Source organism: Corynebacterium sp. HMSC064E10, from assembly GCF_001812505.1.
Classification (GTDB): domain Bacteria; phylum Actinomycetota; class Actinomycetes; order Mycobacteriales; family Mycobacteriaceae; genus Corynebacterium; species Corynebacterium amycolatum.
On record NZ_KV809173.1, the window covers coordinates 57,672 to 173,014 of the forward strand.

The following is a 115,343-nucleotide window of genomic DNA, read 5'->3' on the forward strand; positions in this document are numbered from 1 at the left end:
GTCATAGTAAGCCAGCGAGGAGGAGAACACCGGAGCCGGGATACCCATTTGTGCTGCAGTGACAACAACATCGCGCCAGGCGTCGAGGCACTCGGTGACCTGGTCACGGAAGTACTCGTCGAGTACCAGCGCCGGCAGCTCCGGATCGCGGTCGTACGCTTCCTTGATGCGGTTCAGGAACTGAGCGCGAATGATGCAGCCACCACGCCAGATGGTTGCCAGCGCACCGCGGTCAATTTCCCAGCCGTACTCCTTGGCGCCAGCGTTAATCTCATCAAAGCCCTGCGAGTAGGCAATGATCTTGGAAGCGTAGAGAGCCTTACGGACGCGTTCCACAAAAGCATCGCGATCCTCGGGCGCCTTAGCCAGGCTTCCTGACGGCAGGTTGCGTGCAGCCTCACGCTGAGCAAGGGAAGACGACAGGGCGCGAGCGAACACGGCCTCGCCAATACCAGTTACCGGAATGCCCAAGTCCAAAGCGGCCTTGACCGTCCAACGCCCGGTGCCCTTCTGACCAGCGGCATCCACGATGACATCCACCAGCGGCTTGCCTGTCTTCTCATCGACCTGGGAGAGAACCTCAGCGGTGATCTCAACCAAGTAGGAGTCCAGGTCGCCCTTGTTCCACTCGCGGAAGATATCTGCAATCTCTGCAGGGGTGAGGCCAGCGGCCTCGCGCAGCAGGTGGTAGGCCTCGCCGATGACCTGCATATCCGCGTACTCGATGCCGTTGTGGACCATCTTCACGAAGTGGCCAGCGCCATCGGAGGAAATGTGTGTACAGCACGGAACGCCATCAACGTGAGCGGAGATGGACTCCAGCAGCGGGCCGAGGGACTCGTAGGACTCCTTCGTGCCACCCGGCATAATGGATGGGCCGGTCAGAGCGCCTTCCTCACCACCGGAAATACCAGTGCCAACGTAGTGCAGGCCACGGGCGCGAATAGCCTTCTCACGACGGATGGTGTCCGTGTAAAGAGAGTTACCGCCATCAATGATGATGTCGCCGGGCTCCATCACGTCGGCAAGCTGATCGATGACCGCATCAGTAGCGGCACCTGCCTGAACCATAATCAGAGCGCGACGCGGGCGCTCCAGCGAAGCGACGAACTCTTCGATGGTCTCGGACGGGATGAATGAGCCTTCATCACCGTGTTCAGCGATGAGGGTGCGAGTTTTCTCCGGGCTGCGGTTGTACACGGCAACTGTGTGTCCCTTGTGGGCGAAGTTGCGCGCGATATTCGAGCCCATGACGGCGAGCCCGACGACACCAATTTGTGCGAGTTCATTGTTATCGGTCATGCCCACCATCTTAAAGCCTGGCCAGGGTTCGTTGTATCTGGGACTCAGAATTTGTTACTGGTTTTAACGTTAAAACTGCCACAAGTGATGGCGTGTGCTGGCACAATGTTTGGCATGGCTGACGAGACTATTGCGAATAATGGCAGTTCACAGGACTCTAACTCTGCAGATTCCGCCGCCGAGCAGGCGAAGAGGAAGGGGCTGCGCAAGTATATGACACTGGTGACGAAGGCTAGCCAGGAAGCCTTGAGCGATGAGGAGCTGGCTGTTTTTAACAGCACCTTGGGCGATAACGGAATCGGCGGTCTAGATACGCTGCTGGGCACGAAGTTTGTCCATGTCGGGCCGGAGCGAATTCAGATGGAGCTCGCAGTCGGGCCCGACCACCTGCAACCGTGGGGCCTAGCCAATGGCGGTGTTTACTGCTCGCTAGGTGAGACTGCTGGCTCTATTGCTGGTTTCGTTGCCTGCGGTGCGAAGAAGCCGGTCGTCGGTGTGAACAACAACACCGATTTTTACCGCTCCGCCCGGGCCGGCGAGGTAATTGTCACTACTGCGGAGCCGGAGTACCTGGGGCGCACCATGCAACTGTGGCGCATTGAGCACACCCGCAAGGCAGATGAAAAACTGCTGGCCCGCACCAACCTACGAATTGCGGTACTTGACAAGCCGCTGTAGCAAATCGTCATAGGTGGTAACGGGCCAGATAGGGAACTCGCAGGTGGTTAACCTTGGTTAGCTGTTTTCTAACCTAGCCACCTGCAAGTTAACTACTTGTTCTTATTTGCGCGGTGCTCGCGGCGGGTGTCGCGAACTTCCAGAGGCAGATCCTGCTCAGCCTTGTCCTTGTTGAGCTCGGCCAGGCGATTGATTGCATTGCGTGCGTACATCTGCTGGCGGGTGGAAACCATCTGCCAACGGTTGCGGTCCAGAACATTCAGACCCCAGCTGACGCAGGAGACGAGACGGTTGCGGAAGCCCACCAGGAACATCAGGTGGACAGCCAGCCACAGGACCCAGCCGATGAAGCCGGAGACCTCAACCTTGCCCATCTTCGCCACTGCAGAGAAGCGGGAGACGGTTGCCATGGAGCCCTTGTCGAAGTACTCGAACGGCTGGCGCTCCGCGACATCGCGGCCGTCTGCCTCGGCAGCAATGTTCTCAGCGACATACTCGCCACCCTGAATAGCAACCTGAGCAACACCCGGCAGGTTCTCGCGGTTGGACATGTCGCCCACGACGTAAACGTTCTTGCAGTCACCAGCTGTCATGTCCTCGTTGACAACGACGCGGCCAGCGCGGTCGGTCTCGGCGCCGGTCTGCTCGGCAATCATCTTACCCAGCGGGGAAGCGGACACGCCGGCGGACCAAATCTTGCAGAACGACGGGATGAACTCCTCGGTTTCATCCTTCATGTTCTTGTAGGTGACGCCCTCTTCATTGACGTCAGTGACCATCGCGCCCAGCTTGACGATGACACCCATCTTCTCCAAGGACTTCTGAGCCTTACGGCCCAGACGCTTGCCGAACGGCGGCAGAACCTGCGGTGCGCCGTCGAGCAACACGACACGTGCAGCGTGCGGGTTGTAGCTGCGGTAAGACGATGCGAGAGTGCGGTTAGCCAGCTCGGCCAGCTGACCAGCAAGCTCAACGCCGGTCGGGCCAGCACCGACGACCACGAAGGTCAGCAGACGCTCGCGCTCGGCCGGATCGTCGGTCAGCTCGGCGCGCTCGAATGCGCCAATGATACGAGCGCGAATCTCGAGTGCATCGTCGATGTTCTTCATACCCGGAGCAAACTCGGCAAAGTGATCATTGCCGAAGTAGGACTGGCCAGCGCCAGCGGCGACCAGGAGGTGGTCGTATTCCCACTTGGAAGTCTGGTGACCCAGTTCGGAAGTCACGACCTGTTTTTCGACATCGATGTCGGTGACATCGCCCTTGACAACACGAACGTTCTGAACACCGTCGAAGATGGTGCGAGTAGACGGTGCGATTTCGCCCGAGGAAAGGATGCCCGTTGCTACCTGGTAGAGCAGCGGCTGGAACAGGTGGTGGTTAGTGCGGTCGATGAGAGTGACGTCGACCTCGGCGTCCTGCAACTTCTTCGCCGCGAACAAGCCACCGAAACCCGAACCGATGACGACCACGTGCGGACGTCCGGAGTGCGGGCGGTACGGAGTCTCGGTCATGTATTTTCTCCTCACAGACTTTAAAGTTCTCGAAGTTTTGATTCGGCTTTTAGCCGGCAAGCCACAATAGTAATCCTCTCGGTGCGCCACCGCCTATTCTGGGTCCCTGCGCGGTAGGATTCGAGAGCAAACTCAGTTCGTTATTCGTACCTTTATGCGGCGCGATTGTTAGGAGGTTCGGGCAGGGTGAATTCGGCAAGCCGGCAGGCAATTGACGCAGAGCGATGGCCTCGGGTTGCGCGTATTCCAGAGGGGCGTTTCTTAGCGAAACGTGCTGACGTAATGGAGCGCTCATTCGAGCGGCTCTGCCAGAACAACGGCATTGAACTGGTTGAATCCGGCGAGTTTGTCGGGGAGTCCTTCATTACTCGGTCGACGAGTGACGCCGATTTGGCTATCGACGGTGTCGGTGGCGCCAGTTCCCGCAGTGACAGTGAATCTCCCGATGATTCCGTCACATTGCGTCCAGTCGTTTTCAGCGTCATTGATCCTGTTTTCTATTCTCGACTAGCTGATTCAGAATGGCTCGGATTGGGGGAGTCCTATCTCGCGGGCGAGTGGTCCAGTGATGACTTGCCAGAGCTTCTCAGCCGACTGCTCAGCGCCGAGTTTGATATTGCCTCGTCGGGGCCGCTGGCACGTGGTCTGATGAAAGTCGCGCGTTCACGCCCGCGTCTCGATGGGCCAGATATGGCGGGAGAGTTGCCGACCTCATTGCTGGAGCTTTATTCCGGCGAATTGCTGATGGGGGGTTCTGGCCTGTTCGCCTCCGGAGTGCGAACCTCGTCGCGTGAACAGATTCCCAACTATGCCCGCGGTGCGGGCAAGGGTGGGGTTCCCTCGCACTGGTCAGTTGACGTGACTTATGTCGATGCCCCAAAATCCGTCGCACGTGCTGATTTTCTGCATGCCCAGGTGCGCAATATTGAGCACATGCTCGATCTCGCTCGAGTGCGGGCTGGCGACCGTGTAGCCGAATGGCCGTCGGCAGGCGGAGAAATTGCACTTCGAGCTGCAGAAAGGGGAGCGGGTGCGGAGGTTATTACCGTCTCAGATGACCACACCGACACGGTGCTGGAACGGGTGGAAAAGGCTGGATTGCGCGGCGCGGTAGATGTAATCCAGATGGATCGCAACATTCCGTCGCCACGCGAATTCGAGTCTGACTTCGAGGCGGTTATCAACGTCGGGCGTCTGGAGACCTTCGGTCGTGCAGGTGCGCTGCGCTGGCTGAAGAGCGCCGAGCGTCTGCTTGTCGATCGCGGCACCATCGTCGTCCAAATGGTGGTAGCTACGGACAAATTCGACGCGCTCTCCGAGCGTAGCTTGGACCTCGTACGCGCTTACGTGTGGCCACAGCTGCAACTTTTCACCATGGAAGAGCTGCGCAAGATGGTTGACCGGGAAACCGGTCTGCGCATCGCGGCGGAGGAATACATTCCTTCGCACTTCGCGACGACCTTGCAGCTCCAGCGCGATTTCTTTGCAGCTCATGCGCGTGAAGCCGCTGGTATCGGCTACGACAGAGTGTTCCGGAGGATGTGGAATTACTACCTGTCGCTGTTTGAAGCGCTCGTGCGTGCAGAGAAAGTCACGCTCGTGCAGGTCGAACTCGTGCATGCGCCACGCAGGCCTCACTAGCAGCGGGCAGCTCCGGACGCGCTGGAAATTCGCTAGATAAATAGAGCCTACAAAAATAAATCACGTTTTTAGGCAAAACCACCTCAAAGGCGGTGTTTAGGGTCTAAAAACGAAACTATGAACGCACAGAGCACCACACGTACTGCAGACATTGTTGTCGTCGGCGCCGGACTTGCCGGATTGGTCGCGACGTATGAGGCCACGCAGGCAGGTAAGAAGGTCATCCTTGTCGATCAGGAGAATGCCAACAACCTCGGCGGACAGGCTTTCTGGTCGTTGGGAGGAATCTTTCTCGTCGACTCGCCAGAGCAACGCCGCCTAGGAGTCAAGGACAACCGCGAGCTCGCTGAAGCTGACTGGTTCAACTCCGCGCAGTTCGACCGCGAGGAAGACAACTGGGGACGCAAGTGGGCCAAGGCCTACCTGAACTTCGCGGCGGGGGAGAAGCGCGACTACCTCCGCAATCTCGGCGTGAAGTTCCTGCCTGCCGTCGGGTGGGCTGAGCGCGGTGAAGGGCGTGCCGACGGTCACGGTAACTCGGTACCCCGATTCCACTTGACCTGGGGCACAGGCCCCGAGATTGTCCGCGTTTTTGCAGAGCCGGTCGCTGAAGCTGCGAAGAAGGGGCTGGTGGAATACTGCCATCGCCACCGCGTTGATGAGGTGATTGTAGAAGATGGCCGCGCCGTCGGCGTGCGTGGCAAGATTCTGGTTCCCTGTGAATCTTTAGAGCGAGGAGTGGCGTCGTCACGCGAGGAAACAGGGGAGGACTTCGAGATCCGCGGGTCGGCCGTGTGCATTGCGACGGGCGGTGTCGGCGGCAACCTGGAAGCCGTGCGTAAGTGCTGGCCGACCGAGCGCCTGGGCGAGATGCCGAAGGACATGGTTTGCGGTGTGCCAGAGCATGTTGACGGCCGTGGCATTGAGATTGCAGAGCAAGTCGGCGCAAACCTCGTCAACCGTGACCGCATGTGGCATTACACCGAGGGTATGAAGAACTGGAATCCGGTGTGGCCGAACCACGGTATCCGTATCATCCCGGGACCGTCGGCCATGTGGTTCGACGCAGAGGGAAACCGCCTGCCTGCGCCGTATATTCCGGGCGCGGATACTGTCGGCACGATGAAGCACATTCTGGCTACCGGACATTCCTACTCCTGGTTTGTGCTGAATAAGAACATCGTGGCCAAGGAGTTTATCTTCTCTGGCTCAGAACAAAATCCGGATCTGACGGACAAGGAGATTAAGAAGCTGATTGGCAAGGTGACCTCTGGTGTCGCCGCGCCCATTCAGGCGTTTATGGATAACGGCGAAGACTGGGTGGTTGCCGACGATTTGCCGAAGCTGGTCGAGGGGATGAACGAGATCGTGGAAGCGAGCTCGGGCGGAGAGTCTGGTTCGGGCAGCGAGTCCGGAGCTGCAGCGCCGAAGATTGACTTGGAGAAGCTTGAGGAGCAGATCCGTCAGCGCGACATGCAGACCGGCAATCCCTTCTCCAAGGACTACCAGGTCAATTACGTCAACGTGGCCCGGAACTTCCTCGGGGACAAAATCATCCGCTCTGTGCCGCCATCACCGATTTTGGATCCGAAGAACGGCCCGCTGATTGCTATTCGTCTGCGCATGCTGACCCGCAAAACGCTCGGCGGCATTGAGACGACCCTCGACGGTCAGTGCTTGCACCCCGACGGAACTCCCTTTGAGGGGCTCTACGCCGCAGGCGAGGCCTCTGGCTTCGGTGGCGGCGGCGTCCACGGCAACAACGCACTGGAAGGCACATTCCTGGGCGGCTGTATTTTCAGTGGCCGCCAGGCAGGCCGCGCGATGGCGGAAGTGGTTAAGTAGCTACCGCATACCGGCACGGTTCGGTGGAAGAATCCGCGACTACTCCAGCCCGATGGAGAATGCACTTTCCAGATCGTGCTGAGAGTAGGTGCGGAAAGCCAGCTGAGTCTGAGTGCGAATGACGCCGTCGACCTTGCTGATGAGGTTTGGAATGATTTCCGCCAAATCATCGTGGTTAGTTGCGCGCACCACGACGACCAGGTCCCAGTCGCCAGTAACGGAGTAGACCTCAGTCACGCCGTCGATCTCGACGATAGTCTCGGCGGCCTCCGGAATCTTGTCAGCTTCGACATCGATGGACACAATTGCGGTAATCAAACTCATGGCTGCCTTTCCTCGGAGTTTAAACGTGGGGCCCGCTGAGTAGCGTGGCCCGGACCGCAAGATACGCAAGATTACTCAAGATACTGCGGCCCCGAAATTCATTTCTGTCACGATTCTACTGATTTCCAGGAAACAGCCTGGAGGATCCTGACGAAAGGCGGTAAAAAGGGCGCTATGACACAAACCGCATTTCAGTCCAACCCAGTCCAGCTTTCCGGCGACCTGCCCCAGGTGGGCAACAAGGCTCCGGAGTTTACCCTCACCGGTGGCGATCTCGGGGAGGTCACCAAGGAGACCTTCGCTGGTAAGAAGGTCGTCTACAACATCTTCCCGTCTGTAGACACCGGTGTTTGTGCAGCTTCGGTGCGTCACTTCAACGAGGACGCTGCTGGGCTGGACAACACCGTCGTGGTTAATGTTTCGCGTGACCTGCCGTTCGCTCTCGGCCGCTTCTGCGCTGCAGAAGGCCTGGACAACGTTGAGGTTGCCTCGGATTTCCGCCATGGTTTCGGCGAAGCCTTCGGTGTTGTCCAGCAGGATGGCCCGCTCGCAGGTCTGCTTGCTCGTGCCGTAGTCATCACTGACGAAGAGGGCAAGGTTATTTACAACCAGCTGGTCGATGAGATCACCACGGAGCCGGACTACGACTCCGCGCTGGCTGCGCTGAAGTAATTAGCTAACTAGCTCGCAGCAGCAAGTAACCAGCTGGAATCGACGGGGCTCGTCGGCGGTCTCGCTAGGCTGTTGCCTGGCGGACTTCGCCGACGAGCTCTTCTAGTACGTCCTCCAGTGCAACGATTCCGCTGACAGAGTTCTTCGAAGTACTATTTTGCTCTGTCACCAAGGCGAAGTGAGCCTGTTCGCGCTGCATAAGCCGCATGACCGATTGGAGCTTGGCGTTCGGGCTGACGGTTGCGAAGGTGCGAATCAGATTCCGCGGGAAGGCCTGGTCGCGGTGACCGTCGTCAAGCGAAAGCAGATCCTTGACGTGAATGTAGCCGATGAAGCTGCCGTCGGTATCAGTGATGGGGAAGCGGGAAAATCGCGTGCGTGCGCTGAGCTCTTCGATGTCGGTGACAGTGGTGTCGGCGTCAATGGTGACGAGGGTGTCGAGTTCCATAGTGACGTCCGCGGCGGTGAGATGCTCGAAGCCGAGAGCTTTGTGAAGGAGTGCGAGCTCGTCATCGTCGAGAAGCCCCTGACGCCCGGACTCGGCGACGAAATCCTGCACCTGACTAGCGGTGAAGGAGGAATCGACCTCGTCCTTCGGAGTGGCGCGAAGAACCTTACGAACCACGATGTTCGAGGTCGTATTCATCGCCCAGATAACCGGGTTGAGTAGCCGCACAATCACATACAGCGGAATAGCCACGAACTTCGCTGTCGGGCTGGGGGCCGCAATAGCGATGTTCTTCGGCACCATTTCGCCGACAACCATGTGTAAGAAAGTGACGATCAGCAGCGCCAACACCAGCGCAACCACGTGGGCGGTGCCCGCGGGGAGTCCAAGTGCTGTCATGTAGGGCTCGAAGAAGTGTGCAATTGCAGGCTCACCGACGGCACCGATGAGCAGGGAACAGGCGGTAATGCCAAGCTGTGTTGCCGCCAGGGAGGCTGACACGTTTTCGATACCGCGCAGCGCGTACTTTGCGCTGGTAGAGCCGCTGACGGCATCCGGTTCAATTTGGTCGCGGCGAGCCGAGACCATCGCAAATTCAGTAGCGACAAACCAGGCATTGAGGGCTAACAGCAAAATAAGAGTAAGTAGTGGCATGTTTTAGCCCTCCTGTTCGCTGTTGTGCTCGACGTGGTTGTGACTGGTGCCTTCCTGATCGGCGCCTTCATCCCTGTGCGCGACCTTGTTGCCGACGCGGTCCACCTGGACACGAATACGGCCAACGCGGTGACGCGCCATGCGCTCTACTCGGAAGGCGACTTCAGCGGTGGTAGGCAAGTTTTCCTGATCGAGGTTTTCGTGGTCGGTGGCTTCGACCGTGACAGTGTCGCCGAAACGCGGCATGCGATCTAAGCGCTCGGTAATAAATCCGCCAATCGTGTCGGATTCGTCGCCCTCCGGCAAAACCAGATTCAGAATCTCTCCCAGCTCATCCGGGCGCATGAGACCGGAAACAATCACCGTATTGGGGCTAATCCGGCTGTAGAGCAACGAACGATCGTCCTGTTCGTCATCGATTTCACCGACGATTTCCTCGACGAGATCCTCCAACGTCACAATACCGTCCGTGCCACCGTACTCATCGACGACAACCGCGAACTGGTATGCATCCTCACGCAATTGACGCATCAGCGGATCAAGCGTGGTCGAGTCGTTCACCACGAGCACATCTTTGGCCAGGCTCGCAGCTGACGTCGTCAAGCGTTGTGCGTGTGGCACGCTGAGCAGGTCGGTGTAGTGCACCACGCCGCGAATGTCGTCGACGCTATTGCCAACGACGGGGAAGCGTGCATGTCCAGAATCTGCGACGACTGTCAGCATCTCTGCGACGCTTTGATCTTCGATAAAGATAATCTGCGTGCGTGGCGTCATCACATCAGCCGCAGTGCGCTCGCCGAACTCAATCGATCGCGCCACCAACTCGGCGGTCTGCGGGTTAATCTTTCCTTCATCGCTAGAGCGCGTGACGACGGCACGGAGTTCCTCCGCGGTTCTGGCACTGGCAACCTCTTCCTCAGGGGAGAAGCCGAGCCGTTTTAGTACCCAATTAGCCGCGCTGTTGAGCAGCCAGACCAGCCAGCCGAATGCGAACATGAAGGCATTTTGCGGCCTGACCACGAGGTTTGCGACTTTCGTGGGCTCGGCGATGGCCCAGTTTTTGGGAACGAGTTCACCAAAGACCATTTGAGTGAAGGTTGCGATAATGAAAGCGCCCGTAGCGCTGATTGCAGTGACGGTGGCGGGAGAGACGCTAGTGCCACCAAAAGCGGCTTCGAGGAGCACGCCGAGGGAAGGTCCGGTAAGGAAACCAGCGACGAGGCTGGTGACCGTAATTCCCAGCTGTGCGCCGGAGAGGTTAGTAGAGGTGCGTGATAGAGCACGGTCTACTAAATATGCGGACTTTGAGCCGGAGTCTGCGGCCTTCTTGACGTCGTTTCTGTTAACCGTGAGGTAGGAAAACTCGACAGCAACGAAAACTGCGTTGGCGAAAACGAGAAAAAGAAAAGCTGCGAATACAATGAGCGCGGATACAATCACACGGCATCACCTGGAGTGTTTGCTGCGTTCGCTGAGGATGTTGCGGTTGCTACGGTTATTGCGCTTACTGCGGCTACAGAGAGCCCGTTTACCTTGGCTCGAGGCTCAGGGTCGTCGGACGAGTCAGCTCTATCTGACGTGTCTGACGTATCGGGTCTGTCGGAGCTACTGGATGTGTCTGAGAAATCAGGCATGAGGGAATCTTACAAAACATTCCTGAATAGCCGTGTAGCGAAAATCAATTCTTTGCTGAGTGGGCATGGCGGTGCGGGTTGGCAGGACAGTCTGACTGACTGGCTGGCTGGTTAGGCCTGACGACAATGGCGCATCGGCGGTAAAGGGGAGAGTAAGCCCCTAAGGCCAAAATGTCATAATGTATATTATCGGACAAATATTGACAGTGGCCAGCCCTGGGGGTTTCTGAATTTCTAGGGCTGTCACGTTTTCCGCCGCCGCGTTCTACCTGGGCGCTTGATCCATGCTGTCGGGCTTATTGTTCATTGGTCTTGGTGTCTGCTGCAAGCTCATCCGCGTTGCGGACGGCAATCTCTTCCCGCAGTCGCTTGTTCTGCCACAGCGTCATGCCAATCAGGAATATGCCAACAGCCACGAGCCACCACACGCCCTTGTAGGCCACGAATGCAATGAAGATAATCAGTAGCACCATTCGCACCTTTCGTGCGAGCAACATTGCTTCGTAGGTGTTCATATTGTTGCGGCTCCCAACTGGCCTATCAAAATTGTTTTTGGCGAGACTTCTGTGGTGTGTGACTAAATGGCTTTATTGCGTCACAGTGACGAAACGGGGCATATTTTCGCTGGCTAGAAGCCTCTTTTAGATTCGTTCTCGTGCGATCAATCTTTAGATGGCCGTGCCTGCTAGCCGAAACCTACGTGTCCTGCTTCTCCGCGACAATGCGTAGATTGAGTTCGCCGTTCTCCTCGATGGATGCAGCTACAAACTGTGGCAGGCGCACGTTGTAATCCAGGCGGTTGATTGGCAAGGTGCCCGACAGCAAAACCAGGTTTTCGGTGCGAGCGACCTTCATTGGCACGGTGACATCATTGGTGACACCGCGAATAGTCAGGCGTCCCGGAATCTCGATATTTGCCCATTGGCCGTTATCTGGAATGCTTGAAATATCGAGCGGCTCTGCAAGCTCAAACTTAGCTTCTGGGTACTGCTCAACGCTGAAAATATTGTTGCGGACATTGATGTCACGACGTTCAATATCGCTAGTCAGAGTTGCCATGTCAACAACAACGGATGCGTCCTCAAGATTGTTGTTAGCAACCTTCAGCTCGCCAGTGACTTCGTGGGTGGAACCGGACGTCGTCCGCCTACTGCCTGGCAGCACCTCGTTAAAAGTAAAGCCAACGGAGGTGTTCTGTGAGTTATCGCCACCGACAATCTTCCAGGTGCCATTCGCGTCAGTCGTTGCTGCAGGCAGCTCGTTAGCCTCGAAATCCCCAGTACGCACCCCTTCATGCGTGAAAACGCGATACAAAACTGGTCCCACAATAACAATTGCGAGCGCAACAACTGCAACGGCTATCAAAGTAATAATTGATTTACGGACACCAGAATTCATAGTGCTCATCCTATCCTTTTAATCCGCTATGGGATAAACCGTTCCACCTCACGCGTTTTCATAATCAATTCCTGCGTAATCTCCTGTAGGACGGAAGTCTCCATGTCGTCGTCAAGCGCGGTGCGCAAGTCTTCGGCGAGACAACGTACTTCGAAGAGCCCGTCCCCTATTCGCTTTACGACGTCATCGCCCGCCGACCTGCTCGTGGCATCGGTGGTCTTCAGCGTGAGATCCGAATTGATTCGTTCGGCAATCGGCCTGGAGGCGCCTTTTGCTACGCCGGTGTGTTTTTCATACGCGCGCTGCCGGCAGGCTTGGCTGCAGAATTTGCGCCGGCGACCGCGGATCGCGACCTCCATTTCGCGGCCACACCACTGGCAATTGGCGATAGTTGTGCTCGGCTTTTGATCTGACACAGAAGTCAATTATGGCATGAATGCTGACTAAGGCGTTATAATGTGTGGTCTAGTATTTCTACCAAAGGGGGCACGTTCCACATGGCAGATCGAGTTCTTCGTGGCAGTCGCATGGGCGCCGTTTCGTATGAGACCGATCGCGATCATGACCTCGCGCCGCGAATGATGGTCCGCTACCGCACTGAATCCGGTGAGATCTTCGAGGTCCCATTCGCGGATGACGCGGAAATTCCAGGTGAATGGCTGTGCAAGAATGGCCAGATTGGTGAGCTGGTTGAAGGCGAAGGCACTGAAGCTAAGCCGGTGAAGCCGCCGAGGACTCACTGGGACATGCTCCGTGAGCGCCGCTCCATTGAGGAGCTCGACGTGCTGCTGGATGAGCGCGTTGACTTGCTGCGCAAGCGTCGTCGTAACGCCGCTCGCCTGCTGAAGGCTCAGAAGGAAGCCGAAGAGGCAGAGAAGAACGCTTAAGGTTTGAGCTGGTTAGGTTCGAGCTTTAGAGCTTTGTAGCCGTCAATCAAACACTGAAATTCGGGTCCGGATAAGGTTTTTCTCCTTATTCGGGCCCGTTTTTGTTTTGTGCCTGGCTGCGGCGGGCCGAACCGAGTTACTGACTGCGTTTATGACAAAAATGGCCTGAAAAATGGCCTGAAACTGTCATAAACTAAGTCAGTTTCACATTTGCAGCCTGCAGTCATACATGCAGCCTGCATTCGTACATGCAGCCCGTATTCATACGTGCAGCCCGCAATTTTTGTGGTTGCAATTTTTAGGGTTGCCCTACTTGCGGAATCGTTGCTTAAACTCGTGACCAGCCAGGCGACCAATCTCCGACCCCAGGTTTTTTACCTGTTGCGAGCGGTGCTTGAATCCCCACTTGGTGACCTGCAGCAGAGACTGCTTCACAAAGCTGCCATCCATCTTGGACTCGCCGTACTCGCGCTCAGTAAAGGTGATTGGAACCTCTTCCACCAGGAAGCCCGCCTGCACAGCCTCAAAGGCGAGCTCGGTCTGGAACAGATACGCAGCCTTGCCAATGTTCTCGAGGTCGAGGGTCTCGAGAACTTCCCGTCGATAAGCACGGTAGCCAGCGGTGATATCCGAGATGCCTGCGCCGAGCGCCAGCGAGATGTAGAGGTTGCCGCCGCGGGAGAGAACCTGACGGCTCATTGGCCAGTTGACGGTCTTGCCTCCCGGAATGTAGCGGGAGCCGATGACGACATCGGCACCGTCCTCGAGCTTCTCCAGCAGCAGATAGAACTGCTCTGGTGCGTGGGAGCCGTCGGCATCCATCTCGCAGAGAACCTCGTAGTCGCGCTCGAGACCCCAAGCGAAGCCCGCGCGGTACGCACCCCAGAGACCGCCCTTGCCCTCGCGGTGCAGGACGTAGATGTGCTCTTTCCCGTTGTTGTCCGCCTTGTCAGCGGCAGCGATTTCATCGGCGAGCTCACCGGTGCCGTCTGGTGAAGAGTCATCGACAACCAAAATGTCGACGCTCGGCTCCGCTGCGCGCAGGCGTGCGATTACGCCCGGCAGGTTTTCCCGCTCGTTGAAAGTGGGAATGACAACCAGCGTCGACTCATTTAGGGCAGTCACTCGTGATTCTCCTTAGTGCATGTTCTGCTCAGTATCCCGGCCATCAACTTCATCTGCGCCTGCCCTGGCATCTCCGCCACGGCGACGCAGGACGGCACCAACCACACAAAGAATACCGAATGCAGTCAGTAGACCTTCAATCCACGTCCCGAAGCGGGCTGCAAAAGTCAGGTGGGAGTACTGAGGCAAAGTCTCGGTGAGCACTTTCTGTTCGAAGATTTTGCTTTGCTTTACGACGTCTCCGTGCGCATCCACAATAGCGCTCACACCGCTGGTTGCGGCGACAGCCGTGGAGCGTTGGAACTCCATGGCTCGCATGCGGCTCATGGCCAGCTGTTGGTAAGTCATATCGGTGAAACCGAAGGTGGCGTTATTCGTGGGTGTGGCAAGCATAGTTGCGCCGTGGTTGACCGCGTTGCGGAAGGCACCGTCGAAAACCACTTCGTAGCAGGTCGCCAGGCCCAGGTAGACCTTTTTTAAACCATCGGTGCCAGGTGTTGTGACCACAGCATCGCCGTTGCCCGGGGTCATGTCTCCGGCGTGAGCGACCATGTCGGAAAAGTGACGGAGTAGTTCGCGAAATGGCATGGTCTCGCCGAAGGGCTGAAGATAGATTTTCTCGTGTTGGTCGCCGGGGCCGGTCTTTGGGTCCCAGACCACCATGGTGTTTTGCACCCCATTGGCGTAGGTAAAGGTGCCGACTACGATGGGGGCGCCAATATTCATCGCGGCATTTTCGATAATGCGTGCCGCTTCCCCATCCGTAAACGGGCTGACATCGGAGGAGTTTTCAGGCCAGATGACGATGTCCGGCTGCTGTTCCTTACCTTGGTGGACACGTCGTGCCAGTTCATTGGTGGCATCGGCGTGGTTTTGCAGTACTGCGCGGCGCTGGGCATTGAACTCTAAACCGAGGCGAGGAACATTGCCCTGGATAACCGCGACACGGGCGTTGTCAGCGGCCGTAGGTTCAGGCAGTGGTTGGGTCCACGCAGGAAGAGCCCAGCCGACGATTAACGCCCCCACCAAAAGCGCAGCGGAGGTTGCGTAGGAACGTAGCGTGAGCGCGACCAGTCCCGCACCAACGCAAGCAGCGAGGAAAGTGACCAATGCAGTGCTGCCGATTGCCACTGCTGGGGCCAGCGGGCCGTCGACTTGCCCCCAGGCAACGCGGAGCCAGGGGAAGCCTCCGAAAGGCCAGCGGGCCAGCAGCGCCTCCCCTGCCACGAGCGCAGCGGCCATGCCAGGGAGCTTCAGCGCGAGGGGGAAACTGGATTGGGCAATCAGCCACATCGCAAGCGCCGCCGGAATTGTGAGGAGACCCAGCACAATTGAGAGCGCCACGTAGGGGCCAATACCGACGAAGGAGCCGATCCACGGCAGTGAGAAAAGCGCCGTCGCTGTTGCCCAGCTGAAGCCCCCCACTACGCTGGATTTCCAATCGGCTGCGCAGAAGAAGGCAAAAATGAGCAGGGCGAGGCCGACCCAGGCGGTCCACCACCAGCTCAGGGGTGCGTAGCTTAAGAATTGCAATCCACCAGCGAGGATTGCAATGAAGGCGAGAAGGAGGCGCTGCTTTAGTGGGGTAAGCGCGCGAAAGCGCGCCTGCCAGCGACTCGGATTCTCCGGAGTGTCTTTCGAAGCGTCTTTCGGAGCAAAGTCCCCGTGCTCGCTGGAGCGCGCTTGACGGTTAGTGTGCACTTGTATAAAAGAACTCTCTACGTCCGCGAGTATTCGAGTTAGCGCTTGTCGCTGTCGTCCTGGTCATGATCCCAGGCGTTGTCCGGCGCCGGTGGCACGATTTTATCCTGTGGGAAGCTCTTGCCATCCGCGCCCGGGAAACCACCAGAGAATCCAGGGAACCCCGAAAAGCCGCCAGCACCAGCGCCAGCTCCTGGAGTACCTGGGTTCATGCCGTACTGAGAGACCACCATCATGCTGCGGTCACTGAAGTTGCGGAGTCCGTTGAGCAGCGCCACCGATCCGCTCTTACGAATCAGCCAGCGAGTCGGCGGTAGCACCATGAGGAAACCAACAACGGTGGTGACGACGCCCGGCAGGGCAATCAGCCACGAGCCAACCAATAGAATTGCCGAGTCAGCCACAAAGTGTCCCGCGCCCTTTGCCGAGCGCTTGATTGCCTCCTCCGGATGCTTCTGTCCGTACTCGGTAAGAGTACGAGAAGTATCCAGCAGCAACTTCTGGTAGATGCGCTTGAACTCGATAGCGGCGAAGACCATCCCCACAATGAACAGGCCCAAAACCAATAGGACGGTCCAGCCGTAGCCAATCCATTCACCGAGTGCGATAAAGGCCGCAATCTCGGCAATGAGGTAAATAATTGTGAACCACTTGCTCATAGTTCCCCAGTGTAACCGCCACTAGATGAGCAAGTGGTTAGGGCTATCGGCCGGTTCTCTTGTCGTCATCTAGCCGGTTGTAGCGGCAAGTTAGATGATGCCTAGCGCTCGCCTACCGGTCAGCTCGCTCCTCCAAGTCGCCCTCTGTATCCAGGTAGGTCTGGCGCAACAGATCCATGCGTTCCTGGTCAGGGTTTTCCCACATACCGCGCTCGGCGGCCTCCATCAGGCGCTCGGAAATATCGTGCAGAGCCCACGGATTCGACTGTTCAAAGAACTCGCGGTTTTCCGGGTTCACAACGTACTCGTCGGTAAGCGTTTCGTACATCCAGTCATCCATGACCTGTGCCGTCGCGTCGTAACCGAAGAGGTAATCGACCGTTGCAGCCATTTCGAAGGCACCCTTGTAGCCGTGGTTACGCATGGCTTGCATCCAGCGTGGGTTGACTACGCGGGCTCGGAACACACGTCGCGTTTCCTCGTGCAGGGTGCGGGTGCGCACGGCGTCCGGGCGCGTGGAATCGCCCACATACGCCTCTGGAGCGGAACCCGTCAGCGCACGGACCGTGGCGATCATGCCACCGTGGAACTGGAAGTAGTCATCGGAGTCGGCGATGTCGTGCTCACGGGTATCGGCATTCTTCGCGGCAACCTGAATACGGCGGTAGGCCGTCTTCATATCGTCAGCAGCCTCTTCCCCATCGACGCCGCGACCATAGGCGTAGCCGCCCCAGGTCGTGTAAACCTTCGCCAGATCCGCGTCATCGCGCCAGGAACCGGAATCGATTAGCTGCAGCAAACCAGCTCCATAGGTGCCCGGCTTGGAACCGAAGATACGGCGCGGACGCTCCTGCTGGTCGGCCTTCGCATGTGCGCGCACGTAGTTGTCCTCATCGGATTCATCAAGCTTGACGACGAGCTGAAACGCATCATCCAAAAGGTCGATAACATGCGGAAACGCATCACGGAAGAAACCGGAAATACGGACGGTCACGTCAATGCGCGGGCGTCCCAGTTCCTCTAGCGGAATCGGCTCAAGGCCGACGATACGGCGAGATGCGTCATCCCACACCGGATGCACACCAATCAGCGCGAGCACCTCGGCGATGTCATCGCCGGAAGTACGCATTGCGGAAGTGCCCCACACCGACAGGCCAACCGACTTGGGATACTCGCCGTGGTCGGCGCGATAGCGCTCAATCAGACCATCGGCGAGGTTGACACCGGTTTCCCAGGCCAGGCGTGACGGCACCGCCTTGGGGTCTACCGAGTAGAAGTTGCGGGCAGTCGGCAGTACGTTGACCAGACCGCGCAACGGCGAGCCGGAGGGGCCAGCCGGAACGAACTCGCCGTCCAAGGCCGAAAGAATGCGCGGAATCTCCTCGCTGGTAGCGGCCAGGCGCGGGAGAATTTCGTCGCGGGTGAACTGCAGCAGCTCGACAACCTGATCGAGGCCGTTCGGTGCCGCGATATCGGCAAATTCCTCGGAGTCGAGAACATCAGCCGCGATCTGTGCCACTGGTTGGTCAGGATTCTTCACCACGGCGGTTACCAACGCCGTAGCCAGTGCATCGATGGAGTCCACAGTGTGGCGCTCGTCGGTGCCGTCCTCGGCCAGGCCGAGAGCTTCGCGCAGGCCCGGCAGCGTCTGCTTGCCTCCCCACAGCTGGCGGGCGCGCAGCATGGTGGTCACAGTGCCGATCAGGGATTCGTCTTCCGGTGCCTGGCTGAGTACGTGGAGGCCACCGCGGATGGCGACGTCCTTAATCTCGCAGAGCCAGCCGTCGACATGCATGAGCATGTCATCGAAGACCTCCTCGTCCGGACGCTCGTCCCAACCGAGGTCGCGGTCCATCTTCGCGGCGGTCAGCAGCGTCCAAATCTCCTGGCGAATAGCCGGCAGCTTGGCTGGGTCCATGGCGGAGATGTTCTGGTGCTCGTCGAGAAGCTGCTCCAAACGGGTGATGTCGCCGTAGGACTCGGCGCGGGCCATCGGCGGAATGAGGTGGTCGACAAGCGTGGCGTGAGCACGACGCTTGGCCTGTGTGCCCTCGCCCGGGTCGTTGACCAGGAAGGGGTAAATCATCGGCAGCTCGCCGATGGCAGCATCCGGGCCACAGGAGGCGGAAAGACCGACGGTCTTGCCCGGCAGCCACTCCAGGTTGCCGTGCTTGCCCATGTGAACCACGGCATCGGCGCCGAAACCGCCCTCCGACTGCGGCAGCGACAGGAAGCGGTAGCAAGCCAGGTAGTGATGCGTCGGCGGTAGGTCTGGATCGTGGTAGATACCCACCGGGTTGTCACCGAAACCGCGCGGTGGCTGCACCATGACCACGACATTGCCGAAGGTCAGGCCCGCAATATAGATGTCCTGGGTATCCGGGTGGACGTACAGGGTGCCCGGCGCGGCACCCCACTTGTCCTGCATGTCGGAGCGGAGTTCCTCCGGCAAGGTAGCGAAGAACTTCTCGTAGGTCGCAGCGGGCAGGCGGAGCTCGGCTGCCTCCATAACTTCCTCGGTCAGCCAATCCGGGTCCTGGCCGCCGGCATCGATGATGGCGTGCATGAACGCATCTGGTTCATCGGCGCCGTCCTCGGCGGTGGCGTATCCGGGGATTTTGGTGGTGTCGCCGAGGTTGTATCCGGCGTCGGCAAGCGCGTGCAGCACCTCTAACGTGGATGCTGGTGTGTCCAGGCCGACGGCGTTACCGATGCGGGCGTGCTTGGTCGGGTACGCAGAGAGCATGACGGCGATGCGCTTGTCAGCGTTGTCGATGTGGCGAAGTGCGGCGTAGCGGGTAGCGATGCCGGCGAGGCGGTCGCAGCGCTCAAGGTCAGGGACGTAGGAAATGAGCTCGTCGGAGTCGATTTCCTTAAACGAGAACGCGACCGAGATGATGCGGCCGTCGAATTCGGGGACGGCGACCTGTGTTGCGACGTCCAGCGGTGACAGACCCTCGTCGTTGTCTTCCCATGCCGCCTTGGAGGATGTCAGAGCCAACCCCTGGATGATGGGGATGTTGAGGTCTGCGAGTGCGGCGACATCCCAGCCGTCGTCGTCTTGACCGGCCTGCGCGAGTGCCGGGCGGTTGCCACCAGCGGCGAGCACCGTGGTGATGAGCGCGTCGCAGGATGCCATCTCTGCTAACAGCTCATCGCTGGCGGTGCGCAGGGACGCGGCGAAGATGGGCTTGGCGACGTAGCCGCGAGCCTCGACTGCGTCAGCGAGCGCCTCAATGTAGTGCGTATTTCCAGCCAGGTGTTGGGCGCGGTAATAGATAATGCCGACGGTGCCACGCGAATCTTCCGTGGCCACCTTGGAGTCGCGCTCCAGGAAACCCCAGGCCGGCATGCGAGTGGGCTCTTCAAAGCCAAGACCGGTCAGAAGCAGCGTGTCCGACAGGAAATTGTGCAGCTGTGCGAGGTTTTTTGCGCCGCCTTCCGCCAGGTAGATGTGCGTTTGCGTGGTGACGTTTGCGGGAACCGTCGAGTACTCGGTGAGTTCGGCATCGGGCGCCTGCTCACCCGAGACGAGGACGGTGGGAATACCGGAGTTCACAAAGTAGTCGATGCCGGATTCCCAGGCGCGGCGGCCACCGAGAAGTCGGATGATGACGACATCGGCGCCGTCGGCAAGCGTGGGCAAATCATCGTCGAGCAGACGCGCCGGGTTTGCCCAACGGTAGGACACCTCCGGGTTGGCCTGAGCGGCCGCGCGGGCGGACAGAAGGTCGGTATCCGAGGTCGACAGCAGCAGAATCACGGTGTAGTCATTCACTTCCTGGGGAGCAACGCGTCCCCGGTCGGCGGGAGTCTGCCTTTTAACCGATGACGAGGTCTGACTGTGACAGTGGCGCGACCGTGCGGATTTTCACCGAGCTTCTCGTCAGTGGCATGGCAGTGGATTTCTCCATCACTCTACTGCAGCGTCTATTGCTAGAGTTCCAGCGACTGCTCCGCCGGCTGATCTGGGAAGTGGGACCAGAGGAAGTCGGTGGCATTAGTCAGTTCCGCGAGCATGGGAACGATATGGTTTAGGCCTGTCTTCGGCAGCAGAGGCGAAGTCGTGTTTTCGACGTACTCCAGGTCGGTGAACCCGAGATTCAGCCAAGCATCACGTAGCTTGCGGACCTGGTTGATGGGGATGATGTCATCGTGCTCACCTGAGTAGAGGTACACCGGGGCATTCGGTACGAAATTGCCGACGCGCTGGCGTGCGAGTTCTTTCTGCACCGGCTCGTAGCGCTTAATCATCTCACTGAGCGACTCACCGCTGGTGGTGTACTGGTCAGTGGTCTCAAACGAGTGATGGAAACCCAAGCCGCCTGCGCAGTAGTTGCCAACGTTGTCCAGCAGTTCTTTGCCTTCAGGGCTGATTTCTTCTTTGAGGACACGGCGCAGCTCCGGATCTTTATCCAGGACAGAGTTGATTGCCAATGCAATCGCAGCGGTCAGGGTCGTACCATCAATCTGGTCGAGAACGTTTGCGAGGTCGGACGGTGGGCCGCCGGCGGCAGAAGCGGCGACGTTGAGCTCCGGGGCGTAGACACCTGCACGCTCAGCAGCTGCAGCGGCTGCGGAGCCACCCTGGGAGTAGCCATAGATTCCCACGGGCGCCTTTTGATCCACGCCTAGCTCGTGGGAGGCAGACACGGCATCAAACAGTGACTGTGCCGAGGCGATATTGTCGACGTAGTCCTGGTTGCCCTGGTCATTGCGGTGGTGGTCAATCATCACCACAGTTGCACCTCGCTTCAAGTTCGCGACCATCGGAATCGTCTCGTATGGAGCAATAATGTCCATCGGACCGAACTCAATCTTCAGCCCGGTCTGCGAGGAGATCGACGGGTCGCACTTTTCCGCGCCACCCTGCGTGCCCGGCGCGATCGCCACGACCGGACGCGGACCGCTGCCCTTCCACTCTGTCTTCGGAGTTACCACAATGGCCGTGTCCACACTGGGATTGCCGAGGGAATCCGTGGAGTTGTAGTGAATACGCTTGGCATCCACATTCCACAGCTTGCCGTTCACCATCATCTCGGCATCCTCGCTGTTGACTAGCGTGCCGGCATTCGCCGCGCGCGACGGGGTCAGCGGCAGAGAATTCAGCGGAGAGACTGCGGCCACGCGTGCCTGTTCCGGGGTCAGCTGCCTGCCTGTGCCCTCGTTGCCAGACTGCTCATCGTCCTTCTCGATGCCGAGTAGCCTCTCTACATTCGGGTTCGGTACATGACCGAAACCAGGCAATTCGCGGTTTGCACTTGACGACGACACTTTATCCGCCAGCCCACTATCTGACAGGCCCGGCACGCTTAGTGGCTGAGCGTTTGCAGGTGTAGCCAGGCCGATGGTCATAAGACCCGCAAGCGCTACCCCGATTCCCGTTCGGGTTGTGCGACCGTTTCGTCGTGAAGCAGCGCGCGTCTGTGTTGAGGCATGGCCGATGCCGGCGGTGCCGTGTGTGAGTGCTTCAGCGTCGTGATGTGGCATGAAATCTCCTGAATAACCCCAGATTGAAAACCCAATGAAGACTTCCCTTAATTCGGCGGAAGTTAGGTTATGGAAATAATAAGGTTTTGAAAAAGGAAATCGGTGGATTTAGTGAAGAATTTGTATGTTTTTTGCACGGGGCTATCAAAACTCCACTTCAGAATGGTTTCGTTGGGCTGAAAAGGTCCGGATAATAAGCCCCTGTTTTCGGGGGCTCAGCTCTGTGCTTGTTTGCGTATTCTTGGAAGTATGACTGCATCTGATCAAGGAGCTCGCACTCGTCAGGACGGTTGCCCCGGCACCCGAAAGGTTCATATCGCAGCTGATGGCGCAATTGGTCGCCTTCGCTTCCCCGGAGGCTTCCTTCCCGCGCCGGGCTTTGCCGTACTCGCCGATTTGGCCGAGAATTTCGGCGACGGCGATATTCACTTCACTTCTCGCGGCAATGTTCAGATCCGTGGCATCACTAACACCGGCGCATTCGCCGATGCCGCAGAAGAGGAAAAGCTGGTTCCCTCCACGAGCCACGACCGCGTGCGCAACGTTCTTCAGTCGCCACTGTCCGGTCGCGTCGGCGGCAAGGCCGATGTCCGCGACCTGGTTCAAGAGTTCGACGCGGCGCTCATTGCGGAGCCGTCGCTGGCAACACTTCCTGGCCGCACGCTCATGGCTTTCGACGACGGCCGTGGTGATGTCCTCGGTGAGCGCCCCGACTTCGGCGTTGTCGCCCACGATGAGAACACGTTCGAACTCATCATTGGTGGCGCGACCTCGGGGCTTATTGTTTCGCGTGACGACGTCGTGGGAGCTCTAATCACCACAGCGAAGGTGTGGAATGACAGCCGTGGTACAGCCTGGCGCATCGCGGAAGCCGATGCGGCCGAGCGCGTTGCCGATGGCGTAGTCGACGAACTGGGCGAGCGAGCTCGGCGCCAGGAACCGACCCCGGCTGAGAGCTTCGATGCCACCGCCGGGCTATCCCGCCAGATCGGTTGGATTGACCAGCCGGATGGGCTGGTTAGCCTGGCCGCGGGGCTGCGCTTTGGGGTACTTCCGGCACGTCTGGCCCGAGCGATTTCGCATACGCAGGTTCCCGTGCACATCACTCCGTGGTATTCGCTGATCCTGCACGATTTGGAAGAGGAAGTTGCCGAACAGGTTGTCAAGGTTTTGGCGCCCAATGGCCTAATCTTCGACCGGAAGTCCACCTGGCTGCGCGTCAGCGCCTGCACCGGTCGCCCCGGTTGCGAAAAGTCGCTGGCTGACACCCGAGGTGATGCCGCTCATGCAATTGCCGATGACCGCCTGCCCGAGGGGCGCGTGCACTTTTCTGGTTGTGAGCGCCGCTGCGGCAAACCCAAAGGTGGTTACTTCGACTATCTCGCCACCGGGGACGGAGAATATGAAGTCACTGCTGTGGACTAGGCTTTAAGCCTATGAAGCGCTTTGAGTACAACACCGACGGTGCGGATATTTACCGCAACTCATTTGCCATCATTCGCGAAGAAAGCGATCTTTCCCGCTTCGACGCCGATGAGGAAACCGTCGCTGTCCGAATGATTCACGCAGCAGGTCAGACCGACTTGGCTAAGGACATCGTCTTGTCCGCGGGAGCTGTGCGCGCAGCCCGCCAGGCTCTCGAAGAAGGCGCTCCTATTTTCACCGATGTCAACATGATTGCCTCGGGTATTACCCGCAAGCGCCTACCTGCCGACAACGAGGTCATTTGCCTGCTACGTGATGAGCGCGTCCCCGAACTGGCTCAAGAACTCGGCACCACTCGCACGGCTGCTGCCGTGGAGCTGTGGAAGCCTCGACTAGAGGGAGCGGTCGTCGCCATCGGTAACGCTCCCACTGCCCTCTTCCACCTGCTCAATCGCATCAATGAGGGATCCTTCCCCATGCCCGCTGCCATTTTGGCCATGCCGGTCGGCTTCGTTGGTGCGGCGGAATCCAAGCAAGCCACTATCGACTCCGGTGCCGAAAACCCGGAGCTGAAGTACATCACCGTCACCGGCCGTCGCGGCGGCTCGGCTATCACCTGTGCTGCCCTCAATGCCATCGCCACCGCAAAGGAGATTCTCTAAACCATGTCCGGCTCCTACAGCGCTCAGCCTGGTCATCTCTACGGCATCGGACTCGGCCCCGGCGACGCAGGTCTCATTACACTTCGCGGTGCCGACATCATCCGCACAGCCGATGTCATCGCCTACCATGCCGGGACTCACGGACGTTCCACGGCGCGTTCAATCGCCGCCGAACTGATTGACGCGCGTGACGACGCTGCCGTGGAAGAGCAATTGCAATACCCGGTGACCACCGGGCGTCCGGCCGACTACCGCGAGCAGCTCGCCGGTTTCTATGCACAGGCCACTGCCCGCCTGCATGAGCACTTGGCCGCGGGGCGAAGTGTTGCGGTGCTCTCGCTCGGTGACCCGATGCTCTATAGCTCTTACCAGCACCTGCATCACGCCCTCAGCGAGGACTTCCCCACTGAGATTGTCCCCGGAGTGGCCAGCATTACTGCGGCGGCAGCAGAGATCGGTCAGCCGCTCGGCGAGGCTACCGAAATCGTCAGCGTTGTTCCCGCCACCGCCGATTCCGAGCGGATCGCTGCGGTTCTTGACGCTTCAGACTGTGTAGTCATTATGAAGCTGGGGAAAAACGTTGAGAAGGTTCGTACAGCGTTGCAGGCCGCTGGCATGCTCGATCGCGCCTATGTTGTCGAGCGAGCAACCATGAATGAGCACACCAGCTACCCGCTGGCCGATGCCGACCCGGAGAAGGTTCCCTACTTCGCAGTGGCCGTCGTGCCTTCCGCTGTCTACGGCACTAAACGGAGTGTTTCTGGGGTGCCTTCGCCAGCCGATGATGCAGCGACCGGTGCAGCCACCGATACAGCAACTGAGCTGGCTACCCCAGCGGTCGGTGAAGTCGTAGTTGTCGGCCTTGGCCCGGGTGCTGAACGCTGGACTACCCCAGAAGTCACCGAGGAATTGGCACGGGCCACGGATCTGGTTGGCTACTCCACCTACATCAACCGAGTTCCTGAGCGCGCCGGGCAACGCCGTCATCTCTCAGATAACCGCGTTGAGGCAGAGCGAGCCACTATGGCGCTGGATATTGCCAAGCGCGGCGGTCGAGTTGCGGTGGTCAGCTCCGGTGACCCTGGAGTCTTCGCGATGGCGGCCGCAGTGTTGGAAGTCGCTGACGACGATATGTGGCGAGGCATCCCCGTGCGAGTCGTGCCGGGCATGACTGCGGCTCAGGCCGTCGCAAGTCGAGTCGGTGCTCCCCTTGGCCATGACTTTGCGATGCTCAGTCTCTCCGACAGGTTGAAGCCCTGGGAGGTCGTCGTTAAGCGAGTGCGTGCCGTAGCCGGAGCAGACATGGCGTTTGCCGTCTACAACCCAGCATCCAAGTCGCGGAGATGGCAGATCCGAGAGCTGCGTGCATTGGCCATGGAGTACCGCGAACCAACAACGCCTGTGATTGTGGCGCGGGCAGTCGGCTCGGAGCAGGAAAACGTCACCGTGACCACGTTGGCGGAATTCGACCCGGATGTCGTCGATATGCGAACCATGGTGATTATCGGTTCGTCGTCGACAAAAGCGTATCGGGCTGGCAAGACCACTCGGGTCTACACCGCACGTCACTACGGTGAGGGTGGCACGAGTGGAACTGGTGAGTTGCTGCGTTAGCTGCTACGCCCGGCGGATGACGGCGTTGTACGCCTCATCCACCGTTGTGGCAACAATGGCGATATCCGCGCCCGGCAGGCGCGGGCGCTGCACGATGACGACCGGCTTCTTAAGGTCGCGGGCTGCTTCAATTTTGGCGTAGGTAGCAGCACCACCGGAGTTCTTGGTCACCACGCAGTCCACGGCGTAATCCCGCATGAGCTTGCGCTCCGCTGCGACATCGTAAGGCCCACGGCTGAGAATAATCTTCCGATTCTTGGGCAGTGGCGGCGCGGGCTGTTCCACGCAGCGAATGAGGTAACGGCCGTTGGAGTCGCCGGCAAATGGAGCTAGCTGCTGACGGCCAATAGTGAGAAACGGGCTGTAGAAGCGGTCGGCAACAATGTCCGCGGCCTCCTGCATAGAGGACACCTCAATCCAGTTGTCGCCGGGCTGCTTCTCCCACGCAGGGCGATGCAGCGCCACGAGCGGAAGACCGGTGGCGCGGGCAGCTTCAGCGGCAGATTCGCTGATTCGCTCCGCATAAGGATGCGTGGCGTCGATGATGACTTCGGTGGCATCGGCGATCAGCCATCGCGTGAGCCCCGCAGGGCCGCCGAAACCGCCGATGCGGACATTGCCGGCGGGCAGCTTGGGGTTGGATACGCGACCGGCCAGTGAAGAGGTGACAAACCAGCCCTCGCCCACTAGCCACTTGGCCAGGGCACGAGCCTCAGCAGTTCCACCCAGAATTAGTGCACGCATGGAATGGTCCGTCCGTGTTCATCGCGTGGGCGATCATCGCTGTAGAGATAGCTATCCGGGAACGCCTCGGCAGTAAGCACCTTGCCAACAATGATGACAGCCGTGCGAGTCACACCTGCATCCTTGACCTGCTGCGCAATATCAGCCAGCGTGCCACGGCGAATAACCTGTTCCGGGCGGGATGCGAAAGCCACGACTGCCACCGGACCGTGCTTCCCATAGTGCGGGGTGAGTTCCTTTACCACACGGTCGATGTCATGGGCGGCCAGGTGAATGCACAGAGTCGCACCCGTGCGGCCGAAGTTTTCCAGGGTTTCGCCCTCTGGCATCTTGGAAGCGCGCCCGGAGATACGAGTCAGCACCACTGACTGGCCGACAGTTGGCACCGTGAGCTCGTGGCCGAGAGCTGCCGCAGCCGCGGAAAAAGCTGGCACACCCGGAACGATTTCGTAGTCAATACCTAGCTCGCTGAGACGACGGACCTGCTCTGCCAGCGCCGACCACACCGACGGGTCGCCGGACTGCAGGCGTGCGACATCCTTGCCCGCCTTATGTGCCGCTTGAATGGTCTCGATGATGGTATCCAGCGGCATACGCGCGGTATTGATAATCTCTGCGCCCTCGGGGCAGCTCTCCAGCACCTCAGGCGGGACAATTGATCCCGCGTAAAGGCACACTGGACAGGAGCGAATAAGCCGGTCCGCGCGCAGCGTCAGCAAATCTGCTGCGCCCGGGCCTGCACCGATGAAATACACAGTCATTGTGGGTTACAGAGTCCTCAATATTTTTAGACAGAGAAATTACGTCTATGGTAGCGCAGGCTCTACTGGCTTCACCGCCACCCACTGCACCACCGGCAACGCCGGCCGCCACGCAGTGAAAGTGCCGACTGCACCTGCGCGCTCCACGGAAAGCCGGGTGACATCCCCGCCATAGTCGCGACGTGCCTGCCATAGCAGAGCCTCCGACTCCAGCGTGACGGTGTTCGCGACGATGGTGCCACCCGGGGCAAGGCGTTGCCAACAGGCCTCAAGCATGCCGTCAGCAGTGAGACCTCCGCCGATGAAAATGGCATCGGGGCGAAGATTCGAGTCAGCCAAAGCTCCCGGCGCTGCGCCGTGGTGGACAGTCACATTGCCCGACAGGTTCGCCACATTCTCAGCAATTCGCTCTGCACGAACAGCATCGCGCTCAAAAATTTCCGCGCGCCCGCCGTGCCGAGCCCACTCAATGCCAATCGACCCCGTGCCACCGCCGACATCCCACAGCAGTGCTCCCGGCCGCGGATCCAACGCCGCTACCGTCATTTGGCGAATCGGCGCCTTCGTCAGCTGGCCATCCGAGTCAAAGTCACCGTCGCGCAGCCAGCCGCGCGCGCTTCCCGACGGCTCCACCGCCAGCACCGTGAGGTTGCCAGCTGGAACCGGAGGGTTCGCCACCGTGCCTTCGGCCACAGACTCCGGCAGCCCCGTCGCCTCCGAGCCACCGAGATTGGTCAGCGCGGTGAGCTTGGTGTCTGGGCGGTCGGCTAAAACCGTAGCAACCTCCTTCACTGAGTCCGCGTTTCGACACAGCACGAGGAAGGGGCGCAGTGCATCTGCTACCGGCACCACCCGTGCAGCACCAGGTATCCCCGGCTCCCCTGTTACTAGAGAGATCACCGGAGTGTCATGCAAAGGCCAGCCGAGGTAGGCACAGGCCAATGAGGCCGACGACGGTGCTGGAATAACTTCCACGCCACCGCGGCCGAGCTCGCGGACCAGGGACGCGCCGACACCGTGGAACATGGGATCGCCACTGGCCAGGATGACATCGACTGCGGGGTCAATATCTGCCAGGGTGGCCTGCCAGTCCTTCCAGAAGCCACTGGGCCAAGGAGAGAGTTCGGCGTCCAGGTCGACGTCGGCAAGCAAACGGAGCTGACGGGGAGAGCCAATGATGCGGCGTGCCGACGACAGCGCCTCGACTGCGCGGGCAGATAGACCCTCGTAACCGTCACAGCCGATGCCGACGACGCGAAGTTTTGGACTCATCGGGGCATCTTCCGCCAAATCCAGCGAGGAGTCAGATGCGTGGCACGGGCGAGCAACGCCAGTTTCCGTGGCACCCAGACATGGGGCTTCCGGCCATCGAAGGCGGTGACGGCGGCCTCAGCGACCTCGGCGGGGCGCGAAGACATCGGCGCCGGCTTCATGCCTTCGGTCATGCGGCCGATGACGAAGCCCGGCCGGACGATTGTCAGCTGAATATGGCTGCCGTGCAGGCGGTCCTGCATGCCTTGGAGGAAACCGTCGAGGCCGGCCTTCGCCGAACCGTAGACATAGTTGGCGCGGCGCACGCGGGCGCCTGCGATAGAGGAAAAGGCCATGATGCGGCCCGCGACCTTGTCGCGCACAGGCAGTTTGCCGGCGGCGATGTCGGACTCCATGCGCGCGACAATCTCTGTGAGAATCGATGCCTGAGCCGTGAAGTCGGTGTGAATGACCGCCGCCGCAGCCTCCCCGGAGTCTTCACACTTCTGCTGATCGCCGAGGATGCCGAACGCGACAATCACCGTATCGATGGGACCGTGCTGCCAGGCGTTCTCAACGAACTGGCGGTGTGCGGCGATGTCATCGGCATCAAAGTGGATGCGATGCACCGCGACAGCACCGGCGTCGATGAGGCGGCCGGCAATGCCGTCGAGTGCCTCAGTGCGGCGCGCGGCGAGCGTGAAGGTGTTGTGATTGGCCAGCCGCGCGGCAACTTCCCCGCCGATTTCGCTGGTGGCACCAAGAACGAGTACGTGTCCCATGCGCTAGAAAAACCTTTCCTCTAAACCTCGATTAGACGGTAATCAAATCGTGCGGACCGTTATTGACCGATTCGCCGCCGTCTTCGGTGACAATGATGATGTCCTCCAGCCGCATACCGAATTCGCCCGGCAGGTACACGCCCGGCTCCACCGAAAACGCCATGCCCGGCTCGAGTGCAAGCTCATTGCCAGCCATAATGAACGGCTCTTCATGGGTGGACAGGCCAATGCCATGACCAGTGCGGTGAATGAAGTACTCTCCGTAGCCCGCAGCGGTGAGGCTATTGCGCGCAATCGCATCAATCTCTGCAGCCGTCACACCCGGGCGAACCGCTGCTACAGCAGCTTCCTGAGCCTTCCGCAGGGCCGCCCACGCTGCGGTTTCCTTCTCCCCCGGCTTGCCGACGACATAGGTGCGCGTGCAATCGGAGTGGTAGCCGAGCGGCAAGGTGCCTCCGATATCGATGACCACCACGTCGCCGTCCTCGATGACGCGGTTGGAGAAATCGTGGTGCGGATTAGCACCATTTTCAGCCGAGCCGACAATGACGAAGTCAATGGCGACATGGCCTTCCTCCAGGATGGCTGCCGAAATCTCGTCGGCGACCTCGCGCTCGGTGCGACCTGCACGCAGCATGCCCGGAACGCGAGCGTGAACGCGGTCAATGGCGGCGCCGGCCTCGCGCAGCTGATCAATCTCAGCGGCGTCCTTGCGCATGAACAGTTCTTTCAGCAGTTCTCCGGCCAACACAGTCTTGGCTCCGGTGAGATCCTGAATGGGAATCAGGTGGTCAGCGGTCAACGACGCCCCAATTGCGAGAGTGCCCACGTGGCCGACTAGGTCGGCGACAATGCGGTGTGGATCCTGACCGTCCTCCCACAACACCACATCGGCGTTGAGGTCACCGATTGCACACAGCGGCAGGTCCCCCCGCTCCACAGCGGGCAATACCAGCGTGGTTGTGCCGGCTGCGGTGACTACCAGCGCGGTGAGACGCTCATGCGAAGTGACCGCAGAACCGATGAGATACTGCAGGTCAGCTCCGGTTCCAAAGACTGCAGCGTCTGCATCGCGGGTGCGGAGTAGTTCCGCGGTGCGATCCAGACGCTGCTGATAGATGTCAAAACTAAAGATACCGTTGCTCATAGTTGCCAACTGTACCCGTCAGCCTTGAATAAGACAGAGGCGCGGAACTAGATGCTGGTGTCGGGTAGACGGCGTGGGACGACCTTGCCACCGTCATTACGAGGCAACGATTTCATCCACACAATCTCGTCAGGCACATTGTGCTCCGCGAGATTCTGGCGAACGTGTTCGCGAATCATGTCGTCGGAAAGGTTAGCACCAGCAACGCTGTCTTCACGTACAACGTAGGCTCGAAGAGTCGCGACGATGTCATCCTGACTACCGTGGACAAACACATCGTCGATTCCATCGACGGTTCCGAGGAATTCCTCAACTTCACGAGGGTAGACATTTTCGCCTCCCTTGATCAGCATGTCGTCTGCGCGACCGGCTAGCTGAAGCATACCGTTTTGATCAATGAGGCCCTTATCCCCTGTTCCGAGCAGCCCATTCATGACATCATATTTGTCACGTGCAGCCAGTAACCCGACCATCGTCATAGAGTTTGCTGCGTAGACGTTACCTAGCTCTCCTGGATTGGCCTCAGTGCCATCTTCACGGAAAATGCGGAGCTCGACGCCAGATGGAATATGCCCAGTGGTGTGCGGGTCAGCGGCGAATTCAGGGCCAGTTGCAATGGCGATTTGGCCATGCTCAGTGGAGCCATAGAAATTGCACACAACAGGCCCAAATCGCTTATTGAGCTCACGAACCAAATATGGCGGCATGGCGTTACCCGAAGAAACGATGAACCCAAATGGGCCAATCTTTGTTTCTGCTCGGTCCGCGGCAGTGACTAGATCCTTCAGGAAGACTGCAGCGGAGACAATTCCGGTTACTCCATACTGAAGGCAGTCCGCAGCAGCCTGATCTGCATCAAAATTTCGACGCAAAATGAGTGTTGAGCCAGTGGCCAAGCCAATCTGAAGGTTGAGCCAACCCCACGCATGGAAGACCGAAGCGGTCAGTTGAACTACCATGTTCTTCTTCCACGGGATTGCCTTTACAATACCGCCGAGCACCTTTGGCGTGCGTGGAACTGGGAGGCGAACGCCTTTGGGGATTCCGTAAGTTCCAGACGACATGATGATCGTTTCTTGCTGCCGCGGCTTTCGAGGAAGCTTGGAGCTATCGGTTTGGCCGGAAACGAGGGAAAGAAACTCATCATGGTCACCACCAACAGTGAGTGATTTGATTGGAAATTCTGCGTCTTGGTTGTACTCGGCGTCTACGACCAAAATATCCGCGCCATAGTCAGACATAATCGCGCTAACCTGCTTTGACGATGAGGCAGGATTCATAATCATCGGGCGGGCCCCGAGGTAGCTGCAGGCCAACAATGGCAGCACGATGGCACGAGAGTTTCGCGCAAGTATTGCGATGGTGGATCCTTCGGTAATCCCCATTTCCATTAGGCGTGCCGTGAGTGTTCTAGCCTGGGTCCGAAGCTCGCTATATGTAAGTTCGCCGAAATCATCCACAATGGCAAGTCGGTCAGGCCAATTAAGGCAGTCGTTTTCGACGAGAGCTGCCATGGAAATGCCCCATTGGGACATATTCTTCAGTGCTTTAGGACCATCATTTCTGAGGATGCCGGCACGCTTGAGAGGGCCGAGAGCAGTAGCAAACTGCTTAACCTGGGTCCAAGGCGACACATGAGTTGCGCGTTGAGTGCGAGGTGTCATTTTTCCCTAAAAGTAGTGAGTTGAAGATAAAAGCCCTGGGCCATAAGGCGCAGGGCTTGGAGGCAAGGACTAGATGCGAGCGACGATTGCGTCGGCGATAATCTCTTTGCCTTCACCATTGAGGTGGACCGGAAGGTTGTAGTCCTGAGTGCGGTTGTCGACTGCGCCTGCGATGATTCGCTTATCATCCGGTGCGCACTCATGGCGATCCGTGGTCATCGAGCGGACATCAATAAACTCGGCGTTATGGCGGTCAGCGGCCTGCTGTGCGTACTTAGAGGTTTCAATCTCACCCTGCTCAATCCAGAATGCGGGAACCCCTGCGTCGATGTTTTGTCCAGCAACGTTCACATGGATGAGGCACTGCTTGGAATCACCGGGATGCGAAATGGTTGGGTAATTGACAAATGCAATGCGGGCATTCGGCGCATGTGCGCGAATTTTGTTTACTGCGGCATCGGAAGCATCCTTCCACCAGCCCTCACGCACGGAAGGAAGATTGACTGCGTTGTTGTAGGTGTCGTTGAAACCAATCTGAATTGCAATGAATGCAGTCTGCGGGGTCAGTGCTCCATCGCGAATAGCGCCCTCGATTTGTCGATCGAGGTTGTTTGCGTTCGGCGTGTAGAGGACGGCTCCTGCGCAGGAGTAGTCATCCAGCTGGCGGCCAGTCTTTTTACCGATCTTGGCCGGAATTCCATCAGGGTCATGCGCGCAACCATTCTTCTGCTGAACCTCTGGGAGCCCAGGAATCTGCTCTGGAGCCTTGGCAATCCAGTAGTCCTCAACGGTCGGATTGGCGAAATACGAATCGCCGAAGGTAACAACGTTTCCAGCGGGTGCAGCGTTTGCGATTGGGGCAATGCCGAAGCTCAGTGCTGCGATTCCTACAGCGGACAGAGTCTTATGAAGCTTGCGCATTCGGGGCCTTCCTGAGAAATGAAGTCAGATATGAAAAATATAATCTGCAGTTTCGTTAGTCACTGCGAGATAAGAATAGTGCCATAACTATTCTACTTTTAGTAATTTATCATCTTCACCTCAGGAACCAGGTGTTCAGGAGAAGAGATGTGTCCGAGATAACTAATTATTCAGCGCCACTACTCCTCTGCGAATCGCCTGAATAGCCTCGGCAGACTTATCGCGAATGTCTGTGGAGTAGCCGGTCTTCTTAATCTGCTGCAATAGATCAATGACCTGACGGCACCAGCGGACAAAGTCACCCGGAGTCAGCTCCGCGCCACTTTCGGCCGCTGCCTGCAGGCAGTACCCCAGCGGTGCGCCCGCAGTCCACTGATGAATTGCAGTGGCAAAGGCCATGTCCGGCAAGTTCGTCACCGGCAGACGGTAGCGGCGCTCATCCTCCGACAGCTCCTCCCAGATGCGGTAGGTGTTCCCCAGCGCCTTGGCCAACGGCTCGGTCGGAACCTCATCGCTGCCCTGGCTGGCCTTGCGGTTTTCAAAGACCAAACTCGACACGGCACCAGCCAGCTCTGCCGGGTCCAAGTCGTCCCAGATACCGCGGCGCAGGCACGTGGCCACCAGCAGATCCGACCCATTGTGAATCTGCGCCAGCCGCAGGCCTTCCTCCGTAATCGTCGGCTCCGCGCCCTCTGGCCATTCCACGTAGTCCATCTGTGTTAGCAACTGCAGCATGCGGTCGAATGTGCGTGCCAACGTATCGGAAGCGGAATCGACGCGCTTTTGCAGCTTGGCAACATGAGCCTCGGCCTGCCGCAGCGTATCGGCGTGACGAGCCATCGTCTCCACCGCAGGATCTCCATGTAGTGGATGCTCACGCAGCTCCTGCCGCAGCTTCCTCACCGCTGGCGAGTTGCCACCGCTGCGGCGCTTCAGCCTCTTTGGTCCCTTCAGCCCCTTGCGGCCGATCTCTGCACGCACAATACCGAGCGCACGTCGCGGATGCCGATCCGCGTCCCGCGGCAGCTTAATCGAGCCGACTGTCTGCGGCGCCGCTGGGAAGATATGCGGTTCCACACGTCCCACAAATCCGCCGACACTGATGACACCGGGACGAGGATTCGACTTCGAATGATCCTCCCGGTACACCACCGCCAACTGCACCTTCTTACCCTTCGGCAGCGGAATAACCTCGCCCCTACGGAGCCTTCGCAGCGCGGTCACCGTTTCCGTGTGGCGGTCTTCAATATTGCGGCGCTTGGCGTTCTTCTCCTCCTGGGTCAGCTTCGCGCGCAGATCCAGGTATTCGAGCATCTGGGTCAGGCGCTCGTCGTCACGCGAACTGCCCTCTCCGCTTGACGACGACCCATCAGCTTCCGACCCTTCGGCATGCGCATCGGCTCCCCTGCCGAGCAATTCCGCACGCAGGTCCGCGGCTTCTTGCTTGGCCTTGGACAGTTCGGCGGTGACTCCGACGATGTCGCCATCCGCCTGGAACTGTGCGAATGAGCGCTCCATGACACGCTTCGACCCCTCGTAACCGAGTGTCTGCAGGAGGTTGACGCTCATGTTGTAGCTCGGTGCGAAGGTGGAGATTAGCGGGTACGTGCGTGTGGATGCCAGCCCTGCGACGGCCTTCGGGTCCATTGCTGGAGCCCACTGCACCACGGCATTGCCGACGGTGTCGATACCACGACGGCCAGCGCGGCCCGTCATCTGCGTGTACTGACCGGGCGTGAGATCTACGTGTGCCTCGCCGTTGAACTTGACCAGCTTCTCCAACACAACCGTGCGGGCAGGCATGTTGATGCCCAGCGCGAGTGTCTCGGTGGCGAAGACGACCTTGACCAGGCCTTCGTTAAAGAGCTCTTCCACAATGTGCCGAAACGCAGGCAGCATGCCTGCGTGGTGCGCCGCAAAACCGCGGATGAGAATGCGGCGCCAGCGCAGGAAGCCGAGAACCTGCAGGTCTTCCTTCGGAATGTGAGCCACACCGTCATCGATAATCTTGGCGATGCGCTCCTGCTCATCTCGGTCAGTGAGTTCTGCGCGAGTAGCGCCGACCTGTGCCAGCGCGCCTTCGCAGCCCGCGCGGGAGAATATGAAAACGATCGCGGGCAGCATGTTCATGGAGCCGAGCATGCGGATAACATCGCCGCGCTTCGGTGGGCGGAACTTGCGCTGCCCCCTATCGCCCCAGCTGTATGAGCGCCCACCGCCCTTGTGCTTTTTGTACTGGTAGCGCTCCCTGGCCCCAGCGTCCCCGTAGCCGAACTCACCGCGACGGCACGCCTCCAGCAGGTCCTGATTGACCTTGTCCGACTTCGCCTCGAAAAGAGGATAGAGCCGGTTTCCCACCAGCATGTGCTGATGCAGCGGAACCGGACGCAAATCCGTGACAATAACGTCCGTGTGCCCGCGCACCGTGGACAGCCAGCGCCCGAATTCCTCGGAGTTGGATACCGTCGCGGACAAACCGATGACGGCCACGGACTGGTCGAGGTTCAAAATAACCTCTTCCCACACAGCGCCGCGCTCGCGGTCTGCGAGGTAGTGAATCTCGTCCATCACCACATGCGTGAGTTTCTTCAGCGTCGGCGAGTTCGCGTAGATCATGTTACGCAGCACCTCGGTGGTCATCACCACGATATCTGCGTCGCCATTGATTGAAGTGTCGCCCGTGAGCAAGCCCACGCGGTCCTCGCCGTAGTCCTCGACTAGGTCGTGGTACTTCTGGTTGCTCAACGCTTTGATCGGGGTGGTGTAAAAGCACTTACCACCACGGTCGAGAGCTGCATAAATAGCGAATTCGCCAACAATAGTCTTGCCCGCGCCGGTGGGTGCACAGACGACAACGCCCCGCCCTGCCTCAATTGATTGGCAGGCGCGGAGCTGAAAGTCGTCAAGATCGAAATCCTGTTGGCTAACGAAATCGCCGAGAAGAGTCATGCCTCTAGAGTGTCATAAACCACGCTAGAGAACATCATCAAAGTCACTCGTCGGACGATTTCGCAAGTCCTGCGTCGGCATCGGAGTCTCCGGAATCATTCCGTGTGGCCGCGGTGGGCGTGAATTGCGAGTCGGGCGCATCTGGGATGCCTGAGTCGGCGCCGGCGGGTTAACTGACGTCGGGCCAGAAATCGGGGAGGTCGTCGGAGCTGCTGATGCCGTCGGCATGCCGCCCGGCTGAATCGACGTCGGCGTGCTTACTGAAGTCGGGGCGTCGATGCCGCCCACGTCGCCGATACCGCCAGCAGAGCCAATTGGACCGGAGGCCGTGATTGGTCCGGAGCCTTGTTCGTCATCCAGATCCAGCCACTCCGGTCGCTCATTTGCTTTACGACGGTCATGGAGACGACAAATCTGGATTGCGATTTCCACTAGCAATGTCAGCGCCGTCGCCATTGCGACCATAGATATTGGTTCTTGACCTGGTGTCATGAAAGCCGCAAAGACAAACAGCGACATGATGATAATGCTGCGTTTGTCCTTGATGCCCTCGTAGGTAATGACGCCCGCCATGTTCAACATCACCACGAAGAGCGGAACTTCGAAGCTGACTCCGAAAACCAGAATTAGTGCGAGGACGAAACCGAAGTACTGCGAACCGGTGAGTGCGGAAATCTGCGTTTCTTCACCAATCTGAAGCAAGAACTCCAAACCGAAGGCGACAACGAAGTAAGCCAGGACGGAACCCATGACAAACAGCAGTGCTGCGGCAGTCACAACTCGGCGGGTAGTGCGGCGTTCCTTCCGAACCAAGCCAGGGGTGATGTAGGCCCAAATTTGGTAGAGCCACCATGGCGACGACATCACCAGACCGGCCAACGCGCCGACCTTTAGTCGCAGCATGAACATTTCGAACGGACTGGTCGCCAGCAGACGACACTCCGCACCCTCGCCGCCGCCGAGACGCATCTCGGGTGGAAGCTGACAGTATGGATCCTTGAGCAATTCACCCAGGGACTTAAAGTGCAGCGGACCGACATCGGTCGAGGTAAACGGTATGCGGAACTGGCCAATTGTAAAGGCGGTCTGGTACCAGATGAAGCCCACAACAGTGCCAACGGCGATACCAGCAAGAGAGAGAACGAGACGACGCCGGAGCTCTTGAATGTGCTCGACAATAGTCATCACGCCCTCGGGATTGCGCTTACGTTGGCGCTTCCGAGGACGTGATGTGGATGTAGCTGAAGTCACGCTTCAACCGGCCTTCTACTACTGCTGCGGCTGGCCAGGGTTGTTCTGGCCAGGCTGCGGCTGGTACGGCTGCTGCGGCTGAGCCTGGGGCGCCGGCTGCTGGTACGGCTGCTGCGGCTGAGCCTGGGGCGCCGGCTGCTGGTACGGCTGCTGCGGCTGGGCCTGCGGAGCCTGCTGGATTGCAGCCTGCTCTTGCTGCTCGTCATCGTTGCGCATTTCCTTGACTTCGGACTTGAAGATACGCATGGAGCGTCCGAGCGAACGAGCGGCATCCGGCAGCTTCTTTGCGCCAAAGAGCAAAACAAGAACAACCAGGATAATGATGATTTCCCAGGGACCTAGGTTCGGCATCCGCTTAGAGACCTTTCAAATGAATACAAATACAAGTGGCAAGTTGCCACATTGTGCGCGATAGAAGCTCTAGTTTAAGCTTTGTCGTTTCGACCATACTCTGCCAAAGCTTCGGAAGCTCGCGCAACAACGGCGTTTTTCAATTTTAGGGGCTCAGTGACTTTTACGCTCGGTGAACGGCGGAGAACAAAGGAGACTGTTGCTGCCAGGTCGGACATGGGCACGTCAGCGGCAAATTTCGACTGCCCTAAGCCTTGGTCAGAGACCGGTTCGGTATCCTCTTCTTCTCCCTCATCTTCGGTGAAGAAGACCGGTTCATAGTCTGCGATCCACGTAGCATCGGCGTCGATAAGCACACTCGCCCATTCGGACGTCCCCGTTTCCGCACCAAAGGCGTGCGGATCACGGATATCGACGGGCTCTGGGCGGTGGAAAGCGGCGGGAATGTCGAGGACCTCGGCGGTCTCCAGGCGGTCGACACGGAAACTCTTCTGATGGCTGTCTTCCTGCGCCCGGTCGACGGCGCGGAGGTATGTTGTGGACTCAACTGTATAAACGTTGACACAGTCAAGTTCACGGACTGAAACCTGCCCTGAGGCATTCCGGTAACGCACCTTCAGCACTTTGCGCTGATGCAGCGCGGAGTAAATCTGCTCTGCAAAGGCAAAGGCCTTGCCATCCTCTGCGGCGGTCGAATCGATGATGGGAACGTTCGTTCCCAGGGCACTGCGGAGCTTTGTCGCGGCCGTCTGCGCGGCCTCGGAAGAGGTGGCGGCTGCGGAGTCCTCGATGGTTTCCAAGATGAGCAGCAAGGTCGCGGTCTCTTCGGCTGTGAGCGCACGCGGGTGGCTGAGCACCGTTGCATGAGGGCGAATACGGACGTCAAAGCTGTTGCGGTAATCAACTTCAAAAGCCCGCACTCCGAGGAGTCCCGGCTGGTCAATATCGGCAATCTGCTCCACGATTGCCCGAATTCGGGCAAAAGGGATGGCCAGCTCGGTTGCGGCCTCTGTCATTGAACGGTGCTGGGAAAAATACGGTACGACCGCCAACAACTCGTCGACGCTGACAGTCGCGTCTAGTTCTCGGGCTGCATGCACTGTCATTAGTTGCCCTCCAGAGTGTTCTTCGTACCATTCAATCCGCTATGGCGAGCGAGTACCTGCTCCAACCGAGCAATAATTTCCGACCGTGCCTCTTTAGGTGATTCCACAATCAAATCCGGTGCGTAACTCAAACCTGTGGACACAATCTCGCTCACAGGTGCCGCTGGCAGCTCGTAGCGGCCCTCCCCCAGCGCTGTTGCTTTCATTACGACATCAGCGCAGGTATTCGGGGTAATACGAACGACCGCCTGATACGTCTTCCCACCGCGGTGCAACATCTCTTCCGCAATCTGTTGCAAGTCACCATCGGGCATTGGCTGCGTCGCCGACGTTCCCGTATCCGACACATCGCGGATACGGCTGAGCCGGAACATACGCGCCGCCTCACGCTGCGGATCAAAACCCAGCACATAGAAGCGTCCGCGCAGGTTAATCAAACCCCAAGGCTCCAGCGTGCGCAGTTCATCATCCACGCCGTACTGGCGGGAGTACCACATCTCCACTGTCCGCCGCTGCGAAGTCATTGCGGTCAGTAGCGTGCTGAAATCCGCCCTACTCATATCCACCGCATCGGCTACCACCACCGACTCATCCGGCTTCGCAATGGCGCTGCGCTGCGCAAATGACGCGAGCTTCCGCCACGCCGCCACAGCCGTCGAACTCAGTTCCTCCGAACCAAACGCGGCATTCGCGGCCTGGAACACCACCGAAGCCTCCGCTTCAGTGAACTCGGGGTCGTGCTGGGGCCACCGCAGCCTGTTCAGGCGCAGGCGTTTGACCTTATCGCCAGTGCTTGACGACGAAACCTCCACCGGGACCCCGGCGGTCAGGAGTGCAGCGGTGTCCGCACGTAGGTATCGAGCCCGAGAATCCTCGGAAACACGAGCGTAACCCTCGACATGTTTGGAGATCCACGACTCGCTGACCCACCCGGTGTCGTCGGCAAGCGCCAACAGCAGCTGAACCTGGCGTTGGTTCTCACTAATCGCGGCGGTTCCGGGGTTTTCCGATACAGGTGGGACAGACACGACTGTGGGGCTCCTTTTCCTGGGCGGTTTCCTGGGACGGAACTAGTTTTCCGGCTGCGTATCCGAGGTCTTCTTCGCGGCCGTCAGAATCTCAATCATCTCGCTGACCTCATCGTTTTCCGTGGCAAAGGGGTCGCTGAGCATAGTGGAAATGGAATCGTCGCCGGAGATCTTCAGGTGTGTCCAGTCCACGACGGTCTTCAAACTGGATTCTTCAGCTGCAACGAGGAAATCACCGCGCAGCTTCGCACGAGTAGTTGGCGGTGCGGTGCGGACCGCCTCAGCGACCTGCTCATCGGTAATCCACCGCGAGGCAATACCACGGGCTTCCAGCGCGCGGAAGATGCCGCGGCCGGGACGGATGTCGTGGTAGGCCAAGTCGATCTGATGAAGTTTGGGGTCCTCCAGAGTCAGACCGCGGTCCAAGTAGCGCTTCATTAGCGAGTACTTAATGGCCCAGTCAATGTCGTGCTCAATGAGAGACCAGTCACCGGTTTCCACGGCATCCAGTGCGCGACCCCACAGCTCGACAATGCGGCCCATTTCCTCGTTGGACGTGCCGGCACCGGCAATGCCCTTGTCCTCGTTGACCATGTTTTCTTCGCGAACCTTCAGCCACTGCGCCGCAGCGTCCAGGAACTCGCACTGAATCTGCAGCGCGGTGGCAGTTTCGCCACTGCGCAGTGGAATCTCGGCCTTGCCCGTCATATCGCGGCTCACCGCGCGGATGGACTTGATTTCGTTGGCGACCTCGAAGTCCGGCAACTTCACGCCAGCTTCAATCATCTCCAGGACCAACTGAGTGGAGCCAATCTTGAGTGCGGTCGTCGTCTCACTCATGTTGGAGTCGCCCACGATGACGTGCAAGCGGCGGAATCGGTTGGAGTCCGCGTGTGGCTCATCGCGAGTGTTAATAATCGGTCGGGAGCGCGTCGTTGCACTGGAGACACCCTCCCACACATGATCCGCCCGCTGCGAGAAGCAGTACTGAATCGGATCGTTGTGATACGGCGAGGTTGGGTACGGCAGGAAAATCTTCCCCGCCCCGCAAATGAGCTGTCGCGTAACCAAGAAAGGTAGCAGCAGCTTGGACAGGGACTTCAGCCCCAGTTCACGTCCAACCAGGTAGTTTTCGTGACAACCGTAGGAGTTACCGACGGTATCAACGTTGTTCTTCAGCAGGTAGACCTTGCCACCGATGCCCTCGTCAGCAAGCTCTGCTTCAGCCCTTTCGGCGAGCTCGTTCAAGATGACCTCGCCCGAGCGGTCATACGCGACCAGCTGCGAGACAGAATCGCACTCAGCGGTGGCGTACTCCGGGTGGCTTCCGACATCGAGGTACATACGACCAGCATTGGGGGTGAAAATGTTGGTTGCCCCGTACTTGGCGATCACCGGTCGGAACATGTAGCGGGCAATCTCATCCGGCCCCAGGCGACGCGAGCCATCCAACGTCAGAGTGATGCCGAACTCGGTCTCAATGCCGGTGATGCGTCGGGTCAACGCCTGTGCTGGTACCTGCTGGTCAGTCACTTCTTACTGGCCGCCCTTCTGGACGTACGAACGCACGAACTCCTCGGCGTTGTTCTCCAGCAGACCATCAATTTCATCCAACAGGTCGTCAGCAGCTGCAACGTGCTCCTGTGCCTGACCGCCGCCAGCGACCTCGCCGAACTCTTCCTCGTCGCCTCCGCCGGAACCGCCGCCGAAAACCTGAGTGTTACCAGCCATGATATTGCTCCTTAAAAATGAACTTTTGAGTATTACTGCCTATTACCGCACTATGCGTGTCTATTGTTCGCGGACAGCTCCGAGCGTACGCAGATGCTCGACCACCTCGGCCACTGTCTCTGCCGACTCCAACACCTCACCGCAATCAGCGGCAGTGAAACGGTCAACTTCATCCAGCGTAATGTAGGCCAGCGTAATTCCAGGCGACTCCACGTCACGAGTGCGCCGATACACCCCCGAAGTGTCCACCACTAAGCTGGTCCAACTGCCCGCGACGACATCCTTGCCAAAGCGGCGCAGAATGCCACCGCGCACATACGCACGCGTAGATTCCGGTGCGTATTCAACCGCGCGGTCGACTTCTTCCTCGGTCACGAGCGTGCGCATCGAACCGCGGCGCACCAGCGCATGGTACAGCCCACGAGCAGGGTCAATATCCGAGTACTGAATATCAATCAACGCCAACTTTGGGTGATCCCAGCCCGCGCCCAGGCGGGTACGCAAGCCCTCCATGAGGTTGTATTTCGCCACCCAATCCAGCAGATGGGCTGCCTTGCGGGGGTCGTCGGCAAGCACGTCGAGCACTTCACGCCAGAGCTTGACGACGTCGCCTTGCTGGTCGTAGCTCGCCACGCGACGCAGGTACTCGTACTGCATTTCGACCGCGGACATCCAGGTGACATGGTCCGCCAGCTGCAGCTTCTCGGTGCAGGTCAGGTCTCGGGAGACCTTATGGACCGCCTCGACGGGGTTGCGGAGCTGCAGATCGTCGAAACGCACACCGTCCTCGATGGCATCAATGACCAAACCTGTGGTGCCCAGCTTGAGGAAGGTGGCGACCTCACTCATGTTGGCATCACCGATGATGACGTGCAGGCGGCGGAAGCAATCGGAGTCGGCGTGTGGTTCATCGCGGGTGTTGATGATGCCGCGGTTCAACGTGGTCTCCAGCGAGACTTCAGTCTCGATGTAGTCCGCGCGCTGCGAAATCTGGAAACCCGACTCCTGCCCTATCTGGCCCAGACCGACGCGACCAGCGCCCGTAAACACCTGGCGGGTGACGAAGAACGGTGTCAGACCGGCGACAATGTCATCGAACTCGGTTTCCCGGGAGAAAAGGTAGTTCTCGTGGGCGCCATACGAGGCACCCTTGCCATCGACATTGTTGCGGTAGAGCTTGAGCACCGGGCCGGGGTTGCCTTCGGCATCGGTGGCTTCTGCGGCAAGCTGAGCTGCCCGCAGCATAATCTTGTCACCTGCACGGTCGGCGATGACCGCTTCGCGGGCAGTTGCCGTCTCCGGTGAGGAGTATTCCGGGTGTGCGTGGTCGACGTAGAAACGGGCACCATTCTGTACCAGCAGGTTTGCAGCGCCAACGGCGTTTGGATCCACAATCGGTGGCTGGTGGTAGCGGCGCAGGTCAAAGCCACGGCTGTCGCGCAATGGCGACTCCGGTGCGTAGTCCCAGCGGATGCGCCCCGATAGGCCCTCCTCCTGCTCGTGCGCGAAAGCCAGCACGGCCTGCGTGGAGGTGAGAATTGGGCTGACATCCGGGTTGTCCGGGCTGGAAATGCCGTACTCAATTTCAGTGCCGAAGAAGCGGCTCGGCTGTGCTGGGTTTGCAGCAGAGTTAGTAGCAGACTTCGCAGCGGAATTAGCCATGGCGAATCACCTCGACCGAGGCAACGCGCGCCGCGGGACGACCGGAGATACGAGCCCACTCATCCGGGTTCGAGGTGTTCGGCAGGTCCTCGTTCTGCGCGAACTCCTCCGCCACTGCGGACAGCAGGTGATCCAAGCTAATACCAGCCTCGCCGCCAGCGATAACCGACTTGATGGCGGACTTCTTCGCACGGTCGACGATGTTGGAAATCATCGCGCCGGAGTTGAAATCGCGGTAGTACATGACCTCGCTGGTGCCATCTGCATAGCGGATCCGCACATACTCATTTTCTTCCGTCTTGGCGTACATTCGCTCAACAACCTGGGCAATGAGGTGTGCGACATTTTGCTCCACCCCACCGCGCGCTTCTACCTCGGCCGCGTTGTACGGCAGCTCCGGGGTCAAGTACTTGCGGAAGATATCCTTCGCCGCTGCCTCATTCGGGCGCTCAATGCGAATCTTCACATCCAGGCGTCCCGGGCGCAGAATTGCCGGGTCGATCATTTCCTCGCGGTTGGTGGCACCAATCACGATGACGTTTTCCAGTCCCTCTACACCGTCAAGTTCACTGAGCAGCTGCGGAACCACAGTGTTTTCCATATCCGAGGAGATACCCGAACCACGAGTGCGGAAAATCGAGTCCATCTCATCGAAGAAGACAATAACCGGCTTGCCATCTTCGGCAATGTCGCGAGCGCGGTCGAAAATCAGGCGAATCTGACGCTCCGTCTCGCCCACGAACTTATTGAGCAGCTCCGGGCCCTTGACATTCAAGAAGTACGACTGCGCTCGCTGCGCCTCTGCCTCGGTCTTGCCTCGGGACAGCGCAATCTTGCGTGCCAGCGAATTAGCCACAGCCTTGGCGATCAACGTCTTACCGTTGCCGGGAGGACCGTAGAGCAGCACGCCCTTCGGCGGACGCAGGTTGTACTGCTCAAACAGTTCGGGCTGCAGGAACGGCATCTCCACGGCGTCGTGAATCTGCTCAATCTGACTATCCAGACCACCGATATCCGTGTAGGTGACATCCGGTACCTCTTCCAGTACCAGGTTTTCCACCTCGGACTTCGGAATGACCTCAAATGCATAGCCCGACTTGCGGTCAATCATCACCGAGTCCCCCGGCTTCGGCGACAAGTCCCCAGCCAGGGACACCACGAATTCCTCACCGTGAGTATCCGAGGCCAAAATGCGCTCCCGATCCGGCAGCACCTCACGAACATTGGCGATATCGCCGCTTTCCGGATAACCGCAGTCCTCCACGATTATCGAGCCCTCATTCAGGCGCACCTGCGCGCCCGGCCGAAGCGCCCGCTCGTTAATCTCCGGCTGCACCCTCAGTCGCATCCGGCGGTTTCCGGTAAACACCTCTGCGGTGCTCTTCTCCGGTCCCGGCTTAAGGAAAATACCGTACGTGCTAGGCGGCTCCAGCATGTCCTCCATGTCTTGGCGCAGTAGCTCTAGCTTGTTACGGGAGTCCCGCAACAGCTCAACCAGGCGATTATTTCGAATGCCGAGGTTGTAGTTCTTCTGCTCAAGATCACGGATTTTGTCAGACGGCGTTGTCATGTACCCCAGATTACCCATAGGGCCAGATGTCGTTGTTGCTTGGTCGATTTAGACCGTGTGTCGTATCACGCTTTACGACGGCTACACCTCCCAGCGCGAAGCGGCGGTCTTACAGCTTCTTTTGATTTCGTCGCTGTGGACGCGGAGGCACCGTGCCGTCGGCAAGCCTGCGTGCCCACACCAGGAACGCGGTATGCGCTTGCATACGGTGCGCCGGGCGGACGGAGAGATCCTGAACATTCCAGTCGCGGACCAGGGATTCCCAGGCGCGTGGTTCGGTGAAGCACTTCTGCGCGCGGATGCCTTCCATGACCTTCATTAGCTGTGGAACGGTGGCGACATAGACCATGAGCACGCCGCCAGGCTGGAGCACCTTCGAAACGGTGTCCAGGCATTCCCACGGAGCGAGCATGTCCAGAATGACTCGGTCGACCGGACCGCCGAGCGACTCGACGGAGGCTTCGTTGAGATCGCCGAGGCGCAAGTCCCAGTTGTCGGGCTTGTGGCCCATGAAGTCGACAACGTTGCGTTCGGCGTGCTCGATGTGGTCCTCGCGGACCTCGTAGGAAATAAGCTGCCCGTCAGCGCCGATGGCGCGGAGCAGGTTGAGGCTGAGTGCGCCGGAGCCAGCGCCGGCCTCCAACACCCGCGCACCTGGGAAGATGTCGCCCTCGACGATAATCTGTGCGGCATCCTTCGGGTAAATCACCGCAGCGCCGCGCGGCATGGACAGGACGTAATCGACCAGCAAGTGACGCATGGCCAGGTAGACCGTGCCTTCGCCGGAGGTGACGGTGGTGCCTTCCTTGGCGCCGATGAGGTCGTCATGGAGGATGGTGCCGCGGTGGGTGAAGAACTTGCCACCCTCCTCGAGGATGACGGTGAAGTGGCGATTCTTCGAGTCAGTCAGCTGGACTCGGTCGCCGACCTGGAATGGTCCGCTTAATGCCATAGGTGTGTGGGCTCCTTTTGGGGTTTGGTTGGGTCTGGTTTTGTTTTGGTCGTGGCGGGATGTGTCGGGTGCAGCCAAATCCGGGCAGTACTCTAACCTGGCTAGTATGCCCGACAATGCCCAAAGTTCTAAGTCAGCAGTTCAGCCTTCCCGCCGCTCTAAGTTGGCGCTGTCGCCGTCGAGAGCTAATGACTACCGCCAGTGCCCGTTGAAGTACCGGTTCCGTGCGATTGACAAGATTCCGGAGCCGTCGACCGTCGCGCAGGTCAAGGGCACATTGGTACATGCTGTGCTCGAACAGATGCATGCCTGGCCCCGTGAAGAACGCACTTACCCAGCGGCGGTGAAGCGCCTGAAGCCGACCTGGGAGGACATGCGTGCAAAGGACGAGGAACTGATTGAGCTAGTTCCGGAGAGTGATTACTACGACTTCCTTGTCGAATGCCGCGGCCTGCTCAAGGGCTACTTCATGATGGAAAATCCCATGGGGTTCGATGCGGCCGAGATGGAAAAGTTCGTTCAGCTGGTTATTGATCCGGATGCGGATCAGACCGTGCCGTTGTCGGTGCCACTTCGTGGTTTTATCGACCGCGTCGATATCGCCCCGACTGGTGAGGTCCGCATTGTCGACTACAAGACGGGCAAGAAGCCTTCTCCTCGCTTCCAGGATGAAGCTCTTTTCCAGATGCGTTTTTATGCGCTGGTGTGGTGGCGACTCACCGGTCATATTCCGGAACAGCTGCGGTTGATGTACCTGAAGGTTGCCGATGACCTGGTGCTGAGCCCCAACGCGACAGAATTAGAGGCTTTCCAAGCGGAGATTGCCGACTTGTGGTCGGCGATCGTGCGCGACGGTGAAAACGGTGACTTTGTGCCGAAGAAGTCCAAACTCTGCGGGTGGTGTTCTTTCCAGGAGATGTGCCCTGCCTACGGCGGGGTCACGCCGGAGTACCCCGGCTGGCCAGGCGCCGTCGGTGATGGTGGTGCTGAGTAACAGTTGCGGATGGCGGTGGCTCTCGATGGCGGTGGCTCTCGAGGGATGTTAGCTTTCGCGGGTGCCGCCGTCGGCGGGAACGGCGCCAGTAAGAGTTACTGACTAGGTTTATAACGGGTGAATGGAATTAACTGTTCGGTTTTTGTCATAAACCTAGTCAGTTTCTCTACGCGGTGTTTTAGGTAGACCCCCACTACAACAGCACGCTGCCGAAAGCGAAACCAAACGCGACGGCCAGGGCAATACATAAGGTGCCCGGGATGATAAACGAGTGGTTAAACACGTATTTGCCAATTCGGGTGGTGCCGGTGTCGTCCATCTCCACCGCGGCAAGGAGCGTCGGGTAAGTAGGCAGCACGAATAGCGCGGAAGTCGCTGCGAAGGAAGCAACGGCTGTGATGGGAGAAACTCCCACCGCGAGCGCAGCGGGCATGATGGCCTTTGCAGTGGCCGCCTGCGAGTAGAGCAAAGCGGCCGCGAAGAAGAGCACGATTGCCAGCATCCACGGCATCGTGGTCAGTAGGCTGCCGGACGCGGTCTTAATGTCGTCGATGTAGTGGTTGATAATTGTGGTTCCCAGCCACGCCACACCGAGAACGCAGACGCTGGCGGACATGCCCGATTTAAACACTGGGGTGTTCAAAATCGTTGCCGCGTCCAGCTTGCAGGCAAGCACGATAACGGTAGCGGCGGTCAACATGATCGACATGATCGCCTCGTTTCGTGGAAGCGTGGGATCAGCGATGAGACCGACCTGCTCAGTGCTGATGGTCGCGTAGACCATCACTGCGAGAATCGAGAGAAGGAAAATCGCCACCGACCACTTGGCCGACTTGGTTGGTATGTATTCACTCATCTGGCCACGTGGCTTAGAGACCAACCCCTTTTCCAAGCGGCTTTGATACTCCGTATCGTCGTCAAGCTCTTTGCCTAGGTGATTCGTGACAAAGGCGGTCGGAAGGATGGCGAGGAACGTCGAAGGAATGAGAATCGCCAGGAGTGTGAGATAACCAACGCCGCGGGGTTCCATGAGCGAAGCCATGAGCACTACAGCCGCTGAAATGGGTGATGCCGTAATCGCCAACTGAGATGCGATGACCGCCACGGACAGCGGGCGGGACGGGCGAACGCCTCCTTCCTTGGATACTTCGGCGATAACTGGGAGGGTGGAAAATGCGGTGTGGCCGGTGCCGGCGAGTAGAGTCATCAGGTAGGTGACAACCGGGGCCCAGTAGGTGATGTGTCGCGGGTTTTTGCGCAACAACCGTTCGGCAATGTGGACGAGATAGTCCATGCCTCCGGCCCTCTGCATAGCGGCAATTGCCGCGATTACCGACATAATGATGCCGATGACATCGAACGGAATGTCGTCTTTGGTGACCGGGACTCCGGTGATGCCGAGCGCCAAAACGCCCAGCCCACCGGCGAATCCGATAGCAATTGAACCTAGACGCGCTCCAAGGAGGATCGCTGCTAGAACGATAAAGATTTGGACGGCAACTAACATGTGTATCTGCGAAAAGTCACTCGTTAGGCTTGTTGCCGCTTAGGACAAATCGTCGAGGCGAGACTCCCCTGCCACGTAGCGCTTACCTCGATATTCCGGGTGCATGAGGTTCTCGGTGCTCAGGACGTGGTTGAGCTCCTTCTCGTCCATCAGCCCACGTTCAAGGACAATGTCGCGGACGGAGCGGCCGGTGCGAGCGGCTTCCTTGCCGACCATATCGCCCTCGTGATGGCCAATGACCGGATTCAGGTAGGTCACGATACCGATGGAGTTTTCCACATAGCCGCGGCACACTTCCGGGTTAGCGGTGATGCCGGTAATGCATTTGTCGCGCAAAGTGTCGGTGGCGCTGCGCAGTAGTTCAATCGACTCGAAGAGACATGCGCCGATGACAGGCTCCATCACGTTTAGCTGCAACTGACCGGCCTCGGCTGCCCAGGTGAGGGTCACGTCGTTGCCGAAGACCTTGAAGCAGGCCTGGTTCGCGACCTCCGGAATTACCGGGTTGACCTTTGCCGGCATAATCGAGGAGCCAGCAGCGCGCTCCGGCAGGTTGATTTCATTCAGTCCGGCTCGGGGACCCGATGCCAGGAGGCGCAGGTCGTTGCACATCTTGGAAATCTTCATGGCTGCGCGCTTCAGGCATGCATGCACGCTGACGTAGGCGCCGGTATCGCTGGTGGCTTCAATTAGGTCCTTCGCAGAGGTCACCTTGAAGCCACTGACCTCACGCAGCGCCTGGGTCACGGCCTCGCGGTAGCCCGCCGGCGCATTCACACCGGTACCGATAGCGGTTGCTCCCAGGTTGATTTGCAGCAGGCGTGCCGACGCAGTTGCGATGGACTCCTGCTCTTCCTCAAGGTTGTGGGCAAATGCGTGGAAAACCTGTCCCAGGGTCATGGGAACGGCGTCCTGCAGCTGCGTGCGGCCCATTGTGATGATGTCGTTGAATTCATCACCCTTAGCATGTAGGGCCTCAACCAGGGAATCGAAGTGCTTCTGCAGGCTCAGCAGCGACATGTGGATAGCAAGACGGAAACCCGTTGGGTAGGCGTCGTTGGTTGACTGGCACTGGTTGACATCATCGTTGGGATGAATGACGTCGTATCGGCCCTTTTCCAGACCGAGCAGTTCCAGAGCGAGGTTAGCGATGACCTCGTTGGTGTTCATGTTGAGACTGGTGCCAGCTCCACCCTGGAAGACATCGATTGGAAACTGATCCATGCAGCGTCCCTTTTCCAGGATTTCATCACATGCGGCGACGATGATGTCTGCAACATCGCTGGGCAGCGTGTGGACGCGCTGGTTGGCAATGGCCGTGGCCTTCTTCACCATCACCATGCCACGAATGAATTCGGGCACATCGTTGATGGTCTTGCCTGAGATTTGGTAGTTGTCGATTGCGCGCAGGGTGTGGATGCCGTAGTAAGCCTCTGCCGGAACCTCCATCGACCCAAGCAAGTCGACCTCAGTACGCGTTGCGGACATATGGACATAATCCCTTCTCGTAGGCGCAGTCTTATGAACCACAATTCGTGTGAACCACAATTCGTGGTGCTGCTTGGTTACACCGTCAAAACTACAGCGCTGGCGCAGCTGCCGCTTTTCCGGCATAAGGGGACTATGTCAGTACGGCTAACGCCGTGCGCACGCTTAGTGCTAAGCCTACTACCTACGTCGACGTAGGTGGATGTGAAAATGCAGTGGACAGCTCCCGGCGTGAGATGGTGCCCCCCGCTCGAGGTGGCGTCCCCGCTCGAGATGGTTGGTCCCCCCTCACCCCTCGAGCAGGTCAAGCTTCCACTAGATACGCGCGATGCGGATATTCGAGGCCAAGATTGCCTCGGCACCAATCTTCGCCAGGGCATCCATGAGCGGGTTGGCCTCTGCCTTCGGGACTAGCGCGCGAACTGCTACCCAATCCTCGTTAGCCAGCGGCGACACGGTCGGGCCAGACAGGCCCGGGGTGAGCTTGGATGCCTCTTCCAGCGCAGACGCACGGATGTTGTAGTCAATCATCAAATACGTCTTGGCATGCAGAATGCCGGTCATACGACGCAGGAACACCTGCTGCTTCTCGGTGACCTCCACACCCTTGCGTCCGACAACAACTGCCTCAGAGCTGACCAAAACATCGCCGAATGGTTTCAACCCCTGCTTACGCAGGGTGCGGCCGGTGGAGACAACGTCGGCGATAACGTCGGCAACTCCCAAGCGGATGGAAATCTCCACTGCACCATCAAGGCGAATGACGGTGGCGTTGATGCCGCGAGCCTTCAGGTCTTCGCGCACCAGATTCGGGTACGAGGTGGCAATGCGCTTGCCCTCCAGAGCTTCTACGGTCCACTCCTCATCGGCTGGGGCGGCGTAGCGGAAAGTCGAGGCGCCGAAGCCCAGATTCAGAACTTCATCGACCGGAGCCAGCGAGTCAGCGGCCAGGTCGCGACCGGTGATGCCCAAATCCAGATGACCGTTGCCAACATAGATGGGAATGTCCTTCGGGCGAAGGAAGAAAAACTCAATGTCGTTGGCTTCGTCGTGGATGGTCAGGCTCTTGGAGTCGCCTCGCCCCGGGTAACCAGCTTCCTTCAGGATTTCGACTGCCGCCTCGGACAGCGATCCCTTGTTGGGCACGGCAATACGCAGCATGGTGTTGATTTCTCCTACAGGTACTTGTAAACATCCTCGGGGCTCAGCCCGCGACCGACCATGACCACCTGCAGCCAGTACAACAGCTGCGAAATCTCCTCTGCGAGGGCTTCGTCAGATTCGTGCTCAGCTGCAAGCCAGACCTCACCGGCCTCTTCGACAATTTTCTTGCCCTGGAAATGCACACCAGCGTCTAGCGCCTTGACTGTGCCCGATCCCTCGGGGCGCGACTGTGCTTTTTCCTTCAGCTCTGCAAACAGGTCATCAAAGTTCTTCACCTGGTCTATTGTTCCATGTCGTCTACTCGCCCGCGAAAGCAGCCCGCAATAAGCCCAAATTCGAGGTATCCAAATTGCCCGAAATGAAGCGCGCCGGGGGTACTAGCGTCTCCACATCAGCTTGCGAAACGCTCACATCCGGCATTGGATTCCACACCACCGTGCATCCCGCAGCGAGTGCAGAGCGCACCCCGGTTGAGGAGTCTTCGATAGCCAGGCAGTCCTCTGGCGCAAATCCGACGAGCTCTGCGCCACGCAAGTACGGATCCGGCGCCGGCTTGCCGTTGGCCACCTCATCGCTACACACTGTTGCCGCGAAGTGCTGCTCCCCCATGACATCAATGCAGGGTTGCGCCACGTGTCGGCGAGTATTGGTCACCAACACCACCGGAATGTCAGCAGCTCGGGCCTGGTCCAAAATCTCCGGCACACCCGGGCGCCACTCCACCCCATGTTCTAGAACCAATTCTGTGAAGCGGTTTTCGACGAATTGGGAGCCCGAGGAAAACAGCGCGTCGTCAAGCGTGCGTCCCGCATGATCAGCGCAAATCGACAGCGTGTCCCAGAGAGTGTTGCCGACGCACTGCATGCGCAACTCCGGAGTCAGGCGACGGCCTACGAATTCCGAGAGGTCGTACGTGGCAATCTCCCACAGGGGTTCCGTGTTGATGAGGCTGCCGTCCATGTCCCACAAAATTGCTTTCACACCATGCGACTATGCCAGGCAAACAAGCATTTAGCGATTATGTCAGCAAAGCCGCCGGATTTGGGTTTAGAGTTTTAGAAAGGAAAGTATGTCGCGGTGCTGCATGCAACCACCGCATGAACGTGTCCCCGCGCGAATGAAAGGCATCGACTCGCTATGACAACCACTGAAGATTCACTCGCCCAGGCAATCGACCAGCCCGAGGCGTACTTTATTCCGCTCGGCGCGGTCACCGAAGGCGAGCTCAGCTACGAGCGCTTCATGCCCACCAGCTTCACTTACGGGGCGTGGGGGCCGTTTCAGCACGGTGCGCCACCGTCGGCGCTGCTGACACGCATGTTGGAGCGCAGGCGCCTGGAAAGCGAGGGAATGCGTATTACTCGCATCGCCGTGGATCTGTTGTCGGCTGTACCGTACACGGAGCTCCGCGCGCGGTCATGGGTCTCGCGCCCGGGGCGGCAGATCGCCAAGGTCGAAGCCGAATTGCTTGCCGACGTCAAGGGTGCCTGGCGGCCCGTTGCCACCGCGTCCGCGTGGATGATGGCCACTGCGGATACGCGGGATATTGAGCGTGCATTCGACAAGCAGGTGCCCGGGCCTGAGGAATGCAGCGCCGAGTACATTCCGCTTACCGACGACTGGAGTGGCGGATACATCGATTCGATTGAAGCCCGCGCAGGTGCGACGGAAGAGCTGGCCGAGACGCAGATTCACTGGGTTCGCGCGACATACCCAATCGTGCTCGGGGAGGAGCCGACTGCGGTGGAACGAGTCATGCAGGTAGCTGATACCGCCAACGGTGTCGGAGCCACGCTGAGCCCGCATCAGTGGGCGTTTATGAATACCGACTTAGTGGTTCACCTGCACAGACTCCCCCAGCCTGGCCCGTCGGAGCAGTCGGCGGAATCGGAGTCGCAGCCGGAAGACGGCGGCTGGGTTGGCATCGCCGCCCGCGGTTCCATTGGTCCGGACGGAATCGGCATGACTGCGGGCGAGCTCTACGATGTGCACGGCCCCATTGGTCGCAGCATGCAGACCCTGCTGGTGCGACCGCAGGGATAGCGCGAAGCTACACGTTGAAGTACTTCGCTTCCGGGTGGTAGAGCACGAACGCATCTGTGGACTGCTCAGGGTGCAGCTGGAGCTCTTCAGAGAGTTCCACGCCGATGCGCTCCGGCTGCAGCAGGTCAATCATGCCCTGACGGAAGGTCAGATCCGGGCAGGAACCATAGCCGAAGGAGTAACGAGCGCCACGGTACTTCAGGTCAAAGAAGTCCTGGGTATCGTCGGAGTCTTCCGCGCCAACACTTGTGCCGTCGGAGAACGCGAGCTCGGAGCGAATGCGCTGGTGCCAGTACTCGGCCAGCGCCTCGGTGAGCTGCACACCGATACCGTGGACCTCCAGGTAGTCGCGGTATTCATTCTTGGCGTAAATATCGTTGGCGAAGTCAGCGATGGGCTGTCCCATGGTCACCAGCTGGAACGGCATGACGTCGGTCTGCCCTGCGGCGATGGCATCTTCGCGCGAGCGAATGAAGTCAGCAATGCACAGGAAGCGACCGCGCTGCTGGCGCGGAAAGGTCCAGGACACCACTGGCTCGGCCGTGGGGTCGGGCTGCTCCCCTTCTGCAGGCAGCGGCAGTACGTGGACGGTATCGCCCTCAGAAACTGCCGGGAAGTAGCCATAGACGACAGCCGCATGCTGGAGAATGTTCTCGGCGCGCAGGCGCTGCAGCCATGCGCGCAGGCGTGGACGACCATCGGATTCGACCAGTTCCTCGTAGCTCGGTCCCTCATCGCCGCGGGTTCCGCGCAGGCCCCACTGCCCCATGAACAGAGCGCGTTCGTCGAGGGTGGTCAGGTAGTCGTCGAGGGGCAGGCCCTTGACGATGCGGGTTCCCCAGAACGGCGGTGTCGCAACGGGGACATCAGCGGCGACATCGGAACGCTCCGGCACCTCGGGGGCTTCAGCAGCAGCCTTGGCGGCGCGCTGCGCGGCGATGCGCTTGGAGCGCTCACGGCGGGCGCGTCGAGCTTCCTTCTTCTCGCGGGCGGCGATGGCCTCAGGCGAATTCTCGTCCGGGCCGAGGCCCTTCTTAGCTGCCATCAGCTCATCCATGATGCGCAGTCCTTCGAAGGCATCCCTGCCGTAGTAGACATCGCCGTGGTAAAGCTCAGACAGGTCGTCTTCCACGTAGCTACGCGTCAGCGCGGCGCCGCCGAGCAGCACTGGGAAGCGGGCGGCATCACCGGCGGAGTTGATCTCCAGCAGGTTGTCCTTCATCCCCACAGTGGACTTCACCAGCAGACCGGACATGCCGATGGCATCGACATCCAGTTCCTTAGCTGCGGACAAAATCGTAGCAATCGGCTGCTTAATGCCCAGGTTATGCACGGTGTAGCCGTTGTTGGAGAGAATAATCTCCACCAGGTTCTTGCCGATGTCGTGGACATCGCCCTTCACCGTGGCCAGCACAATCGAGCCCTTGGAGCCCGTGGCATCCTCGGCATCCATAAAGCCCTCGAGGTAGCTCACCGCGGCCTTCATCGTCTCGGCCGACTGCAGCACGAATGGCAGCTGCATCTGACCGGAACCGAACAGGTCACCAACGGTCTGCATACCTCGTAGCAGGTCTTCGTTGACGATCGCCAGGGGTTCCTTTTCCTTCATGCCCTCATCGAGGTCAGCTTCGATACCTGTGCGCTCGCCGTCGATGATGCGCTGCGCCAGGCGGTCGAACAGCGGCATGGCGGCGAGCTTCTCGGCCCGGGCGTCCTTAGCGTCAGCGGCGGAGACTCCTTCGAAGAGCTCCATGAAGACCTGCAGTGGGTCGTACTCCCCGTCAGGGTGTCCCGCTTCACGACGGCGGTCGTAGACCATATCGAGAGCGACTTCGCGCTGTTTGTCGTCGATCTTGTTCATCGGCAAGATCTTGGAGCTGTGGGCAATGGCGGAGTCCAAGCCGGCCTCGATGCACTCGTTGAGGAATACCGAGTTGAGTACCTGGCGAGCCGCCGGGTTCAGACCGAAGGAGATGTTGGACAGGCCGAGCGTGGTGTGCACGTTCGGGTGGCGACGCTTAAGTTCGCGGATGGCTTCGATGGTTTCGATGCCGTCGCGGCGAGTTTCCTCCTGCCCAGTGGAAATCGGGAAAGTCAGACAGTCGACAATAATGTCCTGCTCGCGCAGTCCCCACGTGCCGGTGATGTCGGCGATGAGGCGCTCGGCAATCTCAACCTTCTTATCCTTCGTACGCGCCTGACCGTCTTCGTCGATAGTCAAAGCGACCACGGCAGCACCGTGCTCAACAACCTGGCGCATAATACGCTGGTAGCGCGACTCAGGGCCATCGCCGTCTTCAAAGTTCACAGAGTTGACCGCACAGCGACCACCGAGGTGCTCCAGGCCAGTCTTAAGAACTTCCGGTTCCGTAGAGTCCAGCATGACCGGCAAGGTCACCGAGGTGGCGATTTGAGATGCCAGGGTTGCCATGTCATCGCGACCGTCGCGACCCACGTAGTCGACACACAGATCAATCATGTGTGCGCCATCGGTGACCTGACCTCGGGCGGTGTTAAGGCACTTCTCCCAATCACCGGCCAGCATGGCCTCGCGGAAAGCCTTGGAGCCGTTGGCGTTGGTGCGCTCACCAATCATGGTGATGCCGGTCGTCTGCGTCAGCGGGGTTGCCGAGTACAGAGAAGCGACCTCATCGATGGGCTTTGCGTCCGGATCCGTCGATGGGCGTTCTGCCTTAACGGCTGGGCCCTGCTCGGCGTAGGTGCCAGCACCGGTAATAGCGTCGCGAACAGCGGAAACATGCTCCGGCGTGGTACCACAGCAGCCACCGACCATTGCCAGACCGAACTCTTCAACAAAGCCGCGCAGTGCAGTGGCCAGCTCTGGGGCGGTCAGCGGGTAGGTCGCACCGTTCTTACCCAGCACTGGTAGACCCGCATTCGGCATCACCGATACCGGGATCGAGGCGAAGTTGGACAGGTAGCGCAGGTGCTCGCTCATCTCGTCCGGACCCGTTGCACAGTTCAGACCAATCATGTCGATACCCAGCGGCTGCAGCGCTGCCAAGGCTGCACCAATCTCCGAGCCCATCAGCATGGTGCCCGTGGTCTCGACAGTCACGTGGACGACGATCGGAATCTTCTTCTCAGTCTGTCGCATAGCGGCCTTGACACCGTTGACGGCCGCCTTTACCTGCAGCAAGTCCTGACAGGTTTCAATCAAAAACGCGTCCGCGCCACCAGAAATCATGCCGAGTCCGGCCTCCGTGTAAGCGTCGCGAAGCTGAGCGTACGGAGCGTGCCCCAAAGACGGCAGCTTCGTGCCCGGGCCCAGCGAACCGAGGACAAAGCGTCGCATGCCCTCGCGCCCCGGCCCCATTTCGTCAGCGACCTTGCGGGCGATTGCGGTGCCCTTGTGCGCTAGTTCCTGGATACGGTCTTCGATGTCGTAATCCGCGAGGTTCGGGAAGTTACAGCCGAAGGTATTGGTTTCGACCAGGTCGGCGCCGGCCTCGAAATAGCGTCGATGAATCGTCTCGATAATGTCGGGACGAGTGTCATTGAGAATCTCATTACAGCCCTCGTAGCCGAGGAAGTCCGCGTCAACGTCGAGGTCAAAAGACTGCAGCTGGGTACCCATGGCGCCGTCGCCAATGAGTACACGGCTGTGCAGTGCGGTGAGGAACTCGGAAGAGTGGCGATCAGTCATAAGTAGACACCTTAGTCTACTTTCATAATCGCGCCGTTAATCGGGCTGGTTATTCCATCTCGAAGTAGCTTTCTGCCTTCACCGCAGGCAGGTCCAAACCGACAGCTTTCGTTGCGGAATTGATAATCACGAGAATCTCGTCGAGCTCCTCGTCAAAAATCGAGCCGCCGTGCTCATGCTCAATCGCAGCCACGCGCTGTAGGCAGTTCTCTACCGCCTGCGTCGCGGCTTCTTCTCGCTTATCGACGGCCAGCTCCGCCGCCTGATCAATACCAGCGGCGGCCTCGCGGAGAACTTCCCCGACCTGGTCGGCTACCGCTTCGTCAAAAAGTGGCTCCCAGAACTCGCGTTCCTCGGGCTGCAGGTAGCTGCCGGTGGCAAACATGCGCAAATCGGCAACTAGTTTATCGATGTTCTCTTTCGTTACTTCGACTGCAGACATGTCTGAGTTGCTCATGATCAAAGTTTAACGCCAAGCAGCGCGTCCAGCGCGGTGGCAACGAACTCTCCGGCACCCGCTGCGCCAGTTACTGTGCCAGCTTCTGCGGCCTCTTCTGCTCCGCCAGCTTCTGCCTTGTTGCCGGTAGCCGAGGACCACTCCGCAGCCCAGGCATCGATAGCGTCCAGCGCAGCCGGCGTATCCAAGTCATTGGCCAGGCTTGCGCGCACATCGGCAACCAGTGCCGCTGCCGCGCTCACCGCCTTCTCATCGGTGGCAGTCTTAGTAGCTGCGCAAGCCGCACGCCAGGTTTCGAGACGTGCCTTGGCCGCCTCCAGCACCTCGTCCGACCAATCGCGATCAGAGCGGTAATGGCTGGCGAACACGCCAATACGAATCGCACTCGGATCCACGCCGGCGGCCACCAGCTTGGAGACAAACACCAGGTTGCCCAGCGACTTGGACATCTTGACACCATCCAGCGCAATCATGCCAGCGTGAACATAGTGGCGGGCCATACGTGCACAACCAGTAGCGGCCTCAGCGTGAGCCGCCGAGAACTCATGGTGTGGGAAAGCCAGGTCCGAGCCACCGCCCTGAATGTCGAAGCTCTTACCCAAGCGGTTGGTAGCAATCGCCGAGCACTCAATGTGCCAACCCGGCCGGCCCGCACCAAAGGGGGCCTCCCAGCTTGGCTCCCCGGGCCGAGCGGCACGCCACACCAGCGCGTCCAGCGGGTCCTCCTTGCCCGGGCGATCCGGGTCGCCACCGCGCTCCGCAAAGAACTCCGCCATCTGCTCTGCCGAGTAATTGGACTCGTAACCGAAGTTCTCGGTGGCACTCTTGCGGAAGTACACATCCGGGTACTCGTCATTGGTGAGCTGATAGGCCGAGCCATTTTCCAGCAGCTTCTCGACCATTTCCACGACCTCGCCGACGGATTCAATGGCACCGATGTAGTCGCGTGGCGGAATCACCGACAGGTTTTCCATATCCGAGCGGAACAAATCAATCTGCGAGGTGCCCAGCTCGCGCCAGTCCACCCCATCGCGCTCCGCACGCTCGAACAACGGGTCATCGACATCGGTGATGTTCTGCACGTAATGCACCGAGTGCCCATTGTCCAGCAGCTGACGGTAAATCAGATCAAAGGTGAGGTACGTTGCCGCGTGCCCCAGGTGTGTGGCGTCATAGGGCGTGATGCCACACACGTACATAGTCGCCTCTGGCCCCGCTTCCACCTGGGAGACCTTCTGATCCGCGGTGTCGTAGAGGCGTAGGGGTACCGATGTTGAGCTTTCGTCGTCAAGCGAATGCGCCGTACCTGCATTGCTGGCGCGGTTGAACACATCGAAGCGCGCATCGCCGAGACTGGGAACCTGTGGTTGGGGCCACGAATGCATGAAATACTCACTACCTCACTAAACAGCGTTGATCGTGCCGAAGCCGAGCAACACCATAACAATCAAACCGACCGGGATGCGGTACGCGGCGAACCAAGCGAAGGAGTGGTTCGACACAAACTTCAGCAGCCATGCGATAGACGCATAACCGACGACGAAGGCAATCAGCGTACCGATGGCCAATTGCGCACCACTAGCGGCCTGTCCCGCCGCAGGGTCAAACGCGTCTGGAAGCGAAAAAATTCCAGCAGCGAAAACAGCGGGGATAGCCAGCAGGAAGGAAAAGCGCGTTGCAACCTCTCGATCCAAGTGCAAGAACAGGCCGGCAGACACCGTACCGCCCGAGCGCGACACCCCCGGAATGAGCGCCAGACACTGCGCGAAACCCATGACGATGGCATCTCGCATGGTCAGCTCTTCATAGTTGCGCTCACGACGGCCGAACTTCTCTGCGGCGATAAAGACAAAGGAGAAAAGCACCAACACAGCGGCTGTAATCCAGAGATTGCGCAGGTTGTCGCGGATGAGATCCTTCCCCAGCACGCCGATGATGGCAATCGGCAGTGTACCGACAATCACCATCCAGCCCATGCGGTAGTTGAAACCGCGTGCTTCCTTATTGAACAGGCCGGCAAACCAGCCAGTGAGAATCTGCCAGATGTCCTTGGCGAAGAACACCAGCACAGCCAATTCGGTGCCGAGCTGTACTACAGCGGTGAAGGATGCGCCGGCGTCCTGGCCCCACAGCAGCTCAGAGACAATCCGCAGGTGCCCCGAGGAACTCACCGGGAGAAATTCCGTCAGACCTTGCACTACGGAAAGGATGATCGTCTGCGCCCAGGTCATACCGGTGCCGGCGGTATCGGCAGCAGTATCCGCTGAGGCGCTTAGTGTCGTCATGATAGTCACGGGTGTATAGGCTACTCGTCCGATTTGTGTTGTGGCTATAGCGAGGTTTCGGCGCGGCCGTAGCGAGACCTCTCCCGCGGAAGTTTTCCCGCGACCGCACGCAGGTGTCCTAAAGTAAAAATCGTGCAACAACGAATTCTGGGCAACAGCGGTTTACGCGTCTCCGCCTTGGGGCTGGGTACGGCCACCTGGGGTGCGGGTACCAGGCAAGACGAGGCCGGACGCATCCTGACGGACTTCCTCGACGCCGGAGGCAACCTTGTCGACGCTTCCCCACTCCACGGCGGCGACACTGTTGCCGACATGCTGGGTGCAGTCATCGCAAAGCGCGGCGTTGCCGACGAATTGGTGCTTTCGGTCGCATCTGGCATACACCCCGAGCGGCCCGTCGGCAGGCGCGTGGACTGCTCGCGTAAGACACTGCAAAAGGACCTCGACGATACGCTCGGACGCCTCGGCGTCGAACACATTGATCTGTGGTCGCCCGGCTACTGGGATGGGCTGACCCCGCCGGAAGAGGTCGCCGACACCCTGGAATGGGCTGTACGCACGGGGAAAGTACGTTACGCCGGACTGCGTGGATACAGCGGATGGCAAGCAGCGGTGACGCATGCCGCCGCGAATCGAATCGCTCCGGTGTTTGCACAGCATGAGTACTCGCTGCTCCAGCGAAGCCCTGAGGCTGAGCTGCTGCCCGCCTGTGAGCATTTGGGTCTCGGCTTTATCGGTGGCGCCCCACTGGCCCAAGGTGTGTTGACCGCCAAATACCAGCACATCATTCCGGAGGACTCCCGCGCTGCTTCCGAACACGCGGACGCAGAGGTACAGGACTACCTCGACACACGCGGCGTCACGGTCGCAGGTGCGCTGACCACCGCAGCCAAGGGGCTCGGCGTCAGTGCTGCCGTCGCAGCGATTTCCTGGGCGCGCGATCGGCCGGGCGTCACCTCGATCCTTGTTGGCGCTCGAGACCGCGCTCAGCTACGCGAAAACCTCACCGCCGAACAACTCACGCTGCCACCGCAGATTTGCAACGCGCTTGACGACGTCACGCTGTAATCAGTAACCGCATTCTTATAAAGGCTTATAAAGCGCAACGAATGCGAGAACTTCCCACGGCTGGAGGCGTCCACAAAGTAATCCGGCCGGGGTGGTAGTTTCTATAGCGTGAGTGAAAACAGTCGTCGACGTGTCATAACCTCCCTTCTAGCGGGGCTTTCCGCTAGCGCAGTGGTCCTGGCAGGGTGCTCCTCCGATGTGGAAGGAGACATCGATGCCGGAATGGGCAACGCCACGCCAGTGCCGGCCGCTTCACCCGCTGCTCCCGATACTGCTATCGGGAAAGCCAAGAAGATTGATGAGGGCATCACTGATGCAGTGCTGGTCGGCGATCGAGTTGTCCTGAAGGCCGGGGACAAGATCTTTGCCGGTCCGCTGAATAACCCAATCGAGCGTTCGACGAAGCTGGACGCCAAGTGCGGCGAACTCGCGCCGGGCGGCCCCACTGCTCTGCTGCCGTGTGAAGATGGCATCCATGTCATTACTGACCAGGCCACGGAAGCGGCCGTCGTTGGTCGTGGTACCAACTACTCCGCCGCAGTTGGCCTGGAAGGCGGCCGCATCATCGGTGCCCATGCGGATAGCAATGTCATCGATGTATTCGGCGCTGACGGCGAGTTGGCCAGTGACTTTAAGGCCGCGAACAACGGCTCGCAGCTTGTTGAGATTCCGGATGCGGACAGTGACGCTGACGTCAAGCTTTTGGAAGTTAACCGTCCAGAGACCTCGGTGCATGAGCTCAAACTCGATGAATCCCGCGCTGGTTCTGCGCTGCGTGCGGGCATTGGCGTCGGCAAGGTAGCTTCCGGTGACCATGTCATCGCTGCCGCAGACACCAAGGGCAACCAGCTACTGATTTACACGGCAACCGACATCATCCGACTTCACCAAGCAGCTCCGGCTCCGGAGGCGCCGTGGGCGGTAGCGGTCGACGAATCGCGCGGAATTGTCTGGGTGACTTCGACGAAGGTGAACAAGCTGACTGGCTACGACATCAGCTCGGGTACCCCAGTCAAGGTCGCGGACATCAACACGGTTGCAGACCCACAGTCGGTTGTCGCCACCGAGGATGGCCAAATTGGCGTCTTCTCGGCTACCGGTGACGGAGCTCAGATTTTTGACTCCGCGGACGTCGATAAGGCAATTGCTGATTTCAAGCAGGATGCAGAGAAAATTCGTGAGGAGATGTCGGTTCGGGAGCCAGCCGATAAACTACCGACCGGTGCAGGTGACACCAAGGGAGCAGATGACTCCGAGGGAGAGACTAAGTAGATGCCTTCGAAACTTCGCGCCAAGTCCTATCAACTCGCGCTAAAGGCAATGTTCCGGGTTCCGCCGGAGCAGATTCACGAGGCCATCTCGAAGACCCTGAAGGGGCTGCAGAAGTCGGAGAGTCTTCAGCGGGCGGTGAGCAAGCTACTCGTTGTTGACGATGCTGTGCTGCGTCAAACCGTGTTCGGTGTGGACTTCCCGCGTCCGCTGGGGCTCGCCGCGGGCTTCGACAAGGCTGCTATTGCCCCGGATTGCTGGGGACCAATTGGTTTTGGCTACGCGGAACTGGGAACCGTGACTGCCAAGCCGCAGCCGGGCAATGATCGCCCGCGTCTGTTCCGCCTGAAGGAAGACCGCGCCATCTTGAACCGCATGGGTTTCAACAACCCCGGTGCCGCCACTGTAGCGGAGAACCTGCGGGCGCGTCGCAGCGACGACGTCATCGGTATCAACATTGGCAAGACCAAGGTAACTCCGCTCGAAGAGGCCGTCGATGACTATCGAGAATCGGCCAGCCAGCTCGGAGATTTGGCGGACTATGTGGTTGTCAATGTCTCCTCACCGAACACGCCGGGTCTGCGCGACCTTCAGGCGGTAGAGTCCCTGCGGCCGATTCTGGCAGCGGTGACTGAGGAGACCGACTCGCCGGTGCTGGTCAAGATTGCTCCTGACCTCTCCGACGAGGATGTCATTGCAGTTGCTGACCTGGCTGTTGATCTGGGGCTGGCGGGTATTGTGGCAACCAACACCACCATTTCTCGCGAGGGCCTGCGTACGCCCGCGGATGAAGTCGCGGAGATGGGTGCCGGTGGAGTCTCGGGTGCACCTGTGGCAGCTCGGTCACTAGAGGTACTGAAGCTGCTGCACGAGCGCGCCGGAGACAAACTTGTTCTGATCAGCGTCGGCGGCATCGAGACTGCTGAGCAGGCATGGGAGCGGATTGCCAACGGCGCTTCCCTGCTGCAGGGCTACACACCGTTAATCTATGGCGGTCCAGACTGGATTCGTGACATTCACCAAGGGTTAGCTCGCCAGATTCGAGCTCAGGGCTTCTACTCCATTTCGGAGGCTGTCGGCTGTGGCCTCCCGTGGCGTGGTTAACTGCTGAGAGCCGTTGAGGCTTTTTAATCCAATAAACACGCGACCCCGGGTCCTGCTGCCATGAAGGTGCTGGCCCCGGGGTTTTCTGTATGAGTAGCGTGCCCGGGCGGTTGAGGCGACTGTGTGGGCGTCGTATCCCTACTCCCCAACGTTCTCCCACCACGGCGTGATGATGGCACGCGCAATCGAGTGGAAATACAGGTTGAAGCCAAGCACTGTCGGCGTCGCGTCTTCCGGAACATCAAGCTTCTCGACGTCGACCGCGTGCACCGCGTACATGTAACGGTGTGGGGCATGCTGCGCCGGTGGGTTAGCTCCGTAGTGACCACGCATGCCAGAGTCACCGACAAGCTGGATAGCACCGTCTGGCAGCTTAGAGCTGTCTTCGGAGCCAGCTCCCTGTGGTAGCCCCTTTTCGGCCGCTGGAATGTTGAACACAGCCCAGTGCCAAAAGCCCGAAGCGGTCGGGGCGTCCGGATCGAAGCAGGTCACGGCAATGGACTTCGTGCCCTCCGGCAGATTGGCCCAATCCAACTGCGGGGAAACATTCGACGGAGCGCGGAATTCATCCGCAATCTTCTCGCCGTCCTTGATATCTGGCGAGGACAGCTCGAAGGTTGGCAAATCTTTCAGCGGTGCGTACGGATCCGGGCCCGGGAAAACCGGAGCATGTGCAGTGTTATTTGTAGCGTTGTTTGTGGTGTCGTTGGAATTCGTAGTCATAACTACCAGTGTGCCTACTTTATGAGCGCGCTGCAGGGACTTCGCCAGACTACCTATCCTCAATGCCGGATTCTCAGCGCGAATCCAAGGCGGATGCGGGGCTAACAACGGAGATGTAATTACACCCAGGTTTGGCACCTTAATACCCCGATGACCTGCCAATTTGTGTTTCATTATGTAGTCGGGATACAGTATCACAGGTCAGCACGGAAGTGCTTCCTACCCGGTCCGGGTGGCGGAATGGCAGACGCGCTAGCTTGAGGTGCTAGTGCCCTATTAACGGGCGTGGGGGTTCAAGTCCCCCTCCGGACACAAGATAAATCCCGAGAAACTGCAGTAAATGCAGCTCTCGGGATTTTTGTGTTTTCTGGGGGACCTCTATGGTACTGCCCTATTGCAGCGCCGAGGTCAAGCGGAAAACAGAGTCCAGGTAGCGCTGGCGAAGGGGGCGGTCATTCCATTCCTCCTGGGTGAGCAGGAGGGATTTGTCGCGGTACTCGTCGGCAAGCGTGATCAGTTTGTCCACGATGGAACCGGCGGCGGAAAGAAGCGTGATCTCGTAATTGAGGCCGAAGGAGCGCATATCTAGATTGGACGAGCCGAACATGGCCATGCGGTCGTCGATAACCATGAACTTGGAGTGCAGGACGGCAGGCGCCGGATAGCGGTAAATCTTCACGCCAGCGGTTAGCAGTGCCTGGTAATAGGACTGCTGCGCGTGGCCGACCATGAACTGATCGGACTCTTCGTTAACGTAGAGCTGAACGTCGATACCTCCATATGCGGCGGAGGTCAGCGCCATGAGCATGGACTCGTCCGGGACGAAGTACGGACTGACGGCGATAATCCGCTCGTGCGCCTGGTAGATCATGTTATTGAACACGCGCAGGTTCGGCTCCGTGCTGAAGCCCGGACCCGACGGCAGCACCTGGACCACGTTGTAGTTGTCGTTGACCTCAGTGGTGTGGAGTGAATAGTTCCTGGTGGCATCTGGGGTCTTGTATAGCTCGCTGGTCCAATCAACCGCAAAAATTGCGTCGAAGGCCAGCGCAATATCGCCCTCGAGCTCAATCCATGTGTCCACCCAGCGGCGGCCGATCTTATGATTCTTCTTCTTCTGATATTCGGGCTCAATCAAATTCTGCGAGCCCATGAATACAATGTCGCCATCAATCACTACGAGCTTGCGGTGATTACGCAGATCCAGGCGGCGCCAGGTGAGCTTCAGTAAGCTCACGGGCAGCATTGGGTGCCAGGAAATTTTGGACTGGTTCAGGCGTTTTTTCAGCTTGTAGTAGCCGGGGTATTTCCACGAACCAATTGGATCGACCAGTACCTTGACCTCTAGTCCCCTGTCGTGCGCGCGTTCGAGAGCCTGTATGAAAGGCTCGGTGCTGGAATCCAGTGCAAAGATGTAGGACTGCACGTGGATAGATTTCTGAGCCGCATCGATGGTCTCAATCATGCGGTCAATGGAGGTATCGAATTCGGTGAAAAGTCCCTTTTCCGCGCTGGCAATTGCCGGCATTCCCGTGAGCTGACGCGAGAGCTTGAATACGTTGACAACGTCATCTTCTATCTTGGCATCGTTCGGTACGTCGGGCAGATGCTCGGTACGTTCCGCAATGAGCTCCTGTGCCAGTGCCTGTACCTCGTGCCGGCGGCCCGTGATCTGCTGCGAGCCCAGGAAGAGGAACAGAGGTAGGCCGATAAATGGAATCAGCAGAATCAGTAGCAGCCACGCTGTCGAAGCCGATGGGCTTCGGTTTTCCGGCACCCATCCAATCGCGATGAACTTAATCGTGTAGTCGAGCGCGAAGAATAGTACTTGCCACCACGTTAAGTCCTCCACCAGCCATGGGAAGGCGCTCATCAACCAATCCATGCAGATGATATTACTGAAGGAATTTTCAGTATCTTTGGTCGCTATCCCTTAGAAGCGCTCTCCCCTCTTTTGCGACAGCTTATTGTGACATCTGAAATTGAATACTGATATCAATACGTAGTAATGTTCACCTTATTGAACATACTAAGTGTTTGGCATGTCGACTTCGAAAGGACTTACCCCTCCAAATGACTGAGAAGGCTCCTACGAGCACCGAGCTCGACGTTGCCACTAACGTACTGAAGTTGATGGCGGACAAGACGCGTCTCTCCATCCTGTCACTCCTTCGTGACGGGGAGATGACCGTCACCGCCATCGCTAGTGCGCTCGATCGCCCCATCCCCGCGATTTCTCAACACCTGGCGAAGTTGCGCATGGCCAATATGGTGCAGACCCGCAAGGAGGGCACGTCTAGCTTCTATTCGCAGCCCGACGAGCACCTCACCAACCTGGTGATCAACGCTCTCCACTTCGCCGAACACACGCTCTACAGCGATCCGCCCCATCACCGCGGTCAGTAGGCGCACACGGATACGCTCGCTTTACGACGAAAACCCCGCGACCCAACCGGACAGACTCCGATAGGTGATCGCAGGGTTGCTTTTCTTTGGCGCTGCTAGTTTCCCACCCGTGCGGCTAGGAATTGGTCTCGCTGGTGGGAGCTACGTTGTTCAGTACCTAATCGTCGAGCCCGGCGTTCGGTGCCCTTCCTTTGTCGAATGCCTCCATAATGCGCTGGGCAGCGAGCGTCGGTGTGAGCTGCCCCGAGCGGAGTTGTTTTTCCACCAGGGAGCTCTCTATCTGCACAGCCTCGTTGGTGTTGAGTCGCTGCAAGAGCGTTTCGTGCACCATGGACCACATCCACTTAATCTGCTGGTTAGCGCGGTTTTCATCGAAGAGATGATTCTCGTGCATAGCCTCGACATGGTCTTCGATGGCTTGCCAGAACTTGTCGATGCCCTCGTCCTCTAATGCCGACATAGTCAGCACCGGTGGAGTCCAGACTTGATCTGAGGAACGCACCATCTTCATGGCGGTCATCAGGTCACGCGCAGCGCGCTTTGCCGGGCGCAGGTTCTTACCATCCGCCTTGTTGATGGAAATCACGTCGGCCATCTCCAGCACACCCTTCTTGATGCCCTGGAGTTGGTCACCAGCGCCGGCGAGTGCCAGAAACGCAAACGTATCCACCATCTGTGCCACCGCGACCTCGGACTGACCGACGCCGACAGTCTCGACGATGACAATGTCGTAGCCTGCGGCCTCCAGCACCACCATGGCTTCACGGGTTGCCTTGGCGACACCACCGAGCGTGCCCGCAGAAGGCGACGGGCGGATGAAGGCCTCATCCGCGGCCGAGAGCCGGGACATACGGGTCTTGTCGCCCAGAATCGAACCACCGGACTTCGTCGACGACGGGTCGATGGCCAGCACTGCAACGCGGTGGCCCTCCTCAATCAGCTTCAGCCCGAGGGTTTCAATCGTGGTTGATTTACCGACGCCGGGGACACCGGTAAGGCCGACACGCATAGCCTTTCCGGAAAATGGCAGCAACTTCACCAGTAGTTCCTGAGCCAGCACCTTATGCGCCGGAGCAGTCGACTCCAACAGAGTGATTGCCCGAGCTAACTTAGTGCGGTTTCCAGCCCGCACGCCCTCAAAGAGGTCGTCAACATCAATCCGTCGTCGCGCACGACGGACAACTTCGGGGGCCACAGCTGTCTTGCCCTCAACGACCGTGCCAGCGGTAGTGACGAGGGTGCCCAGGTTTTCTTCAAGAAACTCGTTCATCGCTACTTCTCAATTCCGACAACGCGCTGAGCTGAACGCTCAGCTCAGCGCGTATGCGGTAGTTAATTAGGACTCTTCGTCAACGGCAATGTCGAGGCCCAGCTCGGCAGAGAGCTTGGTCATCATGTCGATTGCCGAATCAGCGATGACGGTGCCCGGCGGGTAAATAGCCGCGGCGCCGGCATCGTAGAGTTCCTGGAAGTCGCCCGGTGGGATAACACCACCGACGACAATCATGATGTCCTCGCGACCCAGCTTTGCCAGCTCATCGCGAAGAGCAGGCACGAGCGTCAGGTGTCCGGCGGCTAGCGAAGAAACACCGACGGCGTGGACATCCGAGTCGACTGCCGATTTGGCGGCCTCCTCCGGAGTCTGGAACAACGGCCCCACGTCAACGTCCATGCCGAGGTCCGCGTAGGCGGACGCGATGACCTTCTGGCCGCGGTCGTGACCATCCTGGCCCATCTTGGCCAGGAAGATACGCGGACGGCGACCTTCCTGCTCTTCGAACTTATCGGCCATGGCGATGGCCTTGGAGACGTTAGACACGGCACCCTCCTTGCCAACTTCGTCCTTGTAGACGCCGGAGAGGGTACGAATCTCGGCCTGGTGGCGGCCAAAGACCTCTTCCATTGCGTCGGAGATTTCACCGATGGAGGCCATGGCGCGAGCACAGTCGACAGCGAGCTTCAACAGGTTCTTGTCCAGGTCCCCCGGTTCACCCGGGTTACGGCAAGCGTCGGTCAGAGCGGCCAGTGCCTTCTGAACCTCTTCCTCGTCGCGCTCGGCACGCAGGCGAGCCAGCTTGTCAATCTGCTCCTGGCGTACGCGGGAATTCTCAACCTTGAGAACCTCGATGGCCTCGTCCTCTTCGACCTGGTACTTATTCACGCCAATGAGAGCCTGGCGCCCCGAGTCAATACGAGCCTGCGTACGAGCTGCCGCCTCTTCAATGCGGAGCTTCGGAATGCCCTCGATAGTGGCCTGTGCCATACCGCCAGCCTCTTCGACCTCGTCGATGTGCTGGCGTGCACGCTTGACCAGCTCGTTGGTCAACCACTCGATGTAGTAGGAACCAGCCCACGGATCAACCGGACGCGTGGTGTTGGACTCCTGCTGGAGCAGCAGCTGAGTGTTACGAGCAATACGGGCCGAGAAGTCAGTCGGCAGTGCCAAGGCCTCGTCCAGGGCGTTGGTGTGCAGCGACTGGGTGTGGCCCTGCGTTGCGGCCATAGCCTCAACAGCAGTACGAGCGACGTTGTTGTAGACGTCCTGGGCGGTCAGCGACCAACCGGAGGTCTGCGAGTGAGTACGCAGGGACTGCGACTTCGGGTTCTTCGGACCAAACTTGCCAACCAGCTCAGACCAGAGGATACGGCCTGCACGCAGCTTGGCAATCTCGGTGAAGGTGTTCATCGAGATGCCCCAGAAGAAGGACAGACGCGGAGCGAACTTATCAACTTCCAAGCCAGCGTCAATACCGGCCCGCAGGTACTCGATGCCGTCGGCAAGCGTGTAAGCGAGCTCGAGGTCGGCCGTCGCGCCGGCTTCCTGAATGTGGTAGCCGGAAATCGAAATCGAGTTGAACTTCGGCATCTTTGCCGAGGTGTACTCGAAGATCGAAGAGATGATTCGCATCGAGGGCTTCGGCGGGTAAATGTAGGTGTTACGAACCATGAACTCCTTGAGAATGTCGTTCTGGATCGTACCGCGCAGTTGCTCAGTCGAAACGCCCTGCTCTTCAGCAGTGACAATGTAGAAGGCCAGAATCGGCAGCACAGCGCCGTTCATGGTCATAGACACCGAGACACCGCCCAGGTCAATGCCCTGGAAGAGCTCACGCATGTCGTAAATCGAGTCAATTGCCACACCGGCCATACCGACGTCGCCGGACACACGCGGGTTGTCCGAGTCGTAACCGCGGTGGGTCGCCAGGTCGAAAGCGACCGAAAGACCCTTCTGGCCGGCCGCGAGGTTGCGGCGGTAGAAGGCGTTGGATTCAGCTGCGGTGGAGAAACCAGCGTACTGGCGAATAGTCCACGGCTGGTTGGTGTACATGGTCGGGTACGGCCCGCGCATGAATGGGGCGATACCCGGGAAAGAATCTACCGGGTGACCCTCGGCAGCTGCGGCGTCGCGGTCAGCGCGATCGTAGACACGCTTGACGTCGATGCCTTCTGGAATGGTCCACACTTCACCAGCTTCCGCGGCAGCTGCCTTGTTGGTGGCAGCTGCCGCGTCGTCGGTGTTGCGGGAGATGTCAGCGAAATTTGGGATGGTGGTCATTACTTCCTTCACGCTCCCAGTTCGTTCAGCAGTCGGGACAGCTCCGCGACAGCATCGATGGTCATGTTCAGGTATCCGTCGGGGCGAGCGTCTTCAGCGGCATTAGCGAAGCTCTTCTCGGAGCCGGCCACCAGGACCTCCTTAGCGCCTGCGGCGCGGGCGGCCTTGACAGCGTCCTGGCCCGAGGTCTCGTACTCGCTGTCGGCTGCGCACAGCACGACAATCGGAGAGGCCTTCACTGCCTCTTCGAAACCGGCCTCGCCCGGCACAACCTGGCCGGGGTTAGCGACGGCGATACCGCCGGAAGCCAGCAGGTTGGAGGTAAAACCAGTGCGGATGTTGTGCTTGGCCAGCGGACCCAGCGGCAGCATGGCAATCAGCGGACGGTTGCCCTTTTCAGCCAGGAAGTCATCGGAGCGGTTGCGCAGCGCCTCGAAGTCGCGTGCCCAACGGCGAATCGGATCGCCCTCCGGGCGAGCCTCGGGAGCCAGTGGGGCTTCAGCCAGGTTCGGGAACTCGTTGATAGCGGTGACCTTGGTGCGGCGATGCGCGATATCGGCGCGGCGCTTTTCCCAGGTAGCGTCCAGGGCGGTGCGAATATCGGCCTCTGCGGAGGTGAAACCGCCGGCGGCCTCAGTGCCGGTGAAGATCTCCCACGCCTTGTCGGCCATTTCCTCGGTCAGGTCCTCCACGAAGTAGGAGCCACCTGCTGGGTCGGCGACGTAACCAAGGTGAGACTCTTCCAGCAGCAACAGGTTGGTGTTGCGAGCGATGCGAGCCTTGAAAGTCTTGGAGACGTTCGGCATGCCGCCGACAACTGCGTAATCAAACGGCAGAACCTCAATTGAGGAAGCACCGCCGACACCTGCGGCGAAGGAGGCGACAGTTACACGCAGCATGTTGACCCACGGATCGCGCTGGCTGAACATGACCGGGGCTGTCACGGCGTGCATCGGAGCGCGGCCAGTTTCAGGGGCACCGATGACCTCAGCAACGCGGGCCCACAGAACGCGAGCGGCGCGGAACTTCGCAATGGTGTCGAACTGGTCGTCGGTAGCGGCAAAGCGGAAAGAAATCTGGCCGAGCGCTTCTTCAGCGCTCAAGCCCGCTTTAGTCAGCGCACGCAGGTAGGCGACACCAACGGCGAGGCTGTAGCTGATCTCCTGGATGTTGTTTGCACCCAAGTTGGAGAAAACAACGCCGTCGACAAGCAGGGCGCGGATGTCGCCCGGCTGCTTAGCTGCCTTGACGGCCAGCTGAATGGCCTCGTCGAGAGAAACATCATCAATACCGGCAAAAGCAGAGGTCAGCGGAGCTGCAGAAAGCTCTACTGCGATGTTGTCTGGATTAGTCGGGTTTACCTGCTCGATGTAGGACGTCAGTGCTTCCGCAACCTGTGCAGTCTTCTTACCAGCATGTACGGCAATCGGAGCAAGGTCGAGGTAGACATTGTTAAGCAGAGCTGGCACGTCAGCGGCTTCGAGGGAGCCGGTGAAGTCCAGGCGGATGTCCGTGGTGCCGTTTTCCAGGGCAGTCAGCAGAGTCTCGTTGACGGCCTTTGGGTCAAGGGCATCCTCACCCGGGTATTGGCGACTGAAGGTCTCTCGAACGCCCCAACCGTTGGTGTTGTCCGAAGTGACCTTTGCGCCACGGACGAATGGGAACTGACCCGGAGCTGGGCTTTCCGCATGCTCATCCGCGCGGGTGTAGAGCGGACGGACATCGACACCGTCGTAGGTGGTCTGAATTAGTCGTTTCCAAATATCGAGCGGTACATCTGCAACGTCTTGCTTGTGCACCCGCGCGAATACCTTGGCCACGCCCTGATACCAGGAATTCTGCAATTCCTCGAAGTTTGGTGGCAGCGTGGAAGGTGATTCGGGGGTCGTTCGGTCAGTCACGACAGACCTTCTCCCTTACATGTTCTAAGCAACGCCCCCATCAATCCATGGCCGAGGATATTCGGTTGCGACAATTTCCGAATTCTCCGCGACGGAAAGGGATCTATAAGGCGTTGGCTTCCTCCAATAGTCAATAAGAGCCACTAGTCAGACGCTAAGACTCACCCGAGTGTCCGTGCACTGAACTTTTCAGCTACTTGTGCAATACCCTTACGTTCGGTTTTGTGCTGACGGGCACGTCAAGTGCTCGAGCCAAGGCATAGTGACCTTGACTCCCATCCTAGTGAAATAAAGGGCAAACGCCTTTAGCCACTGATTCGCCCTCCTTGCGGAGCCCCCAACTCGCAGGTCACACGCTTCTCCGCAATCCCCGGTAACCTCAAATGGGTGAACGTATCCGATGTGCGAATTACCCCTACACTCAAAAAGGTTCTGCTGGTGCTAGCCGTAGGTGTGGGGGTCGTCGTCACGCTGTACGTCGATGTTCCCACCGTCGCTACCATCCGGCAGTGGTCCATCGATGCCGGTGACTGGTTCCCTCTCCTCTACTTTCTCGCATACGTTGCACTGACTCAGTTTCCAATCCCCCGCACCGTATTCACTTTGGCTTCCGGAATCCTCTTCGGACCAATGCTTGGTTTCCTGCTCGCAATTACTGCGACCACGGTGTCTGGCCTTCTCTCCCTCTGTATTGTGCGGTTTTTGGGACGCGACTGGTTTCGCACGCACCTGACTAACCGCCGTCTCCTCAGTCTCGACCACCGGTTGGAACAACGCGGCTGGCTCACAGTGCTCAGCTTGCGCATGATTGCTGGCGTGCCATTTTCGTTTCTCAACTACGCCTGTGGGCTGTCGTCGATACGCATCGTGCCGTATATCATCGCCACTGCCCTGGGTTCGGCGCCGAACACACTCGCCGTCGTTTTGCTTGGCGACGCGCTGTTGGTCGGCTTCGACGTGCGCTTTGCGGTGGCCACGGGAATTCTGCTCGTGCTTGGCCTGCTGGGGCTTCTTGCGGACGCCAAGTTCCCTGTCGTAACCGGTTCTTCGAAACATTAAAACACCGCTTGGCGCTCTAGAACTAGACGTGAGTTTTTCGGCGGACTGGTGTTGGTTGCCCGTGAGTTTGCGGAGGCAATGAACGTGTCTTAGCCCAAGTGTCAAGGGGTGGGGCTAGACTAGAACGTATGTACTCAGTCTTTGCCAGGTATCGCGGTCGATCTACTCGCAGGGCAGATCACGTTCAGGCCTCTGCGCAGGCACTTTCCGGCCTGGAAGGCGTAGGAACTGTTGAGGTTGCAGGTATCGAAGAGCTTCGCGCAGCTCCTGAAAATGCTGTGGGAGTCACCACGCTTGTGCTGGCGCTATTGGCCGCAGGTGACTGGGCAATAGGTATCGGTGTTTGTCCTCAGGACAACATTGAGCAAGCGCATCTGGCATCGAGCTCAGTCATCGGTAAGGGAGGCAGAGCCGGCACGGTAAAAACCCGCATTCGGACTAACAATCCGCGCGGTAAGGACTACTCGGAGGATATTGGTGCAGCATTCACATTGCTGCATTACGTTATCTCTCGCAGGTCCCCCGAAGGGCGCGAGGCAACTGGTTTGGTTCGCGCTGGTTATTCACAGGTAGAGGCCGCGGAAGAATTGGGAGTTTCTAAACAGGCCGTCAATCAGCGCCTCGCAGCAGCTGGTTGGCAGGCGGAGTTGGCCGGGTGGAACCTGGCAGTCCACCTGCTTCAGCGAGCTGACGAATTATAAAAACTTACTGCCCATTTTCTGGGGTGTAAGGGTCACGTGACCATCCTGAAAAATCTGGATGATCGGTGGAGTGGGCACCGCCGCCTGCATTGGTATTACCGGTACCAGGAGCCGAGGGCAGGTCACGTTTGCCGGAGGGAACTGACGGTGCAGCCGGTGCATCCGGTGTTGCAGGTTCAACCGCTGCCGGGCGGTTCTGGCCACCCAACTGTTCAGGCTGAGCGGGCTGAGCTGACTCGGCGCGGCCGTTCTTCTTCCTCTCAGGGGTATTACCCGCTGCTGCAGCTACCGGATCATCAACCGGGCGGTTAGCGACCTCGTTCGCCGCGGCAACCGCACGAGCCAACTCCGGGTTGGTCGACATGTCGAACCAGTTCTCATCGCGGCCCTGCTCAGCTTCTTCCTTGGTCTCTCGGCTCACGGCCGGAGGCTCATAGCGGAAGACACCGTCGGCATCCTTCTTGCCGAAAGCCCTGGCGAAGCTCTCGAGGCTGTCACCGAACTGCGACGGAATCATCCAAACAGTATTGCCGTCCTTATTTGCCAGCTCAGGTAGCTTCTCCAGGTACTGCCAGGCAAGGATCTCAGGTGTCAACTGTGAAGCCTTGACAGCGGCGTTGACCTTCTGGATAGCGCGAGCATTACCCTGTGCCTCAAGGTAGGTAGCGGCGCGAGTACCCTCAGCGCGCAGAATGGTTGCCTGACGCTCAGCTTCAGCAGCCAGAATTGCTGCGTGCTTGTTACCCTCGGCGGCCAGAATCTGTGCCTGCTTACGGCCCTCAGCAGTTTTAATATCGGCTTCGCGGGTACCTTCCGCAGTCAGAATCATGGCGCGCTTCTCGCGATCGGCCTTCATCTGCTTTTCCATCGACTGCTGAATCGACGGTGGCGGCTCAATAGCCTTCAGCTCCACACGAGCGATACGAAGACCCCACTTGGCAGTGGCCTCGTCCAGCTCGCCGCGCAGACGGCGGTTGATGTAGTCACGGGAAGTCAGTGTCTCTTCCAGGGTCAGACCACCCACGACGTCGCGAAGCGTTGCGGTAGTGATCTGTTCGACACCGAAGATGTAGTCGTCGATACCGTAAATCGCCCGATCCGGTTCGTTGACCTGGAAGGTCACGACGGTATCGATAGCCACAGTCAGGTTGTCTTCGGTGATCACTGCCTGTGGCGGAAAGGTAACCATACGCTCACGGGTATCAACCTTCTCGCGCACTCGGTCAATAATCGGGATGATGAAGTTCAGGCCGCTATTCAGTGTCTGCGTGTATCGTCCCAGTCGCTCTACGATTGCCGCTTCACCCTGTGGGACCAGCACAATCGCTTTGAGAACCAAGGTAACAACCACGAGAATGAAAACGACGAGGATGATAAAGCCTTCCATGGAATTCCCTCGTAGCTAGAAACTGTGTGGTCAGTTATTTGATGGTCAGTAACTAAGAGTGCTCCGAGCGCCCTTTAAGTGAGTTGACTGCTCAGAGCAGCTTGTCCACTACTGCGGTATTGCCCGAAATCTCTACAATCGTGACTCTTTCCTTCGCATCGAAGGTCTGCGCAGTCAGAAGACTGCGCGCGCTCCACAACTCGCCATTGACCTTAATCAGACCCGCTGACGAGGAAACTGGCTCGATGACCTCAGCATGACGGCCCGCTAGCAGTTCCGGACGCGACTCCAGTTCGGCGGACTTGTCCGGTTTTGCCATCTTCTTGCGCAACACAGGGCGAACTGTCAGCACAAGTGCGGCGGACACAACGGCGAAGATAACCACTGACAGCCAAAGCGGCGCTCCAAGCTGGCTCGCACCGGACGCTGCCAGCGCACCACCTCCGAGCATTAACAGTGCTAAATCTCCGACCGCGAGTTCACCGAGAACCAGTAGGAGGCTTGCTCCGAGCCAAAGGAGAGAAATCACGCCCTCACCCTACCTACTTTGCAGAACAAATGTGGGGCGAGTGGAGCCAGTATTTCGGGATCAGTATTGCATATGTGGCTCAGTGACGAAGTCGACCAGGCGCTCAACTGCACCAATCAAATCCGACTCCAGATCACGGTAGGTGTGTACACCTGCGTAGACGCGTCGCCAGCCCTCCTTGGGGTCGTCTCCCCAGCCCAAGCGACGGCAGATTCCTGTCTTCCAGTCCTCCCCGTAAGGAACTTCCGGCCATGCTTCAATGCCTACCGACGAGGGCTTGACCGCCTGCCAGACATCGATAAATGGGTGGCCAGTGACCATCACATGCGGGCCGAGCTGCTGAGTCATGCGGCTTTCTTTACTGCCTTCCATCAAGTGGTCTGCCAGGACTCCGACGCGGCGCTTCGGACCCGGACCAAATTCGGCCAAGCGTTCCGGGAGATTGTCCAAGCCCTCCAGATACTCGACGACTACGCCCTCAACACGCAGATCGTGGCCCCATACTTTCTCGACAATTGCCGCGTCATGAATACCCTCGACCCAGATACGGCTGGGTAGAGCAACCTTAGCCTTGACGTTGTGGACCTTGCGCGAGCCCGATGCCGACAGATCCTGCGAGGGCTTCTTTGGTTCTGCCTTCGGCCGTACCAGAGTCACAGGTTTGCCATCGATGAGAAAACCGCGCTCGTGCATGGGAAACAGCCGCGACTTTCCGTGGCGGTCCTCCAGCCGAACGCACCAGCCGTCGAAAGTTTTCTCTAACCCGATAATCGCACCGACGAATCCGTCATAGGATGCCTCGACGACAACACCATTTTCTGCTGTTACCTCGCGTGCCGGCTGCGGGATACGACGGCGGTGTCCACGTGCGCCAGCAAACACGTCCTGATTGCGATACGGGTCTTGAAAGCTCATGGATACTGAGATTAACAGCATGGGTTACGGAACCGGCGACACACTGCACTAGGATGAGCTGCACTATGCAGCGCAGTGTTCTCGACCAGGTCTGGAGTCCAACTCAGCACATCGCCCTTTGGCTGGGCGCATGGTTGTCGGGTTTGGAAAACTACGATCATCTCCTCGATGCTCTTGATTCGCTCGGCGGGCCCACGTCAGTTCCGGGGACATTCGTGCTTGCCGACGCCATGGTTCCGAATGTCATCGATTGCGACGCTGATCTCGATCGAAGCGACATGCTCCGCCTTCTTCGAGCAGTTACTGACGCGGGAGATTGGCACAGTGACCATCGTCCCCTCGTCCGCCTTATTCTCTCCGGACCCGGTGACGCACCTGCACTGCCTGCGGGAACCGACGCCGCTGAGGGCGCACGCGCAGCAGGCTCAGCCATTGTGATTGCGGATGCGGAGCCGGGTTGGAACCATGCGCTCGTACCAGTGACATCGCCGGTGCCCGGTCTGCTGCAGTGGCACTGGTACACGCTCGAAGGACACATCCCGGAGCCGGCCTATCTCTCCCCTGGCGAGGCGGATTTGCAGCTGGCGGATGCGGCGCGAGTTGCGGCTGCCACTATTGCGGCGATGCCGCGTTCACCGCTGACGTCGTCAAGCAGTGGTACCCCGAAGGCGGATCCTCGGCTGATGGTCGGCATGCTTGATGATCACCTGGACATGGCTTTTGTTCCGGATGATGTGCCGCGCCGTGCACTGGGAGTGCTCGCCCGAGCTGATCGGGTGTCGTCGATTCTGGCGGTGGCACAGGGCAGCGAGTCGGGGCACGGCAGCGCCGCGTTTGATGCGCAGCTCATCCCGCTGTGGCGAAAGATTCGGCAGGCGCGGATGAGCGCGGTGGAATACGCGATTCAGGAGTGGACCCGCTAGAGGTTTGCCTTGCCCTGCGGTCCAATTGAGGCCAAGGGAATCAGTGTGGGCGGCGCGTTGCCGGGGTGCAACAGGATGCGGCGCAGGGGGCGCCGTTGCAGGCCGAGCCGAGTAGCGGTCCACTTCCCAGGCGGCGGGGTTCGGCATCTGCGATGCGCTCTTCGATGAGCTCCACGAGCATGTCAGTGAAAGTAGCCGTCGGGCCAGGTGTTGCGACACGCTCGATGACTATGTCGTGATGAGCCATTTCATCCTGTAGCTCAGCATCCAAATCCCAGGCGACCTCAACATGGTCCGAGATGAAGCCAATCGGGCACACTACTGCGGATCGAAGACCTTGGGTGACCTCCGCTTCAACGTGGTCGACGATGTCAGGCTCCAACCACGGCACGTGCTCCGGGCCCGAGCGGGACTGCCAGACGACGTCAAAGTCGGTGATACCGACTGCATCGGCGACCAGCCGCGCTGCTTCGTTGACCTGGCGAGAGTAAAGATTTCCGCCGAGTTCTACCGGCCCAGATGCCTTGTCCGCAGAGACCGGAATAGAGTGAGCGGTGAAAATAAGCCGGGCCTGGTCACGACGGTCATCCGGTAGCTTGGCAAACGCCTCACGCACGGCATCTGCATAGGCTTCTATAAAGAGCGGATGATCGTAGAAGCTCCGAATTTTCTCCATGTCAAAAGCACGGTCGCCCAGAGATTCGCGCATCCGAGCAATGTCTTCGTGATACTGGCGGCAGCCGGAGTATCCGCCCCAGGCGCTAGTGGCGAAAACGAGCGCTCGCTTAACGCCGTCATCAGCCATCTTTGCCGCGGTGTCTTCAGCCATCGGATGCCAATTGCGATTCCCGAAATAAACAGGCAAGTCATAGCCACGGCGAGTGAGCTCAGCCTTAAGGTTGGAGACAATTTCGCGGTTTAAATCGTTGAGCGGGGACTTGCCGCCGAAGTGCGCATAGTGAGCACCGACCTCGTCCAACCTCTCCGGCGGAATTCCGCGGCCGCGGGTGACATTCTCCAGGAAGGGACGCACATCGGCCATCTTTTCGGGACCGCCGAAAGACAACAGCAAGATAGCGTCAAAATTATCAGAAGACATAGGCAACCAGTTTAGTAGCGCAGTCTGAGGACACCATAAGACGACTGCTCAATGCTCATGGTCTCCTGCCTGCTGGGTTCCATCCAATTGCTTTACGACGGCACCCTAACCCGACCCTATTGCGGAATTCGACGATTGGTCACAAGCAGTGAGCCCACGGTCACTAGCAGCATCGCGAAGGCTGCGATCAGATAGGGCCTCGGATTCTCGGCCCGCTTGAGTTCGTAACCGATGTCATCCTCCAGCGAGCCATATGCATCCCGGAGCTGCTCGAGGGAACCTGCGCTGAAGAACTCACCTTTTGTTCGACGTGCGATTTCTCGCAGCGAATCGTCGTCGTTAGGCACTGGAATTAACTCGCCCTGAACCGTGATTGCGCCTTGCGCGGTACCGAACGAAATCGTGTTGACAGGCACCCCGGCCTTGGCGGCTTCGGCGGCGGCGGTATACGCGCCGCGGGGATCGTCGAGCTCTTGCGGGACGGTCTGTTTGCCGTCGGAAAGCAGCACAATTGTCGCTGGTGGGGGGCCTTCTCCCCCGCCCTGGACCGAGTCGCTGAACTGAGTGATGGCATCGAGCGCGGCAGCGATGGCATCACCGGTAGCAGTCGCCTGATCTAACTCAGCAGCCTGAAGGGCTCGATTCACGGTGTCATGGTTGGTAGTCGGGCTGACCGCAGTGCGAGCGCGGCCAGAGAACGTCACCAGGCCGATATTGAGGTCGTCGGGAAGGTTCTCCACGAACTCTTGGCCGGCTTCTTTAGCAGCAGTGATGCGGTCGGGCACAACATCCGTGGCCGACATGGACAGCGAAACGTCGACCACCAACATGACCGTCGCTCGGTTGCGGGCGACTTTGGTCTCCGAAATCGGACCGGCCAATGAAATGATGACCAGAACTAGAGACAACAGCGCACTGATAGCCACGACATGGCGTAGGCGTGCCGACGACTTATTCCCCAGTGACCCAACGATGGTGAAGTTGCCAAAGGCAATGGCACGTTGCTTTCGCTGCTTAGTGCTGATCCAATAGGCCACGGCTGCCACGAGAGGCAGAGCGAGCGCGAGCAGCCAACCTGGGTGCGCAAAAGTTGAGTTTAGGAACGTCATCGCGGTATCACTTTCCTCACATCCAGTCGCCTAAACAGTCGCGTATAAACCAGTGGCTATAACCGGTTAGTCGGTGGCCTAAAAATAGCACTAACAAGCGGTTACTCAGACGCTAATGTTGGCCAATTTGTCGGGCAAAATCCAGTACCCAATCGGAATCCGTACGCAAGGTAATAACGCGAGCACGGCATTTGCGCAGTTCGTTGATTACACGCTCATGGTGGGCACTAGCCTGAGCTGCGTACTCGGCGCGGGTTTTGTCGTTGATGTTGAGTTCAATGGTTTCACCAGTTGCTGAATCCGCCATGACCACCGGGCCATCGCCGGGTAAGGCTTCATCGGCTGGATCGACCAGGCGGATTGCCATAATCTCTGTCGAGGCCGAGGCAACGCGCAGCGGTCGCGCCCAATCGAGTGATCCAAGGAAGTCCGAGATGATAACCAATAACCCAGCGCGCGGAGCCTGGGTCATTACTGTGTCAATATCCGCGGCGAGATTGTGCTCAGCGGTCGCGTCAGCCAAGTGCTTGAGCAGCATCAAGCTGTGGGCACGGCCCTGGCCCGCGGGCACTGGAGTGCCACCGGCGATTAATCCAGTTCGGGAACCCGGGGCGTCGTTAAGCATCGTTACAGCGCCGGCAGCGGCGGTGAGCAGATGTCGTTTGGTGGCATCGGCCAAGCCCGTGGACAGACGTGCGGCGGGTTCGGCGACGATCCAGCACTCCAGCTCGCGCTCGGCCTCGGAGGTGCGAACGTGCGGCACTCCAGTACGGGCTGTCACTGCCCAGTTCATCTGGCGAACGTCATCGCCGATGACATATTCGCGGGAGCCAAGCGGCTCAGAGCCATCTCCAGTAGCGGTGGAAAGAAAGCTGCCGCGCAAAAGTCCGTTGAGCTTACGCGTAACAGTTAGCTCTAAGTACGCCAGGACGCGTGCAAGATCGTCTTCCCGAGCTGACATTAGGAGGCAGTGCCCTCATCGGAGCCAGTGCCCGCGCCCTGGGGAAGGCGCACGTGAGACAACACGATGTCAATAATCCGTTCGGGAGTAACGCCATCGGCCAGGCCCTCATAGGACAGGACCAGGCGGTGACGCAGCACGTCGGGAAGCACGGAGACCACATCGTCCGGCACGACATAGTCGCGACCGGAAAACAGCGCGTGGGCGCGGGCAGCCGCGACAGCACCAAGAGTCGCACGCGGCGATGCGCCATAGGAAAGCCAGCGGTCGACATCCTTCAATTCCGCCCGCATCGGATTACGGGTGAGTTCGATGACGGCCACGATGTAGTCAATCAGTGTGTGGTGGACAAAGACTTCGCGGGTAGCGCGCTGCAGTTCCCGGACACTCTCTGGGGTGAGAATCTGCTGCGCGACTGGAGGAGTGGCTCCCATGCGGTAGACAATCTCCCGCTCTTCCGCCGGAGTGGGGTAACCCACGAGGACCTTGAATAGAAAACGGTCCCGCTGAGCCTCCGGCAGTGGGTAGACACCCTGGTTTTCAATTGGGTTTTGCGTGGCCAGGACCAAAAACGGCTCCGGTACTGGCGTCGACTCCCCTGCGATGGACACCTGGTGCTCTGCCATGACTTCCAGCAGTGCCGACTGCACCTTCGCCGGTGCGCGGTTGATTTCATCAGCGAGCACGATATTTGACATGACCGGGCCGGGCTCGACGATGAACTCCGAGGTGTCCTGGCGGAAAATTCGGGTGCCGACAATATCCGATGGCACCAAATCCGGAGTGAACTGGATGCGGGAGTAGGAACCACCCATCACTTTGGCAAAAGTAGACACTGCCAGAGTTTTCGCAACACCCGGAACACCTTCGAGCAGGACATGACCTCCTGCGAGCATCGCGATAAAGAGCTGCTTGATCAGGTGCTCCTGGCCAACCACAACCTTCCCCAGCTCCGCGTATGCGCGCTCGAGGTCCGTGTGGTCAGTGGGCGTTGGGTAGGTCACAGAGAAACCCTTCTTTAGGTCGGTCGCCCGACCTGTAGAACACGTCGTTAGAAACTAGACGAGGCGGACAACGTTCGGTGTCATTCCGTTATAACGGACTGGCGAGATCTTAACCACAGAACCGGACTGTGGTGCCTCAATCATCTTGCCATCGCCCAGGTAGATAGCGACGTGGCCGTGACCATTCGGGCCCCAGAACAGCAGGTCACCACGCTTCATCTGAGATGCCGGGTAGTGCTTTCCGCGCTGGTACTGGTAGCCGGTGTAGTGAGGTAGGTCAATGCCAACAGCGGCGTAGGCGTACAGAGTCAGTCCCGAGCAGTCGAAACCAATCTTGTTGTAGTCGCCGTGGGAGTCAGCTACTCCGCCGTCACGGATACCCTTGGTCGGGCCGTTGGCGTTGCCACCGCCCCATGCGTATGGGACACCGAGCTGCCCCATCGCGCGTGCGATGACAGTCTCAACCTTCTGGCTGGAAGAACCCGAGGTGCTCTGACCGGTCTCCGGATTCGTCGGCGCCACAGTCTGTGCTGGGGTGCCGCTTGACGACGCGCTGCCGGTGCTAGACGATTCCGAAGTCTCGGTGGACTCAGAGGAGCCGGTAGATTCGGTCGTCTCAGAGGAACTGGTGGAGCCAGTCGAGCCAGTGGAGCTGTTAGAACCAGTAGAACCAGTGGAGCTGTTAGAACCAGTGGAGCTATTGCTTTCATCTGTGGACTCAGAAGAGGAATCCTCTTCGGTCTGGTTCGCCTGGGCCTCGGCACGAGTCTTAGCTGCAGCTTCCTCAGCGGCCTTCTTGGCAGCGGCGTCTTCCGCTTCCTTGCGGGCCTGCTCGTTCTCATAATTCTGGCGCTGGGAGTTCAGCTCGTTGACCGCATTACGGGCTGCGTCCAAAGATGCTTTTGCGGCATCGCGGTCAACTTGAGCCTGCTGGTAATCTGCTTGTTCCTTTTGAAGCTCCTGGTTTGCCTCGGAGTACGCGTTCTGAGCATCGGTGTTTCGCTGGTTTGCAGTCGCCTCCGCCTGCTGAGCCTCGTCACTCTTCTTGCGAAGTGCCGACTCCTGGTTGGCAGCCTCAGTTCGATTCTTGTCCAGAGAGTCAACGGTCTGCTCTTGACGGTCGGCTTCGCGGCGCAAGGCGGACAGGCGATTAATAGCGTCGGATGCGTCTCGCGCGCCCTCAAGAATCGAGCCGCTGGAACGTCCCTGGCGCATGATTGTCCGTGCCAGTTCGTCGAACTGCTTTTGTGCACTAGCGAGCTCAGCACGAGAACGGTCGAGCTGAGCGCGAGCCTCGTTGACCGCGTCGCGTGCACGGTTAGCGGCATCCCGGGCGTTTTCAAGGTCCACCATGGCCTTGTTGACGTCCTCGCGGAGAGTGCCCATGCGTAGCTCGAGGTCAGATACTCGGCGCTCGCTAGAAGTCACCTCGGCGACCAGGGACTGCAAGTACGACTCGGCGTTAGAGGCCGCCTCGCGCGCTTGGCGAATCTGGGCGTCACTCGGATTTAGTGGCTGTGCAACTGCAACCTGGGTGTTCGTCGCCAAAAGACCCGCCGTGATAATACCGGCAATTGGACGAGTCCAATATGATGCACGGACTTTGCGATTACTCGGCACCGCGTTACTCCTACATTTCTCCTATGGGTGCGTTCACGCCTCAGGTCCGACACCAGCGACTTCCCCATCGTTGGATATCTTCCTGTTGTTGTCTTCTGGTCTTGAGCGGAACTGCACGAAACGTCGAACCGAAACAACGACCAAAAGCAACACCAGCGCTCCCGCGAGTTTTCTTTGGTCAATACTGGACCCTTGAGTCCACTATTGGCATCACAGAGCACTTTACGGGTCAAAAAGCTCTAAAAAAACATAAGTAACAAAATTACCAACCGTCCCCTACTTTGTAACCTTTTCGTTATACGTCGTGGCCTGCGATTATGTCGGACCCTAGTTTTCTGTGTGAATTATGTCACTATTCGATGGTCTGTCGGCGTGCCGAAGCATTCCGGGTAGTTATCCGGGGTAATGGACATGAAAAAAGGTCAAGCGTTGGTGCTTGACCTATGTAAAGTCGTTGACATCATTACGATGACTGCAACAGTGTTATCCAATTTAGGCGGAGCCTGGTTTCTTCGCTGCTACCAGTTTGTGGGGCACTTACCCTATCTCTGGCTTGGGGATGGAAAACCGGGGCGATGAATCTACTCGGTGGGGCTGACAAGGTTCAGTGCCCGTCGTAAAGCGACCCCTTAGGTGGTTGGGCGTGTACGTAGCCAGTAGAACGTCAGTCCAACGAAGAGTGCGACGATAACTACGCCTGCGATCAGGCTGTAAAGAGTCCATGGAACGACGTAGTTAGTAAGTTCGTGCAAGTAGGCATCTAGGCCCGCCGGATAGTCTCGAGGGGTCTCCATCATTGCGTGGTCGGCGCGTTCAATAGCTGCGCGGGGAAAATCGGCAGATGCGGTGGCCACATTGCCTGGCGTGCGCACAACAGTGGTTCCGCCGACTTGGTCTGCCACTTGGCGGGCAAAGGAAAAGATGTCCGTATTCTTTTGCTCGGAAACGGGGTAAATCTTCTCGCTATCCAGGTAGATGATATTGAAATTGGGAACCCCCCGATTTGCGGCATCGTCGACAATTGGCTGGACCGCTTCTCGGAGCTGTGGGTTATTTGTCACGATGTTGTCGGTGCGTAGCTGAGCGACCGCCTTTTCGACGGTTTCTTTCGCTGCCTGTGAATCTGCTGGCGTATGCATTAACTGCCTTCCGTATCGTGCTCCTGTTTTGCGTGAGAATGGTTTCCACGCGCCCCAATTTGGCGGAGATACTGCTTCGTTTGTCCTATCTATAATGGCCTGTCTTGGATGTGAACGGGGGTAGCTTGACTCGGCGCGCCGCGGGTAATCTACATACAGAACGTTCGTACTGTTATTGTTGATGCAAGGACGGTAACGCTTCCTTAAAAACGTGTGTGTGGGCTCGTGTGCCCCGCGTCGTGATTATTGCTTTAATTGGTTGATAAGGGGCGGCGTGATCGCACCTATGCCTTGTGGAGGGCCGAAATTCGAGTGCCGGTCTCTTCAGTTAAGGCGACAATTCACCCGAATAGAAATGGAGCTGACTGTGGCTGAAAGCAAGAACTCTTTCAACGCCCTGCGCAAGCTTGAGGTCGGAGACAAGTCCTACGACTACTTCGCTCTTGATGCCGTGCCGGGTATGGAGAAGCTGCCTTACTCGTTGAAGGTTCTCGGTGAGAACCTGCTGCGCAACGAAGATGGCGCCAACATCACTGAGGAGCACATCAAGGCTGTCGCCAACTGGGTTCCTTCCGCTGATCCGTCGATCGAGATTCAGTTCACCCCTGCTCGCGTTATTATGCAGGACTTCACTGGCGTCGCCTGTGTTGTTGACCTGGCTACCATGCGTGAGGCTGTTAAGACTCTCGGCGGCGACCCGGATCAGGTTAACCCGCTGAATCCGGCCGAGATGGTCATCGACCACTCGGTCATCATCGAGGCCTTCGGTAGCGAAGACGCTCTGGCTAAGAACGTCGAGATTGAGTACCAGCGCAATGATGAGCGCTACAAGTTCCTCCGCTGGGGTACTGGCGCATTCTCCAACTTCCGCGTTGTTCCTCCGGGAACCGGTATTGTCCACCAGGTCAACATCGAGTACCTGGCTCGCGTTGTCTTCGAGAACAACGGCCTGGCATACCCGGACACCTGTGTTGGTACTGACTCCCACACGACCATGCAGAACGGCCTGGGCATCCTGGGCTGGGGTGTCGGTGGTATTGAGGCTGAGGCTGCAATGCTTGGCCAGCCGATTTCCATGCTCATTCCGCGCGTCGTTGGCTTTAAGCTGACTGGCGACATTCAGCCGGGCGTTACCGCAACCGACGTTGTGCTCACTGTCACCGACATGCTGCGCCAGCACGGTGTCGTCGGCAAGTTCGTAGAGTTCTACGGCGCTGGCGTTTCCAAGCTGCCGCTGGCCAACCGTGCGACCATCGGTAACATGTCGCCGGAGTTCGGTTCCACCGCCGCAATCTTCCCGATTGACGATGAGACCGTCAAGTACCTGGCCCTGACTGGTCGCGACAAGGAGACCCTGGAGCGCGTCGAGGCTTACGCCAAGGCTCAGGGCATGTGGTTGGACGAGAACACTCCGGAGGCTGAGTACTCCGAGTACCTCGAGCTGGACCTGTCCACCGTCGTTCCGTCCATCGCTGGTCCAAAGCGTCCGCAGGACCGCATCGAGCTGGCTTCCGCCAAGGAACAGTTCCGTAAGGACCTGCACAACTACTCCGACGGCGAGATCAAGGGCACTGTCAAGGCTTCCGCACCGACTTCCGAGCTGGCTGCAGACTACAACGAGTCCCGCGAGGGTCACGGCGAGTCCGCTGCTGACAGCGCTGAAGGTCGCCCGAGCTCCCCAATTACCGTCACTTCCCCGAAGGGCGGCGAGTACACGCTCGACCACGGTATGGTCGCCATCGCTTCCATCACTTCTTGTACCAACACCTCCAACCCGTCGGTCATGGTTGGCGCTGGTCTGTTGGCGCGTAAGGCTGTCGAGAAGGGCCTGCATACAAAGCCGTGGGTCAAGACCATTTGTGCTCCGGGTTCCCAGGTTGTCAACGGCTACTTCAAGCGCGCTGACCTGTGGAAGGACCTCGAGGCTCTGGGCTTCTACCTGTCCGGCTTCGGTTGTGCAACCTGTATCGGTAACTCCGGTCCGCTGCCGGCTGAGATTTCCTCCGCCATCAACGAGGCCGACCTGGCTGCTACCGCAGTTCTGTCCGGTAACCGTAACTTCGAAGGCCGTATCTCCCCTGACGTGAAGATGAACTACCTGGCCTCCCCGATCCTGGTTATCGCTTACGCTATTGCCGGTACCATGGACTTCGACTTCGAGACCGACGCTCTGGGTCAGGACGCAGAGGGCAACGACATCTTCCTGCGTGATATTTGGCCGTCCACTGAAGAGATTGAGGCCACCATCGAGGCTTCCATCTCCTCCGAGCTCTACGACGAGGACTACAAGGACGTCTTTGCTGGTGACGAGCGTTGGCAGAACCTGCCGACCCCGGAGGGTAAGACCTTCGCTTGGGACGACAAGTCCTCCTACATCCGCAAGGCACCGTACTTTGACGAGATGGAAATGGAGCCGGCACCAGTTTCCGACATCAAGGGTGCTCGCGTCCTCGCAGCTCTGGGTGACTCGGTGACCACCGACCACATTTCCCCGGCATCCTCCATTAAGCCGGGCACCCCGGCTGCTCAGTACCTCGACTCCATGGGCGTTGAGCGCAAGGACTACAACTCCTTGGGTTCCCGTCGTGGTAACCACGAGGTCATGGTTCGCGGTACCTTCGCTAACATCCGTCTGCAGAACCAGCTGCTTGACGGCGTCACCGGTGGTTACACTCGCGACTTCACCCAGGAGGGTGGCCCGCAGGCATTCATCTACGACGCTGCCATGAACTACAAGGAGGCTGGCACTCCGCTGGTCGTTGTTGGTGGTAAGGAATACGGCACCGGTTCCTCCCGTGACTGGGCAGCTAAGGGTACCCTGCTGCTGGGCGTCAAGGCTGTCATCGCTGAGTCCTTCGAGCGTATTCACCGCTCGAACCTCATCGGTATGGGCGTTGTCCCGCTGCAGTTCCCGGAGGGTGAGTCTTGGAAGTCCCTGGGCATCGATGGCACTGAGACCTTCGACATTGCCGGTCTGGAGGAGCTCAACAACGGCTCCATTCCGAAGAACGTCAAGGTCACTGTTACCAAGGAAAACGGCGAGTCCTTCGACTTCGACGCTGTTGTCCGCATCGATACCCCTGGTGAGGCTGACTACTACCGCCACGGCGGTATTCTGCAGTTCGTCCTGCGCAACATGATCAAGGGCAACTAATCTCCCTTTGACTCGTGCGTGCTAGGGCTTATTGCAAGCAGCGCTTCTAGAGGCCGGTAGGTCGCGCTAGCCCGCGGATTCATACCCCACGGACTAGCGCCCTGCCGGCCTCGGGTTTCTCTACCCCAAACAAAATGAGGCTTGGGAAGTATAGGAATGGCGTTGCCACGTCATGCAGTGAAATATGCCCCCTGGGTGTCGCCGGCAAGAAAAGAGTTTCCTTATGCCAAAAGTGAGTAACCAGGATTTAGCTCAGCGGCGGCACGAAATTCTCGACGGCGCGCGGCAGTGCTTTGCAGAATTCGGCTACGACGGCGCAACGGTTTCTCGTTTAGAGGCCACTACCGGTAAGTCTCGCGGTGCTATTTTCCATCACTTCGGATCCAAAGAAGGTCTGTTCTTAGCATTGGCCGAAGAAGATGCCGCAAATATGGCGGAAGTCGCGGAGTCTTCCGGATTAGTGGAAGTAATGCGTGATATCGTGGCGAACCCAGACAAGCATGGCTGGCTGGGAACTCGCCTTGAGATTGCCCGTCGCCTTCGCAGCGACCCGGAGTTTAAGGGCCAATGGTTGGGCCATCAGGATCAATTGGATGACGCTGTTGCCCACCGATTGACCCAGACATCTTCATCCGGCTCTCTACGGTCGGATTATTCGGTTCGCACGATGCAGCTTTTTCTCGAGCTGATGCTCGATGGCATCATCGTTCGTCTGGCATCTGGTCGCACTGTCGACGAATTGGATTCCGTGCTTGATTTAGTTGAAGACAGCTTACGGCGCAAGGACTAGCCACTCAGGCTAGGCCTGAAAGTGTTCCGTACCACCCGCTCCCCTAAAACGGGAGCGGGTTTCGGCTTTCTATCGTGGATTTATCCCGTTTGACCGGTGAAGATGCATAGATTTGACTCAATATGGACTAAGCTGTCTATTTATGAGTGTGGGTAAGTTTTTGTTGGTGGCGCTCCGCCCAGCAGATGGTGCGGGGCAAGCCGAGTACCAGGACTTTCTGGATTCCACCGGGCTTGAGCCCAGCCAGTTGGATCTGTTTACCATCGACGCTGTCGGCGCTAAGTTGCCCGACCTGACCTCCTATGACGGAGTATTCGTCGGTGGCAGCCCATTTAACGTCACCGACCTAGAGCATTCGGGTCTGCAGAAGTATTCGCACGATGTGCTTTACGACGTACTTAGGAGTCCTGTCCCCGCACTGCTTATCTGCTACGGCGCTAGCTACACGGCCTTTACTTCGGGTGGTTTGGTTAACCTGCGTCACGGCGAAGTAGCGGGTTCTACCCGGGTAGAGCTCACCGAAGCTGCTACTCGGGATCCAATAGCTTCGGTGTTACCTCCGGCTTTTTATGCGTTAACTGGCCACAAGGAATCCGTTGCGGAACTTCCCAATCACGCAACTTTGCTTGCCACAGGCCCAACCTGTCCGGTGCAGATGTACTCGATTGGGTCGAATAACTGGGTTACCCAATTTCATCCAGAGATGAATGCTAACGGACTGCTCCGCAGAATGTCTTTCTACACTGACGTCGGTTACTTTGACCCGGAGGAAGTCGACGCGATTCGGCTAAAGGTATCTGATGTAAACCTCCAGGCCGTTGCGTCAATCATCCCCCGATTTATGCACGTATGTACGCATGCTGCCAATCCGAGCATGCTAATGGTGCAGTAATCTCTGTCCCTTCCAGCTCCCTTTTTTACGAAATTCTTTTCCCACAGATGTTTACCTCCGCCAAGCCCTTCCTCTTGCTTTCCACACGTGGCGAAGATGCCGCAGCTCACGCAGAACATCTCTCATTTGCCAGGAGATGTGGGTTGGCGCCGGCGAAGTTGCATCAAATTCGCCTGGAACAATCGCGTCCGGCCAATCTAAATCTTGATAACTACTCAGGAGTAATCGTTGGCGGAGGTCCCTTTAACGCCTCCGACGACGATAAGAGCTATCTACAAAAGGAGGTCGAGACCTGGTTTGAGGATTTGCTGGCAGAAGTACTCGAGCGAGATTTCCCCTTCTTCGGAGCTTGTTATGGTGTCGGCCTGCTCGGTACTGCTGGTCATGGACGGGTCTCCCGCAAGCACGGGGAGCAGGCAGCTGTAATCGAAGTAGCTGCAACGCCGGATGGAGAAACAGACCCAATTCTTGAAGGTTTGCCAGCCCGTTTTCACGCCATCGTAGGCCACAAGGAGGCCATCGAAGAGCTTCCTGGCGACGCTACATTGCTGGCAACTGGAAAGGACTGTCCAGTGCAGATGTTCCGGTTGGGCCACAATGCATATGCGACGCAGTTCCACCCGGAATTAGATGCCAACACGTTTGCCCAGCGTCTCCTGATTTACGCCAATCAGGGATACTATTTACCAGGAACAGATCTTGAAGCGGTATCGGCCGCGCGGCGGTTGGATGTTGCACGAAGTGGACGAATTCTTCAGAATTTCGTCCGGCTTCATACCGCTTGTAGAGCCTGATTAGTTTTATCTAGTGGCAATAAGCAAAAGGAATGTGATTGTCGCATGGAGAGGTGGAATCCCGATTCGGCACTTGCCGGACAGTCACCATCAATTGAAATGTCTGTGCTGCGATCCGGTGCGATTATTATTGCCGTCACCGGATTTTTGTGGCAGATTGAATCGGCTATTCGTTCTGTCCCCTTAGAAAACTTTCTGAGCCACTGGTTCCCTTTTGCATCACTACTCATATTCATTCTCAGCGATATGTTGCTGATTTGGGCAGTGATCAACAATACGCGGCGAGGCCTTATTGCCGCACTGCGTGTACCGATGTACATCATGTTGGTTTTCCTGATGTTAGTTTCAACCTATTGGGATCTGCCTCATAACTCCATTGGAAATGCACTCTGGTATAGCCCATTTTCAGGTTTGGCCCTCGCTGCATTTGCGCTGACAGTGCCACTCCACATCAGTTTGTCCGTGATGGTATTTGTTCCCGGACTTATTGCCGTCATTAATTCATGGTTGCTGGGGCACACTTTTTGGCTCGACATGTTGTCGGATGTCGGATTCAATCTCATCAACACTTTTCCATTTGTGATTATCGCGGGCTCTGCACAACCCGTCGCAAGGCTTATTGACTACACCTACGAGAATTCTCGGAAGGTCAATGAGAGAGCAGAGCGTATGCGTGTCCGCGGAGAGGCAATGAGTAGCTTCAACGCCTATGTTCATGACTATGTATTGGCCGCACTGTCTGCAATTGGTAAGGGCTCTAAGATTGACTTCTCGCTAGACGAGCAGACTGGGCTGTTTTTCTCGCCTCGGCAAACAGTAAGCGGTCGAACTTTTGCGGAGGCTGTACGGGCGCAATTGCTGTCGGTGAGCTCTGACATTTCGGTAACGCTAGATACCAGCGAAGAAGGCGGTCCAGTTCGTCTCCCAGGAGAAGTTGCTAACACGTTCCTATTAGCTGCAACTGAGGTGGCAAATAATGCCAAGCGTCATGCAGGTACCACGGCGGAAAAGAAGTGCCACATTCGTGTTGCCTCTGGAGAGGTCTCCATTGATTTCCGTGATGATGGCAGCGGGTTCGACCCCGAAGGAATTGACTCGCATCGTGCAGGTATTCGATTAAGCGTTAAAGGTCGAATGGAGGCCCTTCGTGGCGGAGATGCCGACGTTAAATCAAAACCTGGGAAGGGTACTCAGGTTATTCTCAAATGGCACGGTAATACCTCTCCTGTGGAAGAGGAAGATGTAGTCGATTCCTCGGCTCATACGACATCGCTGTATGACCTCATGGGAATGTCGATTGTTTTTTCCTGGCAGTTCTACGGCGCGATTGTCGGCGTGTTGTTCATGGTCCTAGTCAGTAATGGGCAATTATTTACGACGGCAGGACAAATCAGCCTGGCGTTAGCGATCGGTCTTCTCGGGCTGATTATGTATGGTCGCCATTCGCAATTGCCGTTGAATCGCGCATTTGTAATTGGTGTCGCAATTGTTGTATTAGCTGGGGTTGGGCTTTACCAGCCCATTCCAAACAATTTGGAATGGTCGTATTTCTGGCACTTTAGCTTAATTTCTTTTGCGTCTGCATTGCTCGCCATCCGCGGCCGACCCTGGGTTGCACTGAATTCAGTGCTCGGTGGCGCAATCCTGGTGGAGATACTCAAGTTCTTCCCCTTTTCCCCCTCGGATTCCACCCACATCAGTATCTCTGGAGTCGACCTGCTAGTTCGCTCCGTGATGCTGGTCGCTGGAATTTTGACGTCCATCATGGTCCGCTTCTTTATGCGTACCGTTCCGCAGTCTATTCAGGATTATAATCGTGCGCTGTACGCTGCCGGTGCTGCCAAAGAGTACGAAATCAGCAGCCAGAGCAACTACGAATGGCTGCAGCGTCGGGTCGGTCCCATATTTAGCGCCGCTGCAGTTTTGGATAAACCGACCCCGCGATTGCAGTTGCGTGCGCGTCTCACAGAGCAGCTCCTCCGAGACGTTCTACGTTCGCCGCATCTAAATGTCGGGTCACTTCACCAAGCTGTTTGGGACGCGCGGGCCAGAGGCGTTCATGTCCGGCTCCTCGATGACCGCAATCACACGCAGGCCGTTTCCGGTAGCACCGATGTGCGCCGTATTCCGCTTGTCGACGATGATTCCGCGGTGGCTAAGTTGATGCCGAGCTTCCTTGAAGCTATCGATAACGCCGAAGAAGGATCGGTAACAATTCGTCTATTGCCCCCGGGCAGACGTGCATTTGCATCCATTTCTGATGACAATGGAGTGCAAAGGTTTGATGAAGCCGGTGAGAGGATAGTGATGTCACGTGACTAGGGAGAACATTGCGGGAATGAGCAATGCTTCCATCGACGTCTCGGCTGCAATTGACTCCGACAACATCGGAGATTACAGCGTGCAGTCGGATCGTTTGCTTCGCGTTGCTGCGATTGATGATCATGCCTTGACGCTGCAGGGGCTCGAAACCCTGCTGTCTGCAGAGCCAGACTTTGAGCTCGTCGGCTGTTATCAAACTGTGCCGGCACTACTGGCTGATGTGGGCACCGATCATCGCCTGGATGTGGTCGTGCTGGATCTGCGGCTGGCGGATAATTCAGATCCAGCGCAGAACGTGCTCTCGCTGGAATTGGTCACCGACCACGTGCTCATTCTCTCGTCAGCTGAAAGCCCATACCTTGTCCGAAAGGCAGTGCGTACCGGAGTGATGGGGGTTGTTCAGAAATCGGAAACCCCGGAGACAGTCGTGTCTGCGGTCCGGCTGGCGGCGCTTGGCAAGGGCGCGCTGACTACGGAATGGGCATCGGTAGTGGACTCTGATCCCCTGCTCGATTCTGTCGATTTGTCAGAACGCCAGCGTGAGGTACTGGAGCTCTACGCCTCCGGCGAGTCGACGAAGCGAGTCGCGTCGATGACAGGGCTGACACCGAATACCGTGTTGGACTACTTGGGCCGCATTCGAGCCAAGTATGCGGCAGCTGGCCGGGCCGAGAACAGCCTTAACAAGTCGGAGATGTATAGGCTCGCCCAGCAGGACGGTTACCTGCCTGGGCCAATGGATCCGTCTTAAGCCAGCTCGACGATTTCCATGTAGTCGTCACTCCAGAGGTCTTCCGTGCCGTCGGGAAGCACGATGACGCGCTCGGGCTCTAACGCCTTGACCGCACCTGGATCGTGGGTAACCAGTACGACGGCCCCGGTGTATGTACGCAGTGCGTCGAGCACCTGTTCGCGGGACTGAGGGTCGAGGTTGTTAGTGGGCTCGTCGAGAAGCAGGACGTTTGCGCGGGAGCTAACCAGTGTCGCCAGCGCTAGACGTGTCTTCTCACCACCGGAGAGGGTACCCGCTGGCTGCTGCAGCTTATCGCCGGAGAACATAAAGGCACCGAGCAGGCTCCGCAGTTCCGGCTCGTTGACGTCAGGGCAGGCGTAGACGGTGTTTTCCCAGACAGTCTTGTCCGGGTCAATCGTGTCATGTTCCTGGGCGAAGTAGCCGATGCGCAGGCCGTGGCCGGAGACAATGCCGCCTTCGCCATCGGTGCGCTCCACACCGGCGAGTAGCTTCAGTAGCGTCGTCTTACCAGCACCGTTGAAACCGAGGACAACCACGCGGGAACCCTTGTCAATCGCAAGATCCACACCGGCGAAGACTTCCAACGAGCCATACATCTTGGTCAGTCCCGTGGCGTTGAGTGGAGTCTTGCCACAGGGCGCCGGCTCTGGGAAGGAAATGTGGGCGACCTTGTCCTCGACGCGGACCTCGTCGAGACTATCCATCATACGCTCAGCACGAGCCACCATCTGCTTGGCCGCACGGGCTTTCGTCGCCTTCGCACCTAGCTTCTCGGCCTGCTTGCGCAGTGCGCTGGCCTTCTTCTCCGCGTTAGCGAACTCGCGGCGACGTCGAGCCTCATCGGTCGCGCGTGCCGACAGGTAGTTCTTCCAGCCCATGTTGTACACATCAGCTTCGGCGCGCACCGCGTCGAGGAACCAGACTTTGTTACACACGGCCTCGAGCAGCTCGACATCGTGCGAGATCATAATCAAGCCGCCCTCATGCCTGCTGAGGAATTCGCGGAGCCAGGTAATCGAATCCGCATCGAGGTGGTTCGTCGGCTCGTCGAGAAGCAGTGTCGTGGCGGATTTGCCTGAGCCTTCGGTAGCGGCGAAGAGAATCTGAGCAAGTTCGACACGGCGGCGCTGACCACCCGAGAGCGTCTTCAGAGGCTGGTCGAGTACACGCTCCGGCAACCCCAGCGCGTCACAAATGCGGGCGGCCTCAGCGTTCGCCTCGTAGCCGCCGAGATCGTGGTAGCGCTCCTCGAGACGCGAAAACTTCCGAATCGCCGCATCGCGCTTCGTGTCAGTGGTCGCGGTCTCCATGATCTCCTGCTGGCGATCCATGCTCCGGCGGATTTGGTCAAGGCCTCGCGCCGACAGCACACGGTCGCGGGCCGAGATGTCGATGTTGCCTTCGCGTGAGTCCTGTGGCAGGTAACCAATCGAGCCAGAGCGCACCACGGAGCCACCGTAGGGCTCAGTTTCGCCGGAGAGGATACGCATAGTCGTCGTTTTACCAGCACCATTTCGACCGACGAGTCCAATCCGGTCTCCCGGCTGGACGCGCAGCTGCTCACCCGGCGCAGTGAGCAGGGTACGGGCGCCGACTCGGACTTCAAGGTCATGGGTCACAATCACGAACGAGTAGCCTACCAGTTATGACTTCATTTCCCGTGACCGCCTCCGTCGTCGGCCTCGGGCCCGCCGGAAGAATCGCCGCCCACCGCGCATCCGCTCGCGGCTGGCATGTCACCGCGTACGACCCCGCCGGTGGCACACTGCCCTCGACGATTGGTCTCTGGTGCGACCAACTCCCCGACTGGTTGCCCAGCGATTTCCTCGCCGCCACTTTTCAACCCAGCGTCATTCTTGTCGACGGCACCGAACGTCAGCTCACCCGCACTTACGGCGTTGTTAACAACGACTGCCTGCAAAAACTTGGCGGTTTCCGCATCGAACGCCGCGTGCTCACCGATTCCGAATCCACGGGTGCTGACATCACGATTGTCACCACCGGGCGCGCACACGCCGCAGTCGGGCGAGATGGGCAGGTACGGCAGCTCGCCATCGGTCATATCTTTTCGCTTGACGACGTCCCTAGCGCCCACCGCTGCGCAGTCCTCATGGACTTCACTCCAGCAGACCTGAATGCCCCAGAGACAGAGCCGGCTAGTTTCTCCTATCGCATTTTCTTGGATGACAGGACCTTCCTCATTGAAGAGACCATCCTCGCTACTCCGACTCCTATGGTGGCCGGGCATCTCGACGAAACCGGTGCGGCAGTCGGCACCGGCGGTAGTGCCGATGACTCCGTACTTCTAGAGCTGTTGCGTAGACGCCAAAATGCACGGTTGAAGTCCCTGGAGCTCTCGGAAGATCTGGCCATTGACGAAGAAGTGGTGTCCTTTCCCCTACTGGCAAACTTTCCCTCTCGCCGCGGTGACTTGACGTACAACGGACCATCCATGGGCACCCTCTTCGGTTTTGCAGGCGGTTGGATGCATCCTGCCACTGGTTACTCGGTGGGTTCGGTTATCGAAGATGTCGACCGTTTCTTGGCCGATATGGAAAAGAAGGGAAGCCGGTCGCTGGGGACGTCGTTAAGCATGCGATTGCAGCGATGGCTACGCGAACGTGGACTCGCGGCGTTGCTGGGGTTCGATGCACGACAGACGGGTGCGTTTTTTCGGGCGTTCTTTTCGTTGCCGGAGAAGGACGTGTTTGCCTATTTGATAGGGACATCCCCACTGACGACGCTTCGCGCTATGGCGAAAGTAGCAGTGCCTTTGCTGAAAAAGAGTCCGCGAACGTGCGGAAACCTCATCGCAGGGTTTATGCGGGGACCTGGGAGATGGAGAAATCGTTGACGGAGAGCATATACATCAGCCGATTTGTGGGGTGATACCAACAATTATAGCGGTGTGGTTTTTGCATTCACCGGAGTGGAAACGCTTATGATAAGTGAATGACTTCGACGCAATCTGAGGAGAATTCCTCACGCAACCATAAGCTTCAGCGCAGGCTGAGAGCTCGCCACCTGAACATGATTGCCATTGGCGGTGCCATTGGCACGGGCCTGTTTGTTGCCTCCGGTGCGACCATTTCGCAGGCCGGTCCAGGCGGTGCGCTCATCGCTTACGCCCTTATCGGCATCATGGTGTGGCTGGTTATGCAGTCTCTCGGCGAGATGGCCGCCTACCTGCCAGTGCCCGGTTCCTTCCAGGAGTACGGTCGCCGATACGTCTCAGAATCCTTCGGCTTTGCCATGGGCTGGAACTACTGGTTTAACTGGGCGATTACTGTGGCCGCAGAGCTCGTCGCTGCTGCACTGGTGATGCGCTATTGGTTCCCGGATGTGCCTTCAATCATCTGGTCCGCGCTCTTCCTCGCGATTCTATTCGGGCTGAATGCCCTGTCCGCACGTGCATTCGGCGAGGGTGAGTTCTGGTTTGCGACCATTAAGGTCATTACCGTCATCGTCTTCCTCGTTCTTGGCGTCGGCATGATTTTCGGCATCTTGGGTGGGTCCTCCCCCGGCTTTGAAAACTGGACCACGGGCGATGCCCCATTCGTCAACGGCGGAATGGGACTGCTGGCCGTTTTCGTCGTAGCCGGCTATTCCTTCCAGGGCACCGAGATGGTTGGTGTAGCAGCAGGTGAGGCTGAGGATCCTGAGCGCACAATTCCCCGCGCGATTCGCACTATCTTCTGGCGTATTCTGCTGTTCTACATCGGTGCCATCGCTGTTATTGGTTTCCTTATTGCGTACACTGACCCGAATCTTCTGAACGCGGCTGAGGACAACATTTCCATTTCACCGTTCACTCTGGTCTTTGAACGCGCAGGTATCGCGATTGCCGCTGGCCTGATGAACGCCGTCATTCTGACTTCGGTGTTGTCTGCGGGTAACTCCGGTATGTATGTATCCACTCGTATGCTGTTTTCCCTGGCTCGCCATGGACAGGCTCCGCGTTACTTCGGCAAGCTTTCCGGGCACGGCGTTCCGCTGCGCGCTCTGATCGCCACCGCTGTCATCGGTATGGCTGGCTTCATTACTTCATTGGTAGGCGATGGTGCGGCGTACACCTTCTTGCTGACGCTCTCTGCGCTCGCGGGTTTTATCACCTGGTTTGGTATCTCTTTCAGCCACTACCGCTTCCGCAAGTGTCTGAAGACCCAGAATATCCCGTTGGATTCGCTTCCCTACAAGGCGAACTTTTTCCCCGCAGGTGCTGTGCTGGCACTGATTATGTGCTTCTTTGTGGTGGCCGGACAGGCACTTGACCCGATTCGCACTGGCGAGAATATCTTCGCTATCCTCACTCCGTACCTGGGTATTCCGGTCTTCGTCCTGCTGTGGTTCATCCATAAGAAGGCAACGGGTTCTAAGCTCGTTGACCCGGCCACCGCAGACATGAGTCGCGAATAGCTGCGAATGGCTGTGAATGGCTGTGAATAGCTAATGCATCTCGCATCGAACTCTCACGACTCGGATTAGCAGTCGAAGACAATAGCGACCCCGCTTGGCACTCTTTTAGCGCCAGGTGGGGTCGCTTTTTAACTCTAAATCGGACAACCCTAAAAAATTATGGGCCGCACGTGAGAATACGGGCTGCAAATGTGAAACTGTGCGAGTTTATGACGCTTTCAGATCATTTTTCGGGCCATTTTTGACATAAATGCAGTCAGTAACTCTCATCGCCCTACCGATGCCAGCCATAAACGTAGTCAGTAACTCAAAAACAAACGAAAAAGTGCCTAGCTGAACGAGCCAGGAGCTCGTCGCCAAGCACTTTTTACGTAGCGGTGCACTCATCATCGCTGTCACTGATCGTCTAGACCGAGAAGCCGAGAGCGCGCATCTGCTCGCGGCCTTCCTCGGTAATCATGTGCGGGCCCCATGCCGGGGACCAGACCCAGTTGAGGCGGAAGTCGCGGATACCCTCGACCTTCATGACTTCAGAGGCAGTCTGGTCGGTGAGCATATCGGTCAGCGGGCAGGCTGGGGACGTGAGAGTCATGAAGATAGCGGCAATGTCGCCTTCTTCAATCCAGATGTCATAAACCAGGCCCAGGTCCACGACGTTGACTCCGAGTTCCGGGTCAACAACCTCGTACATAGCCTCTTCAACCTGGATGGCGAGCTTGTTATCGGCTTCGGTCTGCTCCGGTGCCGGCGGGACGGTGATGGACTCGTACGCATCCCCCTCATCGATTGGAGCGCCAGTAGTCATGGTGTCCTCGTCGACAGCGTCAGGCTGTGCGGGCGAGGTGGCGTCAATAGCGTTTGGTTCAGTCATGGTGGTGGCCTTCCTCGTCAGCGGTAACAGTTACAGTTGCGGTACCAACGCCGTTGCCTTCAGCGGCGTTGGCCAGAGCCTCAGCGGTTGCGGCCTGGAAAGCTTTCCAACCGAGAAGTGCGCACTTCACACGGGCAGGGTACTTAGAGACACCAGCGAAGGCAATGCCATCGCCGATAATGTCCTCGTCGCCTTCAATCTTGCCACGGGACGTGACCATCTTCTCGAACTCGGTGAGTTTGGCCATGGCCTCGTCGACAGTCTTGCCGACAATCTCCTCAGCCATAACTGAGGTGGAGGCCTGTGAGATAGAACAGCCCACGGCGTCATAGGAGACGTCATTGACGACGGTGAGGTCGTCGTTCAGGGTGACGCGAAGCGTGAGTTCATCGCCACACGACGGGTTGACATGGTGCACTTCCGCGTTGAAAGGCTCCCGCAAACCTGCGTGCTGCGGATGCTTGTAGTGATCCAGGATGACTTCCTGGTACATCTGCTCGAGCTTCATGTCCCTCTCCTTTCTTAAAGTTACGGGGTGACACCGAAGAACTTCTGGGCGTGGCGCACTGCGTCGGCAAGCGCCTGAACGTCCTCTTCCGTGTTGTAGATGTAGAAGGATGCCCGGGCGGTCGACTGAGCGTTGAGAATCTGGTGAATCGGCCACGCGCAGTGGTGTCCGACTCGGATGCACACACCCTGGTCGTCGAGAACCTGGCCAAGATCGTGCGGGTGAATGCCCTCGACCTTAAAGGACACGGCAGAGCCACGCTGCTCTGGGGTAGTCGGACCGATGATGGTCACGCCGTCAATTTCCTGCAGCTTTTCCAGCGCGAGCGCGGTCAGGCGGTGCTCATGAGCCGCCACCTTATCCATACCGATGGCATCCAAGTACTTCACCGCAGCACCAAGGCCGACGACCTGAGAAGTCATCATGGTTCCCGCCTCAAAGCGCTGCGGAGGCGCTGCGAAGGTGGTCTTCTCCATGGTGACGACCTCAATCATCGAGCCACCAGTGAGGAACGGTGGCAGAGCCTCCAGCAGTTCCCGGCGAGCGTAGAGCGCACCGACCCCGTTGGGGCCGAGCATCTTATGGCCGGAGAACGCTAGGAAATCCACATCGAGATTCTTGACATCGACAGGCATATGCGGCACCGACTGGCAAGCATCGAGGACTACCAGAGCACCGACCTCACGAGCACGGCGCACCATTTCCTCCACATCGGTGACTGCACCGGTGACGTTTGACTGATGGGTAAAGGCCACAACCTTGGTCTTGTCGCTGAGCTTCAGCGAGTCCATGTCAATGCGGCCGTCCTCAGTCACGCCGTACCAACGCAGTGTCGCGCCAGTGCGACGAGCCAGCTCCTGCCACGGCACCAAATTCGCGTGATGCTCCAGCTCAGTGACGACAATCTCGTCACCCTCGCCGACCTGGTACTGACCTGCGCGGTCGTCGCCAAGCACAAATGCCACTGTGTTCAACGCTTCGGTGGCGTTCTTGGTGAAGACCAGCTCGTCGTAGTCGGCGCCGATGAAGCCTGCGATGGCTTCGCGGGCATCTTCGTAGGCGTCCGTGGCCTCCTCAGCAATCTCGTAGGCACCGCGGTGCACCGGGGCGTTGTGGTGGGTTAGAAACTCCACCTCAGCATCGATGACCTGTTTCGGGCGCTGCGAGGTCGCTCCGGAGTCCAGGTAGACCAGCCGCTTTCCGTCACGGACAGTGCGCGACAGAATCGGAAAGTCCTCGCGTAGTGATGGGCTGAGTAGTTCGGCGTTAGGCATTGATGAACTTCTCGTAGCCGTGCTCTTCCAGCTCGTCTGCAAGCTCCGGGCCGCCGGAGGTGATGAAGTGACCATCGTGGAAGACGTGGACGTAGTCCGGCTTCACGTAGTTCAGGATGCGCTGGTAGTGAGTAATGATCAGGATGCCGCCGTCGTTTTCGTTCTGGTAGCGGTTAATGCCGTCGGAGACGACGCGCAGAGCGTCGACGTCAAGGCCGGAGTCAGTCTCATCCAGGATGGCGAACTTCGGCTTCAGCAGGTCGAGCTGCAGAATCTCGTGACGCTTCTTCTCGCCACCGGAGAAACCCTCGTTTACGGAGCGCTCGGAGAACGACGAATCGATCTCCAGGTCAGCCATTGCCTCACGGACCTCCTTGACCCAGTGGCGCAGCTTCGGAGCTTCGCCACGGACAGCGGTTGCTGCAGAGCGCAGGAAGTTGGACATGGACACGCCGGTGACCTCAACCGGGTACTGCATCGCCAGGAAGAGGCCAGCCCGAGCGCGCTCATCGACGCTCATCTCCAGCACGTTCTCGCCGTCGAGCAGAATCTCGCCTTCGGTGACTTCGTAACGGGGGTGACCTGCGATGGTGTAGCTCAGGGTGGACTTACCGGAGCCGTTCGGCCCCATCACAGCGTGGGTCTCGCCAGAGTTGATCGTCAGGTTGACGCCCTTCAAAATCTCCTTGGGCTCAGCAGACTCGTCGGTCGGCAGCACCTGCGCGTGGAGGTTACGGATTTCCAAAGTGCTCATAGTGAAATCTTTTCCTTTAATCGGTGTAAGTGGCCTGCTCCCCCGGTGCTACCGGGGTGACAGGGCGGAAAGGGTGAGAAAGAAGATAAGCGGTTAGAAGCCAGCGGTGTTGAGCTCTTCGTCAACGAGTTGCTCAAGCTTCTCGCGAACGGACTCGACCGGAATCAGGTTGATGACCTCGCTGAAGAAGCCGCGAACCACCAAACGGCGGGCTGCCATTTCGGGGATACCGCGGGAGAGCAGGTAGAACAGCTGTTCCTCGTCGAAGCGACCAACGGTAGCAGCGTGACCAGCACCAGCGATTTCACCGGTTTCGATTTCCAGGTTCGGAACTGCGTCGGCACGCGCGCCCTCGGTGAGTAGCAGGTTGCGGTTGAGCTCATAGGTATCGGTGCCCGTGGCCTCTGCACGAATGAGCACGTCTCCCACCCACGCGGTGCGGGCCTCACGATGAGCGACATTCGGCTCGCCCTGCAACGCGCCCTTGTACATGACGTTGGAGCGGCAGTTCGGCACAGCGTGGTCTACCAGCATGCGGTTTTCGAAGTACTGACCGCCATCGGCGAAGTACACGCCCAGCAGATCGACGTCGCCGCCCGGTGCCGTGAATGCAACGCGTGGAACGATACGGACAACCTCGCCACCGAACGTTGCGACGGTGTGGCGCAGCGTGGCATCACGGCCGACGCGAATATGGTGAGCAGAGCCGTGAACTGCATCTTCGTTCCAGTTCACCATGGTCACGACGCTCAGCTTAGCGCCGTCGCCGATTACGAACTCAATGTTGTCCGCGAACGTGCCGCTGCCACGGTAGTTAATCACGCAGACGGCCTCGGCGTGGGACTGCACATCAATGACGATATGGCCGTAGGAAACGTTGTCCTCGCCCGGGCCATCGATGTCAATGACGACCGGTTCCTTGGAAACCGAATTCTTCGCGAAGGTCACGATGTGTGCATCGTCGAAGTTGGAGTACGCCTGTGCTGCCACGCGATCCGTCGGGGTACCGGCGCGGCCGAGGCGTTCGTCGTCACGCTTGACGACGTCCACAGCGACACCATCCTGACCGCCAGTCTCGACCAAAATCGACGCTGCAACCGGATCGGCGGCGGTGCCGTTGTGGAGACCGCGAAGTTTGCGCAGCGGTGTGAACTTCCACTCCTCATCCTTGCCATGCGGCACGGAGAAGTCCTCCACGTTGAAAGATGAGAAAACGTCGCCCTTGTTCGCCAGCACGCGGCGGCTATGAGCAGCCTGGTTTTCGTTGTTAATCGTCGTAGTCATAGGTATTAACCGACCGAACCTTCCATCTGCAGTTCAATGAGGCGGTTGAGCTCGAGGGCGTATTCCATCGGGAGCTCCTTGGCAATGGGCTCGACAAAGCCACGCACGACCATGGCCATTGCATCTTCTTCTTCGATGCCGCGGCTCATCAGGTAGAAAAGCTGATCGTCAGAGACCTTGGAAACCGTTGCCTCGTGGCCGAGGGTGACGTCGTCCTCGCGGACATCCACGTACGGGTACGTGTCCGAGCGCGAAATCGTGTCGACCAGCAGCGCGTCACACTCGACGTTGGAGTGTGAGTGCTTGGCACCCTTGTTGACCTGCACCAGACCGCGGTAGGCAGCGCGACCACCGTTGCGGGCCACGGACTTGGACACGATGTTGGAGCTCGTGTGCGGAGCCATGTGCACCATCTTGGCGCCGGTGTCCTGGAACTGGTCCTCGCCAGCCATAGCAACGGACAGCACCTCGCCCTTGGCGTGCGGACCAGTCATCCACACTGCCGGGTACTTCATGGTGACCTTGGAACCGATGTTGCCGTCAATCCACTCCATGGTTGCACCCTCTTCGCACTTGGTGCGCTTGGTAACCAGGTTGTAGACGTTGTTCGACCAGTTCTGGATTGTGGTGTAGCGGCAGCGGCCGCCCTTCTTCACGATGATCTCCACAACAGCCGAGTGCAAGGAGTCAGACTTGTAAATCGGAGCAGTACATCCCTCGACGTAGTGCACGTAGGCATCCTCATCGACGATGATGAGGGTGCGCTCGAACTGGCCCATGTTCTCGGTATTAATACGGAAGTACGCCTGCAGCGGGATGTCCACGTGGACGCCCTTTGGGACGTAAATGAAGGAACCGCCCGACCACACTGCGGTGTTAAGCGCAGAGAACTTGTTGTCGCCAGCAGGAATAACGGTGCCGAAGTACTCCTTGAATAGCTCCGGGTGTTCCTTGAGCGCAGTATCAGTGTCCAGGAAGATAACGCCCTGGCTCTCCAAATCCTCGCGAATCTGGTGGTAGACAACCTCAGATTCGTACTGAGCGGCGACACCGGCGACCAAGCGCTGCTTCTCCGCTTCCGGAATGCCGAGCTTGTCGTAGGTGTTCTTAATATCCTCCGGAAGATCTTCCCAGGTCTGGGCCTGCTTCTCGGTGGAGCGAACGAAGTACTTAATGTTGTCGAAGTCGATGCCAGACAAATCCGCGCCCCAGGTGGGCAGCGGCTTGCGGTCGAAGATTTCCAGAGCCTTCAAGCGACGCTCGAGCATCCACTCAGGCTCGTTCTTCTTAGCCGAGATATCGCGAACGACCGCTTCAGATAGGCCGCGCTTCGCGGAAGCGCCAGCGGTATCCGGGTCGTGCCAACCGAACTGGTAGGCACCAATAGACTCAATAATCTCTTCGTCAGTCTGCGGAGTGGCAGCCTTCGTGGATTCAGCCACGTCGGTGGAGTTCTCATGGGCGAGGGTCATTGTCCGCTCCTTTCATGTGGCAATTCAGTAAGTGTCTTTGTTACGGGAGTGAGTGGGATATTTGTGGTGCAGATACCGTTACCATCAGCGATAGTCGCTAACGGTTGGGTGTGCTGCCCTAATAATTTACTAACGGCTTCATGCTCCGCCGCGCAGAGCTCCGGAAACTCGGAGGCTACGTGGCTAATTGGGCAATGGTGCTGGCAAATCTGCACGCCGCCAGTGTTCTGGTTGATAGTTGCCGCGTATCCGGCCCGTCGAAAAGCATCGACGACGGCCTCTACGACCTCTTCCTTCTCTGCGTCCTGCCCCACAGGGGTGACGCCGAGCAGAATGTCATCAATGCGCTGACGGGCAAACTGGGCAACTGCCTGCTCACCGCCGGCCTTGCGCAGTGCGGTCAGAGCTGCGCTAGCAAGATCGTCGTAAGCGTGTCCGAATCTAGCGCGGCCCCGGTCTGTCAGACGGTAGGACTTTGCTGGCCTGCCTCGGCCTCGGGGGCCAGTACTGGGCGCCGGAGCGGTTTCGGCGAGACCTTCGTCCACCAGAATATCGATGTGGCGACGGACTCCTGCAGCGGATAGTCCCAGGGTGTCAGCGATAAAAGTCGCGGACGCCGGGTTGTGTTCCAGAAGTAATTGGAGAATGCGCTTGCGCGTATCACCGTCATTGACGGTCGGTTTCCGATCAGCCATGACTGGTGAGTCACCTCCTGCGATTGGACTGCTGGATCATAAAAAGGTGTCTAGGTGGCTCAGCGAGGCAAATATCCCACTTGCGCCGCTGGTGTATTAGACAACACAATTGTGTCGTAATTGGTGCATAAAGTCCAACGCATTTAAATATCAATGCAACGTCGCTGATTAGAACGCCCTTTCGGCGTGTCGAATCGTCTACTATGTGACCTTGTGAAAACTAACCGACCCGCCCCGCGCCGCTCGTCCACCTTCGACGATGCTCTCGGGGTGCGTGACGTCATTCCGAAAATTGGTCTGGCTGGTTCCAGGTCGGCAACCCTCCACCAAGGCTCAGAACAGCCGCTCCAACACCGCATCAATTACCGCGAACTCCGACGCTTCACCTGGCTGCGTTGGCTGGGTACTCTTGGGTCGATCTTTATTATGGTCACCGGGATTGGCGCAGGCGCGACACCGGTGGTTGGAAATGAGTTTTGGGGTACACCACTCGGGCTGATCCTCGGTCGAATGTTGGTGGCAACGACAATCGTCACCTTCGTGGGGATTGGCATGTTAGTCACAGCCTGGTTGGGTGTCGGAGCTTTTGTTCTGGCCGGTGCGCGGACTCGCGTCACCGCGGTGACCACTCCGATGCTCATACGCACCTACGCGGCATGGGTATTGCCCTTGGTGTTTACCGCTCCCCTGTTTACGCAGGATATCTACTCATATTTGGCGCAGGCTGCAATTGTGGAGCGGGGTATGGATCCCTATCTCGCAGGACCTGTTGACCTATTGGGAGCCAACGACCCACTGGCCCGATCGGTGCCATTGATTTGGTCGCACTCTCCGAGCCCGTACGGCCCCACAGCCCTCGCAGTGGCATGGGGTATCGCCAAGATAACCAGCGACGGGGTGATTGCTTCCGTCTTTCTACACCGACTCGTCGCCATCGTTTCGCTTCTCGTGGTGTCCTGGGCGCTGGTGCAGCTTGGTCGCCGCTGCGGAGTTAGCTCTCAGTTCACCCTATGGCTGGGCACGCTCAATCCGCTGGTATTGCTGCACCTGGTGGGCGGTATCCACAACGAGGCCCTGCTGCTTGCACTCCTGCTCGTTGGCCTCGAACTGTGTCTACGCGCTATCCACGGTCCTGCGCAATCGATGGAGCCCGATGAGCTGCCAGAACCCGGACCAATCGGACACGAGAACCAAAGCCGAGGAAGATCATGGGCGCTGTATGCAGGCGGTATTGTGCTCATCAGCCTCGCCGGAATGGTCAAAGTTACCGGTTTCGTGGCGCTCGGCTTTGCCGGCATGTGGCTGGCCAGAAAGTTCGGCAGCACCTGGAAGGCCGTTGCTCTTTCCGCAGTAGTGACGGGCGCAATAACCGTCGTCACGGCAGTCGTTGTTTCCTTAGGAACTGGTCTGGGCTTTGGTTGGATCACGGCGCAAGGTGGCGCCGCGACGGTGCGCAGTTGGATGTCGCTAACTACCCTGCTCGGGATCATCGCTGGTTTCTTCGGGAGGCTCCTGGGGCTCGGCGATATCAGCGACAGTGCTTTGCTGTTTACCCGTGGCATTGGTGTAGCGCTAGTGGCTGCCTGGCTCCTACGCATGCTGTTAGCGACGTTCCGTGGTCGCATTCACCCGCTCGGCGGCTACGGCCTAGCGATGTTCGCTCTAGTAATCCTCTTCCCCGTCGTGCACCCCTGGTACTTGCTATGGGCCATCGTGCCGCTGTCCGCTTGGGCCAACCGGGTACAATTTCGCATTGCCGTGGTTCTGTACTCGGCAATTTTCAGTTTTGTAGTACTACCACGCGGCCTGGGGTTGCCTCCGGGTACCGTCGCTCAGATTTACCTACTGGCGTTGGTATTCTTCGTCGCAGTCATGCTCGTCATCTTGGCGTACTCGACGCGATCTAAGGTATTTCGCCTTCATTAAAACTGTGAGATTAGACTGACTAACCGTGAATAACGCTGCCAATTCTCCTGCTCTGCGCCTTGAGAACGTAACGAAGAAATTCGATGACGTTGAGGCTGTATCAGACCTTTCGCTTTCCCTGGATCGAGGTAGGGTTCTTGCGCTTCTCGGCCCCAACGGCGCTGGTAAGACCACAACCGTTGAAATGTGTGAGGGCTTCATCAAGCCGGATGAAGGGCGAATTCGCATTCTCGATCTCGACCCGGTCACTCAAACCACAGCACTGCGCAGCCGCATTGGCATCATGCTCCAGGGCGGAGGTGCCTACCCCGGTGTTCGCGTTGGCGAAATGCTGAACCTAGTTGCCAGTTACTCCGCAAATCCGCTGGACACTGATTGGCTCCTTGAAGTCGTAGGCCTAGAACGCCATCGTAAGACGAACTACCGCAGGCTCTCGGGTGGTCAGCAGCAGCGACTGTCGCTCGCATGCGCCCTGGTCGGACGTCCGGAGCTGGTGTTCCTCGACGAGCCGACAGCAGGCCTCGATGCCCAGTCCCGTCTAGCCGTCTGGGATCTCATCTCGTCGCTGCGCCGGGATGGGGTCACCGTAGTCCTGACAACGCATCTGATGGACGAGGCTGAATCGCTTGCCGACGACGTTGCGATTGTCGACCGAGGCCATTTAGTTGTGGCCGGCACCACCGAGGAGATCACTAGCGCAGGCGCATCGGCGCTCCATGGGACGTCGTCAGGCACTGCTATGAAGGTCAGCGTTCGAGGCAGCCTTGACTTCGAAGAGGTCAACCGCAGCTTTAGCGAGTCTGGTCTTTCGCAGCGTCTGCAGCGTTCTGGCGGTGGAGAGTTCTCATTGATTGGTGAGGCTTCACCGCGCGCCCTGACTGTATTGGCCCAGAGTTGCGAGCGACAAGAGGTGTTGATCACCTCGTTGAATAAGGCGACGCAATCGCTTGAAGATGTCTTCTTGCAGATCACTGGAACGGAGATGAGGAGCTAATGACTACCGCACCGAGGTCTGATGCCTCCCGCTTTGCTAAGGGCACTTTCGCCCCGGAGCCGCAGCGTTCGGACATGGCGACGTTGGTCATGTCGCAGGCGCGGTTGGAGACGAAGCTCTTCTGGCGGCACGGTGAGCAAATGCTCCTCACCATCATTATCCCGTTGGCGATGCTCATCGGCCTGGTGATGGTGCCTGTGTTGGAACTCGATGATCCGCTCGAGCGCATCTTCCCCATGGTGCTGGCGATTTCCGTCATGTCTGCAGGTTTTACGGGGCAGGCAATTGCCGTGGGCTTTGACCGTCGTTACGGAGCCCTGAAGCGCATCGGTGCCTCAGGCGTGCCACCGTGGGGCATTATTGCAGGCAAGATTGTGTCGGTCTGCACTACCGTCACGTTGCAATACATACTGTTCAGCCTCGTGGGGCTCGCTCTTGGCGCAGAGCTTTCGATTGGCGGCTGGCTGTTGGCTTATGTGGGGATGCTTCTGGGAACGTTCGTCTTTACTTCATTGGGCTTGCTCATGGGCGGCACGTTGGGGGCCGAGCTAATCCTAGGTCTCGCCAACCTGATCTGGTTTATCCTCATTGGTGCGACTACTTACGTGGCCGTTGCACCATCGTTAGATGGCATCAGCTCTGTGCTGCTGCACCTCTTGCCGTCCGTCGCGCTTACCGACGTAATCTCCGCGGCATTGGCCATGTCTGTCCAATGGTCAGCTGTCGGGGTGCTGGTTGTGTGGGGTGTCCTTGGCGCTGCACTGGCAGCTCGCTGGTTCCGTTTTGATATGCCGAATGATTAGGACGTTGCCGGGGAATCTGCATAGAAAAGCGCAGCCCAACGCAGGGGTTTGGCTTATTACCATTTTCCGCCAGCATGGGTAGAATTTCTTAATGTGAATACTGCAGATCGAAGTTTGCCCCTATCGTTTTTGCCGCTGACACCAATCGGGCGCCAGAAGCTCTATGCGCTTCTCGTATTGATTGCACAGGCGGCAATCGCGGTAACCGGTTCTATCGTCCGAGTTACTGGTTCAGGTCTCGGTTGTGCTTCGTGGCCAGAATGTCACCCGGGCAGTTTCGTTCCTGTTGCCGGGGAAGCAGAAATGCTCCATCAAATTATTGAGTTCAGCAATCGCCTCCTCACCTTTGTACTGGTTGCGCTCACGCTTCTGCTTTTCCTTTCGGTGATGCGTGTTGGGCGCCGTAAGGAAATCAAGCTGTTGGCGTTCCTTAACGGTCTCGGCGTTATCGTCCAGGCTGTTATCGGTGGCATTTCCGTGTGGGTTGATCTGAAGTGGTACGCCGTGGCCCTGCACTTCCTGCCATCGATGATTTTGGTCTGGCTGGCTGGCATGCTTTTCGTTAAAATCTCTGAACCTGACGACGGTACTGCTACCCGCATGTACCCGCGCTATCTGCGCTATCTGGCTGCCGCCTCCGGTTTGGCTCTGACGATGACGCTGATTACCGGAACTATGGTCACCGGTGCGGGACCACATGCTGGAGATGCCTCGGTGCTCCCGGAGGATCGCCTCCAGCTTCCGATTGTTGACTTGGCGCATATCCACGCTGGTTTTATGTACCTCTACCTTGGCCTGGTTATCGGTCTGATTTTTGGTCTGCTGGCCTCGGAAGCGTTTGCACGTGTGCGTAAGGTTGCCATCGCACTCGTTGTGTTCATTTTGGCTCAGGGCGTGGTTGGAATGATTCAGTACTGGTCCGGTGTACCGGAGGCATTGGTGCCGGTTCACGTTGCCGGATCTGGTATCTGCACCGCTTTGACTGCAGTACTTTTCCAGCACGGTTACCGCACTGTCGGCGGTAGCGCAGTAGTGACCGGGTCTCTGGAAGGCGATGCGGCTGCCGCAATTGTCGCGTCGGAAAAGAATGCTGAGGTTACCGCGTAGCTAGCTGCTGGTCAGCGGCTGTATTAACCACTGTGGTTACCGGCTGTTGATTCCTGCTCGAACCGCCTAAACACGCACTTTGATCTCGGCGTGTTTAGGCGGTTTTGCTGTCTGCTCGGCTTTGTGTGCTCGGATGTGTTTTCCCAGTGGCTAGCGGGCTGCGCGAGCGATGCTAGGGGCGGTGCGGGGGCGGGCTGCCCACCTATCGATCCGAGTTACTGACTGCGTTCATGACAAAAATGTCCCGAAAAATGGTCTGAAAGTGTCATAAACTCGCACAGTTTCACATTTGCAGCCCGTTTGCACACACAAAAAGAGGCCCTCCCCGGCATTGGGGAGGGCCTCTTCGAGGATTAACAGCTAACTGGGGAAAGGGCCGGGTCTGGCTCCCAACGCAGCTACCCTAGAACGCAACTACCCTAGAACATGCTTAAAACTGTCTGCAGTCCGAGTACAGCATCCATCGAAAGCGCCACACACACGATGGACAAGTAGTTGTTCGACATGAAGAACAGCTTCATCGGCTTGATCTTGCCACCGGTTTTAACGTGACGGTGCAGGTCAATGGCGCCCCACAGGAACCAGGCACCAGCGCCAACCGCGCCAATCAGATAAATCCAACCAGCGTACGGAACCAACAGCAGAGTGGTAATCACGGTTGCAGCGGTGTAGTAAATAATGCGCTTGGAAACGATGATTGCCGGCTTGACCACTGGCATCATCGGCACGCCAGCGGCCTTGTAATCCTCCTTGTAGCGAAGCCCCAGCGCCCAGGTGTGCGGCGGAGTCCAGAAGAAGATGAGCAGGAACAGGATGAAAGCCTGCCACCAGTGAGCGAGCCCCGTAATCTCCGGGTTGTTGTCAGTGATGACGGCCCAGCCAACCATCACCGGCATACAACCCGCAGCGCCACCCCAGATTACGTTCTGATCAGTTCGGCGCTTCAGCCACAACGTGTAGACGAAGATGTAGAACGCAATCGTAATCATTATGAAAACGGCGGCCAGCAGCGAGTTACATAGCAGCCACAGCCAGAGGAACGACGCAATCATCAAGATGGTGCCGAAAATTGCTGCCGCGCGACGGCTAACCTGGTTGCGCGCGAGCGGGCGCCGACGAGTGCGGCGCATCTTCTGGTCAATGTCGTAATCCATGACCATGTTGAAGGTGTGCGCTGCCGCTGCACCCATCCAACCACCGAACAGGGTGAGAAGAATCAGTCCAACGTGTACATGACCGCGATCAGCCTGAAGCATTGCGGGAATGGCCGCGACGAGCAGGAGCTCAATAATTCTTGGCTTAGTCAGTGCAATATACGCCTTGACTGTTTCCAACAAAGCAATGTCCCTTTCACGCGCCATAAACAAAGCCCCCCGTCTACAGATAGTCGGATGCAACGGTCGGAAAGTTCCCGACGAGTTTTTCCGCAAAATAAAATGAGGGGCAGGCAATCAGTTTACCGATAATCATAACGGTTCCAATAATGACCGTCGTAAAGCATGTGCGGCGCGCCCTCTGATGCTTACCTTCGAGCTATTCGGCCCGGTTTAAACCGAGCGCACGTATTCCTAGTTAGTATGGAAGAGATCTTTACTAATCCATTTGGATACTAGGAGTCATTCACGTGACACTGTCGACTGAGCATGAAGCACGGGTTGTTCGCAACTACCCCTCGGACTGGTCTGACTTGGACACGAAGGCCGTAGATACGGCTCGTGTGCTGGCTGCAGATGCCGTGGAAAAGGCAGGTTCGGGACATCCCGGCACTGCTATGAGCCTCGCACCGCTGGCTTACTCTCTCTACCAGCGCGTTATGCGCCATGACCCGAAGGATACGAAGTGGATCGGCCGTGACCGTTTCATTCTCTCCTGTGGTCACACCTCTCTGACGCAGTACGTCCAGCTCTACCTCGGCGGTTTTGGCCTGGAGCTCGATGACCTGAAGGCACTGCGTACGTGGGACGCCCTCACCCCGGGTCACCCGGAGTACGGCCACACTGACGGCGTGGAAATCACCACTGGTCCGCTGGGTCAGGGTCTGGCTTCGGCTGTCGGTTTTGCCATGGCTTCGCGACGGGAACGTGGGCTGTTCGACCCGGAAGCTGCTCCGGGTGAGTCTCCGTTCGATCACTACGTGTACGTCATTGCTTCTGATGGTGACGTTCAGGAGGGTGTCACTGCCGAGGCCTGCTCGCTGGCCGGCACTCAGCAGCTGGGCAACCTGATTGTCTTCTGGGATGACAACGGCATCTCCATCGAGGACGACACCACTATTGCTTTCACCGAGAATGTGGCGGACCGCTACCGTGCTTACGGCTGGCAGGTCATTGAGGTCGACGGCGGCGAGGACGTCGCAGCACTCGAGGCTGCTGTCGAGGAGGCCAAGAAGGATACGGAGCGTCCAACCTTCATTCGCGTTCGCACTGTAATCGCTTACCCGGCTCCGACCAAGATGAACACCGGTGCTTCGCACGGTGCTGCTCTTGGTGGCGAGGAGATTGTCGGCATCAAGGAAGCTCTCGGCTTCGATACCGATAAGAGCTTTGACATCGCTGACGAGGTCATTGAGCACACCCGGAAGCTGGTTGAGCGCGGTGCTGAGGCTCACGCGCAGTGGCAGGTTAAGTTCGACGAGTGGGCTGCGACCAACCCGGAGCGCAAGGCTCTGCTGGATCGTCTGACCGCCGGCGAGCTGCCAGAGGACTTCGACGCTGAGCTGCCGACGTGGGAGCCGGATGAGAAGGGCGTTGCCACCCGTAAGGCTTCTGAGGCCGCGTTGCAGGCACTGGGTAAGGCTCTGCCAGAGCTGTGGGGTGGCTCGGCCGACCTGGCCGGCTCCAATAACACTGTCCTGAAGGGTGAGCCGTCCTTCGGCCCGAAGTCCATCACCACCGGCACCTGGACCACCGACCCGTACGGCCGTAACCTGCACTTCGGTATCCGTGAGCACGCCATGGGGTCGATCCTCAACGGCATTCTGCTCCACGGTGGTACCCGTCCGTACGGCGGCACCTTCCTTATCTTCTCGGACTACATGCGTCCGGCTGTCCGCCTGGCATCGCTGATGGGCATCTCCCCTATTTATGTCTGGACCCACGACTCCATTGGTCTGGGCGAAGACGGCCCGACGCACCAGCCTGTTGAGCAGCTGGCTTCACTGCGCGCTATCCCGGGTGTGTCCACCGTCCGTCCGGCTGATGCTAACGAGACCGCTCAGGCTTGGTCCGCTGTTCTCGAAGGCGAGGCAGGTCCGAAGGCTCTGGCTCTGACCCGCCAGAACGTCCCGGTCCTGGAAGGCACGAAGGAAAAGGCCGCCGAGGGCGTCCGGCGTGGTGCGTACGTGCTTGTCGACGGCACCAAGGAGACCCCGGACGTCATCCTCATGGGTACCGGCTCGGAGGTTCACCTCGCTGTCGAGGCCGCTGAGAAGTTGGCTGAGGAAGGTGTCAGCGCCCGCGTTGTCTCCGTCCCGTGTCTTGACTGGTTTGAGCAGCAGGATGAGGCCTACCGTGAGCAGGTCCTGCCGAAGGCGGTCCGCGCTCGTGTTTCGGTTGAGGCCGGTATTGCTATGCCGTGGTACCGCCACCTGGGCGACGCTGGTCGCGCGGTCTCCTTGGAGCACTTCGGTGCCTCGGCTCCGTACAAGGAGCTGTTCGAGAAGTTCGGCATCACCGCTGACGCTGTTGTCGATGCGGCCAAGGAATCTATCGAGGCTGCTAAGTAAGATTTGTTCAACCTGGCGCTATCGGCCGCTGTCGGTACGGGATTTGTGAAAACCGTACCGAGCTCCGGTGGCGCCAGTATTGTTTGTGGCGCACAGTAGTTTAAAGACACACAGTATTTAGAGAAGTCTTTAGACAACGAAGCGGTATAGACAGAAAGGCGTTAAACACTATGGGAAACACCACGATGGAAGCACTCGCCAAGGTAGGAACCTCGGCGTGGCTCGACGATCTTTCGCGCCAGCGTCTCACCTCGGGCGATTTGAAGAACCTCATCGATGAACTGCGGGTGGTTGGTGTCACCACTAACCCGGCTATCTTCTCTTCGGCGATGACCGCTGGTGAGGACTATGACTCTCAGCTGGCGCAGCTCACCGCTGAGCGCGCGAATCCGTCAGATGCTGTGTTCGCCATGGCTATCGACGATGTCCGCGATGCCTGTGACCTCTTCGCCGGTGTGGCTGAGGATACCGACGGTATCGATGGCCGTGTTTCTATCGAGGTCGATCCTCGTTACGCCGACAACTACGAGGCCACGATTGCGCAGGCTCGTGAGCTCTGGGAACGCGTCGACAAGCAAAATGCGATGATTAAGATTCCGGCGACCGATGCTTCCCTGCCGGCTGTCACCCAGGCTCTGTCCGAGGGTATTTCGGTAAACGTCACCCTGATTTTCTCGGTGGAGCGTTACCTGCAGGTCATCGATGCGTTTATCGAGGGTATCGAGCGTGCGAAGGACAACGGCGTGGACCTGGTTTCGGTTCACTCTGTTGCGTCGCTGTTTGTTTCTCGCGTTGACACTGAGATTGATGCTCGCCTGGACAAGATTGGCTCGGAAGAGGCCTTGGCTTTGCGTGGTAAAGCTGGTCTGGCCAACGCCCGCGCCGCTTACGCCAAGTTCGAAGAGACCTTCTCCTCGCAGAATATCCGTTGGGCGCAGCTGGAGAACGCCGGCGCTAAGCCGCAGCGCCTGCTGTGGGCTTCCACCGGTGTGAAGAACCCGGCTTACCCGGACACCCTTTACGTGACTGAGCTGGCTGCTCCGCAGACAGTGAACACCATGCCTGAAAAGACGCTGCGCGCTGCTGCGGGCTTCGAGGGCGAGGTTCGCGACGCCGTCAGCGGTCAGGGTGAAGCAGCCAATGCTGTTATGACCCAGCTCAGCGAGATTGGCATCGACCTGGATGATGTCTTCGCTGTCCTGGAGCGCGAGGGCGTGGAGAAGTTTGTGGATTCCTGGCAGTCCCTGCTCGTGTCGATTGCACAGCGAATGGAACAGCTGCACGAACCCTGCTGATTATCTAGCTTCCTGTTGGAAGCGGCCGCATTTATGGCTGGCGTCAGCGGGTCGATGCACGATGCGAGTTACTGACTGCGCTATGGCAAAAATGGTCCGAAAAATAGCCTGAAAGTGTCATAAACTTGCACAGTTTCACATTTGCAGCCCGTGTTTTTCGGCCCGTAAGCTGCGCACAAAAAGCTCCCTGCGGAGGGGAGCTTTTTTGTGGGTGCTAGGATGCGGCGAAGGCGGGGCGCACGTCGGGCTGTGGGCGTTTCTCTTCCTTTAAGGCCCAGGCCATCACGACCGCGGAGATTACGGTGATGATTGAGGCAAAGATTGGCACAGCCGGCCAGGGAGCGCCCGGGATAGAGTCGGTCACGTCCAGCAGGTAGCTGAACAGGAAGAGCGCGACCAGTGCCAGGCCAATGGTGATCGATCCCGCACGAGAGCCCTTCGCGCCGGCGACGGTGCCGATTGCGGTGCCCGCCACGGAAGACATCAGGAAGCTCAAGAAGACGCACAGAGCGGTAAGCAGGATTGTCGTGTAGTTCTGCCCAGAATCCTGAATCATGTACAGCTCCCCGTTGGTGTCCGGGAACAGGGCCGGTCCAGAGGTGACAATGAAGCTATCGAATCCCCGGTAGTAACCGGACTTATTCTGTTCGGTGACCATCGCCACGACGATGAAGGCGGTAGCCACCAGCGATGTTCCCAAGATTGCAATGATTGCGGAGCGCACCCAGCGGGCGGTGCGCACGCCGTAGTCGCGCAGGGTGACCGAGCGCTGGGCGGTGATGAGGAAGAGGATGCCCAGCGCGATGATGCCCAGCAGGGTGTTGCCGGTGCCGCTGCCCACGAGCATGCGCCCGAAAGCCGAGTAGAGGATGGCCACGGCGGCGACGCCGAGGAAGGTTTTCTTGTTGGTTGCGATGAAAGCCCCGGTGCTCATTTCTTGCTCCTTTCGATGTAGGCGGAGGTGCTAGCGAGGTCGATGAGGGCCGCGGGGTCGAGGTAGCTAACCTCAACACCGAGGGCGCGGGCATGCGCGGCGGTCGATGGGCTGAGCGCTGCAGCCAAAATCGCCTCGCAGCGCTCGCCGAGAGTTTTCTTAGCGAGCACCGAGCCGGCCACCTGCGTCACTAGGTCCGCAGAGCCGCGTAGCACCGGATGGGTAGCGCGCAGCTTATCGACGTCATAGGGTCCGTACGCATCCTGCTTGTGCATGACGATCAAGGTGTCCACCAGGTCTGCGAGATCCTGGGAGTGCTGCGACGTGACCACAATGTCGGCCGATTCGGCGGCGTCGATAAGCATGCGGCGCAACATGGTGCGGTGCTCGACATCGAGGCCGTTGAAGGGTTCGTCGAAAAGCAATGCATCCTTGCCCGATGCGAGGGCGGCCGCAGCGATGAGCAGCTGGCGCTGGCCCAGGCTGAGCTTTTTGATGGGGGTGTCGCCGGGGAAATCTAGGAGGGACTCCGCGTGGGACACATCGAGTTGATCCCAGCCGGTGCGCAGGATGCGGAAATATTCGCGCGGGGTGACGCCGAAGATCTGGGTGTCGGGTGCTGCCTTCGCCACGGCAGCCGTAGGCATTTGCGCGAGGGTATGCAGGTAGTAGGTCTTGCCGGCGCCGTTGGGGCCAATCACGCCGTAGATGCTCATTTCTCCTCCTCCAGCATGGCGATGATGTCGTGGAGCGTAAGGCCGAGGATGTCGGCCTCCGCTTTTAACGGCTCGATGTAGGTGCGCTGGAACGCTTCACGACGCTCAGCTCGAATGCGCTCACGAGCGCCTGGGGTGACGAACATGCCGAGTCCTCTTTTCTTCTCCACGAGCCCCACCATCGACAGTTCCGTCATGGCCTTGGCAGCCGTGGTTGGGTTGATCTGATAGAACTCCGAGAGT

The 115,343-nt window shown here is 58.5% G+C and carries 96 protein-coding genes and 1 tRNA gene (2 of these 97 cut by a window edge); 32 read left to right on the forward strand and 65 right to left on the reverse strand.

The window, feature by feature from the left end; all coding sequences use genetic code 11:
* A protein-coding gene (gndA, locus tag HMPREF2860_RS02060; RefSeq protein WP_197914494.1) for an NADP-dependent phosphogluconate dehydrogenase crosses the window boundary here: on the reverse strand, positions 1-1,302 show its 5' portion. The gene continues 141 nt to the left of window position 1, outside the view; 1,302 of the gene's 1,443 nt are visible here — the first part of the coding sequence; the start codon lies at positions 1,300-1,302; the stop codon falls past the left edge of the window.
* 114 nt (positions 1,303-1,416) lie between these two features.
* Between gndA and HMPREF2860_RS02065 the strand changes: the two genes are divergently transcribed.
* Entirely contained in the window at positions 1,417-1,980 is a 564-nt protein-coding gene (locus HMPREF2860_RS02065; RefSeq protein WP_224786555.1) for a PaaI family thioesterase, read from the forward strand.
* Between the two features lie 92 nt (positions 1,981-2,072).
* Here HMPREF2860_RS02065 and HMPREF2860_RS02070 read toward each other — a convergent pair whose 3' ends face one another.
* Positions 2,073-3,494 carry an NAD(P)/FAD-dependent oxidoreductase gene (locus tag HMPREF2860_RS02070; RefSeq protein WP_049181063.1) on the reverse strand — a complete coding sequence of 474 codons (1,422 nt, stop codon included), beginning with the start codon at positions 3,492-3,494 and terminating at the stop codon, positions 2,073-2,075.
* Positions 3,495-3,680: 186 nt separating this feature from the next.
* Between HMPREF2860_RS02070 and HMPREF2860_RS02075 the strand changes: the two genes are divergently transcribed.
* Positions 3,681-5,135, forward strand: coding sequence for a class I SAM-dependent methyltransferase (locus HMPREF2860_RS02075; protein WP_070628534.1), 1,455 nt, complete (start codon positions 3,681-3,683; stop codon positions 5,133-5,135).
* A 117-nt stretch (positions 5,136-5,252) separates the two neighbouring features.
* The gene (locus tag HMPREF2860_RS02080) at positions 5,253-6,980 is read left to right on the forward strand and encodes an FAD-binding dehydrogenase (RefSeq protein ID WP_070628535.1); all 1,728 of its coding nucleotides are present in this window, start codon (positions 5,253-5,255) and stop codon (positions 6,978-6,980) included.
* A gap of 39 nt (positions 6,981-7,019) precedes the next feature.
* Here HMPREF2860_RS02080 and HMPREF2860_RS02085 read toward each other — a convergent pair whose 3' ends face one another.
* The gene (locus HMPREF2860_RS02085; protein ID WP_005511316.1) at positions 7,020-7,304 is read right to left on the reverse strand and encodes an Lrp/AsnC family transcriptional regulator; all 285 of its coding nucleotides are present in this window, start codon (positions 7,302-7,304) and stop codon (positions 7,020-7,022) included.
* A 174-nt stretch (positions 7,305-7,478) separates the two neighbouring features.
* Here HMPREF2860_RS02085 and tpx point away from each other — a divergent pair, with 174 nt between their 5' ends.
* A complete protein-coding gene (tpx, locus tag HMPREF2860_RS02090; protein WP_038625527.1) occupies positions 7,479-7,976 on the forward strand; it encodes a thiol peroxidase in 498 nt (165 codons plus the stop codon).
* Between the two features lie 64 nt (positions 7,977-8,040).
* Here tpx and HMPREF2860_RS02095 read toward each other — a convergent pair whose 3' ends face one another.
* The 5 genes from HMPREF2860_RS02095 to HMPREF2860_RS02115 form a co-directional block, all read right to left on the reverse strand.
* Positions 8,041-9,078, reverse strand: coding sequence for a hemolysin family protein (locus HMPREF2860_RS02095; RefSeq protein ID WP_070628536.1), 1,038 nt, complete (start codon positions 9,076-9,078; stop codon positions 8,041-8,043).
* A 3-nt stretch (positions 9,079-9,081) separates the two neighbouring features.
* Positions 9,082-10,518 (reverse strand): hemolysin family protein, encoded by a 1,437-nt coding sequence (locus HMPREF2860_RS02100; protein ID WP_070628537.1) that lies wholly within the window; start codon positions 10,516-10,518, stop codon positions 9,082-9,084.
* A gap of 490 nt (positions 10,519-11,008) precedes the next feature.
* Positions 11,009-11,227: a hypothetical protein gene (locus HMPREF2860_RS02105; RefSeq protein WP_070546153.1), complete on the reverse strand. Its 219-nt coding sequence runs from the start codon at positions 11,225-11,227 to the stop codon at positions 11,009-11,011.
* A 181-nt stretch (positions 11,228-11,408) separates the two neighbouring features.
* Positions 11,409-12,119: a YceI family protein gene (locus tag HMPREF2860_RS02110; protein WP_070560246.1), complete on the reverse strand. Its 711-nt coding sequence runs from the start codon at positions 12,117-12,119 to the stop codon at positions 11,409-11,411.
* Between the two features lie 17 nt (positions 12,120-12,136).
* Positions 12,137-12,526 (reverse strand): hypothetical protein, encoded by a 390-nt coding sequence (locus HMPREF2860_RS02115; RefSeq protein ID WP_141745470.1) that lies wholly within the window; start codon positions 12,524-12,526, stop codon positions 12,137-12,139.
* An 81-nt stretch (positions 12,527-12,607) separates the two neighbouring features.
* Here HMPREF2860_RS02115 and HMPREF2860_RS02120 point away from each other — a divergent pair, with 81 nt between their 5' ends.
* A complete protein-coding gene (locus HMPREF2860_RS02120) occupies positions 12,608-12,997 on the forward strand; it encodes an RNA polymerase-binding protein RbpA (protein WP_005511311.1) in 390 nt (129 codons plus the stop codon).
* A 309-nt stretch (positions 12,998-13,306) separates the two neighbouring features.
* On the opposite strand, the gene HMPREF2860_RS02125 is transcribed toward HMPREF2860_RS02120, so the two are convergent.
* The 5 genes from HMPREF2860_RS02125 to HMPREF2860_RS02145 form a co-directional block, all read right to left on the reverse strand.
* Entirely contained in the window at positions 13,307-14,122 is an 816-nt protein-coding gene (locus HMPREF2860_RS02125) for a polyprenol monophosphomannose synthase (protein ID WP_070560249.1), read from the reverse strand.
* A 12-nt stretch (positions 14,123-14,134) separates the two neighbouring features.
* On the reverse strand, positions 14,135-15,823 hold the full coding sequence (gene lnt / locus HMPREF2860_RS02130) for an apolipoprotein N-acyltransferase (RefSeq protein WP_070628538.1): 1,689 nt from the start codon (positions 15,821-15,823) through the stop codon (positions 14,135-14,137).
* A 38-nt stretch (positions 15,824-15,861) separates the two neighbouring features.
* Positions 15,862-16,482 carry an FxsA family protein gene (locus HMPREF2860_RS02135; RefSeq protein ID WP_070628539.1) on the reverse strand — a complete coding sequence of 207 codons (621 nt, stop codon included), beginning with the start codon at positions 16,480-16,482 and terminating at the stop codon, positions 15,862-15,864.
* 112 nt (positions 16,483-16,594) lie between these two features.
* Positions 16,595-20,245 carry a cobaltochelatase subunit CobN gene (gene cobN, locus HMPREF2860_RS02140; protein ID WP_070628540.1) on the reverse strand — a complete coding sequence of 1,217 codons (3,651 nt, stop codon included), beginning with the start codon at positions 20,243-20,245 and terminating at the stop codon, positions 16,595-16,597.
* Positions 20,246-20,418: 173 nt separating this feature from the next.
* A complete protein-coding gene (locus HMPREF2860_RS02145) occupies positions 20,419-21,972 on the reverse strand; it encodes a lipase family protein (RefSeq protein WP_049181056.1) in 1,554 nt (517 codons plus the stop codon).
* Between the two features lie 249 nt (positions 21,973-22,221).
* Between HMPREF2860_RS02145 and cobG the strand changes: the two genes are divergently transcribed.
* From cobG to cobJ, 3 genes are read left to right on the forward strand one after another with little or no spacing between them, the layout of a single operon-like run.
* Positions 22,222-23,397, forward strand: coding sequence for a precorrin-3B synthase (gene cobG, locus HMPREF2860_RS02150; protein ID WP_049181055.1), 1,176 nt, complete (start codon positions 22,222-22,224; stop codon positions 23,395-23,397).
* A gap of 11 nt (positions 23,398-23,408) precedes the next feature.
* Positions 23,409-24,059: a precorrin-8X methylmutase gene (locus HMPREF2860_RS02155; protein ID WP_049181054.1), complete on the forward strand. Its 651-nt coding sequence runs from the start codon at positions 23,409-23,411 to the stop codon at positions 24,057-24,059.
* A 3-nt stretch (positions 24,060-24,062) separates the two neighbouring features.
* Positions 24,063-25,673, forward strand: coding sequence for a precorrin-3B C(17)-methyltransferase (cobJ, locus tag HMPREF2860_RS02160; protein WP_070628541.1), 1,611 nt, complete (start codon positions 24,063-24,065; stop codon positions 25,671-25,673).
* Between the two features lie 3 nt (positions 25,674-25,676).
* Here the strand turns inward: cobJ and HMPREF2860_RS02165 are convergent, their stop codons facing one another.
* From HMPREF2860_RS02165 to HMPREF2860_RS02245, 17 genes are all read right to left on the reverse strand, one after another.
* Positions 25,677-26,417 (reverse strand): cobalt-precorrin-6A reductase, encoded by a 741-nt coding sequence (locus HMPREF2860_RS02165; RefSeq protein WP_070560261.1) that lies wholly within the window; start codon positions 26,415-26,417, stop codon positions 25,677-25,679.
* Complete coding sequence (gene cobM / locus HMPREF2860_RS02170; RefSeq protein ID WP_070560263.1) at positions 26,405-27,178, reverse strand: precorrin-4 C(11)-methyltransferase; 774 nt, start codon at positions 27,176-27,178, stop codon at positions 26,405-26,407. The genes HMPREF2860_RS02165 and cobM overlap by 13 nt, the downstream gene beginning before the upstream one ends.
* Before the next feature lie 45 nt (positions 27,179-27,223).
* Positions 27,224-28,450, reverse strand: coding sequence for a bifunctional cobalt-precorrin-7 (C(5))-methyltransferase/cobalt-precorrin-6B (C(15))-methyltransferase (locus HMPREF2860_RS02175; protein ID WP_070560265.1), 1,227 nt, complete (start codon positions 28,448-28,450; stop codon positions 27,224-27,226).
* Positions 28,447-29,211, reverse strand: a complete 765-nt coding sequence (locus tag HMPREF2860_RS02180; RefSeq protein ID WP_070560267.1) for an SDR family NAD(P)-dependent oxidoreductase — start codon at positions 29,209-29,211, stop codon at positions 28,447-28,449. The genes HMPREF2860_RS02175 and HMPREF2860_RS02180 overlap by 4 nt, the downstream gene beginning before the upstream one ends.
* 31 nt (positions 29,212-29,242) lie before the next feature.
* Positions 29,243-30,358, reverse strand: a complete 1,116-nt coding sequence (locus tag HMPREF2860_RS02185; protein ID WP_070628542.1) for a M24 family metallopeptidase — start codon at positions 30,356-30,358, stop codon at positions 29,243-29,245.
* 47 nt (positions 30,359-30,405) lie between these two features.
* A complete protein-coding gene (locus HMPREF2860_RS02190; RefSeq protein ID WP_049181048.1) occupies positions 30,406-32,022 on the reverse strand; it encodes an AMP-binding protein in 1,617 nt (538 codons plus the stop codon).
* A gap of 69 nt (positions 32,023-32,091) precedes the next feature.
* Positions 32,092-32,943 (reverse strand): GDSL-type esterase/lipase family protein, encoded by an 852-nt coding sequence (locus tag HMPREF2860_RS02195; RefSeq protein WP_070560272.1) that lies wholly within the window; start codon positions 32,941-32,943, stop codon positions 32,092-32,094.
* 162 nt (positions 32,944-33,105) lie between these two features.
* Positions 33,106-35,892, reverse strand: a complete 2,787-nt coding sequence (locus tag HMPREF2860_RS02200) for a DEAD/DEAH box helicase (protein ID WP_070628543.1) — start codon at positions 35,890-35,892, stop codon at positions 33,106-33,108.
* A gap of 24 nt (positions 35,893-35,916) precedes the next feature.
* Positions 35,917-37,143, reverse strand: a complete 1,227-nt coding sequence (gene tatC, locus HMPREF2860_RS02205) for a twin-arginine translocase subunit TatC (protein WP_224786553.1) — start codon at positions 37,141-37,143, stop codon at positions 35,917-35,919.
* Positions 37,144-37,161: 18 nt separating this feature from the next.
* Entirely contained in the window at positions 37,162-37,494 is a 333-nt protein-coding gene (tatA, locus tag HMPREF2860_RS02210) for a Sec-independent protein translocase subunit TatA (RefSeq protein WP_070628545.1), read from the reverse strand.
* 74 nt (positions 37,495-37,568) lie between these two features.
* Positions 37,569-38,600, reverse strand: a complete 1,032-nt coding sequence (locus HMPREF2860_RS02215; RefSeq protein WP_070628546.1) for a helix-turn-helix transcriptional regulator — start codon at positions 38,598-38,600, stop codon at positions 37,569-37,571.
* A complete protein-coding gene (locus HMPREF2860_RS02220) occupies positions 38,600-39,628 on the reverse strand; it encodes a helix-turn-helix transcriptional regulator (RefSeq protein ID WP_070628547.1) in 1,029 nt (342 codons plus the stop codon). The genes HMPREF2860_RS02215 and HMPREF2860_RS02220 overlap by 1 nt, the downstream gene beginning before the upstream one ends.
* A 42-nt stretch (positions 39,629-39,670) precedes the next feature.
* A complete protein-coding gene (gene pafA, locus HMPREF2860_RS02225; protein ID WP_070628548.1) occupies positions 39,671-41,161 on the reverse strand; it encodes a Pup--protein ligase in 1,491 nt (496 codons plus the stop codon).
* A gap of 3 nt (positions 41,162-41,164) precedes the next feature.
* Entirely contained in the window at positions 41,165-41,359 is a 195-nt protein-coding gene (locus tag HMPREF2860_RS02230) for a ubiquitin-like protein Pup (protein WP_005510795.1), read from the reverse strand.
* A 60-nt stretch (positions 41,360-41,419) separates the two neighbouring features.
* Entirely contained in the window at positions 41,420-43,021 is a 1,602-nt protein-coding gene (gene dop / locus HMPREF2860_RS02235) for a depupylase/deamidase Dop (RefSeq protein ID WP_210386742.1), read from the reverse strand.
* Positions 43,014-44,591 carry a proteasome ATPase gene (arc, locus tag HMPREF2860_RS02240; protein WP_239392971.1) on the reverse strand — a complete coding sequence of 526 codons (1,578 nt, stop codon included), beginning with the start codon at positions 44,589-44,591 and terminating at the stop codon, positions 43,014-43,016. Before arc ends, dop begins: the two co-directional genes overlap by 8 nt.
* A 109-nt stretch (positions 44,592-44,700) precedes the next feature.
* Positions 44,701-45,543, reverse strand: coding sequence for a tRNA (adenine-N1)-methyltransferase (locus HMPREF2860_RS02245; protein WP_005510776.1), 843 nt, complete (start codon positions 45,541-45,543; stop codon positions 44,701-44,703).
* A 106-nt stretch (positions 45,544-45,649) separates the two neighbouring features.
* Here HMPREF2860_RS02245 and HMPREF2860_RS02250 point away from each other — a divergent pair, with 106 nt between their 5' ends.
* Entirely contained in the window at positions 45,650-46,537 is an 888-nt protein-coding gene (locus HMPREF2860_RS02250; RefSeq protein ID WP_070601429.1) for a RecB family exonuclease, read from the forward strand.
* 193 nt (positions 46,538-46,730) lie between these two features.
* Here the strand turns inward: HMPREF2860_RS02250 and HMPREF2860_RS02255 are convergent, their stop codons facing one another.
* The 5 genes from HMPREF2860_RS02255 to HMPREF2860_RS02275 all read right to left on the reverse strand — a co-directional run bounded on the left by HMPREF2860_RS02255 (position 46,731) and on the right by HMPREF2860_RS02275 (position 51,677).
* A complete protein-coding gene (locus tag HMPREF2860_RS02255; RefSeq protein WP_070628550.1) occupies positions 46,731-48,044 on the reverse strand; it encodes an anaerobic C4-dicarboxylate transporter in 1,314 nt (437 codons plus the stop codon).
* A gap of 39 nt (positions 48,045-48,083) precedes the next feature.
* Positions 48,084-49,532 (reverse strand): aspartate ammonia-lyase, encoded by a 1,449-nt coding sequence (gene aspA, locus HMPREF2860_RS02260; RefSeq protein ID WP_049181037.1) that lies wholly within the window; start codon positions 49,530-49,532, stop codon positions 48,084-48,086.
* Positions 49,533-49,847: 315 nt separating this feature from the next.
* Positions 49,848-50,693 carry an ATP phosphoribosyltransferase gene (gene hisG / locus HMPREF2860_RS02265; RefSeq protein ID WP_070628551.1) on the reverse strand — a complete coding sequence of 282 codons (846 nt, stop codon included), beginning with the start codon at positions 50,691-50,693 and terminating at the stop codon, positions 49,848-49,850.
* A gap of 14 nt (positions 50,694-50,707) precedes the next feature.
* Positions 50,708-50,971: a phosphoribosyl-ATP diphosphatase gene (locus tag HMPREF2860_RS02270; RefSeq protein ID WP_005510825.1), complete on the reverse strand. Its 264-nt coding sequence runs from the start codon at positions 50,969-50,971 to the stop codon at positions 50,708-50,710.
* A gap of 22 nt (positions 50,972-50,993) precedes the next feature.
* The gene (locus HMPREF2860_RS02275) at positions 50,994-51,677 is read right to left on the reverse strand and encodes an HAD family hydrolase (protein WP_082149794.1); all 684 of its coding nucleotides are present in this window, start codon (positions 51,675-51,677) and stop codon (positions 50,994-50,996) included.
* A 156-nt stretch (positions 51,678-51,833) separates the two neighbouring features.
* Here HMPREF2860_RS02275 and HMPREF2860_RS02280 point away from each other — a divergent pair, with 156 nt between their 5' ends.
* Positions 51,834-52,739 (forward strand): thioesterase family protein, encoded by a 906-nt coding sequence (locus tag HMPREF2860_RS02280; protein WP_070628552.1) that lies wholly within the window; start codon positions 51,834-51,836, stop codon positions 52,737-52,739.
* 7 nt (positions 52,740-52,746) lie between these two features.
* Here the strand turns inward: HMPREF2860_RS02280 and metH are convergent, their stop codons facing one another.
* From metH to HMPREF2860_RS02300, 4 genes are read right to left on the reverse strand one after another with little or no spacing between them, the layout of a single operon-like run.
* A complete protein-coding gene (gene metH / locus HMPREF2860_RS02285; protein WP_070628553.1) occupies positions 52,747-56,406 on the reverse strand; it encodes a methionine synthase in 3,660 nt (1,219 codons plus the stop codon).
* A gap of 49 nt (positions 56,407-56,455) precedes the next feature.
* A complete protein-coding gene (locus HMPREF2860_RS02290) occupies positions 56,456-56,863 on the reverse strand; it encodes a hypothetical protein (RefSeq protein WP_038625453.1) in 408 nt (135 codons plus the stop codon).
* A gap of 2 nt (positions 56,864-56,865) precedes the next feature.
* A complete protein-coding gene (gene mshC, locus HMPREF2860_RS02295) occupies positions 56,866-58,248 on the reverse strand; it encodes a cysteine--1-D-myo-inosityl 2-amino-2-deoxy-alpha-D-glucopyranoside ligase (RefSeq protein WP_070628554.1) in 1,383 nt (460 codons plus the stop codon).
* Positions 58,249-58,266: 18 nt separating this feature from the next.
* The gene (locus HMPREF2860_RS02300; RefSeq protein WP_040361409.1) at positions 58,267-59,148 is read right to left on the reverse strand and encodes an undecaprenyl-diphosphate phosphatase; all 882 of its coding nucleotides are present in this window, start codon (positions 59,146-59,148) and stop codon (positions 58,267-58,269) included.
* A gap of 132 nt (positions 59,149-59,280) precedes the next feature.
* On the opposite strand from HMPREF2860_RS02300, the gene HMPREF2860_RS02305 reads away from it, so the two are divergent.
* The 3 genes from HMPREF2860_RS02305 to HMPREF2860_RS02315 all read left to right on the forward strand — a co-directional run bounded on the left by HMPREF2860_RS02305 (position 59,281) and on the right by HMPREF2860_RS02315 (position 62,589).
* Positions 59,281-60,216, forward strand: coding sequence for an aldo/keto reductase (locus tag HMPREF2860_RS02305; RefSeq protein ID WP_070432142.1), 936 nt, complete (start codon positions 59,281-59,283; stop codon positions 60,214-60,216).
* A gap of 108 nt (positions 60,217-60,324) precedes the next feature.
* A complete protein-coding gene (locus HMPREF2860_RS02310) occupies positions 60,325-61,488 on the forward strand; it encodes a hypothetical protein (protein ID WP_187402663.1) in 1,164 nt (387 codons plus the stop codon).
* The gene (locus HMPREF2860_RS02315; RefSeq protein WP_070628555.1) at positions 61,489-62,589 is read left to right on the forward strand and encodes a quinone-dependent dihydroorotate dehydrogenase; all 1,101 of its coding nucleotides are present in this window, start codon (positions 61,489-61,491) and stop codon (positions 62,587-62,589) included.
* A gap of 138 nt (positions 62,590-62,727) precedes the next feature.
* On the opposite strand, the gene HMPREF2860_RS02320 is transcribed toward HMPREF2860_RS02315, so the two are convergent.
* A complete protein-coding gene (locus HMPREF2860_RS02320) occupies positions 62,728-63,312 on the reverse strand; it encodes a YbhB/YbcL family Raf kinase inhibitor-like protein (protein ID WP_070628556.1) in 585 nt (194 codons plus the stop codon).
* A 226-nt stretch (positions 63,313-63,538) separates the two neighbouring features.
* Here HMPREF2860_RS02320 and HMPREF2860_RS02325 point away from each other — a divergent pair.
* Positions 63,539-63,624, forward strand: a tRNA-Leu gene (locus tag HMPREF2860_RS02325).
* 79 nt (positions 63,625-63,703) lie between these two features.
* Here HMPREF2860_RS02325 and cls read toward each other — a convergent pair.
* Positions 63,704-65,197, reverse strand: coding sequence for a cardiolipin synthase (cls, locus tag HMPREF2860_RS02330; protein WP_083309495.1), 1,494 nt, complete (start codon positions 65,195-65,197; stop codon positions 63,704-63,706).
* A gap of 188 nt (positions 65,198-65,385) precedes the next feature.
* Here cls and HMPREF2860_RS02335 point away from each other — a divergent pair, with 188 nt between their 5' ends.
* Positions 65,386-65,718 (forward strand): ArsR/SmtB family transcription factor, encoded by a 333-nt coding sequence (locus HMPREF2860_RS02335; RefSeq protein ID WP_070628557.1) that lies wholly within the window; start codon positions 65,386-65,388, stop codon positions 65,716-65,718.
* Positions 65,719-65,875: 157 nt separating this feature from the next.
* Here the strand turns inward: HMPREF2860_RS02335 and meaB are convergent, their stop codons facing one another.
* The 3 genes from meaB to HMPREF2860_RS02350 all read right to left on the reverse strand — a co-directional run bounded on the left by meaB (position 65,876) and on the right by HMPREF2860_RS02350 (position 71,175).
* On the reverse strand, positions 65,876-66,988 hold the full coding sequence (meaB, locus tag HMPREF2860_RS02340) for a methylmalonyl Co-A mutase-associated GTPase MeaB (RefSeq protein WP_070560293.1): 1,113 nt from the start codon (positions 66,986-66,988) through the stop codon (positions 65,876-65,878).
* A gap of 66 nt (positions 66,989-67,054) precedes the next feature.
* On the reverse strand, positions 67,055-69,274 hold the full coding sequence (gene scpA, locus HMPREF2860_RS02345; protein WP_070628558.1) for a methylmalonyl-CoA mutase: 2,220 nt from the start codon (positions 69,272-69,274) through the stop codon (positions 67,055-67,057).
* Positions 69,275-69,282: 8 nt separating this feature from the next.
* A complete protein-coding gene (locus HMPREF2860_RS02350) occupies positions 69,283-71,175 on the reverse strand; it encodes a methylmalonyl-CoA mutase family protein (RefSeq protein ID WP_070628559.1) in 1,893 nt (630 codons plus the stop codon).
* A 387-nt stretch (positions 71,176-71,562) separates the two neighbouring features.
* On the opposite strand from HMPREF2860_RS02350, the gene HMPREF2860_RS02355 reads away from it, so the two are divergent.
* Together HMPREF2860_RS02355 and HMPREF2860_RS02360 are read left to right on the forward strand one after the other, a co-directional pair.
* Positions 71,563-72,234: a TVP38/TMEM64 family protein gene (locus HMPREF2860_RS02355; RefSeq protein ID WP_070628560.1), complete on the forward strand. Its 672-nt coding sequence runs from the start codon at positions 71,563-71,565 to the stop codon at positions 72,232-72,234.
* A 128-nt stretch (positions 72,235-72,362) separates the two neighbouring features.
* Positions 72,363-72,935 carry a DNA-binding protein gene (locus HMPREF2860_RS02360; RefSeq protein WP_070628561.1) on the forward strand — a complete coding sequence of 191 codons (573 nt, stop codon included), beginning with the start codon at positions 72,363-72,365 and terminating at the stop codon, positions 72,933-72,935.
* Positions 72,936-72,939: 4 nt separating this feature from the next.
* On the opposite strand, the gene HMPREF2860_RS02365 is transcribed toward HMPREF2860_RS02360, so the two are convergent.
* The 3 genes from HMPREF2860_RS02365 to HMPREF2860_RS02375 form a co-directional block, all read right to left on the reverse strand.
* Positions 72,940-74,322, reverse strand: a complete 1,383-nt coding sequence (locus tag HMPREF2860_RS02365) for an SPFH domain-containing protein (RefSeq protein WP_070628562.1) — start codon at positions 74,320-74,322, stop codon at positions 72,940-72,942.
* A 91-nt stretch (positions 74,323-74,413) separates the two neighbouring features.
* Complete coding sequence (locus HMPREF2860_RS02370) at positions 74,414-74,851, reverse strand: NfeD family protein (protein WP_038625427.1); 438 nt, start codon at positions 74,849-74,851, stop codon at positions 74,414-74,416.
* A 60-nt stretch (positions 74,852-74,911) separates the two neighbouring features.
* Entirely contained in the window at positions 74,912-75,766 is an 855-nt protein-coding gene (locus HMPREF2860_RS02375) for a DUF3097 domain-containing protein (protein ID WP_070628563.1), read from the reverse strand.
* Between the two features lie 53 nt (positions 75,767-75,819).
* On the opposite strand from HMPREF2860_RS02375, the gene HMPREF2860_RS02380 reads away from it, so the two are divergent.
* Positions 75,820-76,689, forward strand: coding sequence for a hypothetical protein (locus HMPREF2860_RS02380; protein WP_235191254.1), 870 nt, complete (start codon positions 75,820-75,822; stop codon positions 76,687-76,689).
* Positions 76,690-76,729: 40 nt separating this feature from the next.
* Here HMPREF2860_RS02380 and HMPREF2860_RS02385 read toward each other — a convergent pair whose 3' ends face one another.
* The 6 genes from HMPREF2860_RS02385 to HMPREF2860_RS02410 all read right to left on the reverse strand — a co-directional run bounded on the left by HMPREF2860_RS02385 (position 76,730) and on the right by HMPREF2860_RS02410 (position 83,621).
* A complete protein-coding gene (locus HMPREF2860_RS02385; RefSeq protein ID WP_038625420.1) occupies positions 76,730-77,788 on the reverse strand; it encodes a ferrochelatase in 1,059 nt (352 codons plus the stop codon).
* A 116-nt stretch (positions 77,789-77,904) separates the two neighbouring features.
* Complete coding sequence (locus HMPREF2860_RS02390; RefSeq protein ID WP_070628564.1) at positions 77,905-78,897, reverse strand: VWA domain-containing protein; 993 nt, start codon at positions 78,895-78,897, stop codon at positions 77,905-77,907.
* 112 nt (positions 78,898-79,009) lie between these two features.
* Entirely contained in the window at positions 79,010-79,858 is an 849-nt protein-coding gene (locus tag HMPREF2860_RS02395) for a DUF58 domain-containing protein (protein ID WP_049181029.1), read from the reverse strand.
* A complete protein-coding gene (locus HMPREF2860_RS02400) occupies positions 79,858-80,862 on the reverse strand; it encodes an AAA family ATPase (protein WP_049181028.1) in 1,005 nt (334 codons plus the stop codon). Before HMPREF2860_RS02400 ends, HMPREF2860_RS02395 begins: the two co-directional genes overlap by 1 nt.
* A 54-nt stretch (positions 80,863-80,916) precedes the next feature.
* On the reverse strand, positions 80,917-82,482 hold the full coding sequence (locus HMPREF2860_RS02405) for a DIP1281 family NlpC/P60 protein (protein WP_070628565.1): 1,566 nt from the start codon (positions 82,480-82,482) through the stop codon (positions 80,917-80,919).
* 629 nt (positions 82,483-83,111) lie between these two features.
* Positions 83,112-83,621, reverse strand: a complete 510-nt coding sequence (locus HMPREF2860_RS02410; RefSeq protein ID WP_038625409.1) for an Rv1476 family membrane protein — start codon at positions 83,619-83,621, stop codon at positions 83,112-83,114.
* A 367-nt stretch (positions 83,622-83,988) separates the two neighbouring features.
* On the opposite strand from HMPREF2860_RS02410, the gene acnA reads away from it, so the two are divergent.
* The 6 genes from acnA to HMPREF2860_RS02440 all read left to right on the forward strand — a co-directional run bounded on the left by acnA (position 83,989) and on the right by HMPREF2860_RS02440 (position 92,324).
* Complete coding sequence (acnA, locus tag HMPREF2860_RS02415) at positions 83,989-86,775, forward strand: aconitate hydratase AcnA (protein WP_210386743.1); 2,787 nt, start codon at positions 83,989-83,991, stop codon at positions 86,773-86,775.
* A 223-nt stretch (positions 86,776-86,998) separates the two neighbouring features.
* Positions 86,999-87,565 carry a TetR/AcrR family transcriptional regulator gene (locus HMPREF2860_RS02420; RefSeq protein WP_038625405.1) on the forward strand — a complete coding sequence of 189 codons (567 nt, stop codon included), beginning with the start codon at positions 86,999-87,001 and terminating at the stop codon, positions 87,563-87,565.
* 142 nt (positions 87,566-87,707) lie between these two features.
* Positions 87,708-88,457, forward strand: coding sequence for a glutamine amidotransferase-related protein (locus HMPREF2860_RS02425; protein ID WP_049181092.1), 750 nt, complete (start codon positions 87,708-87,710; stop codon positions 88,455-88,457).
* Positions 88,458-88,504: 47 nt separating this feature from the next.
* The gene (locus HMPREF2860_RS02430) at positions 88,505-89,251 is read left to right on the forward strand and encodes a glutamine amidotransferase (protein WP_083309496.1); all 747 of its coding nucleotides are present in this window, start codon (positions 88,505-88,507) and stop codon (positions 89,249-89,251) included.
* Between the two features lie 45 nt (positions 89,252-89,296).
* The gene (locus tag HMPREF2860_RS02435; RefSeq protein ID WP_049181025.1) at positions 89,297-91,573 is read left to right on the forward strand and encodes a sensor histidine kinase; all 2,277 of its coding nucleotides are present in this window, start codon (positions 89,297-89,299) and stop codon (positions 91,571-91,573) included.
* Positions 91,566-92,324, forward strand: a complete 759-nt coding sequence (locus HMPREF2860_RS02440) for a response regulator transcription factor (RefSeq protein ID WP_246818272.1) — start codon at positions 91,566-91,568, stop codon at positions 92,322-92,324. The genes HMPREF2860_RS02435 and HMPREF2860_RS02440 overlap by 8 nt, the downstream gene beginning before the upstream one ends.
* Here HMPREF2860_RS02440 and HMPREF2860_RS02445 read toward each other — a convergent pair.
* A complete protein-coding gene (locus tag HMPREF2860_RS02445) occupies positions 92,321-93,952 on the reverse strand; it encodes an ABC-F family ATP-binding cassette domain-containing protein (RefSeq protein ID WP_049181024.1) in 1,632 nt (543 codons plus the stop codon). The genes HMPREF2860_RS02440 and HMPREF2860_RS02445 overlap by 4 nt on opposite strands.
* A 20-nt stretch (positions 93,953-93,972) precedes the next feature.
* On the opposite strand from HMPREF2860_RS02445, the gene HMPREF2860_RS02450 reads away from it, so the two are divergent.
* Together HMPREF2860_RS02450 and HMPREF2860_RS02455 are read left to right on the forward strand one after the other, a co-directional pair.
* Positions 93,973-95,181, forward strand: a complete 1,209-nt coding sequence (locus HMPREF2860_RS02450; protein ID WP_070628567.1) for a lycopene cyclase family protein — start codon at positions 93,973-93,975, stop codon at positions 95,179-95,181.
* Positions 95,182-95,279: 98 nt separating this feature from the next.
* A complete protein-coding gene (locus HMPREF2860_RS02455; RefSeq protein WP_049181022.1) occupies positions 95,280-96,743 on the forward strand; it encodes an amino acid permease in 1,464 nt (487 codons plus the stop codon).
* Positions 96,744-97,149: 406 nt separating this feature from the next.
* Here the strand turns inward: HMPREF2860_RS02455 and HMPREF2860_RS02460 are convergent, their stop codons facing one another.
* The 7 genes from HMPREF2860_RS02460 to HMPREF2860_RS02490 all read right to left on the reverse strand — a co-directional run bounded on the left by HMPREF2860_RS02460 (position 97,150) and on the right by HMPREF2860_RS02490 (position 103,601).
* Complete coding sequence (locus HMPREF2860_RS02460; RefSeq protein WP_038625394.1) at positions 97,150-97,614, reverse strand: metal-sulfur cluster assembly factor; 465 nt, start codon at positions 97,612-97,614, stop codon at positions 97,150-97,152.
* Positions 97,607-98,122, reverse strand: a complete 516-nt coding sequence (gene sufU, locus HMPREF2860_RS02465) for a Fe-S cluster assembly sulfur transfer protein SufU (RefSeq protein WP_038625391.1) — start codon at positions 98,120-98,122, stop codon at positions 97,607-97,609. The genes HMPREF2860_RS02460 and sufU overlap by 8 nt, the downstream gene beginning before the upstream one ends.
* 20 nt (positions 98,123-98,142) lie before the next feature.
* Complete coding sequence (locus tag HMPREF2860_RS02470) at positions 98,143-99,396, reverse strand: cysteine desulfurase (RefSeq protein ID WP_049181021.1); 1,254 nt, start codon at positions 99,394-99,396, stop codon at positions 98,143-98,145.
* Positions 99,389-100,150: a Fe-S cluster assembly ATPase SufC gene (gene sufC / locus HMPREF2860_RS02475; RefSeq protein ID WP_038625387.1), complete on the reverse strand. Its 762-nt coding sequence runs from the start codon at positions 100,148-100,150 to the stop codon at positions 99,389-99,391. The genes HMPREF2860_RS02470 and sufC overlap by 8 nt, the downstream gene beginning before the upstream one ends.
* A gap of 93 nt (positions 100,151-100,243) precedes the next feature.
* Positions 100,244-101,434, reverse strand: coding sequence for a Fe-S cluster assembly protein SufD (gene sufD, locus HMPREF2860_RS02480; RefSeq protein WP_038625385.1), 1,191 nt, complete (start codon positions 101,432-101,434; stop codon positions 100,244-100,246).
* A 5-nt stretch (positions 101,435-101,439) separates the two neighbouring features.
* Positions 101,440-102,906 carry a Fe-S cluster assembly protein SufB gene (gene sufB, locus HMPREF2860_RS02485; RefSeq protein ID WP_049170616.1) on the reverse strand — a complete coding sequence of 489 codons (1,467 nt, stop codon included), beginning with the start codon at positions 102,904-102,906 and terminating at the stop codon, positions 101,440-101,442.
* Positions 102,903-103,601 carry a helix-turn-helix transcriptional regulator gene (locus HMPREF2860_RS02490; RefSeq protein ID WP_038625383.1) on the reverse strand — a complete coding sequence of 233 codons (699 nt, stop codon included), beginning with the start codon at positions 103,599-103,601 and terminating at the stop codon, positions 102,903-102,905. The genes sufB and HMPREF2860_RS02490 overlap by 4 nt, the downstream gene beginning before the upstream one ends.
* Before the next feature lie 186 nt (positions 103,602-103,787).
* Here HMPREF2860_RS02490 and mptB point away from each other — a divergent pair, with 186 nt between their 5' ends.
* The 4 genes from mptB (at position 103,788) to HMPREF2860_RS02510 (ending at position 108,431) form a co-directional block, all read left to right on the forward strand.
* Positions 103,788-105,527 carry a polyprenol phosphomannose-dependent alpha 1,6 mannosyltransferase MptB gene (gene mptB / locus HMPREF2860_RS02495; RefSeq protein ID WP_049181019.1) on the forward strand — a complete coding sequence of 580 codons (1,740 nt, stop codon included), beginning with the start codon at positions 103,788-103,790 and terminating at the stop codon, positions 105,525-105,527.
* Between the two features lie 25 nt (positions 105,528-105,552).
* Entirely contained in the window at positions 105,553-106,521 is a 969-nt protein-coding gene (locus HMPREF2860_RS02500) for an ABC transporter ATP-binding protein (protein ID WP_070560316.1), read from the forward strand.
* Positions 106,521-107,324, forward strand: a complete 804-nt coding sequence (locus HMPREF2860_RS02505; protein WP_038625377.1) for an ABC transporter permease — start codon at positions 106,521-106,523, stop codon at positions 107,322-107,324. Before HMPREF2860_RS02500 ends, HMPREF2860_RS02505 begins: the two co-directional genes overlap by 1 nt.
* Before the next feature lie 93 nt (positions 107,325-107,417).
* Positions 107,418-108,431 carry a COX15/CtaA family protein gene (locus tag HMPREF2860_RS02510; RefSeq protein ID WP_038625373.1) on the forward strand — a complete coding sequence of 338 codons (1,014 nt, stop codon included), beginning with the start codon at positions 107,418-107,420 and terminating at the stop codon, positions 108,429-108,431.
* Between the two features lie 419 nt (positions 108,432-108,850).
* Here HMPREF2860_RS02510 and HMPREF2860_RS02515 read toward each other — a convergent pair whose 3' ends face one another.
* Positions 108,851-109,792 (reverse strand): heme o synthase, encoded by a 942-nt coding sequence (locus HMPREF2860_RS02515; RefSeq protein ID WP_070432241.1) that lies wholly within the window; start codon positions 109,790-109,792, stop codon positions 108,851-108,853.
* A 263-nt stretch (positions 109,793-110,055) separates the two neighbouring features.
* Between HMPREF2860_RS02515 and tkt the strand changes: the two genes are divergently transcribed.
* Together tkt and tal are read left to right on the forward strand one after the other, a co-directional pair.
* Positions 110,056-112,155: a transketolase gene (gene tkt, locus HMPREF2860_RS02520; protein ID WP_038625369.1), complete on the forward strand. Its 2,100-nt coding sequence runs from the start codon at positions 110,056-110,058 to the stop codon at positions 112,153-112,155.
* 170 nt (positions 112,156-112,325) lie between these two features.
* A complete protein-coding gene (gene tal / locus HMPREF2860_RS02525) occupies positions 112,326-113,450 on the forward strand; it encodes a transaldolase (protein WP_038625367.1) in 1,125 nt (374 codons plus the stop codon).
* Positions 113,451-113,664: 214 nt separating this feature from the next.
* Here tal and HMPREF2860_RS02530 read toward each other — a convergent pair whose 3' ends face one another.
* The 3 genes in view from HMPREF2860_RS02530 to HMPREF2860_RS02540 are tightly spaced (each overlapping or abutting the next) and all read right to left on the reverse strand, a layout consistent with a single transcriptional unit that may run on beyond the window.
* Positions 113,665-114,384, reverse strand: coding sequence for a hypothetical protein (locus HMPREF2860_RS02530; RefSeq protein ID WP_038625365.1), 720 nt, complete (start codon positions 114,382-114,384; stop codon positions 113,665-113,667).
* Positions 114,381-115,100 carry an AAA family ATPase gene (locus tag HMPREF2860_RS02535; RefSeq protein WP_070628568.1) on the reverse strand — a complete coding sequence of 240 codons (720 nt, stop codon included), beginning with the start codon at positions 115,098-115,100 and terminating at the stop codon, positions 114,381-114,383. Before HMPREF2860_RS02535 ends, HMPREF2860_RS02530 begins: the two co-directional genes overlap by 4 nt.
* Positions 115,097-115,343 carry the 3' portion of a GntR family transcriptional regulator gene (locus HMPREF2860_RS02540; protein WP_070628778.1) on the reverse strand. Its footprint extends 116 nt past the window's final position, so only the last 247 of its 363 coding nucleotides appear in the window; its start codon lies off the right edge, out of view — the gene reads right to left on this strand; it ends in the stop codon at positions 115,097-115,099. Before HMPREF2860_RS02540 ends, HMPREF2860_RS02535 begins: the two co-directional genes overlap by 4 nt.

Excerpts from the sequence above, each read along its gene's own strand:
- HMPREF2860_RS02065 (WP_224786555.1), top strand. The coding sequence starts at position 1,417 with ATGGCTGACGAGACTATTGCGAATAATGGCAGTTCACAGGACTCTAAC.
- HMPREF2860_RS02070 (WP_049181063.1), bottom strand. The coding sequence starts at position 3,494 with ATGACCGAGACTCCGTACCGCCCGCACTCCGGACGTCCGCACGTGGTC.
- HMPREF2860_RS02080 (WP_070628535.1), top strand. The coding sequence starts at position 5,253 with ATGAACGCACAGAGCACCACACGTACTGCAGACATTGTTGTCGTCGGC.
- HMPREF2860_RS02085 (WP_005511316.1), bottom strand. The coding sequence starts at position 7,304 with ATGAGTTTGATTACCGCAATTGTGTCCATCGATGTCGAAGCTGACAAG.
- tpx (WP_038625527.1), top strand. The coding sequence starts at position 7,479 with ATGACACAAACCGCATTTCAGTCCAACCCAGTCCAGCTTTCCGGCGAC.
- HMPREF2860_RS02095 (WP_070628536.1), bottom strand. The coding sequence starts at position 9,078 with ATGCCACTACTTACTCTTATTTTGCTGTTAGCCCTCAATGCCTGGTTT.
- HMPREF2860_RS02105 (WP_070546153.1), bottom strand. The coding sequence starts at position 11,227 with ATGAACACCTACGAAGCAATGTTGCTCGCACGAAAGGTGCGAATGGTG.
- HMPREF2860_RS02110 (WP_070560246.1), bottom strand. The coding sequence starts at position 12,119 with ATGAGCACTATGAATTCTGGTGTCCGTAAATCAATTATTACTTTGATA.
- HMPREF2860_RS02120 (WP_005511311.1), top strand. The coding sequence starts at position 12,608 with ATGGCAGATCGAGTTCTTCGTGGCAGTCGCATGGGCGCCGTTTCGTAT.
- HMPREF2860_RS02135 (WP_070628539.1), bottom strand. The coding sequence starts at position 16,482 with ATGAGCAAGTGGTTCACAATTATTTACCTCATTGCCGAGATTGCGGCC.
- HMPREF2860_RS02145 (WP_049181056.1), bottom strand. The coding sequence starts at position 21,972 with ATGCCACATCACGACGCTGAAGCACTCACACACGGCACCGCCGGCATC.
- cobG (WP_049181055.1), top strand. The coding sequence starts at position 22,222 with ATGACTGCATCTGATCAAGGAGCTCGCACTCGTCAGGACGGTTGCCCC.
- HMPREF2860_RS02155 (WP_049181054.1), top strand. The coding sequence starts at position 23,409 with ATGAAGCGCTTTGAGTACAACACCGACGGTGCGGATATTTACCGCAAC.
- cobJ (WP_070628541.1), top strand. The coding sequence starts at position 24,063 with ATGTCCGGCTCCTACAGCGCTCAGCCTGGTCATCTCTACGGCATCGGA.
- HMPREF2860_RS02165 (WP_070560261.1), bottom strand. The coding sequence starts at position 26,417 with ATGCGTGCACTAATTCTGGGTGGAACTGCTGAGGCTCGTGCCCTGGCC.
- cobM (WP_070560263.1), bottom strand. The coding sequence starts at position 27,178 with ATGACTGTGTATTTCATCGGTGCAGGCCCGGGCGCAGCAGATTTGCTG.
- HMPREF2860_RS02175 (WP_070560265.1), bottom strand. The coding sequence starts at position 28,450 with ATGAGTCCAAAACTTCGCGTCGTCGGCATCGGCTGTGACGGTTACGAG.
- HMPREF2860_RS02180 (WP_070560267.1), bottom strand. The coding sequence starts at position 29,211 with ATGGGACACGTACTCGTTCTTGGTGCCACCAGCGAAATCGGCGGGGAA.
- HMPREF2860_RS02185 (WP_070628542.1), bottom strand. The coding sequence starts at position 30,358 with ATGAGCAACGGTATCTTTAGTTTTGACATCTATCAGCAGCGTCTGGAT.
- HMPREF2860_RS02190 (WP_049181048.1), bottom strand. The coding sequence starts at position 32,022 with ATGACACCTCGCACTCAACGCGCAACTCATGTGTCGCCTTGGACCCAG.
- HMPREF2860_RS02195 (WP_070560272.1), bottom strand. The coding sequence starts at position 32,943 with ATGCGCAAGCTTCATAAGACTCTGTCCGCTGTAGGAATCGCAGCACTG.
- HMPREF2860_RS02200 (WP_070628543.1), bottom strand. The coding sequence starts at position 35,892 with ATGACTCTTCTCGGCGATTTCGTTAGCCAACAGGATTTCGATCTTGAC.
- tatA (WP_070628545.1), bottom strand. The coding sequence starts at position 37,494 with ATGCCGAACCTAGGTCCCTGGGAAATCATCATTATCCTGGTTGTTCTT.
- HMPREF2860_RS02215 (WP_070628546.1), bottom strand. The coding sequence starts at position 38,600 with ATGACAGTGCATGCAGCCCGAGAACTAGACGCGACTGTCAGCGTCGAC.
- HMPREF2860_RS02230 (WP_005510795.1), bottom strand. The coding sequence starts at position 41,359 with ATGGCTGGTAACACTCAGGTTTTCGGCGGCGGTTCCGGCGGAGGCGAC.
- dop (WP_210386742.1), bottom strand. The coding sequence starts at position 43,021 with ATGGCTAATTCCGCTGCGAAGTCTGCTACTAACTCTGCTGCAAACCCA.
- arc (WP_239392971.1), bottom strand. The coding sequence starts at position 44,591 with ATGACAACGCCGTCTGACAAAATCCGTGATCTTGAGCAGAAGAACTAC.
- HMPREF2860_RS02245 (WP_005510776.1), bottom strand. The coding sequence starts at position 45,543 with ATGGCATTAAGCGGACCATTCCAGGTCGGCGACCGAGTCCAGCTGACT.
- HMPREF2860_RS02250 (WP_070601429.1), top strand. The coding sequence starts at position 45,650 with ATGCCCGACAATGCCCAAAGTTCTAAGTCAGCAGTTCAGCCTTCCCGC.
- HMPREF2860_RS02255 (WP_070628550.1), bottom strand. The coding sequence starts at position 48,044 with ATGTTAGTTGCCGTCCAAATCTTTATCGTTCTAGCAGCGATCCTCCTT.
- aspA (WP_049181037.1), bottom strand. The coding sequence starts at position 49,532 with ATGTCCGCAACGCGTACTGAGGTCGACTTGCTTGGGTCGATGGAGGTT.
- hisG (WP_070628551.1), bottom strand. The coding sequence starts at position 50,693 with ATGCTGCGTATTGCCGTGCCCAACAAGGGATCGCTGTCCGAGGCGGCA.
- HMPREF2860_RS02280 (WP_070628552.1), top strand. The coding sequence starts at position 51,834 with ATGACAACCACTGAAGATTCACTCGCCCAGGCAATCGACCAGCCCGAG.
- metH (WP_070628553.1), bottom strand. The coding sequence starts at position 56,406 with ATGACTGATCGCCACTCTTCCGAGTTCCTCACCGCACTGCACAGCCGT.
- HMPREF2860_RS02290 (WP_038625453.1), bottom strand. The coding sequence starts at position 56,863 with ATGAGCAACTCAGACATGTCTGCAGTCGAAGTAACGAAAGAGAACATC.
- mshC (WP_070628554.1), bottom strand. The coding sequence starts at position 58,248 with ATGCATTCGTGGCCCCAACCACAGGTTCCCAGTCTCGGCGATGCGCGC.
- HMPREF2860_RS02300 (WP_040361409.1), bottom strand. The coding sequence starts at position 59,148 with ATGACGACACTAAGCGCCTCAGCGGATACTGCTGCCGATACCGCCGGC.
- HMPREF2860_RS02315 (WP_070628555.1), top strand. The coding sequence starts at position 61,489 with ATGCCTTCGAAACTTCGCGCCAAGTCCTATCAACTCGCGCTAAAGGCA.
- HMPREF2860_RS02320 (WP_070628556.1), bottom strand. The coding sequence starts at position 63,312 with ATGACTACGAATTCCAACGACACCACAAACAACGCTACAAATAACACT.
- cls (WP_083309495.1), bottom strand. The coding sequence starts at position 65,197 with ATGGATTGGTTGATGAGCGCCTTCCCATGGCTGGTGGAGGACTTAACG.
- HMPREF2860_RS02335 (WP_070628557.1), top strand. The coding sequence starts at position 65,386 with ATGACTGAGAAGGCTCCTACGAGCACCGAGCTCGACGTTGCCACTAAC.
- meaB (WP_070560293.1), bottom strand. The coding sequence starts at position 66,988 with ATGAACGAGTTTCTTGAAGAAAACCTGGGCACCCTCGTCACTACCGCT.
- scpA (WP_070628558.1), bottom strand. The coding sequence starts at position 69,274 with ATGACCACCATCCCAAATTTCGCTGACATCTCCCGCAACACCGACGAC.
- HMPREF2860_RS02360 (WP_070628561.1), top strand. The coding sequence starts at position 72,363 with ATGTACTCAGTCTTTGCCAGGTATCGCGGTCGATCTACTCGCAGGGCA.
- HMPREF2860_RS02365 (WP_070628562.1), bottom strand. The coding sequence starts at position 74,322 with ATGGAAGGCTTTATCATCCTCGTCGTTTTCATTCTCGTGGTTGTTACC.
- HMPREF2860_RS02375 (WP_070628563.1), bottom strand. The coding sequence starts at position 75,766 with ATGAGCTTTCAAGACCCGTATCGCAATCAGGACGTGTTTGCTGGCGCA.
- HMPREF2860_RS02380 (WP_235191254.1), top strand. The coding sequence starts at position 75,820 with ATGAGCTGCACTATGCAGCGCAGTGTTCTCGACCAGGTCTGGAGTCCA.
- HMPREF2860_RS02385 (WP_038625420.1), bottom strand. The coding sequence starts at position 77,788 with ATGTCTTCTGATAATTTTGACGCTATCTTGCTGTTGTCTTTCGGCGGT.
- HMPREF2860_RS02390 (WP_070628564.1), bottom strand. The coding sequence starts at position 78,897 with ATGACGTTCCTAAACTCAACTTTTGCGCACCCAGGTTGGCTGCTCGCG.
- HMPREF2860_RS02395 (WP_049181029.1), bottom strand. The coding sequence starts at position 79,858 with ATGTCAGCTCGGGAAGACGATCTTGCACGCGTCCTGGCGTACTTAGAG.
- HMPREF2860_RS02410 (WP_038625409.1), bottom strand. The coding sequence starts at position 83,621 with ATGCATACGCCAGCAGATTCACAGGCAGCGAAAGAAACCGTCGAAAAG.
- HMPREF2860_RS02420 (WP_038625405.1), top strand. The coding sequence starts at position 86,999 with ATGCCAAAAGTGAGTAACCAGGATTTAGCTCAGCGGCGGCACGAAATT.
- HMPREF2860_RS02425 (WP_049181092.1), top strand. The coding sequence starts at position 87,708 with ATGAGTGTGGGTAAGTTTTTGTTGGTGGCGCTCCGCCCAGCAGATGGT.
- HMPREF2860_RS02430 (WP_083309496.1), top strand. The coding sequence starts at position 88,505 with ATGTTTACCTCCGCCAAGCCCTTCCTCTTGCTTTCCACACGTGGCGAA.
- HMPREF2860_RS02435 (WP_049181025.1), top strand. The coding sequence starts at position 89,297 with ATGGAGAGGTGGAATCCCGATTCGGCACTTGCCGGACAGTCACCATCA.
- HMPREF2860_RS02450 (WP_070628567.1), top strand. The coding sequence starts at position 93,973 with ATGACTTCATTTCCCGTGACCGCCTCCGTCGTCGGCCTCGGGCCCGCC.
- HMPREF2860_RS02455 (WP_049181022.1), top strand. The coding sequence starts at position 95,280 with ATGACTTCGACGCAATCTGAGGAGAATTCCTCACGCAACCATAAGCTT.
- HMPREF2860_RS02460 (WP_038625394.1), bottom strand. The coding sequence starts at position 97,614 with ATGACTGAACCAAACGCTATTGACGCCACCTCGCCCGCACAGCCTGAC.
- sufU (WP_038625391.1), bottom strand. The coding sequence starts at position 98,122 with ATGAAGCTCGAGCAGATGTACCAGGAAGTCATCCTGGATCACTACAAG.
- HMPREF2860_RS02470 (WP_049181021.1), bottom strand. The coding sequence starts at position 99,396 with ATGCCTAACGCCGAACTACTCAGCCCATCACTACGCGAGGACTTTCCG.
- sufC (WP_038625387.1), bottom strand. The coding sequence starts at position 100,150 with ATGAGCACTTTGGAAATCCGTAACCTCCACGCGCAGGTGCTGCCGACC.
- sufD (WP_038625385.1), bottom strand. The coding sequence starts at position 101,434 with ATGACTACGACGATTAACAACGAAAACCAGGCTGCTCATAGCCGCCGC.
- sufB (WP_049170616.1), bottom strand. The coding sequence starts at position 102,906 with ATGACCCTCGCCCATGAGAACTCCACCGACGTGGCTGAATCCACGAAG.
- HMPREF2860_RS02490 (WP_038625383.1), bottom strand. The coding sequence starts at position 103,601 with ATGGCTGATCGGAAACCGACCGTCAATGACGGTGATACGCGCAAGCGC.
- HMPREF2860_RS02505 (WP_038625377.1), top strand. The coding sequence starts at position 106,521 with ATGACTACCGCACCGAGGTCTGATGCCTCCCGCTTTGCTAAGGGCACT.
- HMPREF2860_RS02515 (WP_070432241.1), bottom strand. The coding sequence starts at position 109,792 with ATGGCGCGTGAAAGGGACATTGCTTTGTTGGAAACAGTCAAGGCGTAT.
- tal (WP_038625367.1), top strand. The coding sequence starts at position 112,326 with ATGGGAAACACCACGATGGAAGCACTCGCCAAGGTAGGAACCTCGGCG.
- HMPREF2860_RS02530 (WP_038625365.1), bottom strand. The coding sequence starts at position 114,384 with ATGAGCACCGGGGCTTTCATCGCAACCAACAAGAAAACCTTCCTCGGC.
- HMPREF2860_RS02535 (WP_070628568.1), bottom strand. The coding sequence starts at position 115,100 with ATGAGCATCTACGGCGTGATTGGCCCCAACGGCGCCGGCAAGACCTAC.